General features: G+C 64.0%; 116 protein-coding genes and 1 pseudogene (1 of these 117 only partly in view). 58 read left to right on the forward strand and 59 right to left on the reverse strand.

Annotated features, from left to right (window positions below):
* Both lpdA and ACFR9U_RS20545 read left to right on the forward strand, forming a co-directional pair.
* Positions 1-133: the 3' portion of a dihydrolipoyl dehydrogenase gene (gene lpdA / locus ACFR9U_RS20540; RefSeq protein WP_379815114.1), read on the forward strand. 1,322 nt of this gene lie to the left of the window's left edge; the window shows 133 of its 1,455 coding nt (coding positions 1,323-1,455); the start codon falls outside the window, past its left edge; its stop codon occupies positions 131-133.
* A gap of 116 nt (positions 134-249) precedes the next feature.
* Positions 250-642 (forward strand): OsmC family protein, encoded by a 393-nt coding sequence (locus ACFR9U_RS20545; RefSeq protein WP_247381210.1) that lies wholly within the window; start codon positions 250-252, stop codon positions 640-642.
* A gap of 559 nt (positions 643-1,201) precedes the next feature.
* On the opposite strand, the gene ACFR9U_RS20550 is transcribed toward ACFR9U_RS20545, so the two are convergent.
* From ACFR9U_RS20550 to ACFR9U_RS20570, 5 genes are all read right to left on the reverse strand, one after another.
* Positions 1,202-1,867, reverse strand: a complete 666-nt coding sequence (locus ACFR9U_RS20550; protein ID WP_247381208.1) for a cytochrome c biogenesis CcdA family protein — start codon at positions 1,865-1,867, stop codon at positions 1,202-1,204.
* Positions 1,864-2,412, reverse strand: a complete 549-nt coding sequence (locus tag ACFR9U_RS20555; protein WP_247381206.1) for a TlpA family protein disulfide reductase — start codon at positions 2,410-2,412, stop codon at positions 1,864-1,866. The genes ACFR9U_RS20550 and ACFR9U_RS20555 overlap by 4 nt, the downstream gene beginning before the upstream one ends.
* Positions 2,409-3,092, reverse strand: a complete 684-nt coding sequence (locus ACFR9U_RS20560; protein ID WP_247381203.1) for an SCO family protein — start codon at positions 3,090-3,092, stop codon at positions 2,409-2,411. The genes ACFR9U_RS20555 and ACFR9U_RS20560 overlap by 4 nt, the downstream gene beginning before the upstream one ends.
* 180 nt (positions 3,093-3,272) lie before the next feature.
* Positions 3,273-3,533, reverse strand: a complete 261-nt coding sequence (locus ACFR9U_RS20565) for a hypothetical protein (protein ID WP_247381201.1) — start codon at positions 3,531-3,533, stop codon at positions 3,273-3,275.
* 13 nt (positions 3,534-3,546) lie between these two features.
* Positions 3,547-3,987, reverse strand: coding sequence for a hypothetical protein (locus ACFR9U_RS20570; RefSeq protein ID WP_345893417.1), 441 nt, complete (start codon positions 3,985-3,987; stop codon positions 3,547-3,549).
* A 172-nt stretch (positions 3,988-4,159) separates the two neighbouring features.
* Here ACFR9U_RS20570 and ACFR9U_RS20575 point away from each other — a divergent pair, with 172 nt between their 5' ends.
* The 3 genes and pseudogenes from ACFR9U_RS20575 to ACFR9U_RS20585 form a co-directional block, all read left to right on the forward strand.
* Positions 4,160-4,519: an ArsR/SmtB family transcription factor gene (locus ACFR9U_RS20575; protein ID WP_247381199.1), complete on the forward strand. Its 360-nt coding sequence runs from the start codon at positions 4,160-4,162 to the stop codon at positions 4,517-4,519.
* On the forward strand, positions 4,516-4,803 hold the full coding sequence (locus ACFR9U_RS20580) for a DUF7521 family protein (protein WP_247381197.1): 288 nt from the start codon (positions 4,516-4,518) through the stop codon (positions 4,801-4,803). Before ACFR9U_RS20575 ends, ACFR9U_RS20580 begins: the two co-directional genes overlap by 4 nt.
* Positions 4,804-4,885: 82 nt before the next feature.
* Positions 4,886-5,510: pseudogene (locus ACFR9U_RS20585) on the forward strand (transposase); the annotation flags it as partial.
* A 43-nt stretch (positions 5,511-5,553) separates the two neighbouring features.
* Here the strand turns inward: ACFR9U_RS20585 and ACFR9U_RS20590 are convergent.
* Complete coding sequence (locus ACFR9U_RS20590) at positions 5,554-7,143, reverse strand: oleate hydratase (RefSeq protein WP_247381195.1); 1,590 nt, start codon at positions 7,141-7,143, stop codon at positions 5,554-5,556.
* Positions 7,144-8,060: 917 nt separating this feature from the next.
* On the opposite strand from ACFR9U_RS20590, the gene ACFR9U_RS20595 reads away from it, so the two are divergent.
* Positions 8,061-8,270, forward strand: a complete 210-nt coding sequence (locus ACFR9U_RS20595; RefSeq protein ID WP_465262027.1) for a DUF8073 family membrane protein — start codon at positions 8,061-8,063, stop codon at positions 8,268-8,270.
* Between the two features lie 44 nt (positions 8,271-8,314).
* On the opposite strand, the gene ACFR9U_RS20600 is transcribed toward ACFR9U_RS20595, so the two are convergent.
* Genes ACFR9U_RS20600 through ACFR9U_RS20610 form a run of 3 tightly spaced genes read right to left on the reverse strand, consistent with a single transcriptional unit; the run spans position 8,315 to position 11,032 of the window.
* Positions 8,315-8,617 (reverse strand): hypothetical protein, encoded by a 303-nt coding sequence (locus ACFR9U_RS20600; RefSeq protein ID WP_247381191.1) that lies wholly within the window; start codon positions 8,615-8,617, stop codon positions 8,315-8,317.
* Positions 8,617-9,615, reverse strand: a complete 999-nt coding sequence (locus ACFR9U_RS20605; protein ID WP_247381189.1) for a cytochrome d ubiquinol oxidase subunit II — start codon at positions 9,613-9,615, stop codon at positions 8,617-8,619. The genes ACFR9U_RS20600 and ACFR9U_RS20605 overlap by 1 nt, the downstream gene beginning before the upstream one ends.
* Complete coding sequence (locus tag ACFR9U_RS20610) at positions 9,608-11,032, reverse strand: cytochrome ubiquinol oxidase subunit I (RefSeq protein WP_247381188.1); 1,425 nt, start codon at positions 11,030-11,032, stop codon at positions 9,608-9,610. The genes ACFR9U_RS20605 and ACFR9U_RS20610 overlap by 8 nt, the downstream gene beginning before the upstream one ends.
* Positions 11,033-11,824: 792 nt before the next feature.
* Here ACFR9U_RS20610 and ACFR9U_RS20615 point away from each other — a divergent pair.
* Positions 11,825-12,787, forward strand: a complete 963-nt coding sequence (locus tag ACFR9U_RS20615; protein ID WP_247381187.1) for a ZIP family metal transporter — start codon at positions 11,825-11,827, stop codon at positions 12,785-12,787.
* 75 nt (positions 12,788-12,862) lie between these two features.
* Here the strand turns inward: ACFR9U_RS20615 and ACFR9U_RS20620 are convergent, their stop codons facing one another.
* Positions 12,863-13,405, reverse strand: a complete 543-nt coding sequence (locus tag ACFR9U_RS20620) for an OsmC family protein (RefSeq protein ID WP_247381186.1) — start codon at positions 13,403-13,405, stop codon at positions 12,863-12,865.
* 478 nt (positions 13,406-13,883) lie between these two features.
* On the opposite strand from ACFR9U_RS20620, the gene ACFR9U_RS20625 reads away from it, so the two are divergent.
* Positions 13,884-14,036, forward strand: a complete 153-nt coding sequence (locus tag ACFR9U_RS20625) for a hypothetical protein (protein WP_247381185.1) — start codon at positions 13,884-13,886, stop codon at positions 14,034-14,036.
* Here ACFR9U_RS20625 and mmsA read toward each other — a convergent pair.
* Positions 14,009-15,478, reverse strand: coding sequence for a CoA-acylating methylmalonate-semialdehyde dehydrogenase (mmsA, locus tag ACFR9U_RS20630; protein WP_247381184.1), 1,470 nt, complete (start codon positions 15,476-15,478; stop codon positions 14,009-14,011). The genes ACFR9U_RS20625 and mmsA overlap by 28 nt on opposite strands.
* A gap of 166 nt (positions 15,479-15,644) precedes the next feature.
* A complete protein-coding gene (locus ACFR9U_RS20635) occupies positions 15,645-15,992 on the reverse strand; it encodes a helix-turn-helix transcriptional regulator (protein ID WP_247381183.1) in 348 nt (115 codons plus the stop codon).
* Between the two features lie 376 nt (positions 15,993-16,368).
* Here ACFR9U_RS20635 and ACFR9U_RS20640 point away from each other — a divergent pair, with 376 nt between their 5' ends.
* Complete coding sequence (locus tag ACFR9U_RS20640; RefSeq protein ID WP_247381182.1) at positions 16,369-16,986, forward strand: class I SAM-dependent methyltransferase; 618 nt, start codon at positions 16,369-16,371, stop codon at positions 16,984-16,986.
* A 75-nt stretch (positions 16,987-17,061) separates the two neighbouring features.
* Complete coding sequence (locus tag ACFR9U_RS20645; protein WP_247381181.1) at positions 17,062-17,931, forward strand: ATP-grasp domain-containing protein; 870 nt, start codon at positions 17,062-17,064, stop codon at positions 17,929-17,931.
* 405 nt (positions 17,932-18,336) lie between these two features.
* Here the strand turns inward: ACFR9U_RS20645 and ACFR9U_RS20650 are convergent, their stop codons facing one another.
* The 3 genes from ACFR9U_RS20650 to ACFR9U_RS20660 all read right to left on the reverse strand — a co-directional run bounded on the left by ACFR9U_RS20650 (position 18,337) and on the right by ACFR9U_RS20660 (position 20,633).
* Positions 18,337-18,717, reverse strand: a complete 381-nt coding sequence (locus tag ACFR9U_RS20650) for a DUF2892 domain-containing protein (RefSeq protein WP_247381180.1) — start codon at positions 18,715-18,717, stop codon at positions 18,337-18,339.
* A gap of 81 nt (positions 18,718-18,798) precedes the next feature.
* Positions 18,799-19,830 (reverse strand): sodium:calcium antiporter, encoded by a 1,032-nt coding sequence (locus tag ACFR9U_RS20655; protein WP_247381178.1) that lies wholly within the window; start codon positions 19,828-19,830, stop codon positions 18,799-18,801.
* Complete coding sequence (locus tag ACFR9U_RS20660; protein ID WP_247381175.1) at positions 19,827-20,633, reverse strand: DUF8054 domain-containing protein; 807 nt, start codon at positions 20,631-20,633, stop codon at positions 19,827-19,829. The genes ACFR9U_RS20655 and ACFR9U_RS20660 overlap by 4 nt, the downstream gene beginning before the upstream one ends.
* A 326-nt stretch (positions 20,634-20,959) precedes the next feature.
* Here ACFR9U_RS20660 and ACFR9U_RS20665 point away from each other — a divergent pair, with 326 nt between their 5' ends.
* The 4 genes from ACFR9U_RS20665 (at position 20,960) to ACFR9U_RS20680 (ending at position 25,545) form a co-directional block, all read left to right on the forward strand.
* Positions 20,960-21,865 carry a twin-arginine translocation signal domain-containing protein gene (locus ACFR9U_RS20665; protein ID WP_247381173.1) on the forward strand — a complete coding sequence of 302 codons (906 nt, stop codon included), beginning with the start codon at positions 20,960-20,962 and terminating at the stop codon, positions 21,863-21,865.
* A gap of 3 nt (positions 21,866-21,868) precedes the next feature.
* On the forward strand, positions 21,869-23,647 hold the full coding sequence (locus tag ACFR9U_RS20670; protein WP_247381171.1) for a pyrroloquinoline quinone-dependent dehydrogenase: 1,779 nt from the start codon (positions 21,869-21,871) through the stop codon (positions 23,645-23,647).
* A gap of 31 nt (positions 23,648-23,678) precedes the next feature.
* Positions 23,679-24,725, forward strand: a complete 1,047-nt coding sequence (locus ACFR9U_RS20675; RefSeq protein ID WP_247381169.1) for a plastocyanin/azurin family copper-binding protein — start codon at positions 23,679-23,681, stop codon at positions 24,723-24,725.
* Positions 24,726-24,792: 67 nt separating this feature from the next.
* Positions 24,793-25,545 carry an ABC transporter ATP-binding protein gene (locus tag ACFR9U_RS20680; RefSeq protein ID WP_247381167.1) on the forward strand — a complete coding sequence of 251 codons (753 nt, stop codon included), beginning with the start codon at positions 24,793-24,795 and terminating at the stop codon, positions 25,543-25,545.
* Between the two features lie 4 nt (positions 25,546-25,549).
* Here the strand turns inward: ACFR9U_RS20680 and ACFR9U_RS20685 are convergent, their stop codons facing one another.
* Positions 25,550-25,852 (reverse strand): amphi-Trp domain-containing protein, encoded by a 303-nt coding sequence (locus tag ACFR9U_RS20685; protein ID WP_247381165.1) that lies wholly within the window; start codon positions 25,850-25,852, stop codon positions 25,550-25,552.
* Positions 25,853-26,001: 149 nt separating this feature from the next.
* On the opposite strand from ACFR9U_RS20685, the gene ACFR9U_RS20690 reads away from it, so the two are divergent.
* From ACFR9U_RS20690 to ACFR9U_RS20700, 3 genes are all read left to right on the forward strand, one after another.
* Positions 26,002-26,316, forward strand: coding sequence for an ArsR/SmtB family transcription factor (locus ACFR9U_RS20690; RefSeq protein ID WP_247381164.1), 315 nt, complete (start codon positions 26,002-26,004; stop codon positions 26,314-26,316).
* 117 nt (positions 26,317-26,433) lie between these two features.
* Entirely contained in the window at positions 26,434-27,615 is a 1,182-nt protein-coding gene (locus ACFR9U_RS20695; RefSeq protein ID WP_247381163.1) for a sodium:calcium antiporter, read from the forward strand.
* 188 nt (positions 27,616-27,803) lie between these two features.
* Positions 27,804-29,081, forward strand: a complete 1,278-nt coding sequence (locus ACFR9U_RS20700; RefSeq protein ID WP_247381162.1) for an ABC transporter substrate-binding protein — start codon at positions 27,804-27,806, stop codon at positions 29,079-29,081.
* A 30-nt stretch (positions 29,082-29,111) separates the two neighbouring features.
* Here the strand turns inward: ACFR9U_RS20700 and ACFR9U_RS20705 are convergent, their stop codons facing one another.
* On the reverse strand, positions 29,112-30,080 hold the full coding sequence (locus ACFR9U_RS20705) for an ABC transporter substrate-binding protein (protein ID WP_247381161.1): 969 nt from the start codon (positions 30,078-30,080) through the stop codon (positions 29,112-29,114).
* 2 nt (positions 30,081-30,082) lie between these two features.
* Complete coding sequence (locus ACFR9U_RS20710; RefSeq protein WP_247381160.1) at positions 30,083-31,066, reverse strand: ABC transporter substrate-binding protein; 984 nt, start codon at positions 31,064-31,066, stop codon at positions 30,083-30,085.
* Between the two features lie 152 nt (positions 31,067-31,218).
* Between ACFR9U_RS20710 and ACFR9U_RS20715 the strand changes: the two genes are divergently transcribed.
* The 5 genes from ACFR9U_RS20715 to ACFR9U_RS20735 all read left to right on the forward strand — a co-directional run bounded on the left by ACFR9U_RS20715 (position 31,219) and on the right by ACFR9U_RS20735 (position 37,638).
* The gene (locus ACFR9U_RS20715; RefSeq protein WP_247381159.1) at positions 31,219-32,316 is read left to right on the forward strand and encodes an ABC transporter substrate-binding protein; all 1,098 of its coding nucleotides are present in this window, start codon (positions 31,219-31,221) and stop codon (positions 32,314-32,316) included.
* Positions 32,317-33,903 carry an ABC transporter permease gene (locus ACFR9U_RS20720; RefSeq protein ID WP_247381158.1) on the forward strand — a complete coding sequence of 529 codons (1,587 nt, stop codon included), beginning with the start codon at positions 32,317-32,319 and terminating at the stop codon, positions 33,901-33,903. It begins immediately after the preceding gene.
* 7 nt (positions 33,904-33,910) lie between these two features.
* Complete coding sequence (locus ACFR9U_RS20725; RefSeq protein WP_247381157.1) at positions 33,911-35,029, forward strand: alpha/beta hydrolase family protein; 1,119 nt, start codon at positions 33,911-33,913, stop codon at positions 35,027-35,029.
* A 1-nt stretch (position 35,030) separates the two neighbouring features.
* Positions 35,031-35,459 carry a VOC family protein gene (locus ACFR9U_RS20730; RefSeq protein WP_345893425.1) on the forward strand — a complete coding sequence of 143 codons (429 nt, stop codon included), beginning with the start codon at positions 35,031-35,033 and terminating at the stop codon, positions 35,457-35,459.
* A gap of 190 nt (positions 35,460-35,649) precedes the next feature.
* Positions 35,650-37,638 (forward strand): aldehyde ferredoxin oxidoreductase family protein, encoded by a 1,989-nt coding sequence (locus ACFR9U_RS20735; protein ID WP_247381153.1) that lies wholly within the window; start codon positions 35,650-35,652, stop codon positions 37,636-37,638.
* A gap of 79 nt (positions 37,639-37,717) precedes the next feature.
* Here ACFR9U_RS20735 and ACFR9U_RS20740 read toward each other — a convergent pair whose 3' ends face one another.
* Both ACFR9U_RS20740 and ACFR9U_RS20745 read right to left on the reverse strand, forming a co-directional pair.
* Positions 37,718-38,689, reverse strand: coding sequence for a DUF7282 domain-containing protein (locus ACFR9U_RS20740; protein ID WP_247381151.1), 972 nt, complete (start codon positions 38,687-38,689; stop codon positions 37,718-37,720).
* Positions 38,690-38,932: 243 nt separating this feature from the next.
* The gene (locus tag ACFR9U_RS20745) at positions 38,933-41,545 is read right to left on the reverse strand and encodes a PAS domain S-box protein (RefSeq protein ID WP_247381149.1); all 2,613 of its coding nucleotides are present in this window, start codon (positions 41,543-41,545) and stop codon (positions 38,933-38,935) included.
* Between the two features lie 413 nt (positions 41,546-41,958).
* Here ACFR9U_RS20745 and ACFR9U_RS20750 point away from each other — a divergent pair, with 413 nt between their 5' ends.
* The gene (locus ACFR9U_RS20750) at positions 41,959-42,603 is read left to right on the forward strand and encodes a twin-arginine translocation signal domain-containing protein (RefSeq protein WP_247381147.1); all 645 of its coding nucleotides are present in this window, start codon (positions 41,959-41,961) and stop codon (positions 42,601-42,603) included.
* A gap of 72 nt (positions 42,604-42,675) precedes the next feature.
* Here ACFR9U_RS20750 and ACFR9U_RS20755 read toward each other — a convergent pair whose 3' ends face one another.
* From ACFR9U_RS20755 to ACFR9U_RS20780, 6 genes are all read right to left on the reverse strand, one after another.
* On the reverse strand, positions 42,676-44,721 hold the full coding sequence (locus ACFR9U_RS20755; protein WP_247381145.1) for a hypothetical protein: 2,046 nt from the start codon (positions 44,719-44,721) through the stop codon (positions 42,676-42,678).
* A gap of 227 nt (positions 44,722-44,948) precedes the next feature.
* Positions 44,949-46,247, reverse strand: a complete 1,299-nt coding sequence (locus ACFR9U_RS20760; RefSeq protein ID WP_247381143.1) for an ABC transporter ATP-binding protein — start codon at positions 46,245-46,247, stop codon at positions 44,949-44,951.
* The gene (locus tag ACFR9U_RS20765) at positions 46,244-47,284 is read right to left on the reverse strand and encodes an ABC transporter ATP-binding protein (protein WP_247381141.1); all 1,041 of its coding nucleotides are present in this window, start codon (positions 47,282-47,284) and stop codon (positions 46,244-46,246) included. The genes ACFR9U_RS20760 and ACFR9U_RS20765 overlap by 4 nt, the downstream gene beginning before the upstream one ends.
* Positions 47,281-48,456: an ABC transporter permease gene (locus ACFR9U_RS20770; RefSeq protein WP_247381139.1), complete on the reverse strand. Its 1,176-nt coding sequence runs from the start codon at positions 48,454-48,456 to the stop codon at positions 47,281-47,283. Before ACFR9U_RS20770 ends, ACFR9U_RS20765 begins: the two co-directional genes overlap by 4 nt.
* The gene (locus ACFR9U_RS20775) at positions 48,456-49,439 is read right to left on the reverse strand and encodes an ABC transporter permease (RefSeq protein WP_247381137.1); all 984 of its coding nucleotides are present in this window, start codon (positions 49,437-49,439) and stop codon (positions 48,456-48,458) included. Before ACFR9U_RS20775 ends, ACFR9U_RS20770 begins: the two co-directional genes overlap by 1 nt.
* A gap of 5 nt (positions 49,440-49,444) precedes the next feature.
* On the reverse strand, positions 49,445-51,298 hold the full coding sequence (locus ACFR9U_RS20780) for an ABC transporter substrate-binding protein (RefSeq protein ID WP_247381136.1): 1,854 nt from the start codon (positions 51,296-51,298) through the stop codon (positions 49,445-49,447).
* A gap of 281 nt (positions 51,299-51,579) precedes the next feature.
* Between ACFR9U_RS20780 and ACFR9U_RS20785 the strand changes: the two genes are divergently transcribed.
* The 11 genes from ACFR9U_RS20785 to ACFR9U_RS20835 all read left to right on the forward strand — a co-directional run bounded on the left by ACFR9U_RS20785 (position 51,580) and on the right by ACFR9U_RS20835 (position 59,970).
* Complete coding sequence (locus ACFR9U_RS20785; RefSeq protein WP_247381135.1) at positions 51,580-51,726, forward strand: hypothetical protein; 147 nt, start codon at positions 51,580-51,582, stop codon at positions 51,724-51,726.
* Positions 51,727-51,924: 198 nt separating this feature from the next.
* On the forward strand, positions 51,925-52,221 hold the full coding sequence (locus ACFR9U_RS20790) for a winged helix-turn-helix domain-containing protein (RefSeq protein ID WP_247381134.1): 297 nt from the start codon (positions 51,925-51,927) through the stop codon (positions 52,219-52,221).
* A gap of 193 nt (positions 52,222-52,414) precedes the next feature.
* Entirely contained in the window at positions 52,415-53,314 is a 900-nt protein-coding gene (locus ACFR9U_RS20795; protein ID WP_379815077.1) for a Na+/H+ antiporter subunit E, read from the forward strand.
* Positions 53,311-53,601 carry a cation:proton antiporter gene (locus tag ACFR9U_RS20800; protein ID WP_247381132.1) on the forward strand — a complete coding sequence of 97 codons (291 nt, stop codon included), beginning with the start codon at positions 53,311-53,313 and terminating at the stop codon, positions 53,599-53,601. Before ACFR9U_RS20795 ends, ACFR9U_RS20800 begins: the two co-directional genes overlap by 4 nt.
* Positions 53,598-53,912, forward strand: coding sequence for a monovalent cation/H(+) antiporter subunit G (gene mnhG, locus ACFR9U_RS20805; RefSeq protein ID WP_247381131.1), 315 nt, complete (start codon positions 53,598-53,600; stop codon positions 53,910-53,912). The genes ACFR9U_RS20800 and mnhG overlap by 4 nt, the downstream gene beginning before the upstream one ends.
* Positions 53,909-54,445, forward strand: coding sequence for a DUF4040 domain-containing protein (locus tag ACFR9U_RS20810; RefSeq protein WP_247381130.1), 537 nt, complete (start codon positions 53,909-53,911; stop codon positions 54,443-54,445). The genes mnhG and ACFR9U_RS20810 overlap by 4 nt, the downstream gene beginning before the upstream one ends.
* Positions 54,442-54,909 (forward strand): MnhB domain-containing protein, encoded by a 468-nt coding sequence (locus ACFR9U_RS20815; protein ID WP_247381129.1) that lies wholly within the window; start codon positions 54,442-54,444, stop codon positions 54,907-54,909. The genes ACFR9U_RS20810 and ACFR9U_RS20815 overlap by 4 nt, the downstream gene beginning before the upstream one ends.
* On the forward strand, positions 54,906-55,277 hold the full coding sequence (locus ACFR9U_RS20820; protein WP_345893413.1) for a sodium:proton antiporter: 372 nt from the start codon (positions 54,906-54,908) through the stop codon (positions 55,275-55,277). Before ACFR9U_RS20815 ends, ACFR9U_RS20820 begins: the two co-directional genes overlap by 4 nt.
* Complete coding sequence (locus ACFR9U_RS20825; protein ID WP_247381127.1) at positions 55,270-56,724, forward strand: proton-conducting transporter transmembrane domain-containing protein; 1,455 nt, start codon at positions 55,270-55,272, stop codon at positions 56,722-56,724. Before ACFR9U_RS20820 ends, ACFR9U_RS20825 begins: the two co-directional genes overlap by 8 nt.
* A 50-nt stretch (positions 56,725-56,774) precedes the next feature.
* Entirely contained in the window at positions 56,775-58,280 is a 1,506-nt protein-coding gene (locus tag ACFR9U_RS20830; protein ID WP_247381125.1) for a proton-conducting transporter transmembrane domain-containing protein, read from the forward strand.
* Complete coding sequence (locus ACFR9U_RS20835) at positions 58,273-59,970, forward strand: Na(+)/H(+) antiporter subunit D (RefSeq protein ID WP_247381122.1); 1,698 nt, start codon at positions 58,273-58,275, stop codon at positions 59,968-59,970. Before ACFR9U_RS20830 ends, ACFR9U_RS20835 begins: the two co-directional genes overlap by 8 nt.
* Before the next feature lie 23 nt (positions 59,971-59,993).
* On the opposite strand, the gene ACFR9U_RS20840 is transcribed toward ACFR9U_RS20835, so the two are convergent.
* Positions 59,994-60,884 (reverse strand): universal stress protein, encoded by an 891-nt coding sequence (locus ACFR9U_RS20840; protein WP_247381119.1) that lies wholly within the window; start codon positions 60,882-60,884, stop codon positions 59,994-59,996.
* A 79-nt stretch (positions 60,885-60,963) separates the two neighbouring features.
* Here ACFR9U_RS20840 and ACFR9U_RS20845 point away from each other — a divergent pair, with 79 nt between their 5' ends.
* Positions 60,964-61,698, forward strand: coding sequence for an SDR family NAD(P)-dependent oxidoreductase (locus ACFR9U_RS20845; protein WP_247381117.1), 735 nt, complete (start codon positions 60,964-60,966; stop codon positions 61,696-61,698).
* A 38-nt stretch (positions 61,699-61,736) separates the two neighbouring features.
* Here the strand turns inward: ACFR9U_RS20845 and ACFR9U_RS20850 are convergent, their stop codons facing one another.
* The 3 genes from ACFR9U_RS20850 to ACFR9U_RS20860 form a co-directional block, all read right to left on the reverse strand.
* Entirely contained in the window at positions 61,737-62,288 is a 552-nt protein-coding gene (locus tag ACFR9U_RS20850; protein ID WP_247381115.1) for a DUF7351 domain-containing protein, read from the reverse strand.
* A gap of 74 nt (positions 62,289-62,362) precedes the next feature.
* Positions 62,363-62,641 carry a hypothetical protein gene (locus tag ACFR9U_RS20855; protein WP_247381113.1) on the reverse strand — a complete coding sequence of 93 codons (279 nt, stop codon included), beginning with the start codon at positions 62,639-62,641 and terminating at the stop codon, positions 62,363-62,365.
* Positions 62,642-62,878: 237 nt separating this feature from the next.
* Positions 62,879-63,268, reverse strand: a complete 390-nt coding sequence (locus ACFR9U_RS20860) for an ArsR/SmtB family transcription factor (protein WP_247381111.1) — start codon at positions 63,266-63,268, stop codon at positions 62,879-62,881.
* A gap of 95 nt (positions 63,269-63,363) precedes the next feature.
* On the opposite strand from ACFR9U_RS20860, the gene ACFR9U_RS20865 reads away from it, so the two are divergent.
* The 6 genes from ACFR9U_RS20865 to ACFR9U_RS20890 all read left to right on the forward strand — a co-directional run bounded on the left by ACFR9U_RS20865 (position 63,364) and on the right by ACFR9U_RS20890 (position 69,722).
* Positions 63,364-64,017, forward strand: coding sequence for a DUF7509 family protein (locus ACFR9U_RS20865; RefSeq protein WP_247381109.1), 654 nt, complete (start codon positions 63,364-63,366; stop codon positions 64,015-64,017).
* A gap of 1,277 nt (positions 64,018-65,294) precedes the next feature.
* Positions 65,295-65,834: a hypothetical protein gene (locus ACFR9U_RS20870; RefSeq protein ID WP_247381107.1), complete on the forward strand. Its 540-nt coding sequence runs from the start codon at positions 65,295-65,297 to the stop codon at positions 65,832-65,834.
* A gap of 276 nt (positions 65,835-66,110) precedes the next feature.
* The gene (locus tag ACFR9U_RS20875; RefSeq protein WP_247381105.1) at positions 66,111-66,398 is read left to right on the forward strand and encodes a hypothetical protein; all 288 of its coding nucleotides are present in this window, start codon (positions 66,111-66,113) and stop codon (positions 66,396-66,398) included.
* A gap of 162 nt (positions 66,399-66,560) precedes the next feature.
* Complete coding sequence (locus ACFR9U_RS20880; RefSeq protein WP_247381104.1) at positions 66,561-67,292, forward strand: P-loop NTPase family protein; 732 nt, start codon at positions 66,561-66,563, stop codon at positions 67,290-67,292.
* Positions 67,293-67,295: 3 nt separating this feature from the next.
* Positions 67,296-67,628, forward strand: a complete 333-nt coding sequence (locus tag ACFR9U_RS20885) for a DUF8156 family protein (RefSeq protein WP_247381102.1) — start codon at positions 67,296-67,298, stop codon at positions 67,626-67,628.
* Positions 67,629-67,631: 3 nt separating this feature from the next.
* Entirely contained in the window at positions 67,632-69,722 is a 2,091-nt protein-coding gene (locus ACFR9U_RS20890; protein ID WP_247381100.1) for a type B DNA-directed DNA polymerase, read from the forward strand.
* 9 nt (positions 69,723-69,731) lie between these two features.
* Here ACFR9U_RS20890 and ACFR9U_RS20895 read toward each other — a convergent pair whose 3' ends face one another.
* The gene (locus ACFR9U_RS20895) at positions 69,732-70,184 is read right to left on the reverse strand and encodes a type II toxin-antitoxin system VapC family toxin (protein WP_247381099.1); all 453 of its coding nucleotides are present in this window, start codon (positions 70,182-70,184) and stop codon (positions 69,732-69,734) included.
* On the reverse strand, positions 70,185-70,451 hold the full coding sequence (locus tag ACFR9U_RS20900; protein WP_247381097.1) for an AbrB/MazE/SpoVT family DNA-binding domain-containing protein: 267 nt from the start codon (positions 70,449-70,451) through the stop codon (positions 70,185-70,187).
* A 258-nt stretch (positions 70,452-70,709) separates the two neighbouring features.
* On the opposite strand from ACFR9U_RS20900, the gene ACFR9U_RS20905 reads away from it, so the two are divergent.
* Together ACFR9U_RS20905 and ACFR9U_RS20910 are read left to right on the forward strand one after the other, a co-directional pair.
* Positions 70,710-71,663: a formate/nitrite transporter family protein gene (locus tag ACFR9U_RS20905; protein ID WP_247381096.1), complete on the forward strand. Its 954-nt coding sequence runs from the start codon at positions 70,710-70,712 to the stop codon at positions 71,661-71,663.
* Between the two features lie 236 nt (positions 71,664-71,899).
* The gene (locus ACFR9U_RS20910) at positions 71,900-72,871 is read left to right on the forward strand and encodes a hypothetical protein (RefSeq protein WP_247381095.1); all 972 of its coding nucleotides are present in this window, start codon (positions 71,900-71,902) and stop codon (positions 72,869-72,871) included.
* A gap of 82 nt (positions 72,872-72,953) precedes the next feature.
* Here ACFR9U_RS20910 and ACFR9U_RS20915 read toward each other — a convergent pair whose 3' ends face one another.
* Positions 72,954-73,292, reverse strand: coding sequence for a DUF7344 domain-containing protein (locus ACFR9U_RS20915; protein WP_247381094.1), 339 nt, complete (start codon positions 73,290-73,292; stop codon positions 72,954-72,956).
* 238 nt (positions 73,293-73,530) lie between these two features.
* On the opposite strand from ACFR9U_RS20915, the gene ACFR9U_RS20920 reads away from it, so the two are divergent.
* The 3 genes from ACFR9U_RS20920 (at position 73,531) to ACFR9U_RS20930 (ending at position 78,584) form a co-directional block, all read left to right on the forward strand.
* A complete protein-coding gene (locus tag ACFR9U_RS20920) occupies positions 73,531-77,265 on the forward strand; it encodes a PAS domain S-box protein (RefSeq protein ID WP_247381093.1) in 3,735 nt (1,244 codons plus the stop codon).
* Between the two features lie 610 nt (positions 77,266-77,875).
* Positions 77,876-78,223 (forward strand): hypothetical protein, encoded by a 348-nt coding sequence (locus ACFR9U_RS20925; protein ID WP_247381092.1) that lies wholly within the window; start codon positions 77,876-77,878, stop codon positions 78,221-78,223.
* 4 nt (positions 78,224-78,227) lie between these two features.
* Entirely contained in the window at positions 78,228-78,584 is a 357-nt protein-coding gene (locus tag ACFR9U_RS20930; protein WP_247381091.1) for a hypothetical protein, read from the forward strand.
* Positions 78,585-78,666: 82 nt separating this feature from the next.
* On the opposite strand, the gene ACFR9U_RS20935 is transcribed toward ACFR9U_RS20930, so the two are convergent.
* The gene (locus tag ACFR9U_RS20935; protein WP_247381090.1) at positions 78,667-80,397 is read right to left on the reverse strand and encodes a Na+/H+ antiporter NhaC family protein; all 1,731 of its coding nucleotides are present in this window, start codon (positions 80,395-80,397) and stop codon (positions 78,667-78,669) included.
* Positions 80,398-80,627: 230 nt separating this feature from the next.
* Entirely contained in the window at positions 80,628-81,056 is a 429-nt protein-coding gene (locus ACFR9U_RS20940) for a hypothetical protein (protein ID WP_247381089.1), read from the reverse strand.
* A gap of 129 nt (positions 81,057-81,185) precedes the next feature.
* On the opposite strand from ACFR9U_RS20940, the gene ACFR9U_RS20945 reads away from it, so the two are divergent.
* Positions 81,186-82,484 carry an ATP-binding protein gene (locus ACFR9U_RS20945; RefSeq protein WP_379815088.1) on the forward strand — a complete coding sequence of 433 codons (1,299 nt, stop codon included), beginning with the start codon at positions 81,186-81,188 and terminating at the stop codon, positions 82,482-82,484.
* A gap of 29 nt (positions 82,485-82,513) precedes the next feature.
* On the opposite strand, the gene ACFR9U_RS20950 is transcribed toward ACFR9U_RS20945, so the two are convergent.
* The gene (locus tag ACFR9U_RS20950; protein WP_247381088.1) at positions 82,514-83,128 is read right to left on the reverse strand and encodes a hypothetical protein; all 615 of its coding nucleotides are present in this window, start codon (positions 83,126-83,128) and stop codon (positions 82,514-82,516) included.
* A gap of 513 nt (positions 83,129-83,641) precedes the next feature.
* Positions 83,642-84,175: a hypothetical protein gene (locus ACFR9U_RS20955; protein WP_247381085.1), complete on the reverse strand. Its 534-nt coding sequence runs from the start codon at positions 84,173-84,175 to the stop codon at positions 83,642-83,644.
* Positions 84,176-84,612: 437 nt separating this feature from the next.
* Here ACFR9U_RS20955 and ACFR9U_RS20960 point away from each other — a divergent pair, with 437 nt between their 5' ends.
* Together ACFR9U_RS20960 and ACFR9U_RS20965 are read left to right on the forward strand one after the other, a co-directional pair.
* A complete protein-coding gene (locus ACFR9U_RS20960) occupies positions 84,613-85,623 on the forward strand; it encodes a Cdc6/Cdc18 family protein (protein WP_247381083.1) in 1,011 nt (336 codons plus the stop codon).
* A 460-nt stretch (positions 85,624-86,083) separates the two neighbouring features.
* Positions 86,084-86,365, forward strand: a complete 282-nt coding sequence (locus ACFR9U_RS20965; RefSeq protein ID WP_247381081.1) for a HalOD1 output domain-containing protein — start codon at positions 86,084-86,086, stop codon at positions 86,363-86,365.
* Positions 86,366-86,388: 23 nt separating this feature from the next.
* Here ACFR9U_RS20965 and ACFR9U_RS20970 read toward each other — a convergent pair whose 3' ends face one another.
* On the reverse strand, positions 86,389-86,709 hold the full coding sequence (locus ACFR9U_RS20970; RefSeq protein WP_247381080.1) for a hypothetical protein: 321 nt from the start codon (positions 86,707-86,709) through the stop codon (positions 86,389-86,391).
* Positions 86,710-87,073: 364 nt separating this feature from the next.
* On the opposite strand from ACFR9U_RS20970, the gene ACFR9U_RS20975 reads away from it, so the two are divergent.
* From ACFR9U_RS20975 to ACFR9U_RS20990, 4 genes are all read left to right on the forward strand, one after another.
* Positions 87,074-87,922, forward strand: coding sequence for a YihY/virulence factor BrkB family protein (locus ACFR9U_RS20975; RefSeq protein WP_247381077.1), 849 nt, complete (start codon positions 87,074-87,076; stop codon positions 87,920-87,922).
* A 300-nt stretch (positions 87,923-88,222) separates the two neighbouring features.
* Positions 88,223-88,477, forward strand: coding sequence for a MarR family transcriptional regulator (locus ACFR9U_RS20980; protein WP_247381076.1), 255 nt, complete (start codon positions 88,223-88,225; stop codon positions 88,475-88,477).
* Positions 88,478-88,728: 251 nt separating this feature from the next.
* Positions 88,729-89,109, forward strand: a complete 381-nt coding sequence (locus ACFR9U_RS20985) for a hypothetical protein (protein ID WP_247381074.1) — start codon at positions 88,729-88,731, stop codon at positions 89,107-89,109.
* 1 nt (position 89,110) lies between these two features.
* On the forward strand, positions 89,111-89,695 hold the full coding sequence (locus tag ACFR9U_RS20990) for a hypothetical protein (RefSeq protein WP_247381072.1): 585 nt from the start codon (positions 89,111-89,113) through the stop codon (positions 89,693-89,695).
* 86 nt (positions 89,696-89,781) lie between these two features.
* Here ACFR9U_RS20990 and ACFR9U_RS20995 read toward each other — a convergent pair whose 3' ends face one another.
* On the reverse strand, positions 89,782-90,192 hold the full coding sequence (locus tag ACFR9U_RS20995) for a DUF6788 family protein (RefSeq protein WP_247381070.1): 411 nt from the start codon (positions 90,190-90,192) through the stop codon (positions 89,782-89,784).
* A gap of 826 nt (positions 90,193-91,018) precedes the next feature.
* Positions 91,019-91,387, reverse strand: coding sequence for a metal-dependent transcriptional regulator (locus ACFR9U_RS21000; protein ID WP_247381069.1), 369 nt, complete (start codon positions 91,385-91,387; stop codon positions 91,019-91,021).
* Between the two features lie 611 nt (positions 91,388-91,998).
* Here ACFR9U_RS21000 and ACFR9U_RS21005 point away from each other — a divergent pair.
* Positions 91,999-92,325, forward strand: coding sequence for a NifU family protein (locus ACFR9U_RS21005; protein ID WP_247381067.1), 327 nt, complete (start codon positions 91,999-92,001; stop codon positions 92,323-92,325).
* 197 nt (positions 92,326-92,522) lie between these two features.
* Here the strand turns inward: ACFR9U_RS21005 and ACFR9U_RS21010 are convergent, their stop codons facing one another.
* The 9 genes from ACFR9U_RS21010 to ACFR9U_RS21050 form a co-directional block, all read right to left on the reverse strand.
* Positions 92,523-92,864, reverse strand: coding sequence for an ABC transporter transmembrane domain-containing protein (locus ACFR9U_RS21010; protein WP_247381065.1), 342 nt, complete (start codon positions 92,862-92,864; stop codon positions 92,523-92,525).
* 110 nt (positions 92,865-92,974) lie between these two features.
* The gene (locus ACFR9U_RS21015; RefSeq protein ID WP_247381064.1) at positions 92,975-93,874 is read right to left on the reverse strand and encodes an ABC transporter ATP-binding protein; all 900 of its coding nucleotides are present in this window, start codon (positions 93,872-93,874) and stop codon (positions 92,975-92,977) included.
* Positions 93,874-94,914, reverse strand: a complete 1,041-nt coding sequence (locus ACFR9U_RS21020) for a FecCD family ABC transporter permease (RefSeq protein ID WP_379815118.1) — start codon at positions 94,912-94,914, stop codon at positions 93,874-93,876. Before ACFR9U_RS21020 ends, ACFR9U_RS21015 begins: the two co-directional genes overlap by 1 nt.
* Before the next feature lie 73 nt (positions 94,915-94,987).
* Positions 94,988-95,929, reverse strand: a complete 942-nt coding sequence (locus ACFR9U_RS21025; RefSeq protein ID WP_247381059.1) for an NAD(P)/FAD-dependent oxidoreductase — start codon at positions 95,927-95,929, stop codon at positions 94,988-94,990.
* Positions 95,926-96,423: a DUF7552 domain-containing protein gene (locus ACFR9U_RS21030; protein WP_247381057.1), complete on the reverse strand. Its 498-nt coding sequence runs from the start codon at positions 96,421-96,423 to the stop codon at positions 95,926-95,928. The genes ACFR9U_RS21025 and ACFR9U_RS21030 overlap by 4 nt, the downstream gene beginning before the upstream one ends.
* Positions 96,424-96,426: 3 nt before the next feature.
* The gene (locus ACFR9U_RS21035; RefSeq protein WP_247381053.1) at positions 96,427-97,641 is read right to left on the reverse strand and encodes an ABC transporter substrate-binding protein; all 1,215 of its coding nucleotides are present in this window, start codon (positions 97,639-97,641) and stop codon (positions 96,427-96,429) included.
* Positions 97,642-97,756: 115 nt separating this feature from the next.
* Positions 97,757-98,911, reverse strand: a complete 1,155-nt coding sequence (locus tag ACFR9U_RS21040) for a hypothetical protein (RefSeq protein ID WP_247381051.1) — start codon at positions 98,909-98,911, stop codon at positions 97,757-97,759.
* 317 nt (positions 98,912-99,228) lie between these two features.
* A complete protein-coding gene (locus ACFR9U_RS21045; RefSeq protein WP_247381049.1) occupies positions 99,229-100,410 on the reverse strand; it encodes an ABC transporter substrate-binding protein in 1,182 nt (393 codons plus the stop codon).
* 113 nt (positions 100,411-100,523) lie between these two features.
* Positions 100,524-101,537 carry a HEAT repeat domain-containing protein gene (locus tag ACFR9U_RS21050; RefSeq protein WP_247381047.1) on the reverse strand — a complete coding sequence of 338 codons (1,014 nt, stop codon included), beginning with the start codon at positions 101,535-101,537 and terminating at the stop codon, positions 100,524-100,526.
* Positions 101,538-102,049: 512 nt separating this feature from the next.
* On the opposite strand from ACFR9U_RS21050, the gene ACFR9U_RS21055 reads away from it, so the two are divergent.
* Positions 102,050-102,568, forward strand: coding sequence for an OsmC family protein (locus ACFR9U_RS21055; RefSeq protein WP_247381045.1), 519 nt, complete (start codon positions 102,050-102,052; stop codon positions 102,566-102,568).
* 104 nt (positions 102,569-102,672) lie between these two features.
* Here the strand turns inward: ACFR9U_RS21055 and ACFR9U_RS21060 are convergent, their stop codons facing one another.
* Entirely contained in the window at positions 102,673-103,077 is a 405-nt protein-coding gene (locus ACFR9U_RS21060; RefSeq protein ID WP_247381043.1) for a DUF2267 domain-containing protein, read from the reverse strand.
* 145 nt (positions 103,078-103,222) lie between these two features.
* On the opposite strand from ACFR9U_RS21060, the gene ACFR9U_RS21065 reads away from it, so the two are divergent.
* Positions 103,223-103,825 (forward strand): hypothetical protein, encoded by a 603-nt coding sequence (locus ACFR9U_RS21065; protein WP_247381041.1) that lies wholly within the window; start codon positions 103,223-103,225, stop codon positions 103,823-103,825.
* A 102-nt stretch (positions 103,826-103,927) separates the two neighbouring features.
* Here the strand turns inward: ACFR9U_RS21065 and ACFR9U_RS21070 are convergent, their stop codons facing one another.
* From ACFR9U_RS21070 to ACFR9U_RS21100, 7 genes are all read right to left on the reverse strand, one after another.
* Entirely contained in the window at positions 103,928-104,113 is a 186-nt protein-coding gene (locus ACFR9U_RS21070; RefSeq protein ID WP_247381039.1) for a DUF5786 family protein, read from the reverse strand.
* Positions 104,114-104,181: 68 nt separating this feature from the next.
* A complete protein-coding gene (locus ACFR9U_RS21075) occupies positions 104,182-104,529 on the reverse strand; it encodes a hypothetical protein (protein WP_247381037.1) in 348 nt (115 codons plus the stop codon).
* Between the two features lie 661 nt (positions 104,530-105,190).
* Positions 105,191-105,790, reverse strand: a complete 600-nt coding sequence (locus ACFR9U_RS21080; protein ID WP_247381035.1) for a DUF2238 domain-containing protein — start codon at positions 105,788-105,790, stop codon at positions 105,191-105,193.
* A complete protein-coding gene (locus ACFR9U_RS21085) occupies positions 105,787-106,371 on the reverse strand; it encodes a hypothetical protein (protein ID WP_247381032.1) in 585 nt (194 codons plus the stop codon). Before ACFR9U_RS21085 ends, ACFR9U_RS21080 begins: the two co-directional genes overlap by 4 nt.
* Before the next feature lie 215 nt (positions 106,372-106,586).
* Positions 106,587-107,255, reverse strand: a complete 669-nt coding sequence (locus tag ACFR9U_RS21090; protein ID WP_247381031.1) for a phosphoribosyltransferase — start codon at positions 107,253-107,255, stop codon at positions 106,587-106,589.
* A 77-nt stretch (positions 107,256-107,332) separates the two neighbouring features.
* Positions 107,333-107,764 (reverse strand): universal stress protein, encoded by a 432-nt coding sequence (locus ACFR9U_RS21095; RefSeq protein ID WP_247381029.1) that lies wholly within the window; start codon positions 107,762-107,764, stop codon positions 107,333-107,335.
* 57 nt (positions 107,765-107,821) lie between these two features.
* Positions 107,822-108,916, reverse strand: a complete 1,095-nt coding sequence (locus ACFR9U_RS21100; RefSeq protein WP_247381027.1) for a Na/Pi cotransporter family protein — start codon at positions 108,914-108,916, stop codon at positions 107,822-107,824.
* 190 nt (positions 108,917-109,106) lie between these two features.
* Between ACFR9U_RS21100 and ACFR9U_RS21105 the strand changes: the two genes are divergently transcribed.
* Positions 109,107-109,538 (forward strand): VanZ family protein, encoded by a 432-nt coding sequence (locus tag ACFR9U_RS21105; RefSeq protein ID WP_345893409.1) that lies wholly within the window; start codon positions 109,107-109,109, stop codon positions 109,536-109,538.
* Here the strand turns inward: ACFR9U_RS21105 and ACFR9U_RS21110 are convergent.
* Complete coding sequence (locus ACFR9U_RS21110) at positions 109,493-110,278, reverse strand: endonuclease/exonuclease/phosphatase family protein (RefSeq protein WP_247381021.1); 786 nt, start codon at positions 110,276-110,278, stop codon at positions 109,493-109,495. The genes ACFR9U_RS21105 and ACFR9U_RS21110 overlap by 46 nt on opposite strands.
* A 53-nt stretch (positions 110,279-110,331) precedes the next feature.
* The gene (locus ACFR9U_RS21115; RefSeq protein ID WP_247381018.1) at positions 110,332-110,616 is read right to left on the reverse strand and encodes a hypothetical protein; all 285 of its coding nucleotides are present in this window, start codon (positions 110,614-110,616) and stop codon (positions 110,332-110,334) included.
* Between the two features lie 181 nt (positions 110,617-110,797).
* Here ACFR9U_RS21115 and ACFR9U_RS21120 point away from each other — a divergent pair, with 181 nt between their 5' ends.
* On the forward strand, positions 110,798-111,247 hold the full coding sequence (locus tag ACFR9U_RS21120) for a pyridoxamine 5'-phosphate oxidase family protein (protein ID WP_247381015.1): 450 nt from the start codon (positions 110,798-110,800) through the stop codon (positions 111,245-111,247).
* The last annotated feature ends 206 nt before the right edge of the window (positions 111,248-111,453 follow it).

Here is a 111,453-nt window from a genome sequence, read left to right on the forward strand (position 1 = left end):
GATCGCGCTCGCACTCGAGGTCAGTGCCGATCTCTCGACGCTCGCCGGAACGGTCCACACGCACCCAACGCTGTCGGAGGCGATCATGGAAGCCGCCGCCGACGCTCGCGACGAAGCGATCCACACGCGCTGAGGGCCCTGTCGGCAGACGCCGATACGGGACCGCTGTCCGCTCGTTTCGATACCGTATTTATATCCGATCGATTCACAAGGCCTTTTGCTGAATAGTGGATGTTGTACAATATAGACATGGACGACATCTCCCTGACGACGACTAGCGACGACGGCTTCGACACACAGAGCGTCATCGGCGACTTCGCACTCGCCATCGATCCGATGGAAGAGACGGGTCCGAATCCGGTCGCGGTGCTCGTCGCCGACTACGCGTCGTGTTTCCTCCCGGCCGTCCGAGTCGGTGCGCAAAAAGCCGGCTACGACGATCTTGGTCAGTTAGAGATCGACGCATCGGCCACACTCGACGACGAGGACGATCTCGAGGCCATCGAGTTCACGTTGAAAGTCGAAGCTGACGTCGACGATCCCGAGGAACTCGCCGCCCTCGGCGAAGAGATCTGTCACGTACACGCGGCGCTTCGCGAGGACCTACACGCCGACATCACGGTCGAAGACGACGCGTTCTAGTCTTTCGGCGCGGTAGCACTATTCACACGTTTTTCGGACTGATACACGATAGTGCTACACTGAAAGTCCCGAATGGAACGCTTCTCGAGATCGTCGTCACCGACGACGAACGGATGACGGAGGTCCGCGTGACCAGTTATCTCTTTCTCGAACCACCGAAGAGTGTCACAGCGCTCGAGGCCCTACTCGAGGGACACCCGACGGGCGTTTCTCGAGGGACGCTCATCGAGGCAATCCAATTACCCGACACATTATCGGCAAATGAATGTACAGCGAGCCGGTGCAGCAGTCCCTCGAGGGCATTCTGTTGGAGCGGCACGACGAGGGAGACGACTGAGGCAATGGACCGGTTTCCCTCCCGGAGCCGACAGTCCGGCACGAAGCGACACGTTCAGCTGCGAAACCGTCGGAAAGACAGCCGCCCGTCGCAACAGAAACGAGAGTCGCGTGTTGCGATTCCTGCAGCAGCGACGCGGGACGCGAGCAGGGGCGTGCTCGCCTCGTTGGCCGGTTCGACTCTGCCCAGGGGAGCTCCCAGCACCGGAGTGTCGATCAGAGATCAGTAGACGACAAGTGAAAGGTACAACTGGCCGCCGCCAGCAATCACCATGACCACACCGGCGAGCCGCTTTACCCAGCCGGCGTGCGTCAGCACGCGATTGGCGTTGCTGACGATACCGACCCCAGTTGCGACGGTCGTCGCCGCCATCAGCACAGCGACGACACCGGCGTAGACCCCCAGAACGAGCACCGCTGCCTCGGTCGGAAGGGTGATGGCGCGAGCAACGACAGCCAGAAAGATCGGCGCGACACAGCCAGCACCGGCCAGCGCGTACCCCGCACCGAACAGACCGAAACCGGCAACGCTCGAACGCCGCTGTGGCAGCGAGAGCGACAGAGACGGAGCGCGGCCGAGCGCAACAAGCAGCCCGAAGACGACGAGGAGTCCGCCGACGACAGTGTCGAAGATGGTGACGTCTGACAGCGTTTCGTGCCCCAGCCACGCTGCTGCACCGCCCAGAAGGGAAAACGTCGCAAGCACCCCGATTGCGGCTGCTACGCCGCGGATCCCTGCGCCAGTAACGGAGGCGCTCTCGGTGTCGACGGAGTTCACGTAGAACCCAACGTAGCCCGGCAGGAGCGGGTACGCACACGGCGAAAAGAAGGTCGCGACCCCCGCTGTGAGGGCGAACGTGACAGTTGTCACGAGCGTCTCGCTGATCATGCGTCGAGCGCCGTCTCGATACCCGCCACGATCTCGTCGGCGGTGTGGACACCCGGTTCGGACCACTGGATCCGAGCGGTCGCATCGATTGCAACGGCAGTCGGGTACGCTCCTACGTTGAGTTTCGCCGCGAGCTCGGCGGTCACGTCTGCCGCAACCAGCCAGTCGCCGTCGTTTTCGCGCCACCAGTCGACGACTGTCTCCTCGGTCAGCGAGCCCCCAACGTCTTCGGTCGTCACGGAGACGAACAGCACCTCGTCGCCGAGCCGGTCTTCGGCCTCGCCGAGCGCCGGCATCTGCTCGACACAGGGCGCACACCACGTCCCGAAGAAGTCGACGAACGTGGCCCGATCGTCGGCGGGGATCGTCACCTCGCCGTCGCGGCTTCCCGGCGCTTCGATCGTCTCGAGCGTCGTCGGTTCGACTGGCTCCGGCGTGTCAGTCCCGCCGTCGAGCGCGTCGGGAATCGCACCGGTTGCAACGAGGCTAGCGCCGCCAAGTACACCGGCACTCCCGAGTCCGGCGAGGAGGTGCCGACGCTTCATGCCGAGACCACCTGCGTGAAGTCGTCCTCGACCCGCTCGACGTCGACCGTCGCCCCGTTTGGGTAGGCTCGCTCGACGATCCCGCGCTTGTTAACGAGGAGGATCAGCCCGTAGTGGGGAAACTGGTACTCCAGGTTCTCGAGGTCGTCGGCGGGTTTCTTCTCGATGACGAGCCCGAAGTGCTCGTCTAACAGTTCCTGGCCCGCCTCGTAGCTCTCCGGTCGGAGGAAATGCCAGTTGCCAGCGTCTAGATCGACGCCCTGTTGGCCGGCGTATTCCCGGAGGACATCAGTCGTGTCACGCTCGGGGTCGAAGGTGAGCGCCAGAAAGGCGGCGTCGTCGCCATATCCCTCCGCAGCTGCGACTTCCTGCGCTCGACGGAGGCGGAGAATGAGGGCCGGACAGACGCCGTCAGGACAGTTCGTGTAGAACGACGTCCAGAGGATGGCTTTCCCCTCGCAGTCTGCGGTTGATATCTCCTCATCTGCAATCGGATCGGGAACAGTGAACGCCGGCATCTCGTCGCCATAACTCGGATGCGATGCCTCACTCAGATCCAGTTCTGGCGGGCCGAGCACCGTCTTCTCGGACCCGGAGTCATCAAATACGCCAAGACACCCCGCGATGCTGACAGTGGTCCCGGTCGCGGCGACCGACCGGAGATAGGTTCGACGATCCATGGTTCGGGCTTGCCACGACCCGAACAAATATCGGCTGGCGTTTTGCAGTCCCAGCAAAGAAGCTATATTGACTATTCCGGAGATTTGCCATCGGACGCGCTAGGGCTCAGGTGTGTTAACGCGAGGCGGGGCGGGCTACGTTGCTACGTCGCTACAGAAGTCACCGACCAGGGTGGGAGGTCACCGCTTACATGACGGGGAGGACGTCCACATCTGAAGAGCCATACCGATGATACCGACCGTCACTGCCGAAACGAGGACGCGGACGAGGCCGCCACCGAGTGCTGCCGTCGTCCCACCGGCGACTGCAGTCCCGACAGCACCCGTCGTTGCCGGTGCCGCAACGAGACAGCAGAGACTTACTGTCCCACCGAGTCCGAGGAGCGACCATCGTCCCCTCGACCTCGCCTCGTCGGTCGCGTCTGGAGAAGCGTCAGTCATCGTTTATTTACTGCTAGTGCGATTGTTGGTCCTGTGTTTCAATTGTACAGGTGTCACACGAACTCCGTGACCGGACATAGAGGAGTCCCGCAAAGAAAACGACACTCACGGCGCCGAGCAGCGGCCGTAACGGGTCAAAATACGTCATCAGAGCGGAGCTGCTAAACAGAGCGAGGAGGAACGCATTGCAGATCGGGCAGCCGAATGCCAGAAAGCCCAGGACGGCACTCGCAGTCGCTGTTCGATCATCGCTGCGCTGGGCGCTCGTTCGCTGGTAGGTGTACACACCCAGGAATGCGGACGTGAGCGTGAGAAAGAGATAATCCAGTGGCGTTCGTGGCACTCGCCGAATGTACAGTGGGTTCGGGATGAGGCCAGTCACGACACCAAAGAGGACGAACGCGCCTGTCCCGACGAGCACTGCTTTGAGATGATGTCTCGATGGAGATCGCATCCGTGCCCGTCGTTTCAGTGCATGGGAGATAAAGGGAATCGGCTGTTTGCTCGTTCGTAGAAAAGCCGGGCTGATCCACTCACAGCCTCGAGATCGGTAAAGCTGTATGCTCCCTCAATCGCGGTCGTGTCGAACCGTCGCTTCTTTGCAGACGAACTCAGTATGTGGACACATGACGACAGGTGACGTCGGCGACTCTGCGGCCCTCTTTCAGCTGTTCGCGGACGACTATTCACGGGAGATTTTGCTCGCCGCTGACGAGGAACCGCGCACGGCGAAGGACCTGAGCCAGCGATGTGATGCGTCGTTGGCGACGATCTACCGGCGGATTTCCACGTTGCGAGAACACGATTTCATCGCGGTGCATTCGACCATCGGGTCCGGTGGCGAACACAAGCAACTGTTCGAGACGACGATCGAATCGCTCCACGTCTCGATTTCGGACGGTGAGCTCGAACTCTCGGTCGAGACACGTGACGAACTCGCCGATAATTTCACCACGCTCTGGGAGAACATTCGTGATAACGTATGATCAGCATCCCAATTATCCTCATAAAGCTGATCGCGTTGCTGCTCAGCCTTTCGGTCGCCTATCTCGCGTTCTATGCGTACCGACGAAGCGAAAGCTCGCCGATGTTTTACGTCTCAGTGGGATTCGTGTTCATCGGGGTTGGGGCGATTTGCGAAGGGCTCATTCTTACCGCGCTCGACACGTCGATGTTTTCAGCCGCGCTCGTTCAGGCGATACTCGTCTCTCTCGGAATGGTTCTGATCTTGCGTTCGATTACGCTCGATTCCGACCACCAGAACATCTAGGTTCGACTCCTGTGAATCACTAGATAGCGTCGGTTTCGCCCGATAGAACCTGGAAGATGCAGCAGGAAATTGGCGACGCCCTATATCGAAAATCGACCACTTCACGAGCAAAGCGGTAACGTTAGCTAACAATGTCGTTGATGGCAGAGGCGAAGTCGCCACCCCTTTGGGCGGCGACGTCACCGACTACGCTCTCGTATCGCTGCACTGTCTGCGGGTGTACTGTGATGAAACGTACTGCAACCCACTCGATCTGTTGAGTGAGATGCCGCATGTTCTCGGGGAGATCGGCCTTGAAGCGGGAACTCTCCCCGATCAGTTGCCGTCAGTGAAGACGCCTGCTAGATTTGAGATAAAAGTCTGGCGAGTTCTGCTTCGACTCCCGTCGGAGTTGCACGAGCTATCGGGTCACGCCGCCATCGACGCCACGTTTTTCGATCGCGAGAACGCGAGCAAGCACTACTGCCGCCGGACGAATTATCGCGTTCAGACACTCAAAGCGACCACGCTCGTCGACACAGAGAGTCAAGTCATTCTTGACGTTCACTGTACGACCGAGAAAACCCACGACACACAGCTCGGCTGGTGAGGTCGTCTGCGTAGCGGCAGGCAACCTGACCAGCCTCGCCGCCGACAAAGGCTACGACTGGATGCAATTACGCGATAAACACCGTGAAAAGGACGTAAGACCGCAAAGCCACTATCGAGCGTGCAAGATGGCATGACTGGCAACAGCACAGCCGTTGCCAGTCAATCGAACGAGGCGCTCACTGCATCTGCGAGCACGCCCGGCTTGCGGTAGTGCTTGCTCACGGGTGGAATCTCCTCATCGAGGTCGAGCAGGTCATAGACGGCGGTCATCGCCGTCCGCACCGAGTACTCGACGGTGAACACGACGTCGCGTCGGAGTTCGGCGTACTGCCCGATGAATGCGAGATTGTGCGAGCTATCGGGGACGACCTGCGGCCGGTCGCCGGGCGTCCGGGGCTGGAAGTGGGCCGTAATGAACGGCATCATGCACGGCACGCAGTCCACGTCCTCCAGGATCTCCGGCAGGCGATCCACACACTGCAGGTGGTAACAGAGCTCTTCGAGGATCTCTCGTCCGGTACATTCGGACATTTTCTTTTCGACGTAATCGCCCTCTTGGTCGGTGAACAGGGCGTACCCCCAGAAGATCTTCACGTCGTCAGGCTGGTTCGGGAAGTGCGGCTGGGCTGCGACGACAGTGGACAGAAGCCAGGACGAGTCGACGTAGGTCACCAGCCCGTTGCCCGGCTCCTCGTCGGTGAATTCGACGATGTGATCGAATAGATCAGTGTTGTGCAACGTGACGGTAAAGGACTCCCACTTGGTCTCCTGAACGTTACCCGCGAAGACCTCGGGATCGCCGAACCCGGTGTTGTCCTCGGCGATCGACCGCCACAACTCCCAGGACGCTCCGGTCTCGTTCGTTTCGGGTGCTTCGTCCCATGCCCCGAGATCCGAGCCATCGGTCATCGAACCGTTGGTGAAAAAGACCAGGTCCGTGGGTTCGACCGCGACGCTCTCGGTGCCGTCTCCGGTCTCGTAGTGGAGCCGCTCGACAGTCCGCCCTGCTCGCGACGTCACGATGTCCATATCGGTCACGCGACGGTCCTGCTGGAAGTCCACGTCACGGGTTTCGAGCCAGCGCCGAAGCGGCAGGATCATCGAATGATACTGGTCGTACCTGGTCCGGTCGATATCTTCCAAGGTGTGTAGACCGGGGAACACGTGAAGGAAACGATATATGTACCGGCGGACTTCAGCGACGCTGTGCCACGGCTGGAAGGCGAAGATCGTCGCCCACATGTACCAGAAGTTCGTCTCGAAGAAGTCGTCGTCGAACCACTCTTCGACCCGGGTGTCCCCGAGTCGTTCCTCGGGTGTCAGTAGAAGTCGAACCAGTGAGATCCGGTGGTGCATCTTCAGTTCGTACTGTGAGGCATCGAGACGGGTGCCATTCTCGACCAGCCGGGTCTGCGCATATGACTCGTGGATCTCGTTGAACTCGTTTATCTCTTCTTTGACCGAGATGCTGGAGTCCTCGAGCGAAGGGATCGTTCGGAAGAGGTCCCAGGTACATTCGTAGGCGGGGAAGTTGAACATGCGTCCGCCGCGGATAACGTACCCTTCGTCGGGGTTGCCTGCACCGTCCATCGCCCCACCGAAGACGTCGAGTTTCTCGTAGACATGAACGTTTTCGCCAGGCATATCTCCATCGCGAATCAGGAACGCCGCGGCTGCCAGGCCGGCGATACCACCGCCAACGACGTGGGCTTCGCGGTCGGCGACGTGTGGCGTCTGCTCACCGAGCATGCAATCCCTCCAACAGCGTACTCGTTCGAGAATGAGCGTGGGCAGTCATACGGTCTGTATTCGGCTGAAGTGCTAGTAGTGGTGTCATGGATCGTCCTCTGGATTGCTGCCGACCTCACAGGGGAACCTGTCGTTTCATCACAATTGAATAGGCGAAGCGATAAGGATTTTTAAGAGAATGTGCGATATATCACAGCAGTTATTCAATAATGGCAGATATAACTACCTATTCAAACAGATCTTTGTCAGTAAATTCGTCTCGATGTGTCGTCTATACTGTCAAGCAGGCAGTATAACAGTGAAATTACGCCGCGTGTGGCGATTCACCACGGCCATCCGAGCCAAATATCCGTACGAGAACAACGGCTGTCTGGCAACCAACACTGAATACTACGTACCTCGTTGTTCTTCTTCCGGGTAGACTCCGGTGGCAGGCCGATGTGACTACGAGAGTGCGGTACTGGTACGTGTGATATTGGTGACCTCTTGGCGAGCTAGACATCATAGTTGCACGAACTCTCGGGCCGTGAGAACGGACGCCGGGCTTGCTTCACTTGGCTCTAAGAATGTGGTGTCGCAGGACGATGCGATACCAGCGCCCACGTGTCCCGACTACAGTGCCAACGTCCTGTGACTATTGCCATCCAACCCTTCTCCTCCGGACGTTTTCGACCGATTCTCGTCTTGCCAGTGGTCTCTCCCCGGAGAGCTATCGGCGACCTGGCTGTGATCAGGGTCTCTGAGTGGTGCTCTTCGAGTCCTCCCCACGACGAACTGCGTGTCGACCCTTCACCTCGGCTCGCAGTCACTGGTCCAGCCGCCAGTGCGACCGGTACGCTCGTAACCGTCCATGACATATGCTCTACTATGCCACGCACCGCTGGATCAGTCGCGCTCAGTAGCCTGTATTCATAACGATGTCTCCTAGCTTCCAGACGGCGACTGTAATGCTCCTGCTGGCAGTCTTCGTTGTCGCCCTCCTCATCGGCGTGAGTGTCTCCCGTCTGTTTCTGCGGGGCACTGCTGGTCCACTGCTCCGCATCGTCGGCATCGCGGTCATCCTGCTCGCCTTCAGCATCGGTCTCTACTGGCGATGGCTCGGGGACGGGCTCCACGCCGACGAGTGAGAGTAACAGAGCACCGCCCACGAGGTCTCTCTTGGCGGCCGGCGTTACCCGAACCGCGCCGCTCGCATGCGCCGCGTGATGAGCGCGTCGACGTTGTAGAACAGGACGCCGATACTGACGAGCGTGGTCAGGAGGTAGATAATGAATCCTGGCGGACCACCGACTGTCGCACCCGCGAGCCCGCCCGTGATACCGACGACTGTCAGTTCGATCCAGGTGACGAGCACGCGGGAGAGCAGTCGCGGTGGCTCGCCTGATACACCGCTAGCATCCGACGCGCCCTCTTTGTCGCCGGCGTCCGAAACCGAATCTGCATCGCCGGTCGAGACGTCACTGGCGTCGCCCATCAGTACGATTCCCCCGCTTCGATCGGGCCGCTGAACGCAGAGTAGAGCACGATGAAGTAGACGAAAACTAGCGGCAAGAGCAGGGCTGCCCCGATCGACATGATGTTGAGCGGGATCGTCGAAACGATAGCTGTCTCGACGGTCAACGCGACCGCTGGGTCGACCTGGGGATACATCAGGCTAGCGACGAGGCTGACGAGCGTGTACACCAGGCCGGCCGCTGCCGCAAAGGCGACGTAATAGCGGTCGAACCGCGTCGCAGCGGCGTACACCACAGCGAAAAGCAGCGTCGCAGCGACGAGCGCGACCACCAGCGGGGACAGCAGCTGTGCGCGAAGCGCGGGCACGCCGACGTAGACGTATCCGAGAGTCACGACGACCAGCACGAGATACGCGACGAGGGATTGGTAGCCAGCCGTCCGAAGGTCGGCGCGGACGTCGCCACGCGTCTTCAGGCGCAGGAACGCGACGCCGTCGACGACGGTGAGTGCGACGACCGTGAGGCCCACGACGACGGCGGGGAGCGTGATAGTGGTCGTAGCTCCGACCAGCCAGTTCGCCGTGAACATGCCGAGAAAGAAGGGCGCCGCGATACTGCCGACGACGAACGCCCGGCCCCACCACCGCTGCCAGCGGTCGTCGTGGCGCTGTTCGTACATCTCGGGGGCGAGGCCGCGGACGATGAGCGCCCCGAGAATGGCGAACATCAGGAGATAGTGGCGGCTGAACAGGTTCGCGTAGACGGCCGGAAACGCCGCGAACAGGGCTCCGCCGAAGACGACCAGCCACACCTCGTTGCCGTCCCAGAATGGCCCGATCGCGGCGAGGAACTGTTCGCGTTCCTGTTCGTCCGCCCGGGTCGCGAACAGTAGCCCCGCGCCGAAGTCGAACCCGTCGAGAAACAGGAAGGTGCCGAAGATGAAAAACACCAAGCCGAACCAGAGGTCCGGGAGCGGGAGCCCGAACAGCGGGCCACTGGCAAGCCACCCGTCAGTCATCGACGCCCACCTCTGACGGGGACGGTTCCTGGCGGTCCGCGTGGGTGAGGTCGCTCACGGCCGGGGGACCGTCACGGACGATTCGGACGATCACGTAGACGTACAGCACGAGCAGCAGGGAGTAGACGAACGCGAACCCGGCCAGCGACGCCGTCGCCTCGGCGCTCGACAGGGTCGTCGAGACGCCCTCGCTGGTCTTCATTACCCCCTGAATAATCCAGGGCTGGCGTCCGACCTCAGTGACGATCCAGCCCAGATGGACGGCGAGGATACCCAACGGCGTCGAGGCCATCAACGCCTTGTGCAGGAGGTCGTCCTCGAGCAGTTCGCCGCGCCACCAGCGGTAGCCGCCCCAGACCGCCAGGAGGATGAACCAGAAGCCCAGCGCGACCATGATGCGGAACGACCAGAACACGAGCGCGACCGGGGGTTGTGGCCCTTCGAACTCTTCGAGCCCGCGTATCGTGGCCTCCGGGTTGCCGCCGCTGGCGAGCCAGGAGGCCCCGCCGGGAATGCCGATGCCGAAGATGTCCTTCGCGCGCGGGTCGAGGAGGTCTTCCACGCTCGTCGGGAACGCGATGAGATACTCGGGAACGTACGAATCCGTCTCCCAGATGGCTTCCATCGCCGCGAACTTCTGGGGTTGGGTTTCGTACACGTGACGGGCGTAGAGGTCGCCCTGGACCACCTGAAGGGGCGCGGTAATCAGCAACACGACGAGGGCGATCTTGAGCGTCCGCTCCCAGAAATCGACCTGTTCGATGGGGTAGCCCCAGACGTAGTGGCGAAAGACGAAATACGCGCCCAGGCCAGCCATGACGAGCGCGACGGACTCGACGGCCGCGTTCTGCATGTGAACGAACATCCAGAGGAACCGGGGATTGAGGTACGCCGCCATCGGCTCAGTGAGTCGCACGACCTGCTGGCCGTTCTGCGTGACCAGTTCGTAGCCGCGCGGGGTCTGCATCCACGAATTGGCGATGAGAATCCAGACGGCCGACAACCACGTCCCGATCCCGACTGCCACGGCCGAAATCATGTACAGCGCGTTGCCGACGCGCTCGCGCCCGAAGACGAAGATACCGAGGAACGTCGCTTCCAGCATGAACGCCATCATCCCCTCGAAGGCGAGCGGGCCGCCGAACAGTTCGCCGGCGGCCGTCGAGAACACTGCGAAGTTCGTCCCGAACTCGAACTCGAGGACGATTCCCGTCACCGTCCCCACGACGAAACTAATGGCGAAGATCTTCGTCCAGAACCGCCGTAACTGCTCGTAAATGGGCTCTCCAGAGCGAATATCTTTCCACGTGAAATAGATGAGGAAGGGCGCTAACCCCATGCTCATCACGGGAAAGATGATGTGGACGATGGTCGTCACGGCGAACTGCAGGCGGCTTGCTGTTACTGGATCTAACATTGATCGATCACGTCGGCGGCTCAGATGGTCTCGGTCCGATTACAGGTCTCTGTGACCGCGCTGAGGCGGTCGGCGCGTTGGCTCGTCTAGGCACAGCGTGCACCTATCCTTTTTTCCCCATCAGTTGGCAAATCAGACCGACGAACTGATTCCCGGCTGACAACGATGGTTCGACGCAGCCCCAGGCCCACAACTCTGCAGGACGCACTACGAGAGACGCAGTTCTCGAGCGTCCCAGACACTTTGTCGCCTTCCTGGTGACCTAGACGCCATAGTTGCACGAACTCTCACGCGCTGAGAATCAACGAGGGATTTACGCTCCATCGCACCAAGGTTGAATTGTCACAGGACAGCACAAGACCAGCGCCCTTGTGTCCCGCTCTACAGTGCCACTGTCCTGTGATCAGGACATCCACACCTTCTCGGACGGACGTCTCTCGGCGTCTCCACTCGGACGCCACGTCTTCCGGCGAGATCCCGGAGACATTTGTAGTACTGCCCAGGTGACCCCAGCTATCGTAGTCAGCAGAAATTTTCACTGTTCACGAGCGTCAGCAGGTCTGTTTTCAGGCTCGCAACGCCCTGACCGAGTAGACTGTGAGCAAAGACTTCTGGAGACTACTATAGTACTGCTGCTCGACTGCCCGCCCGAGGGGTGATCGGCAAGTTCTATTTTGATGTCCGCAAATTTGGTTTCCAGAACCCAAAATATATTTTGCTGTAGGCGGTTGTTCATAGTACAGGCATGACCGAAACACTCCCGAAGACGATGGCGACAGGAGGGGCTTTCCAGTGGTAAGTATCGAGGCGATAGCGTTCGTGTTCGGTGCGGGACTCGTGACGGCGCTCGCGACGGGACTGGGTGCAATACCGTTCTTTCTCTTCGACGAGATCAGTGATCGCTGGAACGTCGCACTCTGGGGACTCGCCTCGGGTATCATGCTGGCAGCGTCCGGCTTCGGGCTGCTGGCCGAGGGTCTCGCTGCCACGAGCGGGCTGCCACTTCTCCTCGGTGCAGGGGTCGTGGCGGGCGTCGGGCTCGTGATCGTCGCCGATGCCGTCATCGATCGGTTAGACGTCGGCGCAACGGCTGCAGCTGCCGGCGTTGACAGCGACCGGGCGGCGACCGACAGCAGTCGTGAGTATCAGACCGATGGCGGCCACGTGTCGGCGGGCACCGCAGACCAGCCCACGGCCGACACGTCGACACAGCAGTCCCGCCCGGACGACCAGCCGCTGGTGTCGACGGCGGTCGCTGACGGCGATCTCCGAAAACTGGCGCTGATCCTGGGAATCTTGACCGTTCACTCGTTCCCGGAGGGCGTGGCGATCGGCGTCTCGTTCGCCGACGTCGGATTGAGCGGCGGCGTCCCGATATTCGGCGTCGTGGTGCCCGTCTTGGCCGTGTTCATGACGATCGCGATCTCGATCCACAACGTCCCGGAAGGAGTCGCCGTCTCGATCCCGCTCCGGTCGATGGGCGTCAGCGAGTGGCGCATGGTCGGTGCGGCAGTCCTCTCGTCGCTCCCACAGCCGATCGGGGCCGTCCTCGCGTTCGTGTTCGTCACCTGGGCCAGAGCCTTCCTCCCGTTCGGCTTCGGCTTTGCCGCAGGTGCGATGATCTATCTCGTCATTACGGAGTTCATCCCTGAAGCGCTCGAAATCGGCGAAACGCTCCAGGGCGATGGCTACCGCGAACTCACCGCCGGCGTCGCGGCTGGCATCCTGCTCATGATCCCGCTGATGCTGGTCTAGACCCCAACCTGACAATCAGCCCGGCAGTCGAAACGAGCGAAGTGCCGATCGCAGTGCTCGGTCGGGAGGCCTGCGTTACTGGTCCGGCTCCGAGTGGTCGATCTCGACTGTGACCTCGTTTTCCAGACTGTCGACGATCGGTGACTTGGACCCGATGGACGCTTTGAGCTCTTCGAGTTCCGCAGTCGAGGCCGGCGATTCGATGTGGGCAGTACACTCGATCTTCTCGAAGCCTGCGCGGACGTCGTCACCGAGTCCGAGGAGGCCGCGCATGTCGACGCTGCCCTCGAACTCGAAACGCATCTCCGTGATTTCGATGCCCTCTTTCGCACCGTGTGCCGCGTAGGTGATCGTCAGACAGGTGCCGAGCGAGGAGAGTAGTTGTTCGAGCGCGTTGGGCGCCTCCCGATGCCCGAACAGCGCGCCTTCCATCGTAAACTCCGGTGAGTCGACGAGCGTTCCACCCTTCTCGATGTCACTGACAGTGGTTTTACACGTCGTCTCACCGGTCCACTCCGTCTCGGCGAAGAACCGAAACTCGGCGTTCGATGCATCCTCCTCTGCCGCAGCCGTCAGTTGCTCGAACTTCTCTAGGTCGATCCCGTTATTGGCAGTCATGTACTGGTCTCACAATGTCATCTCGGCCGACGGCGTTGTAAACTCCGTGGTTGACAACATTATTGGTGTTTGTCGACGGAACGCTCTGGCCATCCTCCGGCAGCACAACCGATTTCACACAAGTGGTTTGTACACTTTGTACAATACATGTCAACGGCTGACGCACAGGGCTGTTAGCGCCTTCACAACGAGAGAGCACGACTCCGGGTAACGAGACTGCCACAGCGAGCGCACGAGGACGGCCGACAGTGGGAGACGCAACAGCCCACGCAAACTGACGAATTCGGTGACACGGTCACGGAGGCTCACTGCTGTCCAGAGACGGTATGAGTCCCGTCGGAGTGGCGCCGCATCGTTCCCAGGCACCCGATTCGTTAACTCGAAATCGGGTGTCTGAAGACGCCGGTCTCGCCGGTCACTTCGGCGAGGCGCTGGACACCACAGACGCGCCCTCGGCGTCGATCGGTTCTGCGATACCGTGAGCCGCTCGGAGATGCTCACGCCCGACGGCCGGACCGCGTCAGTGGACTGCAATCCCAGTGAGGGAACGATCGGCGGTGTTCGGCAGCTCGTGGTGTCCGGTGACGAGCAACGGAAGCGCCGCTACGTCTCCGGCCAGCGCTCGATGTAGACCGTCTCGTCGGTGTAAAACCGAACGACGTCGTCGGCCTGGGCGTGGAGGTCGCCGAAAAACGAGTCCTTCTGCCCGCCGAAGTGGAAAAACGCCATCGGAGCGGCCGTTCCGGCGTTGACCGCCAGGTTTCCGGCTTGGGCGGTGCGGCGGAACAGCCGTGCCTCGGACCCGCGGTCCGTAAAGAGGCTCGCGGCGTTGCCGTAGTCGCTCTCGTTCAACACGTCGATACCCGCCTCGACGCTCTCGACGGGCATCACGCCCAGCACCGGGCCGAATATCTCTTCGGTCGCGATAGTCATGTCCGACGTGACGTCCCGGAAGATGCAGGGGCCGAGGAAGTTCCCGTCCGCAGCTGCGTCGGTCGCGTCGCGACCGTCGACGACTAACTCTGCGCCGTCCTGAATCCCAGTTTCGACGTACTCGCGGACGCGCTGTTCGTGTGCTGCGGAGATGAGCGGGCCGATGGTCGTCTCCTCGTCGAGTCCGTTGCCGACGACCTGTCGGTCGGCTTCCGCGACCACGAGGTCGAGGAACTCCTCGTAGACGGACGCTTCGACGCAGACGACGTCGTTCGCGAGGCAGCGCTCTCCCGAACAGGCGAGCGCCGAGCCCACGGTCTTCTCGGCTGCGTACGAGAGGTCGGCCGTCGCCGAGACGATGACGTGGTTTTTCGCGCCGCCCTGTGCCTGGACGCGTTTGCCGTTCGTGGCGGCCGTCTCGTAGACGTGCCTGGCGACGGGCGTGGAGCCGACGAACGAGACGCCCTCGATCCCGTCGTGTTCGAGGATGGCGTCGACGGTGTCGACGCTTCCGTGCAGGAGTTGGACGACGCCGTCGGGGAAGCCCGCCTCGTCGATGAGTTCGAACAGCTTTTGGGCGGTCAGCGGTGTCTGCTCGCTCGGTTTCAGGATGAACGCGTTGCCGGACGCGACCGCGTAGGGGAGAAACCACAGCGGGATCATCCCGGGGAAATTAAAGGGCGTAATCGCCGCGAACACCCCGAGGGGTTTGCGGACGGCCGTCTCGTCGATGCCCGGCGCTGCGTGTTCGACGTGTCCGCCCTGCAGCAGCGACGGCATGCCACAGGCGACCTCGACGTTCTCGATGCCGCGGCGGAGCTCGCCGCGCGCTTCAGCGAGTGTCTTGCCGTGTTCACGAACCAGCACGGTCGCGAGTTCGTCGAGGTGCGCTTCTAACAGACGCTTCAGCCTGAAGAGCGGCTGGATGCGGTCTTCGACTGGTCGACGGTGCCACTGATCGAATGCCGCGGTAGCGGTTTGGACTGCCGCGTCGACGTCGCTCGCCGAGCTGAAGTCGACCGTCGCCAAGCGCTCGCCCGTCGCTGGGTTCGACACGTCCTGTCCGTCGGCCGACGGCGCAGTCCACTCGCCGTCGACGTAGTTATCCGGGTCGCTGATTGTTCGTCCTGCCCGAGTCACAATGCCCCGAGATACAGCGAGCCTGCCTAACAAACTTGCTGAATCGTCCTGACGGCCGGGCTCGCCGCCTGATTCGTACTGTTTGAATGGGTGCGCTCACGGACGCGACTACCCGTCCCGCCGGCCCTCACACGCCCCGCAAAACTGGCAGATTAACGACACTCCTCTACTGGTCGGCGTCGCGGTAGTCGTCGAGCACGCCAGCGATACGGTCACGCTGTTCTGTGAGGAACTGCTCGGCCTGCTCGGTCAGCGTGTATTCGTTCGTGCGTTTGTCGAGCGCGCGTTTTTCGACGAGTTCTGCGGCGACCAGGTCGTCGAGATTGGGGTACAGTCGACCGTGGTTGACGTCCGCTTCGTAGACGTTTTCGAGTTCCCGCTTGATCGCGAGTCCGTACGCGTCGGTATTTGCTGCTTCGAGTTTGGCGATCGAGAGCAGAATCTCCCGCTGGAAGGTGCTGAGATCAGTAAACGATTCGACGGCGTCGATAGTAGGTTCTTGGATAGTAGCCATGGTGGGAGTTCACTGTGGTTCGTCTGCTTGTTGTCCAGCATTCCCATGACACCACAATACTATGTCGCGTGGCGACCAGTCGGCCCGTTAATTTCACAGGATCTCTGGACAAGTAGGCTGTAGGTACTCCCACTCTTTTGTCTATATCGATATCGATTGCGACGACTCGGACGGGATATCTATGCCACTTTATCATTCAGAATATGGTCGTCACGGTACAATGCTGGTGGTGATCGGTCGGGTAGCGCAGGTGAGCTGTGGGCGTCCAAATTACGCTGCGGGGAGTCGCCGACGCGTCTCTCGCTGTCGTCCGGCCGTCCCCAGAGCGTGTTCGCCAATCGACGAGCTATTTTCGGCTCGGTCGCAAGGTGTCCGTATGGAACCGAACGAGGTCCGTGAGGACTGGGCCGAGCGCTCCGGGAAGTACTCGCCCGAATACTACGCCGAGATCGGTCCGAACGAAGTGAGTGACACGCTCCTCCAGGTCCTCGACCACTACGTCACCACCGATGCGGCGATCCTCGAACTCGGCTGTGGCTCCGGCCGACACCTCGCCCACCTGTACGACAACGGGTACGAGAACCTCACCGGCATCGACATCAACGACGAGTCGTTCGACGTGATGGCCGAGCACTATCCCGGACTGGCCGAGACCGGGACGTTCCACACGTCCGCCCTCGAGGAGTTCGTCACCGGCGTCGACCCTGACGCGTTCGACGTGGTCTACTCGGTCGAGACGCTCCAACACATCCACCCCGACGACGAGTGGGTCTTCGAGACGGTCGCAGAGATCACCGCAGATCTGCTCATCACCGCGGAAAACGAAGGCAACAGCCCGAAGCGCGGCCGGGAGAACGACGGCGTCAGTTACGTCGACGACGAGTTCCCGCTCTATCACAGGGACTGGAAAGCCGTGTTCACCGACGTCGGCTTCGCACAGTTGCTCTGTGAACCCACGGCCCGCGATACGATCCGGGTGTTCCGAACCCCCTGACCGCGCCGCCACGCGAACCCGTCCTCGCGGCGACGCAAACACAATCCATATTCCCGACACCTCGCTACCGCAGGTGTGACCGATATCGCCCTCGCCACCTGTGCCGATCTCCCCTCGCTCGTCGACGACGACGCCTCGTTCGTCGAGGCGCTCCGGAACCGCGGTGCGACGGTCGATCCCGTGGTCTGGTCCGACGACGCCGTCGACTGGAGCGACTACGACGTCGTCGTCGTCAGGTCGATCTGGGACTACTACGAGCGCCCGGCCGCGTTCTCGCAGTGGGTCGACGAACTCGCCGCCGCACCCTGCGACGTGTGGAATCGTCCCGACCTCCTCAGGTGGAACAGTCACAAGTTCTACCTCCGCGACCTGGCCGACAGCGGCGTCCCGACGCTGCCGACGGCCTACGTCGACCGGGGAAGCGACGTGTCACTCGCGGCGCTGTTCGAGGACCGCGGGTGGGAGGAACTCATCGTCAAGCCGGCCGTGAGCGCCGGTGCGTTCGAGACCAGACGGATCGCCAGCGACGACGCCGACGCCGCGCAGCCGTGGGTCGAGTCGCTCGTCGCGGACAACGACCTCCTCGTCCAGGAGTTCGCTGCCGACATCACCGCCGGCGAGTGGTCGCTCGTGTTCTTCGGCGGCGAGTACAGCCACGCCGTCGTGAAGCGTCCCGAGGCAGGCGATTTCAGAGTCCAGGAGGAATACGGTGGGAGCGTCCACGTCGAGACGCCGAGCGACGGGCTCCGAACGCAGGCCAAGCACGTCGTCGACGTAATCACCGATCGGTTCGGCGGCGCCCCCCGCTACGCACGCGTTGACGGGATCGAGCGGGCAGGGACGTTCCGGCTCGTCGAAGTCGAACTCATCGAACCGGAACTGTTCTTCCGGGTCGACCCAGCCGCCGGTGAGCGGTTGGCCGACCTCGTGGTGCCCCCGAACTGAGGACGTCTCACTGCCGCTCTGTGACCCCGGAGTGGGTCCCGTCGACGTTCCGAGTCGGTTCCTGTCCGGCGACTCGGCCGGACGCTCGTGGTCTCAGCCGAGACCACAACCACGACCGCTGTACGCTTCGGCGAAAAACGGGAGGACACGACGCCGGTCTGAGAGCGACTCGCTGTCGGTCGATGGCGTCTCCAGTGAATCCGCTCTCGAAGGCTCTGGTGAGTGCAGCCTCGAACTGTGTCGGTGTTCCCAAACCACCGTGTTGGACGTTGTGTCTGCCTCTGTCGCGGCCGTTGTCCGATCACAGTGAGAGTCGTCTGCCGATAGTTTGCGTCGTGGTCGGAATCGAAGCGAGAGCGATCGCTGACGACAGACGAACGTGAAAAACAGAGCGACGGTGGCCGATCAGGCGCAGTCGTCGTGGACGATGACGCCGTTCTCGTTCGGTCCCCGTCGCTGTCCGGGGCGAATGGGGTCGCCACAGCTCGCACAGGTCAACCCGTGCGTCGCCGCTTGCTCCTCGGACGCGGTCTCGGTGACTGTCTCAGGTTCCGTCCCGGTTGATCCAGCGGAGTCCGCCCCGATCTCGTACTCGGAGCCGTCGTCGCTCTCGGACGCTCGTGACTTCGTCGCGCCTGCGCCGAACGCGACCGCTCCAGCACCCGCGAGCGCGCCTCGCAGTCGCTGTCCGTTTCGAAGCGAGCGAATCGAGACCAGTGCGAACACGACGGCGAGCAGAACGTTCACCGCGCGATTACCGCCGGGGAGGGCATCTCGTAGCTCCATACGTAGATACGACGCCACGGACGCTTGTATGCTCACTGTTTCCTGCAGAACGTGGGTGTGACTCGCGCGTGATTCCCCCGCTCAGCCCACTAGGTGGCCCATCCCGTTCGCCGCCCAGTACCCCACGTAAACTGCGAGCAACAGTGCGCCTTCGGGGCGGCCGACCCGGCCCCTGAACAGAATCGCGCCGACGAGCGCCAGCGAACCGAGGAAGAACGGCCAGTGGACGGTCACGACCGCGCCGTCGGTCGTGAGCGGATGGACTAGTGCCAGGACGCCGACGTTGGCCGTGACGAAAAAGAGCATGCTCCCGACGACGTTGCCGATCCCGAGGTGAGGCCGTCCCTGTCGGACCGGTTCGACGGTCAGGAAGAGCTCTTCGAGCGACGCGACGAAACTCATCACGGTCGCGCCGAAGGCCAGGCCCGAGATACCCAGCGTCGCGAGTACGTCTCGGGCACCGATCACGGCCAGTTCCGACCCGACCGTCATCCCGACGACCGCCAGTAGCGTGACGGCGAGCGTCCACCACGCCACGCGCTCGTCACTGTCGGCATCGCTGGGCCCTCCGTCCGGGCTCGCGTGCTGGTTCCCGTCGGCTTCGATGCGGTCAGCGACTTCCTCCGCCGACAGATACTGGGTGTCAGTGTGCCGTTCGAGGACGTACACAGCCCCGAGCAGGGGGAGGAACGCGAGCGTCAGCACGCCGCCGTCGAGCCGACTCACCGTCCCATCGGCCGCGAGGAGGAAAAACAGCGCCGGCGAGCCGACCGTCAACAGCAGATAGGACCGGGGAACGGTCGTCTCGAACGGACTCAGTATACCAGCGATCCCGAGCGCGACGCCGAGGATGAACAGCGCCTCCCCGAAGACGGTGCCCAGAGCGAGATCGGGCAGCCGACCGAAGACTGCCGCCAGGCCGAGGATCGCGTTCTCCAGGTCGGTTCCGGCGAGCACGACCGTCAGGAAAAATGCCGAGAAGCCCAGGGAGAGGGCGCTCTCGGCGACCGATTCGACGAACCGCTCGACGCTCTCGACGACCAGCGCGACGCCGGCCAGAAAGAGCACGAGCGCACCCAGTGTGGGTGGAATGCTGGGGAAGAGCACAGTCATCGATCTGCCGCGTCAGTTCCCGAGTCGTCCTGGGGACGATGCAGTACGCACGCGCCGCAGTCCGGACACGTGACGGAGACGACCGTCGTCGGGTCGGTACAGCAGGAGTCCAGCCGAGCCGTCGTCCGGTCGAGCGGGCCGCCACATCGCGGACAGTCCTCGAACGCGCTCCGCAGCGTCGAGAGGACGCGCCGGCGCTCGCCGGGCGACAGGTGCGCCCAGCGGTCAGATCGGGCGTCAAGCAGGTCGGCGGCGGCGACGTCCGCGACGAGCGCGAGCTCGGATTCCCACTGCAGCAGATCGTCGTCCAGGACGTACGCGACGCTCCCCGGGACGGCCGAGAGATCGCTCGCGTCGACTCCCAGGGTCTCCGCGACCTGCCGCGGATCGGGGTCGTCACCTCGCAGCTCCGCGATACGCTCCCGCCAGGCGGCACGGAACGCGTCGGAGACTGCGGGAGACTGCGCATCGCCGGCTCGCTCCGCTGCGACCGCGTCGACGTCGATCGACGGCGGGCGTGAGGGCTGTTTGCCGAACAGTCGGAGGAACCACGGTGGTGCGTATTCGCGCGTGATCGTCGGCGTCCCCGGCACGAGATACCCGCGAAGGTAGATGATCGCCGAACAGAAGGACAGGGCGGTCACGCCGGTCGCCACGGAGCGTCTCGCCGCGAGGACGCTACTGATGGCAACCGCGATCACGACGTTGAGGACTGTACACGGGAGACACCGATTCGTGCCGGTGTATGCCGGCTGCGTGAGCCGCGCGCTGGCAGCTCTCACCCGTTCGAGCACCGGGTCCATCACTCCTCGTTCCACGTCCGGACCAATAACGATTCGTCTGGGGGAGCGAGACGTAACTTAACCTTTTCTGGGCATCCTTTTTAGGGGCCGACGTGGAAACCATCGTCGCGTAACTGGTCGCCGGGGCCAGCTACTCCCACGCACCGCCCGTGTGACTTGCGCGCGGGATACCCGATCGCTGTCACTCGATTCTCTGATGGCAGCCGATCGGTTGGGACTCGGTGCAGAATCGAAAACGGAACCACGAATTCTTAAGCGGATTGCTATGGAACGGGAGTGCGGCCTGTGTCACGCTATCACGTAACACGGGCAGGGCACACCCGACAATGACGTACGAGACACCACAAATCGACCACGAAGAACGCCGGCAGTTCCTGAAGGTACTGGGGATTGCGGGCGCGGCCGCAGCGGGCTCTGAGCTCACGATGAGCGAGCTCAGGAACGCGGTCGAGAGCGACGGCGCCGCAGAACTCGCGGCGATGGGACAGGCCATCCGGGCCGACCTCTCGGCCGACCTCGACGCGGCACTCATCGAAGCAGAACTCGCGAACATCGGGGCACAGATCGACCGAGTACCGGCGCTTACAGCGATGGGCGTCCCGGCAGCGGACAGCACTGTCTATCAGGAGGTCGCCACACCCGTGTGGCGCGTGTATGACCACCTCGCGGAGGCGGATTTTTTCGCCGCAGCCGAGGCGAACCTACCAGCGTTCACGACGGACCACATCGAATCGACGGCGCGTGAACTCGTCACCGCGGAACCGCTCGCGGCGGCGCTCACCGACGCCGGCTTCGACGAGGCGGAGATGACGGCACTCATCTCCAACGTCGCGACCAACAGAGGCCAACTCGCGCGGTGGATGCCGACCAAGGAGATTCCCGACGGCGTCGAATTCGACCTCGAACACGTCGCACCGCTCCACCAGCGAGCCATGGGCGGGGTCGCGCTGTGGATCGAAGACCTCGACACGCGTCTCTGGCAGATGGAGTACCTGCTCACGGACGACCTGATCGAGCGCGGGATGTGGGACGTGAAATCCATGCTCGGTGGCGCGAACCTCGTGTCGCTGGCAGCCCGTGACGTCGCTGGCGCTGCTGACCTGACGGACAGTCAATTCACGGCCGCACTGACGGCAGGGACGGCCAGCATGATCATGGGACAAGAGGACCTGACGAACGACCTGTACCGAATTACCGACGACGTACGTGCGCCGCGCGCGGGGGGTGACTAAGCGATGAGTGCACTCGACAACGACGAGGCGGTCAAGGCGGCCCAGGCGATCGAACTCGTCGAGATCGACGACGGCTACACGCTGCGGAACACGCCCGACGAGGACGTCGTCCACCAGCACGACATTCAGCAGATTCCAGAGCAGGACATCACCCAGCAGATGCTGAACCAGTCGGCTCAGAACCCCGAGGCCTGGCTGATGTACGGCGGCGGCTACGAACAGCAGCGCTTCACCACCGCCGACGCCATCACGACGGACAACGTCAGCGATCTGGAACTGGAGTACCTGATCGAGACGGGCGTCTCCAACAGCATGGAGGGGACGCCGATCGTCGTTCCCGGGGACCCCCCGATCATGTACCAGACGAACGGGCCGAACCACGGGAAAGCCATCAACGCCCGGAACGGGGACGTTCTCTGGAGTTACACCTACTCCAATCCGCAGGAAGTCCACGGCAACCAGGGCGCGAACACGAAGCTCCTGCTTTGCTGTGACTCGAACAACCGCGGCTTCGCCGTCTACGGCGACAAGGTGTACATGACCACGCTCGACTCGGGCATGGTCGCGCTCGACCGGTTCTCCGGCGAACCACAGTGGTACACCAGCACCGCCGACTACCGGAAGGGATACTCCGCCACGTGGGCTCCGATCGTCTGGAACGATCAGGTGCTGACCGGGAGCGCGGGCGGCGAGTACGGCGTCCGCGGGTTCGTCGCCGCGCTCGATCCCGAAAACGGCGACATCCTCTGGCGCACCTACACGACCGATCCGGAGCGCTGGGTCGAGACGAGCTACGAGCAGGGCTGTGCGACGACCTGGATGACGCCGACGCTCGACCAGGAATCCGGCACGATGTACTGCCCGATGGGCAACCCCGGCCCGGACTTCAACGGAGCCGTCCGCCCTGGGCCGAACCCGTATAGCTGCGGGACGCTGGCGCTCGATGCGACCAACGGCGATCTCCAGTGGAACTTCCAGGAGAGCGCCCACGACGTCTGGGACTACGATTCCTCGTCGCCGAAGGTCCTCATCCGCGACCAGGAACTCCACGGGGAGAGCCGGAACATCGTCGTGAGCGCCGGGAAGACCGGCTGGGTGTACACCAACGACGCCGAGAACGGGAAGCTCCTCCGCCGGAGCGAGGAGACTGTCCAGCACATCAACATGTGGGAGATGATCCCCCATATCGACGAAGAGCGGCGGATCTCCTACGTGCCGGGGGCGCAGGGCGGCAACGACTGGCAGCCGCCCTCCTACAGTCAGGAGACCGGTCTCGTGTACATGAAACAGCAGAACACGCCCCACGAACTCATGTGGCTCCACGAGGAGTACACGCCGGGCGAAACCTACTGGGGCGGGGCGCTCAACGACTGGCCGCACGTCTCCAACCCGGAGGGCTGGAACGGCCACACGAGCGCCGTCGTCGCGGTCGACCCGGTCTCTGGCGAGCGAGTCTGGCGCGAGTGGATCGACGACCAGAACTACCTGTGGGGCGGCTCCCTGTCGACGGCCGGCGGGCTGACCTTCCTCGGCACGCAGAAAGGCAAGTTCGTCGCCTACGACAGCGAAACCGGCGATCGCCTCTGGGAGTCGCCGAACCTCGGCGCACCGATCAGTTCCTCGCCCAGTAGCTGGTACGACCCCGGGACGGGCAAGCAGTACGTCGCCGTGCAGGTCGGCGGAAGCGGCTGGCTCCGACACGGCCGGCGTGGCAGCACGGTCGCCGTCTTCGCGCTGGAGGGCCAGCAGAGTCAACAGCAGGGACAGCAGGGCCAGCAGTGAGTCGACGCACAATATTTCACCACTATCAACAATGACGTCACAACAAACACGGCGATCGTTTCTCGCGGCGGCAGGAGTCGGCGTTCTCGGCGTCGGGGCCGCCTGGCAGGCCGGCGGACAGGAGAACCTCGCGGAGATCTATCGACTCCGGATGACCAACGACGGGTTCGTCGGGAACGAACCCGAGGCAATCGCAGAGGAGGCCAGCCCCCGGCTGGAGCTGTCGGCTGGCCAGCGCTACGGGGTCGTGGTCGAAAACGAGTCGGACCAGGCCCACAACCTCGTCATGACGGACGCGTACCCGGGCGGGATCGCGATGTTCCGAACGAACGTCGTCGACCCCGGCGGTGCACAGGGAGTCACGTTCACCGCGAGGCCGAGTCTCACCGCTTACTACTGCGAACAGCACAGCCACGAAGTCGGACCCGTCGCAGTCCAGGGGGCGGCCGGGACCCAGACCGGCAACGTCACCGCCGTGAACGCGACCGGTCCGCGCGGCGACGTCAACAACACGACGGCGACGCCGACGCCGCGACCGCCCGTGAACGTCACGGAGCGGCCGGGCACCCCCGCGGTGAACGAGTCGGTCCTGCCCGAGAACCGGACCGGGAACGCCACCGGCGAGAACATCGCCAATCCGACGGCCCGATTCACGGACATCTCCGGCGTCCAGAACGCCTCGGAGAACCAGACCGGGAACGCGACTGGAAACGTGACCGGCAACGCCACCGGCGACCTCGCCGGCGCGTCACCGGACCCTGCGAAGACGTTCAGGTTCGTCGGCTCCGTCCCGGCGTGGGTCGCACAGGCCCCACAGGAGATTCAGGGCCAGGAGAACCCGGAACTCCCCGTCGAGCCCGGGGAGACCTACGAGATCGTGTGGGTGAACGCCGACGGCGCACCGCACAACTGGTTCATCGAGACCGAGGACGACGAATCGCTGGTTCGCTCGGACACCATCCAGCAGGCCGGCTCGTGGCAGACCGTGAAGTTCGTCGCCTCAGAGAACATGTATCAGTACTACTGTCAGTACCACCCGGTCGCGATGCGCGGCGACCTCAATCTCGGGGGAACCTAACGGCGAACCGCGTGACGACCGCTGGCTGACGGCGCCCGGGGTTTCCCGGGCAGTCGTTCACAGAGCCATGATTCGAACTGACGACCTGACCGTTTCGTTCGGCGAGACGCGTGCCCTCGACGGCGTCGACCTGCGGGTCCGGGACGGCGAGTTCGTGACGATCCTCGGGCCGTCGGGCTGTGGGAAAACGACGCTCCTGCGAGCGATCGGCGGCCTCCAGTCGCCGACGGCCGGCGACGTGCGGGTCGACGGCCGACCGCCAGCGGCGGCCCAGACCGCCGGTGATCTCGGGTTCGTCTTTCAGAACCACACGCTGTTGCCCTGGAAATCCGCCCTGGGGAACGTCACGTTCCTGCGGCGGCTGGCTGGCAAGGACCCGGCGCCCGAGGCGGCCCGGGACCTGCTCGCGACGATGGGACTCGCGGGCTACGAAGACGCGCGTCCCGCGGCCCTCTCCGGTGGGATGAACCAGCGCGTGTCGATCGCCCGGGCGCTCCACCTCGGTGCCGACGTCCTCTTGATGGACGAGCCGTTCGGCGAACTCGACGAACTCACCCGCGAGGAGATGGGCATCGCGGTCCGTCGCGTCTGGCAGCGCGAGGACAGAACCATCGTGTTCGTCACGCACAGCGTCCCGGAGGCCGTGCTGTTGGCCGACCGGTGTTTCGTCATGTGCGGGCCGCCCGGGCGAATCGTCCGGGCGGTCGACGTCGAGTTGCCGCGGCCGCGAGACGAGACGGTGCTCGAATCGGCGCCGTTCCATCGAACCGTCGCGACCGTCCGGACGGTGCTCTCGGAGGGAGCCGACGCGATCCAGTGACCGGCTAGCTCACGTCGAGCTCGCTGCCGCCGCGCGGCTCGGTGAACTCGATCTCGATCTCGAGTTCGTCCTTGCGGCCGCCGGTGAACTCGACCTCGACCTCGATCGGTTCCGTGAACTCGAAGGGGATCTCCCAGTCGGCCGTCGAAATCGTGAGCCGGCGTTCGCTCTGGATCTGGTCGGCCAGGTTCCGCAGAAACGTCGCCGTCTCAGCCCGGGAGAGGTGCACTTCGCGCTCGAAGAAACCGTCAGTCACCGTCTTCTGACTGGTGTCGCGGTCGTCCGGAAACTCGACGCGATCGCTCATGGCCACAGCTACGGGCGCAGACACAGTAACCGTTCATTCCGGGACCGTTTCTCGATACGTGCCGGTTCCCCACACGTGCCGGCCGCATCCACACCAGCCTGTCTCGGGCTCTGACGTGTGCTTTTCCGGGTCCCGCCCGTAGTCTGCGTATGTCCCTGCTCGACGTACTGGGGAGCAAATCGCGACTGAAAATCCTCCGGGCGCTCTCGCACGAACCCAAGTACGTCACGGAACTCGCAGAGGAAGTGGGGATGGACGGCAAAACCGCCGTCCATCACCTCCGGACCCTCGAAGACGCCGGCCTCGTCGAGCCGTATCACCGGGGCAATCGCAAGTACTACCAACTGGTCCGGACCGTCACGTTGCGCGCCGCACCGCCGCCCGAACGGACCTTCATCCTCCAGGCCACCGCCGACGGCGACCGGTCGAGCGACGACGGCGAGCAGGCGCCCGGCGAGTCGTGATTCGTGCTGTTCTGTCGACAGCACCGGCACGCTCGGTTGGTCGCGTGTATAAGATTCCAACGAATTTGCCTCCACAACAACGAGGGACCAAATGGGTGAGCGTGGAAAGAGAGCGGTATGGCCGCACCCAGGTTCCTGACCGTGCCGCTCGTCGTACTGCTGGCGGTCGCCCTGGTGGTCACTCCGGCAACCGCCCAGGGAACTGGAGAGGATGCCAAAGAAGGTGAGGGTGGTCTGGAAGGAGTGATCGAGGGCTTCGTCGACGACCAGGGACTGCTGGGGACGGTGCTCGTCCTCGCCGTCGGGGCACTCCTGTTGACTGCCTGTGTCGAGAAACTGATCAGCTATCTAACGAGGGCGGCGCTCGGGTTGCGGATGTCGCTGTTCGCGCTCGCGATCGTTTTCACTGGGTTCGAGTTCGATGATACGATTCTCGCGCTCGTCCTCTCGGCGGGCGATCTCGAGGGCGTCGCTCTCGGGACGGCACTGGGAACGGGCCTGGCGATCATCGGCATCACTCTCGCACTCGCTGCGATCATCCGACCCTTCCCGGTCGATCTCCCGCCGGATTACGTGTTGCTGTTCGCACTGGCGCCGGTCATGTTGGTGCCGTTTGTCCTCGCAGGGACGCTAACCTTCGTCCACGGTCTCTTGCTCCTCGGAGCCTTTCTCGTTATATTCGTATACCTCATCGCCAGGGAGTATCAGCGTGAGACGCCTGTGTTCCGAAATACCGAACTCGGCGAGGAGGTTCAGGTCGACGGTGGCGTGACGCTGCCACCGAGCGTCGCCGAGATCCCCGAAGATCGCCTCGTCGGCGGGTATTCAGGTACCGGGTGGATTTGGCTCGGCCTCTGCGTGCTCGCACTGGGGGGAATCGTCTTCGGGTCGATACTGCTGGAGGCAGGGTCGGAAGCCGCCGTCGAGGGCTTCGGCATCGAGGAGACAGTCTTCGGAGCAACCGTTCTGACTGCGATCCTCACGTTCGAAGATATCATGCTCACGATCGAACCAGTTCGACGGGGCGTCCCCGAAATCGGCGTGGGGAACGTCATCGGGAGTGTCCTGTTCTCGGTGACCGGCAACGTCGGCGTCATCATGCTGCTGAGTGACCTCGCGATTTCTCGGTCGGTACTGACGTTCCACCTGCCTGCAGTGATCGTCGGGACTGCACTCGCCGCGTACTTCCTCTTCGAGGGGCGCCTGAAACGATGGCACGGCTATCTCCTCGGAGGCCTCTACGTGGTCTACTGGCTCGTCGCGCTCGTCGTGTTCGGGGGACTTCCGATCAGCGGCTGAACCCGGTCGCCAGTCGGTCGTGACTGGTTGCCGGGTCTCGTTGGGCCACGGACAACGGTTAAGCGTTCAGTCGACGACTGTCTACACGAGGCAGCAGTCCGGACAGGTCGGCCGACGCGTGGTGATCTGGGGCGTCGCACGTTAAGTACGACGGACAGCGAGTCCGTTTCGACACGGGGATCTCGACTGTGCGAATCGAGCGGTATCCGGTACTCACGGCGGCCGATCGCGACCTCGTGAGACGTCTTGGCGTCGGTCTGGGAGACCGGGAAGCGCGCGTCCTCGCGTATCTGCTCCGCCGCGAGGCGGCCGACGAGTTCGGCCAGGAGCCCGCGACGCTCCTCGCCGTCCGGATCGGGACGGAACTGGGCCGGTCGGCGGCGAAGGCGGCGCTCTCGTCGCTCGTCGAGGCCGGACTCGTGACCGAGACGACGGCCGAGACAGACGGGCAGGGGCGGCCGCCGTCGGCCTGGCGCGTCGACGCGGACACAAAAACGATTCTCGCGCAGGTGTACGCGACCCACGCGCGAGCACTCCTCGACCGCGCCACCGAGTTCACTGCCGACGAGTCTGCGCCCGATCACGACGCCGACGAGGTTGATGGGCCGCACCAGACCCGGTCGATCACGGTGAGTCTGAACTGGCAACCGAACGGGCTCCAGGCGCCCCTGTACGCGGCACGCGAGGCTGGTGCGTACAGCGAGCGGAACCTGTCGGTCACGTTCGCGCCGCGGACCGGTTCCGGTGCGGCGCTTCGAGACGTCGTCGCGGGCGACTCGCTGCTCGGCATCGTGGGCTCGACCACGCTTCTCAGGGCCGTCGCGGACGAGCAGCCAGTCGTCCCGCTGGCGCTCCTTTACCAGCGAGCGCTCGCTGTTCTCTACACCACGCGGGCGGCGTTCGGAGAACCGTTCGAGCGCGTCGCCCAACTCCGCGGTCGTCGCCTCGGCATGCCCGTCGATTCCGAGATCGGCCTTCTGGGGCGATTCTACCTGCGTCAGGCGGGCGTCGCCGACGACGTGACCGTGATCGATCTCCAGGGCGAGGAACGGACCGCACTGCTGGCGGACACGGTCGACGCGGTCACCGGCTCGCTCTCGGATCCGGCTCGGGTCCGAACGGGGGACGCGACTGTCGACACGATTCGCCTCGGCGACCGCTTTCCCATCTACGGTCCCGCCGTCGTCGCGCGTGAGGAAGCGCTCGCTGCGGCCCGATCCGTGCTCGCGGACTTCCTCGCCGGAACGATGGTCGGCGTCGCCCGGGCTCGCGCCGACCCGGCGGTCGCTGCCAGCGCCGTTGACGGCGACGAGTCCGCCGCGCGGGCGCGCCAAACCTTCGAGGACGCCATCGAGACGGGATGGACGAGCGACGCGGTCGCGGCCCACGGCTGGGGCTGGCACCAGGCCGAAGACTGGGAACGGCTGCGGGGCGTGCTTGCGCAGGTCGACCTCCTTACGGAGTGACCAGCCGACGGGCGCCCGGACGGGCCGGCCTCAGCGGCGACCGATCCGCCCGGCGTAGTCGGTGATCGGCGGCGCGTCGTCGAGAAACTCGTTCGTCCACGCGGCGTCGGGATCGACCGGCCCGTCGAGGAGGTCGGTGTCAGCGAGGGTCCCGGCGAGCGACCGCCAGCGATCGGCGTCGTGGTGGCCCCAGCCCATTTTGCGGACGTGTGGCGTGAACTGCAGGTCGGCGGCCGCGGTCTCGAACTTCGCCTGCTCGATCTCGCGAGTGCGTTCGAGCGTGGCGTTGCGAGCGACCAGCGCGTCGATAGCCCCAGTCGGGTCTTTGGTCGCGGCCGCCCACCCACGGGCCGTCGCCCGAAGGAACGAGCGCACGGTATCGTCGTTCTCCCGGGCGAACTCGGGACTGGTCACGAGCGTCATCCCATAAACGTCCAGATACTCGCCGATCGGTAGCTCGTCGGCAGGGCGGTCGTACTCGCGTTCGAGTTCGAGGCCGTTGGTGACGACGCCGACGGCGGCGTCCACCTCGCCGTCGAGCAGTTTGTGCTGCACGCGGTGATGAGTGTGTTCGTCGACGGGCAGGAGTTCGACCTCCTCGCGGATGCCGGTAGATTCGAGCAACTGAGCGGTGAGAATGCGGGTTTTGGTCGCGGAGGGAGCGACGGTGCGGCCGGCGAGTTGCTGGGGGTCGGTGAGTCGCTCCCCGAACACGTCACGCAGCGTGTAGATGGCTGCCGGCGTCTGTTGGGTGACGGCCGCGACGGCGAGCGGGTCGACGCCCTGACTCCGGACCGAGAGGACGGCGCTGCCGCCCGCGAGTGCGAACTCGCGACGACCCTGTCCAGCCTGTTCGGCGGCGAACGGCGAACCGTGGCCCTCGACGAACCGCACGTCCAGGCCCTCCTCCGCGTAGAACCCCTGCTCGCGGGCGAGGAAGTACGGCGCCTGGAACCCGTTTGGCTCCCAGTTGAGCTGGAAGTCGATCGTCCGGGTCACCCTCACACCTCCAGCCGGAAGGTGCCCTCCGGGATGCGGTCGACGCCGAGGACGTCGGTGCCCGCAACGTCGTGCAGATGTTCGAACAGCCGGTGCATTCCCCGGACGGTCTCGTCGTTCCAGTCCCGGACGACCATCTCTCGCCAGCCGTCGCGGACGGCGGTGACTATGGCGTCGTCTGCGCCGTCCATCATCTCCGCCCCGAGTTCGCGCCAGAGGTCGTCGTCGCGCCGGAGCCGGTCGACGGCCGCGCGGTACGCCTCGCGGAACCCCCTGACGGCGTCGGGATGGGCCTCGAGGTACGACTCGGTCGTGAGGAACGTCGAGACCGGGATCTTCTCGTCGGTGGCCGAGAGCCGCTGGACCAGATCCGACATCGGCAGGACCTCGCGATACGCGCCGCCGTCGACGATGGCTGGGATGAGTTGCCAGAACTGTAGCGCCGCGTCGACCTCGCCCCGTTCGAGCATCGCGGTCAGTCCCGACTTCGAACCGGCCTCGACGACTTCGGCCTCCTCGTCCGGGTCGTAGTCGTGGAACTCCCGACAGGCCGCCCGCGTGAGAATCCAGTTCTTGTCGAGTCGGCGCACGACGCCGACGCGGTGGCCAGCCAGATCGTCGATTCCCTCGATCGGGGAGTCTGCAGGGACGACGAGTCCGCCGACCGTTCGTCCGTAGGGGTAGATGCCGACGATTGGGGCGCCGTCGGCCCGTTCGCGGGCGGTCGAGACGTAGTCGATGTCGATGAGGTCGGCGTCCCCGTGCTGGAGCTTGGCCTCGACCGTTTCCAGGTCGTCTTCGATGTCGTCGGCGACGAGTTCGACGTCGAGGTGGAACCCGGCGTCGTGGTCGAGGCCGAACTTCTTGATCGTATACAGGACGTACCGTGGGCTGCCGTTCTCTTCGAAGCGGGCGCGCATCACGGTGCGGCCGTCCGGGTCGTCGTGGTGGGCGTCGAGTGCGCTGTGAGACACGAATAGCTTCACCAGTGTGGAACGTCAACGATACTCATGATAACGGTGGCCGATCGTTCGCGCCTGTAAGCAAACGCTATTCCAGCCCCCGCGTTCCAAACGCCGGCTTATAAAAAGGAAAGCGGAAAATGTTCAAAAGGGTGTAGCCCGTGTGTGGACATCTCATGCACGGGGTGCGTGACGCCAGTCGTCGTCGGGCATTACGCGTCGGTGGAACGGCGCTCGCGGCAGGGCTCGCCGGCTGTAACGGGATGCTGGGGCGATCAGGGTCGAACACGTCCACGTCCACGGGTGTTCGCGCCGTCCTGAACTGGAAGCCGAATCCGACCCAGGCCGGGTACTTCGTCGCTCAGGACCGCGGCTTCTACGCCGACCAGGGACTCGACGTGGATCTCGTTCCCGGGCAGGGCGGGAGCTTCGCCACCAAACAGGTGGGGCTGGGCAACGCGGCGATCGGACTCGGCAGCGGCGTGGCGGTGTTGCAGGCGCGTGCGAAGGAGCTGCCGGTGCGGTCGTACGCTGCCGCCCAGCAATCCTCGAACGCCGCGCTCTTCACCGTCGAGGAGGCGTTCGGCGGGTCGTTGTCCGACGTCAGTCAGCTCGAAGGGGCGCGCATCGCCGTCGTCTCCGGGTCCGCGAAAACCAAGACCTACCTGGAGTCGCTGCTGGCGACCGCGGACATCAGCGAGTCTGTCGATCTCGTCTCGGTCGGGGTCGAGCAACAGACGTCGAACCTGCTCGCCGGCAACGTGGACGTCGCGACGGGCATCTTCTCGAACGCGTTGGCGCTCGAAACGGAAGGGTACGACGCGTCGTTGCTGTTGGTCGGGGACTACGTCCCGACGGTCGGCCGCGCGGTATTCGCACGCCCGTCGTACGTCGCCGACAACCAGGAGGCCGTCCGTGGGTTCCTGCGAGCGACTGCGCGGGGCTGGGCAGCGGCGGCGAACGATCCGCAGGCAGCCGAGGACGCGATGATCGCCGCCCAGCCCAGCCTCCGGAGCAGTCGCGACCTCGGCGTGACGAAGATCAAGTTCACGGCGAAACACCTCATCGCGACCGACGCAGTCCGCGAGCACTGCTGGGGCTGGCAGTCCGGCGAGACCTGGCGGCGCGTCCACGGGTCGCTCGCGTCCGCCGGCATCCTTCCCGACGACATGGACGTCGACGCCGCCTGGTCGAACGACGCACTCGACACGTCGGCCCCGGCCATCGGCGACTTCGCCGACCGTGTCAACGTCGACTACCGGACACAGATCTAGATGCTCGAACGCACCCGCCACCGGATCGAGGTGGGCTGGCCGGCGTCGGTGGCAGTGCCGGACTGGGTCCGCGTCGGCGCCGAAGGGGCCGGTGCGGTGCTGGCTCTCCTCGTCGGGTGGCAGGCGGTCGTGTGGCTGACGGGACTGCCGGCCGTGCTGGTACCTGCGCCGTTCGACGTCGCCGCTGCCGTGAGCGCTCACGCCGATCTCGTGCTGCGCGACGCGGTTTACACCGGCGGCGAGATCGTGCTGGGATGGCTGACTGGCGTCACCGTGGGGATGGTACTGGGGTTCTGTATGGCCGCCTCGCGCCGACTCAGGCTGTTCCTCTATCCCCTCCTGATCGCCGTCCGGATCGTCCCGCTCGTGGTGTTCGCACCGGTGTTCATCGTCGTCCTCGGGCCGACCCTGGAGATGCGAATCCTCCTGGCTGCGATCCTCTCGTTTTTCCCGGTCGTCGTCGCCACGCTCGACGGGCTCCAGTCCGTCCCCGAGGAACAGGTGGCGCTACTCCTGTCGGTCGGTGCCACTCGCTGGCAGCGGCTCGCTCACGTCCACCTTCCGAACGCGCTCCCCAGCGCGGTCGCCGGAGTGAAGATCGCCACGCCGCTCGCCGTCGAGGGCGTCGTCATCGCCGAGTTCCTCGCCGCCTCGAAGGGCGTCGGACACGGGATGGTATCGGCTGTCGACCGACTGGACACCGCGCTGCTGTTCGGGTACATGCTCGTCCTGATCGCGATCGGTCTGGCGGTCTTCGTGGCCGTCATCGCGCTGGAACGCGCCGTTTCCTGGGACACCGGCGGTGACGCGTTCGCGACCGACCAACTCTGGACGCCCGAGTCGGCGTCCAGCGGCGGCGCGGTGACGACTGGCGTCGTGATGGGGATCGCGCTGGTCGCCCTCACCGTCGGCTGGGAGGCCGCAGCCACGGCCGTCCCCCACGCGCGTCTGTTCCTGGCCGGGCCGCAGACGGTCGGCGACGTCCTCCTCGGCTCGCCGGCGCTGTTCGTCGCGGCGACGGTGGCGACGCTGGAGAAACTCGCAGCCGGCTGGGCGCTCGGTGCGACCGTCGGCATCACCGTCGGCACGGTCGCAGCGCTGTTCCCGCGACTCCGGACGGGCGTCTACACGTATCTCGTCGGCTTCCGCGTGATGCCGGTGATCGCGTTCGCGCCGGTGTTGCTGGTGTGGTTCGGCGTCTCCTTCGCCGCTGGCGCGCTCCTCGTCGCTGCGGCCGTCTTCTTCCCGATAGCCATCGGCACGGCCACCGGCCTCCGCCAGCTTCCCGAGACCCAGCGGGACCTCTTTCGCCTGGTTGCAGCGCCCCCGCATCGAACGGCGCTGGTCCGGCTCCGGTACGCGGCGCCGACGCTCCTGGCCGGCTGTAAGCTCTCGATCGTCACCGGGCTCTCCGGGGCGATCGTCGCCGAGTGGTTCGTGGCCGCGGACGGCCTCGGCCTGCTCGTACTCCAGCAGACGCGCACCTTCCAGCCGGCGCTTTCCTTCGGCGCGATCGCCGTCCTCTTCGCCTGTGGCAGCGTGCTCTTCGCGCTCACTACACTTCTCCAGCGATCGCTCCGATGGTGACACACTCATGACTCACTCACACGACTCAACCCGCGGTTCGGCGTACGTCGCCGACCGGTTCGACCGATGGGGGTCTCGCTTTCGGGCGAAGGGCCTCGACAGCAGCGGCATCGACCGTCTCAAACAGGACATCGACGCGTGGCCGGACTGGTGTCGCGCGTTCAGCGCTGTCGGCGAGGAACACGCCGACCGCGGCCGGGATGCACTCGAACACGGAAACGAGATCACGGCGAGCGAGCACCTGCTGCGCGCGGCGATGTACTACCACTTCGGGTCGTTCGCTTGGTTCTTCGACGAGGACGAACGCGAACGAGCGCACAGACGGGCCGTCGCCCTGTTCAGACAGGCCGGGGCGTACTTCGACCCGCCAATCGAACGGATCGAGGCGCCAGCGCCCGACGGCGACTACGTGATCCCGGGCAACCTCAGGGTGCCCGACCGGAACCCCAACGGTCTCGACGAGTCGCCGCTGGTCGTCCTGTTGTCGGGGCTCGACTCGACCAAAGAAGAACAACACACCCGCGCGTCTGACTTCCACCGCCGTGGCGTCGCGACCCTCACCGTCGACGGCGCGGGCCAGGGCGAAGTCTGGTACCACCAGCGCATGACGCCGGCGTATCCCCGGTTCGTCTCGGCGATCGTCGACCGAGTGCAGTCGGAGCAGGTGTCGGGACTCGACGCCACCCGCCTCGGGATCTACGGCGTGTCGCTGGGCGGGTTCTACGCGCCACAGGTCGCTGCGACGGACGACCGATTCGACGCCTGCGTCGGCCTCTCCGGACCGTTCACGGTCGGGCCGGTGACCAGTCATCAGTCGGAGTCGCTGATCGAGGGGTTCGAGCACGCCTGCAAGACTGACTCACTGGTCGACGTCGACCGGATCACCGAGCGGATGCACCTCAGAGACCGCATCGAGGACCTCCAGGCGCCTGCGCTGTTGATCGCTGGCGCGAACGACCACGTCATTCCACCGGCCCAGACCGAACGCATCGCCCACGAGGCTCCGAACGGCGAACTGCTGTACTACGAGGACGGCGACCACGTCTGTAAAAACAAAGCTCACGACTATCGGCCGCGGGCGGCCGACTGGCTTCGGGACCGCCTCGTCGCCGCTGGGGGTGAGTGACGTGCGGGGCGTCGACCACGTCAACGTCGACGTGGACGACCTGGCGGCGTGTCTCCAGTTCTATCGCGACGTGCTCGAGCTCTCGCTCGTTCGCGGACCGGACGACTTCGGCGGCGAGCACGCGATGTTCACGGTCGGCGACACGACGGTGACGCTCGCGGAAACGGGATCGGCCGCCGGGTGGGACGAGCGGGGAATCGACCACCCCCTCGACAAGGCACACCTCGCCTTCGAGGCCGACCGCGACGAGTACGAGCGCCTGATGGACCGCCTCGACGGGCAGTTCCCCAACCAGGGGCCCTACGACTGGAGCGACTTCGAGGGGTTCTACTTCCTCGACCCGAGCGGGAACCTCCTGGAAGTGATCACGTACGAGACGCCCGCTGACCGAGACCGATCGCTGCTCACTCACAACGACGTGGTTCCGTGAGCTATTGCCCACGTAGGTAGGAATTGTCGCACTCGTCGTGCGCCAGAACACACAGGTATCGAAGTAACTAATTTAGATTTACAATAATAAGTGAAAACCGAAATACTGCCAATAATTTAACCGAATACAGTTTCACAAGGGTGGCAACCACTAACACGCTCTGGCCCGTATGTAATGGGTGAGACTAGCAATGACAGAACTCGGTGGATTCCAAGATCACGTCGCACGCATCGACCTCTCGGACGAAGACGTCCAGTACGAGAGCGTCCCCGACGAGGACGCGAAGAAATACATCGGGGCGCGGGGCCTCGGTGTCAAGTACGTGTTCGATCAGGGGCCGGACGTCGACCCCCTCAGCGAGGAGAACCTGCTCTCGTTCACGAACGGGCCGCTCACCGGGACCCAGGTGACGATGAGCGGCCGCATCGCCATCTGCACCAAATCACCGTTGACGGGCACCGTAACGGACTCCCACCACGGCGGCTGGTCCGGCGCTCGCCTCAAGTGGTCGGGGTTCGACGCGCTGCTGTTCGAGGGGCGCGCTGACGACCCGGTGTACGCCTTCGTCGAGGACGGCGAAGTCGAGCTCCGGGACGCCTCGCACCTCTGGGGCAAGGGCGTTCACGAGACGCGCGACACCCTGGAAGAGGAAGTCGAGGGGGCCTACGGCAAGAACCTCTCGATAATGGCGATCGGGCCTGGCGGCGAAAACGAGGTGAAGTACGCCTGCATCATGAACGAGGACGACCGCGCCTCGGGTCGCGGCGGCACGGGCTGTGTGATGGGCAACAAGAACCTGAAAGCCGTCGTCGTCAAGTCCGGCACGAAGATGCCCAAGCCCGCCGATCAGGAGACCTTCCAGGAGGGGCACCGCCAGGCGATGCAGGTCATCCAGGAGTCGGACGTCACTGCGCCCAACGAGGGCGGCCTCTCGATGTACGGGACGAACGTCCTGATGAACATCACCGAGGAGATGGACGGCCTCCCGGTCAAGAACGGCGTGTACACTTCGACGCACTCGGAGGCCGAAGACGCGCCGGACGAGCCGAACATCGACTCGGAGAAGGTCTCCGGTGAGAACGTCCGCGAGAACATCCTCGTCGACGAACCCACCTGTCACTCCTGTCCGGTCGCCTGCAAGAAGATGGTCGAAGTCCAGACCATGCACAAGGGCGAGGAGATGAACGTCAAGATGGAGTCCTACGAGTACGAGTCCGCGTGGGCGCTCGGCCCGAACTCCATGAACGACGACCGGGACGGCATCGCCGTCATGATCGACCGGTGTAACGACGTGGGCATCGACACCATCGAGACGGGGAACATGATGGCCCTCGCGATGGAGCTGACCGAGGAAGGCGGGCTCGACGAACTCGACGACGTCTCCGAGTCGGGAGACTCGGAGGCTCGGGAGACGAAGTCTCCCGGTGGCATCGAGTGGGGCGACGCCGAGGCGATCATCGACATGATCGAGAAGATCGGCCACCGCGAGACCGAACTCGCGGACCACATGGCCGAGGGCCAGGAGCACCTCGCCAGCGAGTTCGGCGACATGACGAACACGCTGACGGTCAAGAACCAGGCCATCGCAGCGTACGACCCGCGCTGTATGAAGGGCATGGGCATCGGCTACGCCACCTCGAACCGCGGCGCCTGCCACCTGCGCGGGTACACGCCCGCGGCGGAGATCCTGGGCATTCCGGAGAAGGCAGACCCCTACGAGTGGGAGGGCAAAGGCGAGATCTGTGCGCTGTTCCAGGATCTCCACGCCATCAGCGACTCGTTCGACATCTGCAAGTTCAACGCCTTCGCCGAAGGCATCGAGGAGTACGTCCTCCAGTACAACGGCATGACCGGCCGCGACGTCAGCGAGGACGAACTCATGCAGGCCGGCGAGCGCGTGTACAACCTTGAACGCTACTACAACAACCTCGTCGGCTTCGACGGCGACGACGACACCCTGCCGAACCGGTTCGTCGAGGGCGACGAGCACGCGATCCCCGGCCAGGGCGGCAGCGAAGGCGAACTCTGCGAACTCGACGAGATGAAAGAGGAGTACTACGAGGTGCGCGGCTGGGTCGACGGCGTCGTTCCCGACGAGAAACTCGACGAACTCGGCATCGAAGTCGGCCCCGGAACGGGCGTCAGCAGCGAAGGCGCCGCCGCGACGGGCGACGACTGATCGGCGCCCAGCTGGGCGGCCCGTCCGGGCACTTTGACCTCTCGAATCCGGATTTTTCGTCACGCGTCGGAGCCAGTCGTCAGCTCCCCGAGGAGTCGCTGCCCGCAACGAATCCGAGATCGACGACCGGCTGCCCCGCCGAGACGTACGGCCCGTCTTCCTGCCCCTGAGAGGTCGAGAAGTCGTACGACTGGTTGCCGTTCGTGTCGCGATGAGGCATCGGAATGAGCGGCGGTGCCGGCGGGAATTCCACGGTCGTAATCGCACTGGGATCGTCGAGCTGAACCTCGACAGCGGTGTGGCTGCCGGGATCGAGGTACGCCGAGACGCCCACGACGCTCTCGAAGGCCTGCCCCTGGAAGAGCCGCGCGTCGTGGCAGACGACGAATCCCCCGTCCGAAAGCACGACCTCGCCGACGGTGACCGTACTGTCCGTCACCGACTGGTTCTCGAAGTCGAGGCTGGCGAACTGTGCTTGGTCCCCGGCCGGCGCGTCGCCCGGTGAGACGAACCCGAGGTCGACCACTGGCAGGTCGGCCTGGACGTACTGGGCGTCCTCGTTGCCTTCGCTCGTGACGAATTCGTACGTCTGGTTGTCGTTGGAGTCGGCGTGTGGCATCGCGATCAGCGGCATCGGTTCGTCGATGGCCTGCTGGTCGATGGTCCGCCCCGGCACGTCGAACAACTGCACGGACACGTCCGAGTGGCTGCCGGGATCGAGGTACGCCGAGACGCCCACGACGCTCTCGAGTGGCTTGGCCTCGAAGAGGCTCAGATCGTGGATGGTGACGAAACCGCCCGCCGAGAGCACGGTGGAATCGACGACGACCGTCGTCCCGTCCGTCGATTGGTTGGTGAACTCGATCGACGCGAACGGCGCTGGCTCGCCCTGCGCTGTCCCATCGTTCTGCTGTCGGCTCCTCGAATCGGCGACCGCACCGGCGGTCCCGCTCACGCCGGCGAGCAGTCCTGTCGCGGCCAACCCGCGCAACACGCCACGCCGCGTCGAAGCCCCGATACAGGAGGATCGCTGTGACTGCTGTGGTACCATGTCCGAACCCTGTTGTCACGTCGTCCAGTCCGGGCGATAAATCCGCGCAACCGTTTTTTCGATAACCGATTGTTAGTCCGCGTTTCGGTCGACTTACTCCCTGACGGCCAGTCACCTGGGTGATCGTCGGCTCCTCGACCCGATCGTGCCAGAGACTGCGATCGATGCCTCACGTCGGTCTGTCTGGTCGCAAACGGTGACGGACGACGGCGCAATGTCGACGTTAGGAGCAGTCTTCGATGATCAGTCCGCGATCAGGAGTTCCACGGTGAAAACTGCGCCTTCAGGTTCGTTATCATCGATCCACACCTCACCGCCGTAGGAGTCGACGAGTGTACTGACGAGATACAGCCCGACGCCGGTGCCTTCGCTTTCCAGTCCTTTCTCTCCCTTCCCGAAGATCGCGTCCTTCTGGCTGTCGGGGACGCCCGGGCCGTTGTCCGCGACCGAGACCAACAGGGAGTCGTCGGTCTGCGTCGTCGAGACGACGAGTTCCGGCACGTCTTTGTCGTTGTGCTGGATTCCGTTTTTGAAGAGGTTCCGGAACACGGAGTCGAGCAGGTCGTTCGCCACCACCGACACGTCCGGGAGCGAGCCGTCGACCTTGACGACCGCATCCGTGTGTGTTGCCCGAATCTCGTCGAGTTCTCGCTCGATGACCCGCCGCACCTCGACTGGCTCTAGGTCCCGTTCGCTCTTCAGCATCACCTCCGCCATGTCGCGGGCCGTCTTCGTAAGATCGACGGCGTTTTTCGTACTCTCCAGAGCGGTGTCGATGAACTGGTGTGCGTCGTCGTCGGCGTAGTCGTAGAGCAGATCGAGGTACGCCAGGACGATCTGCAAGTCGTTCCTGATGTCGTGGCGGACGACGCGATTGAGGACGTCGAGGTTGTCCCGTTGCTCTTCGAGGCGGTCTTCGTACTCTTTGCGGGCCGTGATGTCCTGGATAACGCCGTCGAAATACGTGCCGGAGTCCGTTTCCGTGGCGAACGCCGTGACCGATCCCCAGAACTCCGTTCCCGAGAGCGTCTCGAGCCGCAGTTCCTCCTCTTTTCTGTTGGGGTCCGTCTCGAGGAGGTGGTCGGAGAACTCTTCGCGCCGTTCGGGCGTCGCGTACAGGTCGCTGACGGCGTGATCGAGCAGGTCCGCTTCGGAGTCCGCGTCGAACATGTCCACCATCGCGGGGTTCACCTCGATGAACTCGCCGTCCTCTCCGGGCGTGTTCCGGTAGATCCCGACTGGGACGTTCTCCATGAGTTCTTTGTAGCGTTCGAGTTCCTGTTCGTACGCGACCCGGTCGGTGACGTCGTGAATGACGGAAAACAGTAGCTCCTCGTCGGCGAGCGTAATCGGTGACGAGTGGACCTCGACCGTTCGCACCTCGCCCGTCGCCAGTTCGTGATCGAACACGAAGTGGTTGCGGTCCGCCTTCTCTGCTCGTTCGCGTTCCCGCGCGACCGCTTCCGGGGAGAGTCGATTGATGTCCTGGATCGTCTTCGACAGTAACTCGTCGCTCGAGTAGCCGTAGAACGCGGCCGCGGCCTCGTTTGCGTCCTCGATCGAACCTGACTCGGGATCGATCAGTAGCATGGGGGCGCTGTGGCTCTGGAACATCGTCCGGAACCGTGCTTCTCGACGGCGCAGGCGGTCTTCGCGTTTCCGCCGTTCGGTCACGTCTCTGAGAATGGCCAGGTGCGCGAGGTCGCCGTCGAACGTGATCGGCGAGACGTTGTACTCGACGACGATCTCGGACCCGTCGTGGGCCTGGATCGTCATCTCGTCGCGTCGTGGGGCGTCCTCTCCGTCGAGCCAGGCCTGATACCGTTTCGTCACTTCCGCTCGTGACTGGGGCGCCACGTACTCGAGAAACGAGTCGCCTTCCATCTCGGCCGGCGAGTCGGCACCGATCATCTCGGCGAGTTCCTGGTTCACTATCACGAGTTGGCCCTGCTGGGCGACGGCGATCGCGTCGTTGCTGTTCTCGACGAGCGTCCGGTACTTCTCTCGCTCCGCCTGGAGCTGGCGGTTCCGTTCGATCTGATCGAGCGCTGCCGTGACGTTCTGGCCGAGCAGGGTCGCGACCGTCTCGTCCTTTTCGTCGAAGTCAGTGCGTCCGTCCGCGGCACAGGAGAGGACGCCATGATCACCCAGCGGCACGAAAATCGCCGAGTGGAGCGGCACGTCCGCCGCCAGATCCTCGGCCGGAATCGGATCGCGGACGATCGTCTCGCCCGCCTCGAACACGTCCCAGAGCCAGTTTCCTTTCGGATGCGTCGGTGACGGGGTTCCCGCGTCGTCGAGCAACTGCTGGTGCTCCGTGGAGTTCGCCACGAGCTCGAGCGTCGACCCGTTCTCGGCGGGCGCCCAGACCGACGACATCGGGAATCCGAGGAGGTCTTCGGCGGCCGCGACGGCGATCTCCCCGACTTCGTCCGTCGTCTCGGCGTCGAGGAGCTGCTGGGTCGCGTCGTGTAAGGCTTCGATCTGGCGTCGGTACTCCCGCCGTTCGGAGATATCTCGGGCGACGCTGAGAATCGCTGGCTCGCCGTCGTAGGAAATCCGACTCGCGTTGATCTCGACGGGAATTTTCCGGCCCTGTTTCGTCTGCTGGACCGTCTCGAACACGAGGGTCTCGTTCTCCTCGACGTTCGCGATCCGGTCCGCGACCTTCGCTGCTTCCGCGGGCGTCGTCAGATCTCGCGGCCCGCGCGAGAGGAGTTCCTCACGCGTGTATCCGAACCGCTCGACGGCCGCGTCGTTGGCAGCGATGAAGGACCCCTGGAGATCGACGACGAGGACGGCATCGTTCATCCCCTCGAAAAAATCCCGAATCACGTCCGCGTCGGTCTCGATCACAATACTGTCGGTTGTCGTTAGATTGCTAAAAGGCAACTGATCGATCGTCGACTCACGACGCCACCGTCGTTGAATGTCGATCGAGTGGAAAATACTGCGGTGCATTCAACGCGTCTTACCCCTCAGTTCCATCCTCCCGTTGCTTCACATTTGCAGCTATGTCTGGCTGCTATTCACGGCAAAGGGAGACACGCCTCTCTAGAGGGTCTCGGAGTCCCTCACCGATGGAGTAATGTCAATTGGTAACGTCGTCTTACCTAATTCTGGTGGACCGCGAGACCGCGCCGAGAACGCTCGGGGGTTCGGTGCAGACGTAAGTTCGGACTTACCTGTTCAGTCACTTTCAATAGACGATCCGTCAAGCAAGAACTATCGCAATCCCCTACCGGCAGTGGCGTGAAATATGATACCGTATGCCAGAGAATCTCGACAAAGAGAAAACGAACGAGACCCGGCGGGGGTTCCTCCAGTCCGTCGGCGTCACGGGCGCACTCGTCGGTGCGGTCGGAGCCGAGACGGTTCTGTTGCAGGACGCTCAGACACAGGACGTCGCGACGACGTTCGCGCTCGGTGGTCGGATCGAAGGCTGGCAGGGCGCGGCACCGACGGACATCGACGGCCAGCGGAATCCCACGCTCTCGCTCGAAGCCGGCAGTACCTATCGACTGTACTGGCAGAATCTCGATGGGGCAGCCCACAACTTCGAGATTCGGGATTCGGCCGGCAGTGCACTCCAGGTGCTGCAACCGATTCCCGTCGACCAGCAGACCGTCCAACAACTGTTCGCGGATGGAGGGCAGGCGAGCACGCCGTCTGGTGGCAATGCGACGGGCAGTCCGGCGACCGAGACCGGCACCGCGACGGCCGGTGGTGGCGCTCAGGATGGTACCCTCGTCTCGACGACCGGAATCGTCACCGAGGAAGGCGCCGCGCAAGCCGTCCAGTTCACTGCGACCGACGAGATGGCCCAGTACATCTGTCCCATCCATCCGACGTCGATGGTCGGCGACGTCACGCTCTCGGGTGGCTCCGGGGCGGGCAACAGCACGAGCGGCTGACGCTGCCCGAAAAAGAGGCGACGGAATTCCCGAGTAGCCGCCACCGATCTCGGGAGCCGCCTTGTTGGTACGTTATTGGGTTTCGGTCGGTGATCCGCCAGGCGTCTCAGTCGGGGTTCCACCCGGCGTTTCGGTCGGCGTCTGCGTCGGTGTTCCGCCCGGCGTTCCTTCCGGCGTCTCAGTGGCCGTTCCGGTGGGCGTCTGCTCGCCGTCGCCGTAGCCGTTCAACTGCAGCTCGGCCTGGGCGACGTAGCCGGTGACGCCCGCAGGGTGGGGCACCTCGTCCATCGACGCTTCCATGATGAGCCAGAAGATGACCCGCTGGTCCTGTATCTGCTCGCCGTCGACGTACTGTGCGGGGTGGTAGAACGCGGCCTCGACCTCCCTGTCCTTGGTTCGGGTCACCTGGTCCTGTGCGGGACCGATTTCGTCGGAGTTGGGGCGGACGACCACGACCTCTAGGTCCCGGTTCAGCGGCACGTCGATCTGTTCGCTCCCGTTGGGGTTCGAGAACCGGAGCTTCTGGCCGGGTTCGCCAACGTGGTAGAACTCCTCCTCGGGAGTGGTCCACTCCTCCCCGTCGAATAGTTGCGTCTGGACGCCCCCGTCGGTCGTCCCCGGCGTGGGTTCCAGGGCCGTTTGGTGAAGATACTGCTGGACGACGATCTCCTCGCCCTCCCAGTCCTCGGGGACGCCGTAGTTGCGGAGCGCTTCCACCAGGTAGCCGGGTCCGTGCCGGCGCCAGATGGGGATCATCCGGCCGTCCTCGAAGAATTCGTAGGAGATGTTGTAGTTGTACGGTCCGAACTGCGCGCCGGAGTGGAAGTCGACGCTCCCGCGGCCCTGTGCCCCGGTGTGGTAGTGGGTCCGGAACTGGAACCCCGAGGGATGCCCACGGCGTTCGGGGTAGTCGATCTTCGCCATTTGGCCGGGACCGCCGAAGGGGATGCTGTGGACGTCCCAGAAGATGTGGTGACCGTTGATCACCGGTTCGTCGTCCGGGAAGTACCACTCGCGAGTGTTACGGCCCTCGCGCGGTGGGAGGCCGTACGCCGTCGGGGTCGCCATCGCGTTCATCGTTTTGAACACTGGCTTGCCGTTGTACTGACCCCAGAAGGTCACCCCCTGGGTCTCCGGCGGTTCCCACCGAACGCTCCAGTTGTTCTGCTGGAACTGTTGGTCGGGCAGCGTCTCGAACCGGTGGAACCCGTTGTTGGCGGTCTTCATCGGCCGGTTTTCCACCGGAACGCTCGGAACCTGGTCGAGGACCGTCTGCTCGTTCGTGGCGGTCTGGCGGGCCATCTCCTGGACCGGATACCGGATGAAGTCGTCGACGATGTACGCCTTCATGAACTGAGGATTGCCCTCCTCCCGGACGTCGAGGAAGCCGGAGACGACGCTGACGCTGTCCTGGTCCACGACGTAGAAGATGATGGTCGAGATCTCGTAGTGCGCGAGGCCGCGACCGCTCGTGATGCTTTCGGCGACCTTGAACATCGGCCAGAAGTCCTTTCCCTGGACGTACTGCTGGACCTCCTGCTGGTCGAGCATGACCTGGCCGCGCCGGACCTCCTCGTCGGTGTACTCCTCGGTCCACGAGACGTCGGTGGGGTCGTTGATCTGGAGTGCGACAATCTCGTTCCGGCGTCGATCGATCAGCCCGTAGATCGTTTGCCGGTTGACCGCCGTGACGTTGAACGTCCCCGATTCGAGGCTCCCGTCGACGGTATAGTCCGTCGGTCCCTGGATGCTCACCGCGTCGAGGTGGTTCGTCAGCGCCTCGTAACTGATGAAGTGCGCGATCCAGTTGCTCGCAACGCGGTTGACCTCCGGGTCGCGCAACAGCGTCTGCACCGCTTCCTTTCGGCGGTGGACGTTGATGATCTCGTAGTTCTCTTCGTGGAAGTCTCGCGGCCCGACCCGTTCGGCCAGGTCGATCCGCTGCTGTGCGTCCGGTAGTTGCGGTTGTTCGTCGGTTGTGATGACGGTGTCGTCGCCCTGCCCGTTTTCCTGTGCCGTCGCCGTCGGCACCACGGTCGCGACGCCGGTGGCCGCCATCCCTTTGAGTACGCTTCGTCTCAGCCATTCGAGCCCGTGCGAATTGGTATCCTCTGGCATGGTCCGTCCGTAGTTCAACGTGCCAACTGAAATGCGTATCATCGCGATTGTATGCCTTGGAAGGAAAGTGCTATCGAAGTGGCTAGAGGCGGAGATTCCTCCATGCCAGATAGGAGTGAAACCGCTAGCGTCACGGAGCGTGCTACCGCGAAATGCGTAGGTTAGTACCTTCGTGGGCAAATAAACTACAGCGGTGGACGGAGACAGGTGGCCGGGGTGACTCGCGATCAATCGTCGGCGGCTTCGGGTTCGGCCAGGAACCGTTCGTCGTGGAGAAGGCAGGCAGCGTGGTGATCGTCGTCGATCGCGTAGTGAGCAGGCCGGTCAGCTTCGCACGGAGTCGGGAACGCAGCAGCGAGGACGTCCCGAGCCGCCTCGACGTCGTCGTCGACGACGGCGTCGAGTGCGTCGTCGAGTGCCCCATCGGCCGCGGGATCCTCTAGTCGTTCGGGAATGTCGAACTCCTCGCGGATCCGTCGCTTCAACCGCACGTCGTCGGTCCCGACCTGTCGGTCTGCCTCGCCCCCAACGAGTTCTCGAAGTGAGGCCAGATCGATCCCTTCGTCGCGGAGGTGGACGCGAACGTCCATCACTGCACGCCAGTTCTCCTGATCGAGGTCGAGGTCCGCTGGCTGGATGACCGCCGGACAACGCGTGTGGAATCGACAGCCAGGAGGTGGATCTGCCGGGTCAGGCAAGTCCCCCGTGAGGCCCGACAGGTGGTGTCGTTGCCGCGGATCCGGTCGGAGAATCGACGCGAGGAGTTCTCGGGTGTACGGGTGGCCCGGATTCTCGAAGACCCCGGCCGTCGGCCCCTGCTCGACGATCTCGCCGAGGTACATCACGGCGACGCGGTCACAGACCTCCCTGACGATCCCCATGTCGTGACTGATAAACAGGACGGCGAGATCGAACTCTTTCTGGACAGATTCGAGCAGCGAGAGAATCGACGCCTGGATCGACACGTCGAGCGCGCTGACGGGCTCGTCGGCGACGATCAGATCGGGGTTCACGACGAGCGCGCGGGCGAGCGCGATGCGCTGTTTCTGGCCGCCGCTGAACTCGTGGGGGTACCTGTCGGCGTCGTCGGCGTCGAGGCCGACCCGCTCCAGGAGGTCGGTCACGATCGCTCGCCGGCGCGACCGGTCGCGCATTCCATGAACGCGGAGCGGCTCCGCGACGGATTCGCCGACCGTCATCCGCGGATCGAAACTCGACGTGGGATCCTGGAAGATCAGCTGCGCACGCCGGCGAAACCGCTTCAGTTCGGCCTTGTCGAACTCGATGACGTCCGCCCCGTCGAAATACACTTCGCCGGCCGTCGGCTCCTCGATTCGGAGGAGCGAGCGGGCGGCGGTCGATTTCCCGCACCCGGACTCGCCTACCAGGCCGAGCGTCTCGCCGGCGTCGAGGTCGAAGCTGATGCCGTCGACGGCGCGGACCTGCCCCGTCTCACGACGGAGCCACCCCGACGTGACCGGGTAGTGCTTCGTGAGATCGCGGACCGACAGGAGCGGGTCTGTCACGGCAACTCACCACTGTTGCCGTCGAGGGCAAATTCAGTCTCCGCGTCTCGGATCGCCGTCGGGTCGTGATTCGGCCCGTAGTAGACGCAGGAGGCGGCGTGCGCCGAGTCGGCCGCCACGTCGTACAACGGCGGTTGTTCGCCCTGCCGGCACTCCTCGATGGCGTGGGGGCAGCGCGGATGAAACCGACAGCCGGCCGGCGGGTCGTTCGGGTCCGGGAGGTCGCCACCGATGGCCTCCATCTGTCGGCCGGGCCGCGGCAGACACCGGAGGAGCGCCCGCGTGTACGGATGGGCCGGGTCGTCGAACAGGGCGGTGACGGTGGCTCGTTCCATCACCTTCCCGGCGTACAGGACGACGACGCGGTCGGCGACGGCGGCGACGACGCCCAGGTCGTGCGTGATGAGGAGGACGCTCAGGTCGTACTCGTCCTGGAGATCGACGAGCAGTTGGAGGATGCCGGCCTGCGTCGTCACGTCGAGGGCCGTCGTCGGTTCGTCGGCGATGAGCAGGTCGGGGTTCGACGCCAGCGCCATCGCGATGACGACCCGCTGTTTCATCCCGCCGGAGAACTCGTGGGGGTAGTCGTCGAACCGACCGGCGGCTTCCGGAATCCCGACGCGATCGAGCAGCGTGACGGCCCGCTCGCGGGCCTCCCGACGAGTGGCGTCTTGGTGGAGGCGGATCGCTTCGACGAGCTGCCAGCCGACGGTGTAGACGGGATTGAGCGCGCCCTGGGGGTTCTGGAAGACGTGGCCGATGCGGTTGCCCCGGAGGGCCCGGAGTTCGCCGTCGGTCATCGCCAGCACGTCCGCACCGTCGAACAGCACGTCACCGCTGATCTCGCCGGGCGGGGTCTCGACCAGCCGGGTGACGGATTCGGCAGTGACGGTCTTGCCGCTGCCCGACTCGCCGACGAGACAGACGATCTCACCCCGCCCCACGTCGAAGGAGACGCCGTCGACCGCGCGGACGGTCCCCTCGTCGGTGTGAAAGACGGTTTCGAGGTCGCGCACCGAGAGGAGCGGATCGCTCATTGTTCCACCCTTGGATCGAGCGAGTCTCGGAGCGCCTCCCCGAGGAAGTTGAACGCGAGGATCGTCAGGAACAGGAAGACGCCGGGGATGGTCGAGATCCACCACGCGGTATAGAGGTCGCCGCGGCCGGTGGCGATGACCTGCCCCCACGAGGGAATGGCCGGGTCGCCGAGTTGGATAAAGGAGAGCGCCGCCTCGGCGAGGATGAGGCCGGGAATCGTCAGCGTCGCCGCCGTGATGACCGTGTTCGAGACGTTCGGGACGATGTGTCTGGTGATGATCCGTGTCTTGCTCGCCCCGGCGGCGACCGCCGCGTCGACGTACTCCTCCTCGCGGCGTTGCAGCGCCTCGCTCCTGACCAGGCGGGCGATCCCGCCCCAGCTCGTCAGCCCGAAGATGACGATGAGCAGGAAGAGACTCCCGCCGAAGAGGTACACGAGCAGGAGATAGAGGAAAAAGGTCGGGAACGTCAGCTGGATGTCGACGTAGCGCATCAGCGCCTCGTCCACGAGGCCGCCGACGTAGGCGGCCGTCGTGCCGACCGCCGTCCCGATGACGACGATCAGCAGCGTCGCGATGAGACCCACCTGCATGCTCACGCGCATCCCGAACACCATCAGCGTCAGGATGTCCTTGCCCTGGCCGGTCGTCCCGAGCGGGTGCGCCCACGTGCCGTGACACGCGCCGTCGACGACCGGCCCGGCGCACTCGACGGGCACCGTCTCCGAGACGGACGTCCAGACCGGCGGCTGGTAGGCGTTGAGGACGTTCAGTTCCGGCCGGGCGATGACGAGCGGGCCGAACGTGCCGACGGTAAAGATCACGGCGAGGAACGCGAGGCTGGCGACGGCGGCCTTGTTCTTCCGGAACTGGCGCCAGTAGTGCATCGTCAACCGCCGGTTGCGAACGAGGGGAACGACCACGTAGAACAGCAGCGCGAGCAGTGTCAGAACGAACAGCCAGTCGAGTTGTGTGACGTTCCACCCGAGTCCGGGGATCGTCGGCGTGCCGGTCGGTACCAGGAAGAAGTCGTACAGGAAGACGGCGGCGAGGACGAGCACGACGGCACCCATCGCGAGCGTCCGGCGGGAGACGGGAACGCGCCTGCCGTCCAGTGCGTCCCAGTCGACGTCCTCGAAGCGAACCTGATCGGGATCGGTCGCGCCCGTCATCAGCGATCACCGTAGTCGATGCGCGGGTCGAGGATCGTGTACGCGATGTCCTGCAGGAGGTTGCCGATGACGGCGACGAACACCGGGATCAGCGTCGTCCCCAGCACGAGCGCCGTGTCCTGGTTGAGGAGTGCGTCGAGGCTCAGCCGACCCAATCCAGGAATGCCGAAGACGATCTCGACGAGATACGAGGCCGTCAGGAACAGGCCCAGCAGGTCGCCGACGAGGATCGTCGAGAGCGGCACGAGCGCCGGCCGGAGGATGTGTCGGAGGAGGATGCGGTTCTCGTCGGCCCCCTTGGCGCGGGCGGTCTTGACGAACTCGGCGCGGACGTACTCCAGGGCCTCGGCACGGGCGTAGCGCATCTCGCTGGCGATGGTCCCGGTCGTCAGGACGAACACCGGCAGGACGAGCTGGACGACGTTCGCCCACGAGAACACTGGCACTGTCGGGTCGAACAGAACGGGCACCCAGCCGAGGGTGACGCCGAACACCAGCAGGAGGATGATGCCGAACCAGAAGTTCGGGATCGACAGCCCGAAGAAGGCGACGAAGGTGCCGACGTAGTCGAGTTTCGTGTACCGGTGGGTCGCCGAGTACAGCCCGATCCCGAGTCCGAGAATCGTCGAGATGAGAATCGCCGGGACGGTGTACATCAGCGTGTACGGGTACGCCTCCATGATCGCCTGGACGACCGGCTGCGAGCGCGTATCGGACCACCCCCAATTGCCGGTCGCGAGGTTAGTCATGTAGTCGGTGTAGCGCTCCCAGAGCGACTGGTCGAGGCCGCGGGCCTGTTCGAACGCCTGCTCGGCCGACGCGGCGTCGCCGGTGCCCTGCGCGGCCTGGAACTGGAGTTCCGCCGCCTGAGCGTTCGGCGTCACCGCCAGCAGGACGAACGTCACCGTCAGGATCAGAACGGAGACGAACCCCGCCCAGGCGACCCGTCGAACGATGTACCAGGTGAGCCCGAGATTACCCATCTGAATCACCCCGCCGCGTACCAGGTCGTCGCGTCCCAGCCGTACCCGAAGTCGGTGGGCCCGAACCCGGCGATCTCGTCCTGGTAGCCGGTGATCGATTCCTCGAAGTTCACGAAGTTGCAGGGTTGATCCCGCGAGAGCACGCCGAACGCTTCCGTGAGTGCCTCCTGGCGGACCGCGTCGTCGGTCGTCGTCCCGGCGGTGTCGAACAGCGACGCCAGGTCCGCCTCGGGGTAGTACCCGAAGAAGTTGGTGTCGCCGCGCCGCTCCCAGAACCCGCGCGTGGCGGTGGGCGTCCGCGGATACGTGTTGAACGCGATCCCGTACAGCATGTCCCAGGGTTCCTGGCTGGTGGCTGCGTTCCGGGGGCCGGCGTTGAACGGCCCGGTCTGCCACGGTGGCGACCCGCTCCCCCGGTAGCTGTTCTGGGCGTACTTCCGGAGCAGCGTGTTGAACTGCACGCCTTCGAGCGCGACGTCGATCCCGACCTTGCCGTAGGCCTGGGCGACGTACTCGACCGTCGTTTTCGTCGTCTCGGTGCCCACCGGGTACACCAGTGTGAGGCTGACCTGCTGTCCGGTAGGGCCGACGAGGTCGCCGCCGTCGTACCCGAATCGGTCCGGGAGCGCGTCGGCGAGCCGTGATCGGGCCGTCTGCGGATCGTATTGCTCACCGACGCCGGTTTCCTCGACCTGGGAATCGTCGTACCAGTCGGACCACTGCGGCTGGAAGGTGTGTGCGACCTGGGCGTGGCCGCGCAGGATGGAGTCGACGATCGCCTCCTTGTTCACCACGTAAGACAGTGCTCGCCGGACCGCTCGTCGCCGGAACGGTCGCCAGCCGTTGGCTCGCTGGTTGTAGATGAGCAGCAGATTGAACGGTTGGGGCGCCTGCTGCACCTGGACAGAGGGCAGACTCTCGTACTGGGTGACCTTGGCCGGTGGAATGCTGGTCGACGTGATTTCGGTGGTCTGTAGCGCCGAGAGGCGGATGCTCTCCTCGGGGATGACCTTGAAAACGTACCGCTGGAAATACGGGGCGTCCCGCCACGTCTCGGGGACGTCGGCGGCCTCGTGCATGTAGTAGTCGGGGTTGCGGGTGGCGACGAACTCGGACTCGCGATTCCACCGCTCGAAGGTGTACGGTCCCAGGTTCCCGCTGTAGGCGAGGGTCTGGATCTCGCGGTCGCGTTTCAGCCCTTCGACGTCCTTGTCGGAGACGTATCGTTCGAGCAGTCCTTTCGGGAGACAGAACGACCCCCACAGGATCGGCCGCATCGGGAACGCCGGGTCGGGGTCGGGCAGCCGAATCTCGAAGGTTCGCCGGCCGGTTTTCACCACTGGAATGAACTCGCCGTTGCGCTGCCAGCTTCCCTGGTCGGTGTAGCCCGCCCAGTTGTCCGGCGCCTGGAACACGTTCTGAATCATGTACACCCAGTCCTCGGCGGTCATCTCCCCGTAGGGGTCGCTCCACCGGAGTCCGTCACGGACTCGACACTCGTACACCCGCTCGTCGTCGGTCGCGAGGGCCAGCCAGAGCGGGAACACCTCCTCGTCGGTCGTCACCGCGTAGGCACCGTCCAGGGCCGTCCCGACGCGGGCGGCCGACGCGGCGTCGGCCACCTGAATCCAGAGCAACGACTCCGCGTCCGTCGCGGCGCCTTCGACCCACTCTCCGCGCACGGCTCGGGTACCCGAGGGCGCGCCGCCGGTCGACCCCGTTCCCGACTGACCACCGCCGAAATTGCAGCCAGCCATGCCTGCGGTTCCCGCGAGACCGAGCAGTCGAAGGAAGTCGCGTCGACGCGGGAATTTCAACCGCTCCGATCCGCTGTCGCCGATCGGCGATCTAGCCCTCATCACCAGAACCCGGCCCGCGAATAGTTTGTTGGCCGGTACCGAATACCATGGGACAGGATATGGCAGAATCGGATAAATGCGCTTGCTATCTTTCCCCACACGTCCGGGCGGAAAGAAAGAAACCCATTCGGCGGTGGACTGTCCCCACTGGCGATCCCGTTCGGTTTCGGCCAGCGTCTGACGATCGTCTGACGGCGCCTCGGTGACCGCCTTCCGTCTGGCGGTTACACTTTCAGGCCGCGTGGCGTACTTATTAGCCCATCTCGGTCACGTGTTGAGCTATGATCGAACGTCTCCGGAACGTGTTCCAGCACGAAACACAGTCCGGTGATCTCTACGAGTGTCGCGACTGCGGGACGACCCTCGACCACTCGGTGCGTCGCTGTCCGTCCTGCCGGTCCGACGAGATCGCCTGCTACGAGTTGTAAGTCTCACGTGTGTCCACGCTGTTCGCGGAAGCTGACGAGACGCGGAATCGTCCATTGTGAGTGATACACACGGTGAGAGACACGAGTCTCTCGCAAGCACCTCGTACACACCCTTTTGATTGTTGTCGTCTATGTGTAGCACGTAGAACCGCGGTCCCGCCATCGTACAGCAAAAACTGGCACAGATATGATATACTTATGACTGACAACTGGGACGACATCAGCTTCGTAATTAGTTCGCAGTACAGAGTCGCAGTCCTCCGGCGTCTCGCCGACGGACCAGCAACGCCCTCACGGATTGCGAACGATAGCGATCTCGGGATCGCCCACATTTCGCGCGCACTCCAGGGGTTGCAGGACCGTGGACTCGTGGAACTGCTCGTGTCCGAAGAACGGCGCAAAGGACGCGTGTACGGCATCTCGGACCGCGGCAGCGAGGTCTGGAGCCGGATCGTCTCCGAGGAGATGGTCGACATGGGCAAGCCTTCCGAGTAGCACGGCCGCTGACGGTGGAGCGAGCCACGGCCGACGACAGTGCGATCGGGACGAGTCGCCCTGCCCGATGCACACAGCGGCATGCACTGGAGAACGGGAGTTCACACGGACGAGATGTCTCTGAGAATCTGTGTTCGCGGAGGATCTCCCTCCTGCACGACGCGGTCACGGCTCGTGGAGGTGCGACGCCGTGGTGGCTGAGCGGCCCGTTCGCGTCGCCGCGATCGTGACGGATTCGTCGTCGCTGGACGAAACCGTTATCGAGGCCTCTCAGCGACTGGACGACGAGCGAGGGATCGCGACCGTCCTCTGCCCGGATCGGGCCGTCGCGAGTCGGGTGCAAACGGTCGTGAACAACCACGGGTGGGAGGCCGCCGTCGAGATAGTTTCCCCGTTCAGCGTGGAGCGGTTGACGACGCGTCTCCTGACCGAACGACCGGACGTGGTCGTCGTCGATCCAGCGGCCCCCGTTGCGATCGCGGACCTTCGCTCCCGGACTGCGGACGCACCGATTCGCGTGTACCCACCGTCGTCAGCCCACGCCCGACGGCGGCGACGGCTCCGACGCGCTCCCGGTCTCGCCCAAGGGGTGACCATCTTCGGGCTCGCGTTCGCGTTCTATCTCCTCTTGGGCCACGTGAACGCGTTCGACGTCGTAACTGGTATCGCCTGCGCCGCTGCCGTGGCCCGCCTGCTATCACGCGTCACGTTTACGGCGGCGCCGACGGTCCAGCGGACGCTCCCGCGACTCGCCAGGGCGACGCTGTTCGTCCCCTATCTCGTCTGGGAGATCGCCAAGGCGAACCTCTGGTTGGCGGTCGTGCTCGTCGATCCGCGGCTTCCGATCGATCCGTCGGTCGAGAACGTCGCGATCGAGGCCGAGTCCAGCCTCGAACGGGCCGTTCTCGCGAACAGCATCACGCTGACCCCCGGGACGGTCGCCGTCGACGTCGGCGAGTCGTCGCTCGTCGTCCACACGCTCACAGCGTCGGCGAGGGGTGCGCTCCGCGACGGTACTCTCGAACGTGCGGTGCGGTTCGTCTTTGGGGGCCGCCAGAGAGCGCGAGCAAACGGCGGTCGAGTCGACGAATGAGCGGGACCGAGCCGGCGCTCGTCGACGACGCGATGGTCGCCGCGGCGGTCGCCGTCATCGCACTGGCGCTCCTCGCCTTTCACCGGGTGATCCGCGGACCGACGCTGCCGGATCGGGTCGTCGCCGTCAACGGGATCGGCACCGCGACGGTCGTCGTGCTCACGTTCCTCGCGGTCGGCCTCGACGAGTCCGGACTGCTCGACATCGCGCTCGTGTACGCGCTGCTGAACTTCCTCCTCTCGATCGGGCTCGCGAAGTACGCCATCGAACGGGGAGGGTTTCTGTGACGCTCCTCGAACTCGCCGTGGTGCTCTGTGTCTGCGGCGCGGTGCTGTTCTTCGGGATCGCCACGCTCGGGTTGTTCCGGCTGCCGGATCTGTACTCGCGAGCCCACGCAACGTCGAAAGGCGACACGCTCGGGACGCTGTTCGCCATCGGAGGGGCGATTCTCGCCAGCGGCGGCGACGACACGACGAAGCTTCTGTTCCTGGTCGGCTTCGTGTTCGTGACGACGCCGACCGCGACGCACGCGATCGTTCACGCTGCCGACGTGGAGGGATACGACGCCTGGACGTCGGGAGGTGACGAGGGAACGTGACCGATCCCGTCGTCGTCGCGCTGTTGGTCTGGCTGCTCGTCACGGCGACGACGGTCGCGGCCTTCAGCGATCCGTTGGCGACGATCGTCGCCTTCGGCGTCTACAGCCTGGGAATGGCGATGCTCTGGGCCGTCTTTCGCGCTCCCGACGTGGGACTCACCGAAGCCGCGGTCGGCGCCGGCGTCACCACGGCGCTCTTTCTGGTCGTCGTCTTCCGCACTGGCGTCGGCCGGCCGGGACTGTTCCGGTCGCAGTCGGAAATCAGCCCGCAGTCGCTGGCAGTCGTCGGCGGCTTCGTCGCGGTGGTGCTGTGGACGGTCCCGTCGCTCCCGGCAGTCGGCGATCCCACCGCCCCCGGATTCCAGCGCGTCGCCCCGGCGTACCTGGCTCGGTCGCCGGCGCTCGGAGTGACGAACGTCGTCACCGCGGTGCTCGTCGCGTTCCGCGGCTTCGACACCTTCGGCGAGGTGGTCGTGGTATTTGCTGCCGGGATCGCAGTGCTCGCCGTGTTCGACCGCGAGGTGGTCCGATGACCACGGACCGGCCCGGTGGCGGCTCGCAGTCGGACCGCCCCCGCAGGCGGGAACTCGACAGTCCGGTCGTGACGAAGACGGTTCGCCTCCTGACGCCGTTCGTGGTGACGCTCGGGCTGTTCACCATGTTCCACGGGACCAGCTCGGTGGGCGGCGGGTTCCAGGGCGGCGTGATCGTCGCCGCGGCCCTCATCACAGTCGCGTTCGCGTTCGGGATCGACCAGACCAGACAGTGGCTCGACGCAGCCTGGCTGACCGGGGCCGCCGTCTCGGGAATCCTCGTCTTCGCTGCCATCGCGACCGGCGCGCTCGTCTTCGACCGCGTCTATCTGGACCTCACGGCGTATCCGGTCCCGAAAGCGGTCGTCTACGCCATCGAGCTCGTGGAACTGGGCATCGGCGCGACGGTCGCGGCGACGATCCTCGTGATGTTCCTGGCGTTGGCGCGAGGTGAGAGCGGGTGATCGGACCGCTCGCCGACCGAACGCCCTACGTCGTCGCCGTGTTCCTCATGGGCGCGGGCCTGTACGTCCTGATCGACGACGAGAACCTCGTCAAGAAGGTGCTCGGCCTCAACCTGTTCCAGACGGGGATCTTCCTCGTGTTCGTCGCTGCCGCGGTCCGGACCGGGGGTCGCTCGCCGCTCGTCGGCGACGCCGGCGGCCCGTACGTGAACCCGCTCCCGCACGTCCTCATCCTGACGGCGATCGTCGTCGGCGTGAGCGTAACCGCGCTGGCCGCCGCGCTCGTCGTCAGGATACACGCCGAACGCGGCACGGTCCGAGCCGACGAACTCGAGCGTCCGACCGACGAGGTGGCCGACCGTGAGTGACGCGCTCCCCTTCCTCGTGACGGTCCCCTTCGTGGCGGCCGTCGTTCCCCCCGTGTTGGCCCGGCGGTACGACCGGGTCGGGTGGCCGGTCGCCGTTGTCGGGCTCCTCGCCCAGACCGGGCTCGCCGGCTGGGTGGCGTGGGCGGTCGTGACCTCTGGACCCATGCGGCTCGTCGTCGGCGGACTGCCGGCAGTACTCGGGATCGAGCTCGCCGTCGACAGGCTCTCGGCCGCTTTCGTCCTGCTCGTCGCAGTGGCGGGGCTATGGGGGCTGGCCTACACCCGGCGCGGTGGCCCCCGATCGGCGACCGGCTACAGCCTGTACTTGCTGTTGATCGCCGGGCTGACGGGCATCTGCATCACGCGCGACGTGTTCAACCTCTACGTGTTTCTGGAGATCAGCGGTCTCAGCGCCTACGCGCTGGTCGCGCTCGGGGATGGGCCCGACGCGGCGCCGGCGGCGCTGAAGTACCTGCTGCTCGGAACCGTCGGGGCGTCGCTGTATCTGCTCGGTATCGGATACCTCTACTTCGGCACGGGGACGCTGAACATGGACGCGCTGGCGCGGACGCTCCCGGCCGTCGGCTACGGGAACCGACTCGTCCTCGGCGCCTTCGGGCTGATCGCCGCCGGCCTCGGCGTGAAGATCGCGCTGTACCCGGTCCACACCTGGAAGCCCGACGCCTACCGGGCAGCGCCAGCGGGTCTTACCGCCGTGCTCGCGGCCCTCGTCTCGACGATCGCCGCGTACGCGCTCGTCCGACTCGTGATCTCGGCGTTCACGCTGCGGTTCCTCGCGAGCACTCCGGGCCTCGTCGCTGCGCTGCAGGCGACGGCGGTCGTCAGCATCGTCGCCGGCGCGGTGCTGGCGCTCCGCCAGCGAGACGTCCGCCGGTTGCTGGCGTGTTCGAGCATCTCGCAGTTCGGGATCGGCGTCGCCGGGCTCTCGCTGGGCACGCGACTCGGCGTCGTCGGCGGCGTCGTCCACCTCGTCGGCCACGCCGTCATGAAGAGCGGGGCGTTCGCCGCCGCGGGCGTCGTCGAGACCGCCTACGGCGCCCGAACCGTCGACGAGTACGCCGGCGCAGCCGACTCCCTCCCGATCACGAGCGCGGCGTTCGCGACGCTCGTGCTCGGCCTCATCGGAATTCCGCCGCTCATCGGCTTTTTCGGCAAGTGGTACGTGGCGGTGAGCGCGCTCCGGAGCGGGGCGTGGGTCGTCGGGAGCGCCGTCCTCGTGAGCACGGTTCTGTCGCTGGCCTACTTCGCCCGACTGCTCCAGCGCATGTACTTCGAGGACGCTGCCGGCCGACTCGACCAGCGGGCCGTCAGCGTCGGGATGGTCGCGACTGGCGTCATCGCGGCGCTCGTTGCCCTTGGCCTTGGACTCGTTTCCGCTGGCCTCGTGGAACTGCTGCTGCCGGCGATCGGGGGCGGACAGCCGTGACCACCGCGTCGCTAGTACCAGTTGCGATCGTGTTCGTGCCGGTGGTCGCGATGGCGCCGATCCTGGCCTCTGGGTCGCGACCGAATCGCAGAGAGGCGTGGACGTTTCTCGCGGCGGGACTGACCCTCGCACTCGCGGCCCAGGCCGCGGCCGCGACGCTGGACGGCGTCGTGTACGAGACGACTCTCGGCCGACTCGCAGTGGGGGCGCCGCTCACGTTCCGGGTCGACGCCCTCGGAGCGCTGTTTGCCTTGCTGGCGTCGTTCCTGTGGCTGGTCGCCAGCGCCTACAGCGTCGGCTACATGCGCGGGTTAGACGAGCACGATCAAACTCGTTATTTCGCTGCGTTCGCCGCCAGTATCGGGGCAACCATGGGCGTCGCGCTGGCGGCGAACCTCCTGACGCTGTTCGTCTTCTACGAACTGTTGACGGTCGCGACGTACCCGCTCGTCGCCCACGCCGAGACCCCGGAGGCCCGTCGTGCCGGACGGCGATACCTCGCATACACGTTGAGCGGCGGCGTGGCCATTCTCGGGGGAATCGTGCTCGTTTACGCCGTGACCGGTTCGGGCGAGTTCGTCGCCGGAGGGCTCGCGGGGCTCGCATCGGAGCCGATCGTCGCCACCGTCGCCTACGGGCTGCTCGTCGTCGGATTCGGCGTCAAGGCGGCGGTCGTGCCGCTGCACGCCTGGCTCCCCGACGCGATGGTCGCTCCGACCCCAGTGTCCGGGCTGTTGCACGCCGTCGCCGTCGTCAAGAGCGGCGTGTTCGGACTCGCCCGCGTCGTCCTGTTCGTCTTCGGTGCCGGCACTGTTCGGTCGCTCGGACTGGGACGCCCGCTCGCCGTCGCTGCGGCGGCGACGATGCTGCTGGCCGGGGTGGTCGCGCTGCGCCAGGACAAACTCAAGCGCGGCCTCGCGTACTCGACGATCAGCCAGCTGTCGTACATCGTCCTGGGAATCGCGTTGTTGACGCCGCTCGCCCTCTTCGGGGCGCTCTTGCACCTCGTCGCCCACGCGTTCATGAAGATCACCCTGTTTTTCTGCGCCGGTGCGATCTACGTCGAAACCGACACCGAGTACGTCAGCCAGATGGGGGGCATCTGGCGGCGGCTCCCGGCACTGATGACGGCGTTCGCGGTCGGGAGCGCCGGACTGGTCGGACTGCCCGGGATCGCCGGGTTCGTCAGCAAGTGGTACCTGATCCTGGGGGCGCTCGACGCGAACGCCCTGGTCTTTGCCGCGACGTATCTCGTCGCCGGCCTGCTCAAACTGCTGTTTTTCTGGCCAGTGCTGCTGACGGCGTACGCCGGGCGCAACGCGACTGACGGATTCCGGCCCGTCGATGTCCATCACGGTGTCGCCACGGGCGAGCACGACGGCGGGCGGACCGCCACGTGGGAGCGACGGACGCCGCTGACCGAGAGCAGTTGGTGGTTGCTCGGTCCCGTCCTGGTCACGGCCGGGGGTGCGGTCGTGCTCGGCGTCGTTCCCGACGCGACGCCGTTCTGGGCGCTCGCGCGAACGGTCGGTGCGGAGGTGTTCCCCGGTGGCTAGCGGTCTCACGACCCTCCCGCCGGTCGCGGTGTTCCTCGCCGCCGCGCTGCTCGTCGCAGTGGTGCCGCGGCGGCCAGGCGCCATCGCGGGAGCTACCGTGGCTGCCCTCGTCGTCCCCTGGCTTCTGCTCGTGCCTGCCGGTTCGCACCTCCAGACGCGGCTGTTCGGGTTCGCGGTCGTCTTGTTCAACGTCGACCCGTACTCCAGAACGGTCGGACTGATTCTCGCCTTCGTCACCGCTGTCGCCGTCACGTACGGATACGGGACCGGCGGGTCGCGGCGGCAGGTGGCACTCTCGCTCGCGTACCTCGGTGCCGGGCTCGCGGCTGTCTTCGCCGGCGACTGGTTGACGCTCGTCCTCGCGTGGGAGGGGCTGGCAGTCAGTGCGACGGCGCTCGTCTGGGCGAGCGGTGACGACGACGCCGCCAGAGCCGGCCTCCGCTACGCTGTCTATCACCATCTGGGCGGAATCGCACTGATCGCCGCCGTGCTGATCCGCTACACCGTGACGGGAACGTTCCTCTTCGGTGGGGGATTCGGCGTGGGCATCGCGGCCGCGCTCGGCGTGCTCGGGATCGGTCTCAACGTCGGTTTCATCGGCCTGCATCCCTGGCTCGTCGACACCTACCCACGCCCCCACGTGGCGACGAGCGTCGCGTTATCGGTCTGTACGACCAAAGTCGGCGTCTACGCCCTCGCCCGCGCAGTGCCCGACGGGGGCCGACTCCTCGCGTACGTGGGCGGGGCAATGCTTCTCGTCGGCGTCACGTACGCCATTCTCCAGACGGACATGCGGCGGCTCCTCTCGTATCACATCGTCTCGCAGGTCGGGTTCATGGTCGCCGGCATCGGCATCGGCTCGCCGCTCGGTATCGCCGGCGCGTTCGCTCACCTCGTCAACAACGTCCTGTACAAGAGCCTCCTCTTCATGATCGCGGGCGTCTTGCTCCTGCGGACGGGTGACGAGAATCTCAAACACCTGGGCGGTCTGATCCGGGAGGTCCCGCTGACGTTCACGGCGTTCCTGATCGCTGCGCCGGCGATCGCGGGCGTCCCCGGGTTCAACGGGTTCGTCAGCAAAGCCATGGTCATCGACGCCGCCGAGGACGCCGGGTTCGACGCCCTCTGGTGGCTGCTCGTCGTCGGCAGCGTCGGGACCGTGGTCTCGTTCGTGAAGTTCGGATACTACGCGTTCTTCCACGGCGACGCCGACCCGACCGTCCGGGATGCGGGGCCGGCCGAAACGCTCGCGTTCGCTGCGGTAGCGGGCCCGTGCCTCCTCTTCGGCCTGGCACCGTCGCTTCAGTTCGGCGTCCTTCCCGGCGCGACCGCAGCCGCAAAGCCGTTCGCGCCGAGTCAGTTCACGAAGGCCGGCGCGATTCTCGGTGCTGGCGGCGTCGCGTTCCTGTTCCTCAAGGCCCCACTGGCGCGCATCAGCGATGTTCCCGACCTCGACGCGGTGTATCATCCGGCCGGGGCGCGAACGCTCCGGATCGTGACCGGCACACTCGCGACCGCCGGACACTACCTGGACGCCGGGACCGAAACCGCGTCGACGGCGGCCACCCGGGTTCTCACGCGGTCGAACTCACGTCGGGAACCCGACAGTCTCTCTACCGATGCGGTCGGGAGGGGTGTGTTGCTGCTCGTGACTGCCCTCGTGGTCTTTCTGTTCATCCTGTTCGCTTGAACGGCACGTCGGTCGCGACTCGCTCAGGGAACAACCGTTACCGGAACGGGCGCACGTCGGACGATCGTTTCGACGACGCTCCCCTGCAGCAGGTCCCGGAATCGTCGCTCCTCCGGGCGGCCGATGACGAGGTGATCGACGCCCTCGGTCCGGCTCTGTTCTAGGACCTTGGTCGCGAGGTTACCCCACTCGACAGCCGTGCGAACGTCACGGTCGTATCGGTTTGCGATCCGCTCTGCGGCCGTGAGCGCTCGCTTTCGCTCGCGGGTGCGCTCGTCTTCCTCCTGTTCGAGCACGTCTTCGAGCTCGGTCTGGGACGTGATGACCTGGTGTTCGTCGACTTTAGTGGCGGATACGAACAGGACGGTGACCGCCGCGTCGGGGAACTGTTCGAGTGCGTACTCCAGGGCATCGCGTGCGGAGGCCGAGCCGTCGAACGGGACCAAAACCGACCGCGGCGTCAGGGTCGTCCCCGTTCCCTCGCGCTCGGTCGGCATTGTACGAACCACGGTCACTGGGACCGGTGTCGTCCGGATCACTTCCCGCGAGACGCTCCCCAGCAGGAGGTTCGCGGTGCCGCCCAGTCCACGCGATCCCATCACGATCTGGTCGAAGTCGTTCGTCTCGATGTAGTGAGGGACCTCCGTTCTGGGACGGCCGTAGATCAGCGTCGTCCGGATGGTGCCGCCGTGACCCTCCCCGACTGCCTTCGCCTCGTCGAGCAGTCGCTGACGCTCGGCGAACACGTGGTCGAGTCGCTCGCTGGGATGGCCCGCCGCCTTGCTGTGGTCCGGGAAGGGCTCGATCAGGTGGAGTATCGTCACGTCGCCGTCGGGAAACTGCTCGAACGCGTGGTCGAGCGCGAGGCGTGCCTGATCGGAGCCGTCGTACGGCACTAATACTCGGTCAGCCATACCTCTGCATACGATACCAGTTCCCAAGTCGCTTCTCACCCCCTGAACTTTCAAGCCCTCCGCGGCCGCAAGCCGCCGCATGGCACCACTCGACGACGAGGTGATCGTGGTTACGGGCGCGAGTCGCGGGCTCGGGCGGTCGATGGCCGAACGCTTCGCAGCGGAAGGCGCACGCGTCACACTCACAGCACGCGACGAACAGCGACTGACGGCAGTTGCGAGCGACCTCACCGCGGAGTCGCTCGTCGTTCCCGCCGACGTTCGCGAGCGTAACGCAGTCGAGACCGTCGTCGAGGAGACCGTCAGCGAGTTCGGGCGCATCGACACGCTCGTCAACAACGCCGGCGTGAGCCTGCTCGGCATGAACGACGGCCGGACGCGGCTCACCAACGTCAGCGAGGACGAGTGGGACACCGTCCTCGACGTGAACCTCAAAGGCGTGTTCCTGTTCACACGGGCTGTGATTCCCCACATGGCCAGCCAGGGCCACGGCAACGTCATCAACGTCTCCTCGGGATTGGGCCGGAGCGCCATCGCCGGCGCTGGCCCGTACGTCGCCTCGAAGTGGGGACTCGAAGGGCTCACGCGCGTGACCGCCCTCGAAGGCGACGAGCACGGTATCAACGTGAACGGTCTCGATCCCGGCGGCCGGGCCAACACCGACATCTGGTCGCATCTCCCTGCCGCGGAGCGCGAGGAGATCCTGCAACCCGACGTGATGGACGACGCCGCCGTCCTGTTGGCCGCGCAGGGACCTGACGGGATTTCGGGAGAGTCGATGCCCGCCCAGGAGTGGGAACAGCGCCTCAGTTGAGACAGCCCACCTCCGCTGGGGGGTGTGAGCGCAAACTGCTACGCGCGTTCTCCGACCTGTGTCACCGAGAGGTCGTCGGCGACCGCAAGCCGGAGCGTCGCGTCGTCGAGCGTTATCGTGACGTGTGTAGCGAACGGATCGGTCGATTCGACAGTGGCCTCCCAACTGTCGCCGGTGGTGTACTCGAAGTGTCTCCAGAGCGGGACGTCCAGCAGCGAGACGCCGTGTTGCCAGAACGCCTCGATGACCACTGGATGGAACGCGACGATCACGTCGACCGGGACGTGAACGGTGAATCGACATTCCCGACACTGGTTTACAGAGACGACGAACGGTTGCCCACCTCTCTTGGTCACGTCGACGGTACCGTAACATTCCGGACAGACGCTCCCCCGGACGAAGAGGTACTTCGTCCAGATACTGTACCCGAAGCTATCGACGATTTCCTGGGGCGAGCGACCCTGTGACGCGCTCCGTGGAAAGAGGTCGGTGGTGATCCGTTTCTCCGAAGAACGTGTCGCCCCGGAATGCCCGACCGCTGCCGTCCCGAGTATTGCCCGTCGGTCGCGGGACCACGGGTCTGTGCGCACAGTGTCTTGTCGGCGAATCCTTCGACGTCACCGGACCCGACTGGTGACGCGTCCGATCGCGTGGTTTCGTGGCGTTACAGCAGTTCGAGGTCGCCGCGTTCGACGGCGGCTCGCACGTCGTCGCCGTGGTACGGCATCTCGCTGGCGCCTGCCCAGAGCCGTTCACTGCCCGTCAACTGCAGCGTGAGCCGCTCTGGATACGCGCCGTCGGCGAGGGTCTCGTCGGACGCGTCGACGACCTCCACCGTCTGGCCTGCGTCGAGGCCCACGAACCGCTTGTGGACGGTGAACTGCTGGCCTGGTTTCACGTCGGGACGCCGGTCGTCAGCCGCTCGCTGGAGCATCTGAGGCATCGTAGACTAATTTAAGCCTTCCACTCGTTTAGAGTTTATCGCGGGTATGCCCGGGAATTTAAATACGCCGCCCAGCAGTATTTCGGGGATATATAAATCAGACGACATATTCACCGAACCCCGGCCGCTCTCCGAGTTACTTGTGACGACAGAACCAGTACTTCCGTTCCGAGTTGCGGGAACCGTACTGACGCGCGGCTCGCGTTCACTCACCAGGGACGAGTGATCGGACTTCGGTCACTCGCCGTACGCGTCGAGGAGGTCCCACTCCTCGCGGATGAGTTCGCGCACGCCGTGTTCGAGAACCCCCTCACCGAGCGACGTCGCCTGATAGTAGGAGTACAGCCCCTCACTCGTCTGCTCTTTGCGTTTCCGGTTCGCGACGAGGCCGACGTCGACCAGTTTGTCAAGGTGGTAGTGGAGCGTGTTCGAGTCGGCGTCGAGCTGGTCTGCGAGTTCGCTCGCGCTGTGTGCGCCCTCGTCGACGAGCAGTGAGAGGATGCGAAAGCGGTGTTCGTTTCCGATCGCCCGCTGCATGGCGAGGTAGTCCGAAAGGTCCAGTAAGCTCTGTTCCGGTAGCCGAACCGGCCCGTTTTCGAGGTCGTCCCGCCGCTCGGTCTCGCCCATGTCGAAGCATACCGACCGCGACCACAAAGCGTTTGCTGACTCAGTGATGTTCGAAAACGCCAAGTCTTTAAGTAGTATGGGTCGGAACGCCGAGTATGCGCGACCGGATCAGGGGGGAACTGGGAGACGTCGTACACTCGCAGTTGCTCGTCTATCTCATGGGGCCGTACACGGCGTTCGATATTCGGAGCGCGCTCGAACAGGCCGAAGACCCGACCGACGTGGTGGACCTGGCGTCGCTCCCGGAATCGATCGATTTCGGCGCGCTCGTCGACTCGGACGGCGAACTCGACGGGGACGAAGCCATGCTCGATCTGTTGCTCGAGGTCCGCGATACCCTCCGGACGAAACCCGGCGTGAATGCGTTCCTCGCGTTGGATATCGACATTCCGCTGGCGGAGACAGACGCCGCAACGCAGAGCATCGAGTTCGCGCTCGCGAGCAACGCCGTCGTTTATCTCGTCCCGAAACTCGGCGACAATCTCGGCGTCGGCATCGAAACGGGCTCTGTCCTGGAGGCGATCTTCCAGCGGGACGACGTCGGTGAGACGGGCCACGACGAGCGCGTGGCGTTCGTCCACGAGTCCGGCGTCAGAAGCGCGATGATCGCGTCCGTCGTCGAGCGCTGGGATGCGCAGGTCTACACCTACGAGGACCGCACGGACCTCGTTCGCAAGGTCCGACTCTACGTCCGAGACATCGCCAGGCGCGAACAACACGGAGAGTTGCCACGGCTCGGAGACGAGTAAACAGACTGGGGGTGAGGACAGTGTCGCGAAGGGATGAGTGGAAGCGAGCACTCGGGTCGGCTGTGGCCGAAGTCCACGGACGAGCGCGTGACGTCCCGAGTGCCCACCAGGACCGGTACGCATCGATCCGGGCAATGAGCTGAGCGTGTGACGGCTGACTGTGGCTCGGTCGCGGTCCTGGTACTCGAACGAACGAGATGGGACGTAAAAATCGTTTTTCTGCAAACATGAAACGTCCAAATTACCAGGAAGATGACTGAAATATGGTGAGACAGAACCAGCAGACAGCAGCGATATTGCTCCTTCTCTCGTGAGATACTGGCAGTGCTATGAATATGTCATAATTATCTCGATCCGTGCGTTAGTATTACGTGACCGCCACGTTCCTACTTCGTCGGGTGGATGCGCACGTCTGAGTGGCTGTTATACGATGCGCCAGCTGCAATAGAGGACAGATCGTTTGCACGTTCGAGATCGAGCCGCCTCTGCAGTCCCACAGTGACGATAGTGGCGAACGCGAAACGGGCAGATTCTCGCGATTCGAGCCACTGTCTCGACCGTCTGGGAGTAGCCCCGTCACAGCACGGCATCAAAGCCCACCGATATCATAATCATATCATTTCAGACGGCGGCGTCATACTCCGTACGACTCAGTCGTAAACATCACGACGACCGGACAGATCACCGGGCTTGCTCCGGGTTCGTCTCGGCAGGCAGACCACCGCAGACGATGTATGACTGAAATTACACCCGTTCGATACATGTCGTAATTACGTTCGAAGTCGACGAGGCCGACCGGGTGCACCCAGTTCTTCCATCCACGTTTCCTGATAGTTCACGCGTTCCCCTCACATATCATGTATACATAAAAGTACATTTTAGGGATGGGTCCGAACGTGAGGCGTACCAGGAACCGCGCACTGCGTTGGCACCGGCTGCGTCCACGACCGTGGACCAGCAGCGACCACTGATTCGTCGCGGTCCTGGTGAACGCACGAGACGGTCAACTACCACCGGGCGCGGGTCACGGTCAGTGACACCGCGCAGTACGAGGCTGGTACTTGACCCCTCCCATCTCTCTCGACGTGTCTGTCAGCAGAGCCCCGACTGCGCCAGCACTGGTCGGGTGAACCGGTTCACGCACGCGCAGTCACCCACAAAACCAAGTAGCGCCGGAACCGAACCGCCAGATAGCACGCCACAACGCGGAACCGGTGGACTGCGACGCGGGCTCGGTCCCGCGTTCGGGACAGTCCCCGGTTCCACCCCCCAAATGCATGCCAACTGATCCTTCCCCCGCGGACCGTGCGACGCCGATCCACGAGTTCCTCACGCCGGAGGAACGGCTCGGGCCGGACGCCGTCGTCCGTTCGCGGGGTTGGTTGCTCGCTATCGACCGAGAGACGGCCGCCCAGCCGCTCGACGCGTTTCCGCTGGTCCTCTGTCCGGCACAGAGCGGTGACGAGTTCACCGTCTTCAGAGCCCGCGAACGGTTCACGATCCCCGACGACGCCTGCCTCGAGCGACTGCCGACGATCCTGACGGTCGTGGAGGGGTCCTATCAGTACGCGCTCTTGCAGTGCCGTCTCGTCTCACCGACGGCCGATGACGCGGTCCCTGCAGACCGGCTTCTGACCGCACCACCGGAACTCCAGGGGCGGACGATTCCGGAAACCCAGCCAACGAGACCGCCTTTCTGGGACGCGCTCGTCCAGCAACAGCACGCCGCGACCGAGACGGACGGCCCCGCCGCCGGCGACGGCGTCCACGAACCCGCGGACGTCGCCGTTCCCCCGCAGTACTTCGAGGACTCCTGACCGCCCGTTGTCTCGGGCGAGTGCTGATTGTGTGAGCGGGGCTCGCCCTACTCACCACCCTAAGTTATCAAAGTTGATAACTAGGGCTGGCGGCAAGTCTGACGAAATCTACAACGAGTGCAGCCCTACGGCCTTTTCAGCGGAGGTAAACGTCCGCGGTCGGCCAACACATTTTTCAAATATCATAATGTATGTTCGGACAGTCCTCTCGGAACTGCAATGAGACGGTGGCAAGGAGTCCGTTGCGAACCGGCGGGACGTCGTCCGGAGGAGACCATGAACGAGGACCACCCGACACACAGCGCGCGTCGCGACGGCGAGCTCACGGTGGAGATGCGCAGGCGAGATCGGCCGCTCAACACCGAGGTTTACGCGGTCGAAGACGAACTGCGCGTCGAGGTCGCGACCGAGATGGACGACGGCACGCTGGACGTCACGACGTACCAGTTCTACAAGGTCCGAACTGAACAGACCGCGATCCCGAAATACGAGATCGATCCCAAGTTCCGGCTCGTCGTCGCCGCTGCGCTCCGCGAGTACGGGTACGAACTCGCCTGTCAGTAGCCCCGCACGCACCGCCGAACCGCCTCTTTCTGCGCCAGACGCACTCTATGGAGAGGGATCGCCCGCCAGTGGGGCCAGTGCCACACCGGGGCGTTTCCGGATTTCCGGAAATCCGGAAAGCCCCCTGCATCGCTTATCCGTCCTTGCTCGCTGGTATCGACCATGCGTCAACTCGACTCGATTCCCGAACTGCCACGGTTAGAGCCCGGCCTCACCCTGCTGCGCGTGGCCGGCGAGGGCCGGCCGCTGAAACCCCTGCAGTCGCTCGTCATCGATACGCTGTTGCTCGGCGACGGGACCGGTCAGGCCGTCTGGATCGACGCGCTCGATCACGCACGGACGGACACGCTGTCCGCGCTCGCACCGAGTCCGCGACTGCTCGACCGCGTCTCGGTCGCGCGCGGGTTCACGGCGTACCAGCACGCCGCGCTCGTCGAGCACCTGTTTTCCCTGTGCGAGTCCGACGACCGCGACGCCCGGTCAGTGACCCCAGACTCGGTGTCGCTCGTCGTCTGCCCCGCCGTCGACGGGCTGTACCGCGACGACGACGTCGGCGAAGACGTGGCCGAAGCCCTGCTCTACCGCGTCCTCGCTCGGCTCCAGACGCTCGCTCGCACGCTGGACGTGCCAGTGCTCGTCACGCGGTGGGAGGACGACGCCCTGTCGGCGCCGTTCGAGACGGCAGCGACCAGAACGATCACGTGCCGGCAGACCGACCTCGGCGTCCGGTTCGAGGGCGGCGACCACGAGACGCTCGTCTACCAACTGCCGGGCGGCTACGTCCAGACCACGCTGGCGTACTGGGCCGAGATCCTCGACGCCAGAACGCCGCTGTACGAGCGCTACAGCGTCGGCGAGAGTCAGCCGATCACGCCGGAGGCGCTGGAGGGCTGACGGATGGGGCGCACGAATCCCACGTTCCGGGGCGTCCTGCAGTCGATCGAAGAGCGCTGGCAGGCGTACCGGCGAGCGCTCCGACACGGTGACAAAGAGTACTTCGACGACCTGTTCGAGTACGCACGCGCCCACGCGGACGCCGCCGGCTATCTCAACCGGGAGTCGCCACTGCTTCCGGTTCTGTTTTCGATGTCGCTCGGCCAGGAGAAACGCCGCCAGGAACTCGAAGCCCGCGTCGCGGACCTCGAAGCCCGTGTGGCAACCCTCGAAGCCGACGAGCCGACCGACGGCGAGCGCGCCGGCGAACAGTCAGCGCCGACGGACAGGAGCTGACAGATGTTCACGGTCGAGTACCTCGACGACGGCGTGCGCACGTGGTCGCTGACGGCCGACGGCGCCGAGTGTGAACTGGACGAGACGTACCGCCCGACGCTGTACGCGTCGGCCTCGTCGGCCGTCGACGCGCTCGCGGACCGGGCGGCCGCGCTTCCGTACGTGACGACGACGAGCGTCGAACGCCACCGGACTGCCTTCCGCGACGACCCGGAACCGGTCGTCCGCCTCGACGTCGAGCGAATCGACGACGTGCGCCGGGCCGCCACCCGCATCCGCCGCTGGGGCGACCCCGGCGAGTATCGCCTCTACAACGTGGACTTCTCCCGGGAGTTCCGCTACTGCCTGGAGACCGGCACCGCCCCCGTCCCCGAGCGCGACCCGACGACGCTCGAACTGGCGGTCTCGCCGGTCGCCCTCGACAACGACGACCTGTCCACCGTCAGGATCGACGGCGACGTCCACAGCGGGCCCGTTCCCGAGATACTCGACGCGATTCAGACGCGCGTCGACGCCGTCGATCCCGACGTGCTCGTCGTCAGCGCCGGCGACCTCGTCCCGACGCTCTACGAGGTGGCCGCCGATCACGACCGCGAGTTACAGCTCGGGCGGCGACCGGGCTGGCAGCAACTGGCCGGCGAGTCCACCTACACCAGCTACGGGCGGGTCGGCCACTCGCCGGCCCGGTACGACGTGCCCGGGCGTGCGCTCGTCGACCGGTCGAACACCTTCTTCTACACCGAGACGAACCTGGAGGGCTGTCTCGATCTGGTGCGTCGGTCCTGGAAACCCCTGCAGGAACTGTCCTGGGCGTCGATCGGCAACGTCCTCACGGCGATCCAGATCCGGGAAGCGCTGGCCCGGGACGTGCTGGTCCCCTGGAAGTCCTGGCGCCACGAGCAGTTCAAGACGGCGAGACAGCTCCAGGACGCGGATCGGGGCGGGTTCACCTTCTCCCCCAGCGTCGGCGTCCACGAGACGGTCCACGAACTCGACTTCAGCTCGCTCTATCCCAACATCATCTGCGAGTACAACGTCTCGCCGGACAAGATCCGGTGTGACTGCCACGCCGACCGCGAAGACGTGCCCGGGCTCGGGTACAGCGTCTGTGACGAGCGGGGCTACCTCCCCGACGTGCTCCAGCCGCTCGTCGACGACCGCGACGCCATCAAAGACGAGATCGCGGCCGCGACCGACCCCGAACGGATTCGCGAGCTAGAGGGGCGGTCGAGTGCGATCAAGTGGATCCTGGTGTCCTGTTTCGGCTACCAGGGGTTTTCGAACGCCAAGTTCGGCCGCATCGAGTGCCACGAGGCGATCAACGCCTACGCCCGGGAGATCCTCCTGGACGCCAAGGAGGCGCTGGAAGCCGCCGGCTGGCGCGTCGTCCACGGCATCGTCGATAGCATCTGGGTGACTCCACGGCCGGACGCGACCCAACGGCCGCTGCCCGCTGTCGCCGCGGAGATCACGGACGACGTGGGCATCCGCCTCGAATACGAGAACGAGTACGACTGGATCGCGTTCGTCCCGCGACGGGACAGCGACGCCGGCGCGCTGACCAAGTACTTCGGGGCGGTCGCCGACGCCGAGGCGTACAAGTACCGGGGCATCGAGTGTCGCCAGCGGAGCACACCGGCGTACGTGGCCGACGTTCAGCGCGACCTCGTGGACTGTTTCGACGCGCACCGGTCGCCCGAAGCGGTCTGTGACCGGCTGGCTCGCGAACTCGCACGGCTCCGGGCAGGGGAGGTCGACCCCGAGCGACTGGTGATCGACAAGCGGACGTCGAAAGCCGCGGGCGCCTACGGCCAGTACACGCACACCGTCGCCGCGCTCGAACGGGCGGCCGACGCCGGCCGCGACGTCCATCCCGGAGAGCACGTCCGGTACGTCGTCGTCGACGACGAGAAGTCCTCGCGCGACCGCGTGACGCTCGCGGCCGAGTCGCCCACGGACTACGATCCGGCGTTCTACGCTGATCTGCTCGTCCGGGCGGCCGAGAGCGTCCTCTCGCCGGTCGGGTGGCGACGAGCCGACGTTCGGGAGTACCTCGCGGAGACGACCGAGGCGACGCTGGCGCGATTCGGCTAGCGGCTGGGCCTACGTCGAGACGGCGTGGAACTCGGCGAGAACGTCCTCGGGGACGGGATTCTCGTACTCGAACGGCTCGTCCGCACAGAGGTCCGCGAAGTCCCGGTCGGTCGTCACGAGTTTGTCGGCGTCCGCTTCCCGCGCGAGCGCGACGTAGAAACAGTCGTACACGTCGTGGTTTTTCGCTGCGCTGATCTCGTACGCGTCGAGTATCGTCGCCGGCGTGACGTCGACCGGTTCCATGGGGTACTGGAGCAGCGAGCTCACCGCGTTACGCGCCTCGACCGTCGAGAACCCCAGATCTTCCAGGACCCACTGAACTCGCAGCGGCAGATAGCCGAACATGAGGAGCGTGTGTTCTCCCTGAAGCGCGGGACTCACCTCCTCAGCGACGTACTGGTGGCCCGGGTGATCGTCGATCAACTGGATAGAGAGGGCGTTCAGATCGGGGAGCAGCCGCATCTACCGTCCTCCGAAGGTCGCCTCGCCCGCGTTGCGAAACGCGTCCTCACCCCACTCGTCCCGGGATCTCCCCGAGGAGAGCGTCTGTAGCTCGGGAAGGTGACGGACGAGCCGAATGTCAGATCCCTCTCGCACGACCGTGAACGTCGTTCCTTCTTCGAGGTGGAGGTCGTCCCGAAGTTCCTTCGGGATCGTCAGTCGCCCGCGGTCGTTGATCTCGGCCTCTCCGTACTCGTCGTCGTTCGCTGCTTCGTCAGTCGAACTCATCCCATCACCACAGCTGTATCTGACTGGTTGTATCACCATAATATGTGGGGACGATCTCAGCTCGGCCAGTGAGTCCGGGCCAGTTCCGCAGGCGGTCAGGCTCTCCTCCACCGGCGAGTCTGATGCGGTGTGCTGTCAACCACAGACGCCCGAAGCGGTGGCGCACTGAGAGCCACACTGAATCTAAATGTGTGGTGCTTGCGTGTTAGCGCGGCTCTGCCTGCGGTATTTCAGTTACGGTCCCGAAGGACGGATACTGTGTCCTCGGAGGATGACCTCCCCAACGAGAGCTTGCAGGTCGGGATCGATCAGGCCCAGAGCGGCGCGCCCGCGGGCGGTACGGCGACCCGCGATCGGTTCTCGGCGAGCGAGATCTTCCAGCGGATCGTCGCCAGCGCCGAACAGGAAGTCGAAGACACGCACGCCGAACTGTTCTACAGCGGGATCGCAGCCGGCTTTGGGATCACTATCACGCTGCTGGGATACACGGTCGTGAGCGCCATGGTCGGCGACGCCGGCGGGCTCGCACGACTCGTCAAACCGGTGCTGTATCCGATCGGGTTCGTGATCATCGTCATCGGCCACTACCAGCTCTACACCGAGAACACGCTGCCGCCGGTGACGCTCGTGCTCACCCGGCTGTCGAGCATTCCGGCGCTGTTCCGCGTCTGGGGACTCGTCTTGCTGGGGAACGTCGTCGGCGTCGGGATCGGGGCCTTCGTCCTGGCGAACACCGCCGTGCTCTCGCCGGCGGAGGCGGCCGTCGCCGAGCAGTTCGCCACCGAGGCGATGCACGTCTCGTGGTGGGGCGTCTTCTTCAAAGGCGTCTTCGCGGGCTGGCTGGTCGGCGGGCTCGTCTGGGTCGATCACGGAACGCGAGACACGGTCGGACGTATCGTCATCACGTATCTCCTCATCTACCTGATCCCCGTCGTCGGTCTGTTCCACATCATCACCTCGATCGGCGACGCCCTCTTCCTGTTTTTCCGCGGCGGGGCAGCACTGGTGCCGCTCGTCTGGGAGTTTCTGCTGCCGGTCTTCCTCGGCAACACGCTCGGCGGCGTCGTTCTCGTCGGGGTCCTCAACTACGCACACACCGGCGAACACATATCCGGGGCGGACGACGCCGCAGAGGAAGAACTGTCGCTGCAGGAGTGGGTCTTCGGCGGACTTGTCGGACGGTGGCGAGTGATGTTCGAGAATGAAGAGTAGCCGAGTATCGGCGGTCGACTCCGCCATCGCTCGTTCTCGCACGGAGTGGGACGGAAACGTACTGCCGGAGAGCCGACGCTAGCTGGGATGGCACGGTCAACAGGCGAGGTCGACAGCCGAAACGAGTCGGCTGGGGAGGCGGTGACAGTTGGGGCGAGAACGTGTTCGCACCCTGCTGTCGCAGGCTCTCTCGTTACGGTTGCGAACGGTGAACGTCACACTGGAGGACCCAGAGGATGACTGACTCACAGAGCGACGGCGTCTTCGATTCCATCGTCGATTTCCGTCGGGAGTTCGTGAAGAAAGGAGCGCTGGCAGCGGGCAGCGTCGGGCTCGGTCTCGGCAGTCCGAGCGGCGTGCTCGCCCAGGACAGCGGCGACCAGCAGGCGAGCGGCGGTGAAGCGGTGATGTACAACAACGAGTTCCACCCCGGCGGCCAGGTCCGCATCATCTCCCCCGTCATCGAACAGACGCCGAATCTGGCGGGGCTGCCCCAGTTTTCCCAGCGCTACAACATGCGCTTCGCCGAGTACCTGCTCACCGGCGAAGACGTGCTGTTCTACACCGCCCAGGACGCCCAGGTCGAAGAGGGTGAGGTCTACGCGCTGGGCACGGAGATCACGCCGTTCGAAGACGGCGCCGAAGAGGGACTCGTCACCGTGACCTTCGAACCCGTCGCAGGCGGAGACCAGTACGTAGACCTCGTCGGCGCGCCGAGCGGAGATACGGCAGGGAACGCGACGGACGCACAGGCGACCGACACGCCCGCAACGGAGACATCGACCACCGGCACTCCCGCGACGGGGACGCCGAGCGGCGATGCGGGGAACGGTGACGTCCTGCTCGAACCCGACGACGACTTCGGGCTCGTCGACGGCGGAGGGAAAGCACTCGTCCGGGCGAACAACTTCTATCCCGGTGGCCTCTTCCAGGTGGTGTCGGACGTCGTCGAGTGGACGCCTCGCCCGGACGTCGCGGGCTCGGACATCTTCAGCGAGTACAACACGCGTATCGGCGAGTATCTGGGGACGAGTGAGCAGTTCGATTTCTACCCGGCACAGGCCGCAGCGATCGACACCGGCGGCGTCTACGTGATGCGCGACGAGTTCGACATCACGGATCCCGAAGGAAACCTCGTCACCGTCGACGTCGACAGGGTCGACGAAACCGATCTCGACACCGACCTCTACGACGAGGGCCTGCGCTGACGTGGCAGGGCTACGCGACGCTGCCACCCCTGCGTTCGGCCCGCGATCAGGATCCCAGAACCGGTGAGACAGACGACGTGACCTAGTGGGAGAGGACGTCGGGTGACGCGTAACACGCCTCGAGGCGGTTCGTGTCCGGTACGTAGTCGATAATTCCGAGGTCGTCCATCAGCGGGAGGTGGACGTGGTGCAGCGACACCGCCACCTCCTCGACGGTCTCCTCGGCGGGCGTCTCCACGTCGCGCTCCCGCGTGGCGACGGCCGTCGCCAGATCCGTCAGTTCGAAGGGCGCAGGCCGATCCGTAACGACGGCGAGCGTGTCTCTGCGGCGCTCTACAGCGAGCAACCGGAAGCGCTCGCTCTCGGTCAACTCGGTCGCTCCCGGCTGGGTCTCCGTGTTTTCGTAGGTGGACTGGGTCATGATGGGACACTCCGACCAGACGGCGTCGGTGTGGGTTCGCTTCGGCGGCGAGTGCCTGTAAGGCTGTACTAAAAATGGTTAGGCCCGCATTGAGGGACGAACTGAGCCAGATGCGTGTCAGATTGCTTCGGTTTCGGCCGCTCGCTCCACAGTAGCTACCAGACCCTGTCGCGACAGGAGCGACCCACTTTCCTCCACCGGCGGAGGGTTAATACCTCGTGGCCGGCACAACGCAATCATGGACGCCGATTCGTTGACCGAGAGCCTTCGGGAGACGCTCGCGCTGTTCGACGTGACCGGTCCGCCGTTGACGACGACGGAGGTGGCGACAGCGCTCGATCTGGGTCGTCGGAGCACGTACGAACGGCTGGAGCGACTCGTCGAGCAGGGGCGGCTCGAAACCAAGAAAGTGGGGGCGAGCGCGCGCGTGTGGTGGCGACCGCAGGCGACGGGGACAGACGAGCAGTCGGCCCCGGACTGGCCCGCCGCTGCCGAATCGCTGATCGACGACGTCCTCAACCGAGCCGAGGTCGGCGTGTTCGTGCTCGACGAGGACTTCGAGGTGGCCTGGATCAACGACGCGACCGAGCGATACCTCGGCCTCGACCGCGAGCAGGTCCTCGGGCGGGACAAGCGCCACCTCGTCGAATCGACCATCGCGTCGGTGATCGCAGACTCGTCCGAGTTCGCCGACACCGTGCTGGCGACCTACGACGACAACACGGACACGGAACGGTTCGAGTGCCGGGTGACCCCGGACGGGGATCGACGGGAACGCTGGCTCGAACACCGTAGCAAGCCCATCGAGCACGGGGCGTACGCCGGCGGCCGAGTCGAACTCTACTACGACGTGACGGACCGCAAGCGGTCGGAGCGCGCACACAGGACCGAACGCGAGAAGTTCGAGTCGCTCGTCGACGCGGTCGAAGACTACGCGATTTTCACGCTCGACCGCGACGGCTACGTCCAGACCTGGAACGCCGGCGCCGAGCGGATCAAGGGATACGACGCCGCGGAGATCGTGGGCGAGCACTTCTCGGTGTTCTATACGGACGAGGAGCGGGCGGCGGACGTCCCCACACAGAACCTCGCCGAGGCGCGGGCCACCGGTTCGGTCGAGGACGAGGGGTGGCGCGTCCGGGCCGACGGGTCACGGTTCTGGGCGAAGGCGACGATCACGCCGATCTACGACGGTGAGGACCTCACCGGGTACGCCAAGGTCACCCAGGACATGACCGAACGGCGGGAGTACGAACAGCGACTCCGCGAGGAGAAGGCCTTCACCGAGAGCATCCTCGACAACCAGCGCGACATCGTTTACGCGTTCGACGCCGACGGACAGTTCCGCCGGTGGAACGACCGTCTCCGCGAGGTGACGGGGTACCGGGACGAGGAGATCGAAGCGATGGGTCCCGTCGACTTCATCGCCGACGAGGCGGCCGAGGAGACCAGGGAAACGGTCGAGCAGGTGCTCACCGACGGGGAGAGCTTCACGGTCGAACTCCCGCTCGAAACGGCCGCCGGAAACGCGATTCCCTACGAGTTCAGCGCGAGCGCCATGACCGAGGACGACGGGACGATCGTCGGATTCACCGGGGTGGCTCGTGACGTGAGCGAGCGGAAGGCCAGGGAGCGGCGACTCGCTCAGCAGCGTGAGATCCTCGAGGCCGAACTCGACGAGGTGTTCGACCGCATCGAGGACGGGTTCTTCGCGCTCGACAACGAACTGCGGTTCACGTACGTCAACGACTACGCGGCCGACCTGCTCGACATATCGGAGGCGGAAGTCATCGGTGTGGACATCTGGGACGTCCTGGAACCAGGAGCGGTCGCGTCCAGGACGTTCAAGGACGCCGTCGAATCACACGAGAAGAGATCCTTCGAGGAGTACTACGAACCGCTCGATGCGTGGTTCGAAAACCACGTGTACTCCTCGGAGAGCGGGATTTCGGTGTACTTCCGGGACATCACCGAGCGCAAGGAGCGCGAGCGGAACCTCGAGGAGTACCGTCGGCGCTATCGGACGCTCGTCGAGAACTTCCCGAACGGCGCGGTCGCACTCGTCGACGAGACGCTCCGGTACGTCTCCTTCGGCGGAACGCCCATGGGGGACACGGACGTATCGAGGGAAGATCTCGAAGGAGAACACCTCCGCGAGGCGCTCTCCGAGGAGCTGGCCGACGTCGTCGCCCCGCACTACGAAGCGGCGCTAGAGGGGAAGACCGCGACGTTCGAGGAATCGGTCGGCGGGAGCCACTACCGGTTCCACTTCGCGCCGGTTCGCGACGACGACGGTGAAATCTTCGCCGCGATGGGGATGTCACAGGACATCACCGAACGGAAAGAGTACGAGCGCGAACTCGAGGACGCCAAATCGCAGCTCGAAGCCGCGACAGAGGCCGGCGCCATCGGAACCTGGGAGTGGCACGTTCCCGACGACGAGATGGTGACTGGCCCCGCGCTCGCCACGAAGTTCGGCGTGGACCCGGAAGCTGCGCGGGAGGGCGTGACGCTCGGCTCGTTCGTCTCGGCCGTTCACGAGGAGGATCGCGACCGGGTCGAAGCAGAGATCGAAACGGCGCTCGACGCCTGTGGGGAGTACGAATCGGAGTACCGCGTCTGGAACGCCGACGGCGAACGGCGGTGGGTGGTGGCCCGCGGGCACGTCGAGTGTGACGACGACGGGACACCCGTCACGTTCCCGGGCGCACTGACCGACATCACGGAACGCAAGGAAGCCGAACTCGAACTGGAACGCCAGCGTCAGCAACTCGAAGCGGTGAACCATCTCAACGAGGTCGTCCGCGACATCACCAGTGCCGTCATCGACCAGTCCACGCGGGCGGAGATCGAACGCACTGTCTGCGAGCGCCTCGCCGAGACGGAGTCGTACCTGTTCGCCTGGATCGGAGACATCGACGCCGCGTCGCAGACGGTGAACCTCCGCACGGAGGCCGGCGTGGACGGGTATCTCGACGAGATCACGATCTCCGCCGATCCCGCGGACGACCGAAGTGCAGGCCCGACCGGACGGGCCATCCGCACTCGTGAACCACAGGTGACGACCGACGTCGAAACCGACGCCAGACACGATCCCTGGCGCGAGGCCATCGAGCCGTACGGCTTTCGCTCGTCCGCGTCGATCCCGATCGTCCACGAGGAGAGTTTCTACGGCGTCCTGAACGTGTACGCCGCACGGCCGGACGCGTTCCAGGGGTCCGAACGCGACGTCATCGGTCAACTCGGTGAGGTCGTCGGTCACGCGATCGCCGCGACGGAGCGCAAGCAGGCGCTGATGAGCGACGAACTCGTCGAACTCGACTTCCAGGTGCAAGACGTGTTCTCGGGCGTCGATCACCCGACCGAGACGAGCGGCCGGATCACGCTGGACCACGCCGTCCCGGTCGAAGACAGCGAGTTCCTCGTCTACGGCACGGCGACGCCCGACGCCGTCGAAACCGTCAGAAGCCTCGTCGAAACGGTCCCGCACTGGGAGGCAGTCACCGTCCACTCCGAGGACGATCCGGTGCGCTTCGAGGTGCGAACGGTCGACCCGCCGGTGCTCTCGGTCGTCGCGTCTCGCGGCGGGTATTTCGACAGGGCAGTCATCGAAGACGGCGACTTCCGGATGACGATCCACCTCACGCCGAACGTCGACGTGCGCGAACTCATCGACGTCGTCGAAGCGACCTACCCGGGGGCCGAGATGCTCCGGCGGCGCCAGATCAGTCGTGCACCCGACGACCCGAACTCCGCGCATCGACGCCTCCTGGCAGATCTCACCGACCGACAGCGCGCCACGTTGGAAGCCGCCTACCACGCGGGCTTTTTCGAGTGGCCCCGTGACGCCGCCGGCGAAGACGTCGCCGACTCCCTCGGCATCGCATCGCCCACCTTCCACCAGCATCTCCGCAAAGCCGAGCGGAAAGTGTTCGACGCGCTGCTGTCGGCGCCGGCTCCCAGCACCGGCTAGCTGTCACGGACAGCCAGACACTCGCGACCGACATCCTCTGCCTGTCCCATTGATGTGATGAACCCGCAGCTATCGAATCTGATACTACCGAAGCGGCCGGAGTTACGAATAGCCTACGTGCTCTCCGCTCGACTGCGAGCACATTCGAGGAACAACACGCTGTACTGCCCTGAATTCGCTCACAGTACGTAGCGATAGAGAACCGTTGCAGAATATAGAAACGGCTCGTGTCGCGGTCTCCCCAGAATGGACGACAGCCTCGACGAGAGTGATGCAGTCCACAGCTCTACGTGCGCTGGCAAATACCAGATGAGCACGCGTTCTAGCGTCTGAATGCCTGGTTTCAACTGGACTAGTTACAGCCTAAAACCACGCGATGGCGGGGGCGTGTGGAGCTGAAAGTAGTGGGACAGCCAAAAAGTGATTTAATCTTTTAAGAATTAGCATAGTACTGCTGTAGTCTGGGGGTTTTCTTGTTCTAGATGTGTGATAATATAGAACAGGTGTGAAAACAATAGATGCTAATCCATCTCATAGTCACCTTGATTATCTCGAACGATAATTTGTAGAGTCCCAACCGAGGACCCGTACGTTTCAGGAGGATTCAAGAATGCAATGTGTGGCGTGTGGCCGTCGGAGTTCGTACAACAGAGCGGTGGTCGATACGGTCACCGAGTCAGAGGTCGGTGTGTTGTGTCCGGAGTGTGAACACGAGCAGTTCGGACAGATGCTCGAGAACGGTGACTGGACGGACGAGGAGTGCGTGCTGTGTGACCGCGACGGGTTCTACGCGCTGCCGGCGTGGCGGGCGTACGTCGTCGAGATCGACGGGAAACGGATCTCGCGATCGGAGTACTCGATGGAGCCACCGAGTCCCGCGCTCTGTGACAAACACTACGGGGAACTCACCGAACAGACTGCGGGTCCCGCCGAGAGTCCGGTGTCCCCACAGCCCTGAACCGATGAAGTGTCTCTCCTGTGGACTGGAGGCCGGGTTCACGCGACTCATCGTCAACGTCGAAACCACAGAGAAGGAGGGCAGTCTGTGTTCCAACTGTGAATCGAAGCTCTCGCGACTGACGCTGAGCGAGTACAGCGCCGAGTCGGATGGGAGCCACAGTTGTCTTGAATGTGACGCGGAGGCGACTTTCGCCCTCCCGGAGATGCACCTCGCACTGGACGATGACGACGGCGAGCAGTTCTCCTACGAGTACGAGATCGAACCGGACACGCCACACCTGTGTACCACCCACCTCGAAGCGCTCCTCCAGCGGCCCCGCCAGGTCGATCCGCTGAACATGCTCGAAGACAGGATCTGACCCCGTTCGATCCGAGGCGGTTCGCCCGACGCACTCTCTTTCTCCCGACCGGCCGCGGCTGCAAAGCAGGTTCTGGCCCCCCTCAGTACGGGATCACCTGGAATCCCGAGGGGAGAACGAGGCCACCGACGAGGAACAGGAGGGCCGTAATGGCGGCCGTGATGAGCGCGTAGGGCATCTGTGTCCGAATGTGGACCATGTGGTCGCTCCCGCTCGTCGAGGACGCCAACACCGTCGTGTCGCTGATCGGTGAGGCGTGATCCCCGAAGATCCCGCCGCTGAACACGGCCCCGAGGACGAGCGGGAGGTTCGCGCCGGTCGCGAACGCGAGCGGAATCGCGATGGGGAACATGATGCCGTAGGTCGACCAGGAGGAGCCGTCGGCGAAGCTGACGAAACTCGTCACGCCGAACACGCCGACGGGAATGATCCAGGCCGGGAGACCGCCGAACACGTTTGTGACGAACGACGCGATGCCCAGCAGCGAGACGGCCTTCTGGATGGAACTGGCGAACGTCAGGATGACGGCCGCCAGGAGAATGCCCTTGAATCCGACGAGGAGGGCGTCCGTGGCGTCCTTGTTCGACGGGATGTCGCCTTTGAACCGATACAGTGCGAACGCGACGACGAGGGCGGTGAACGAGGCGATTCCCAGCTGCACGCCGCCGATGTTGAACGCCCAGGGACCGCTGGGCGGGGCGACGAGTTCCCAGCCAGCGATCGAGAGGAGCGTGGTCCCGGTTTTCCCCTCGACGAAGACGACGGGGCTCCCGCGCCAGAACATCGCGCCAAGACCCACGACGATCATCGTCAGAATTGGGACCGCGAAGTTCCGCCAGTCCGGCGTGGCGGTTTCAGACATCTCGTACTCGTCCATCTCCTCGGCGATCATCGGATCGGCGTCCTCGCCGAGCACGCCGTTGCCGGCTCGCGCACGCGACTCTTCGCGCTTCATCGGCCCGAGGTTGGGAACGACCTGCCAGGCGACCAGCGCCGCGATGGCCAGCGCGACCCAGGAGTAGAAACCGGTGAACAGCGTGTTGAAAAACAGCGGCCACACCGCGCCCGTCGCGGCGCTCACGCTCTCGCCGCCGGTACTGACGAAATCGCTCATCCGGCTCGGCAGCAACCCCTGCTTGTGCGCTTCGACCAGCCCACCGCCCATGAACCCGACCATCGCCGCGCCCCACGTCGAGTAGAACGCGAGCCGGGCGGCCGGCGAGCCCGCGGAATCGACGTAGTAGGCGAGTTTGGCCCGTGACACGTCGAACGCGTCCGTCAGCGGGCGCATCATCGAGCCGACCACGAGACAGTTGAAGTAGTCGTCGATGTGCACGGCGACGCCCGCGAGAAAAGCCGCCTTCTCCACGTCGGCCGCGGAGTCGGCCCGGGCGGTCAGCGCCTGCAGCACGCCCTGAATGGCGCCGGCCCGAATCATCAGGCCGATCATCCCGCCGATGGCGAAGATCGCGAGCAAGACGTTCTCGACGTACCACGCACCGAACATCGGCGCGTTCGCCATGATCTCCGGAACGAACTTCAGCCCGAAGAGAGCGCCGAGGACGACCCCGCCGACGCCGATCGACCAGGGGTCGCCGTCGCCCTGCGGGTGCATCTGCCCGAGGTCGCCGCCGACCGTCACGAGGTCGGCCGGCACCCCGACCGCCTGCGGATGAAGGGCACCCAGAATGACACCTGCAGCGACGATCCCTGCGAACAGGCCTATGAGCGCGTCGCGCGTGTACCACGCCAAACTGATCGCGAGCAGTGCGGGCACGATCGACCACGGTCCTGCGACGATACCCTGTACCATTGCCCGGTGTTGGTTCCAGGCGTGTTAAATATACTCTGATATGCGTTATATTGGAGAACAGGTGAGTCCCTCGACGCGGCCGAACGCGACGTATCCGGTCAGTGACCCGCAGTCTGCCGCTGTTATCGAACCTGGTGGGCTGTTCTGTCAGCCTCGAAACACTCACTGTGGCAGAAAATTGTGGTGTCTAATAGCCCGCATTCTCGGCCCTCGGCCGAGCAGCCCCAGTCTTACCCCTCTGGTTCCGACGCGAACTCGCGCCAGAACGACAGCAGCCAGTACCCGAGTCCAGTGCCGATCAGCCCGGCGGCGAAGAAGTACAGCAGAAGTTGTGAGCCGAACACTCGCCCGGGGAACCGCAGCGCGTACAGCAGCCCCTCCCCGGTCAGTGCCACGAGGACGAAGCCGACGATGGCGATGCCGATCGCCCCGAGCATCGCCGTGATGCCGTCCGCGTCGTACCTGATAAGGCCGACGATCGCCGTCACGAACACGACCGCGAGTCCGAGGCTGTAGAACGGCAGTCGCGACAGACTATCGGTCAACTCACCGGAGGCGAGGCCGAGCACGCCGACGAAACTCGCCGTAAGGACGACCGAACTGCCGAGGACGAACCCAACGGTTCGCCGCGCGATCTCCCGTCGCCACAGCGTGACCATACCTTCATCTCTCATCTGAGTTTCAAAAATCTACTGGCAGGTTCGCCCGCGAGACAGTCGGGAAACGTCTTGGGTAGGTGGTAATTACGGACAGAAGGCATATACTCGTTGGCTGAATAACATTTGAGAATGACCGACCCGCCTGCGGAGATTCCGGTGACGGTCGACGGCGAGACGCTGCCCGTCGTCGACTTGCTCACGGGCAGGGGCTTCATCACCGGGAAGTCGGGAAGCGGGAAGTCGGTGACGGCGAGCGTCATCGCCGAGGAGTTGCTCGAACACGATCTCGGCTTTCTCATCGTCGATACCGACGGCGAGTACTACGGACTCAAAGAGCAGTACGAGGTCCTCCACGTCGGCGCGGACGAGACCTGCGATGCGCAGGTGAGCGTCGACCACGCCCCGCTCCTCGCGGAACTCGCGCTCGAAGACGGCGTTCCGATCGTCCTCGACGTCTCCGGGTATCTCGACGAGGACGAGCGAACGGCCCTGCTCGAACGCGTCGTTCGCGAGCTGTTCGTTCGCGAGAAGGAGTTGCGACAACCGTTTCTGCTCGTCGTCGAGGAGGCCCACGAGTACCTCCCCGAGTCCGGTGGCCTCGACGCGCTCGGCGAGCGGCTGTTACAGATCGCGAAGCGAGGGCGCAAGCGCGGGCTGGGAATCTGTGCGATCTCCCAGCGCCCGGCGGCCGTCGACAAGGATTTTATCACGCAATGTAACTGGCTGGTCTGGCACCGCCTGACGTGGAACAACGACACGGACGTCGTCCGGCGGATCATCGACGCCGACGCGGCCGAGACGGTCGAGACCCTCGCGAACGGGGAAGCGCTCCTGATGACCGACTGGGACGAACGGGTCCAGCGGGTCACGTTCCGGATGCGAGAGACCGTCGACGTCGGGACGACGCCCGATTTCTCGGCACCGACCGTGCCCGACCTCAAGCCCGTCGACCCGGCACTCGTGCGCCGTCTCGAAGCGGTAGGAGCAGCGTCCGCGTCGAACACGGAGGCTGCAGGAGACGCTGCGACCGAGACGGCGGAGTCGAACGCGAGCGAGGCGAGTGGAGAGTCCGGCAGCGCACCCGACCAGGACAGCGCAACTGACTCGGCACTCTCGGAGCGCGACTCACGTCACGCGGCGCGTTCCCGAGCGAGTCCGACGCCTGCCCAGCGTGAATCACTGCTCCTCGAAGTCGGGGACATGATGGTGTTCCTGTTTCGGGCCGTCCGAACCCGGAGTGTCCGGGCGTTCCGGTACCTGGCACAGCAGGTGCGCAGTGGCGTTCTCGGACTCCGTGCCGTGGCAGCGACCGCCGCAGAAAGCGGGGGAACGCAGACGCCGTCAAATCGGCAGTCGAAGATCCGGCTGGTGGCCCTGCTGGCGGTCGTGCTCGGCCTCGGCTTACTCCTGGTGTTGTTCGCCGGATAATCGCCGCCACTCGCGGCGCAGCGACACCGTCAGTCGGCTGCGTCGGCGGTGAGAAATCGGTGTCGCGCGACGAGATACAGCGGCCCCGCGATCGACGAAGCGACTGTACAGCCGACGACGAACAGGCCTCCGAGCGACGCGACCACCGTCTGCCACGACCCCGACGGCAGTCCCACGAGAAGTGTCTGGAGCGCGGCGACGACACTGCCGCCGGCGATGATAAACGGCCACGGATTCGGCTGCCAGGACCGATCCGTGGCGGTCAGCGCCCTCGCGTCGTTGTACAGGAAGACCGTTCCGGCGACCCCGACGAGGAAGAACGTCCAGTAGAGGCCGACGCTGATCGCCCAGGAGATCGGGTCGGGAAACGGCGCCAGCACGCCGAGTTCGTCGACCGCCAGTGTGAGCAGGCCGAGCACCGTCGGGACGTACAGCAGCCACGTGGGTCCGTGACCGAACACCGTCGACGCGGTCCCCATTCGCTGCTCACTGACGACGATGTCGTCTGGCGTGTACGGCGCGTGGTCGGAGACGACGACCTCCAGGTCGTCCCCGTCGTCCAGTCGGACCTCGACGACGCCCTCCCAGCTGGCGGTCGTTACCTCCCATTCGTCCGTCCGATCACGGATCTGGATTCGTCCCACGCGAGTCACCTCCCTCCGCTGTGAACTGTACGATAGCGTCCGCTCTCCGGACTGCGTCGATGGTAGTGTGCGTGTCGTGTCGTCATAGATTCTCCTGGCCGTCACACTCGGTCGCCGAGCAGTGACGCCTCTCACGCTGGGAAACGCTTTTGACCTCGCACCGAGAAGCACGTGATGTTCCACCAACCCGTCCTTCTGGTGACTCGTCAGTTCCCTAGCGACCAGTACACAGACACCCCGAGAAAATGAATATTATGCAATGATTAGAATACGTCCTAATTATGATCGATACCCCTCCTTCGAAACGTGACGTACACCCCTCACTGCGTGTGATTTCTGCTCACTCGGTCCCTGAGCAGTCATATATACTGACGCCGTTTTCGCCAAACCCATTGGCGATCTGATATAGGCGGGACCCCGTCGAACTGAGCGGACTCCCGTGATTTCACCACTGCTGGCTCGTCGATAGGACAGTTCGGATAGATAATATTTCTGCCACCGTTTCGGGTCCAGTCAGACGATCCGGTCGAAGACGAGGTCGGTGTCCGGCGTGATCTTGCCCGCCGAATCCGGGGCGACGTCGGTGATCTGGACGTGGGGCGGATCGTGTTCGTCGATCGCGAAAAGCGGGACGAGATCGCCGACGAAGACGCCGCGGTTGGACAGGAGCGATTCGACCTGGCGCCGGTCGCCCGCAGACGGCGTCTCCGTCCGGGTCGTCGTGTACTGGACGTGGACTGTACTCGCGTCGTCGATCTTCGCCGGTTCGATCGTGATCGTGTCGTCGAGTTCGACGGCCGCGTTGTGGCGGACGACCGTGTCCATGAAGATCCGACCCGTGTGCCACTCGTCGGGGTCGGAGTGAGCCGCTCGCGCGTAGGTGATGTCGGTCCCCTGGATCTCGACGATGTCCCCGGGGCGACACCCGAGATGGAGGAGTGACGGCGCCCCGACCAGTACTGTCTGCCCGTGCCCCCGTTTCGTCGGGAGATCTGCAACGTCCAGTCTGACGCCGCGTCGGCGGCGGTTGGTGTACTGCGATGTCATCGGCGGGAGGCGTGCTCACGTCGCTACTTGCCGGCGTACAGGTGACACTGACGGGCAGTCGGTAAAACACCTTCCGTAGCCATCATGTCTTTGATATAACTACTCCCCAGTAACACGACGTGAGTGTCGTTTCTCGCACGCGGTTCACCGCAGTGAGTACGCGATGGGGCACCCGTTGCAACACACTATAGTAATCGGACTGTGAACTCTGCAACTAGTCCGCAACAACGCCGGCGACAGTGCGCCGGCTGTGACGTCAGGGGCCAGTTTGCCGTGACGGCCGTCAGTCACGGCGTGAGGCCATCACAGACACACAGCGACAACCAGGTGAGAGACGAGATGACGAATCGATCTCCGAGTACCAGGGGCGACGTGACGGCTGCCGAACCCGGACGTCCGGAGTCGCCCCGGGGAGCCGTTTGCCCGGCCAGCCAGCCATGACGCGCGTGATACAGAACGCCAGGGTGTTACAGGACGACTTCCTGCCCAACGAGATCGTCCACCGGCACGAGGAGGTCAATCAGATGTCGAAAGCCCTGGAGCCGGTGATCGACGGGGACAGACCCCAGGACACGTTCCTGGTCGGTCCCTCCGGCGCCGGCAAGACCTGTATCGCTCGCTATACGGTGGACAAACTCCAGGAGAAGGTCCTCGACATCGAGAGCCACTACATCGACTGCTGGCAGCACTCGAATCGGTTCCGGGTGCTCTACAAAGTGCTCGAGGGCGTCGGGACGTCGTACGACATCCACCGCTCGACCCCTCAGGACGAGATGCTCGCGCGAATCGAGGACATCGAGCACCCCTATCTGCTCATCCTGGACGAAGTCGACCAACTCGAAGACAAGGGCGTCCTCCGGAAACTGTACGCGATCCCGCAGGTGACGATGGTCCTGATCGCCAACCGGAAGCGCGAGGTCCTGTCGACGCTCGACGAGCGCTTACAGTCGCGGTTGCGAAGCAGCGAGTTCGTCCGGTTCGATCGGTACACGGAGACGGAACTGGTCTCTCTACTCGAGGACCGGATCCGGTGGGGGCTCACGCAGGACGCGCTCACGACGGCGCAGGTCGAACGGATCGCCGACGCGGCAGCGGGGAACGCGCGCGATGCGATCAGTATCCTCCGGTCGGCCGCCCGAAACGCCGATCACGAGGGGGCGGCCACGATCCGCGAGCAGGACGTCTCGAAGGCGATCCCCTCTGCACGCGAGGAGATCCACCAGAAGAACTTGACGAAGCTCAACGCCGATCAGCGCCAGCTCTACGAGATCCTCACCGAGACGGAGGAACTGTCGCCCAACGAGATCTACGAACGGTACAAGACCCGCATGGCAGAACCCAAGACGAAACGCACCGTGCGGACGTATCTCAAGAAGTTAGCGGATTACAACCTCGTTCGGAGTACCGGCAGCGGCCCCAGTCGCTCCTACGAGGCGATCGAACTGTAGCTTCCCTGGCACCTGTTCGTGAGACGTACCTGGTACTATAGCTCTCGTGATGCGTGTATGACGGCTACTGACGCCCGAATTTCCAGGACGGAAGCATCTCTCGGCACAACCGTATTACACACCCCCGTATTCTAGATCTCTTATACGAAAGGGCAGTTATGTCATAATTACGTCCATATATGGCAGATCCGCTCGCTGTTGTGCGGTCTACTCGTGAAACTGATCGGATATCGACGCGAGTGCTGAGACATATCGTGTTTGCACAATAACATTGATTGCCCTGTAGTGACGATTCGTGGTACGGTCACAGAACCGAGTGGACGTTGGGGGATCCAGGGGCCGTGCCTGCTGGATCAGTGGCAACGCATTCGACCGAGAGCGACGCCGTCTGGTCGTCCGCACAAAACCAGGCCAACAGATGACTATGCGTGATTCGAGCAGGACGCCGACTCACCACGAGATGAACGCGAGTATTGATAACGGAACGACGACGCAGACGTGGGACGGCGAACAGCCGTTCCACAGAGCGTTGTTCGAGACCCTCGAGTCAGCAGCGAACGTCGCGGTGACGGAGATCGAACCCGTCTACGAAACGATCGACGTCGAGTCACTCGAGCGATTCATCACCAACAGTTCCAGTAACGACATCTTCACGGCGTTCTCCTACGGCGGGTGTTACGTCGAAATCCAGGGGGACGGGACGATCACGGTCACTCCGTTCCGACAGATCGATCCGAAGTGACCCCCGCGATCGGTGGCCGACTCTCAGGGGTAGAATCTGGGAACGTCGGGATACTCGTCGGTTTTGCTGCGAATCGAGATGCCGTCACCGATCGCTCGGGGGATCGGCTCGATATCGTCGTCGGGGAGAGAGAGCGGCATGTGAATCCGTTCGACCAGTCCGCGCGAGAGGAGCGCGACGACCTCACCGAACGCGGCGTCGAGTGACCCGAGAAACGAGACCTTGTCCGGATCGACGTCGTCGAACCAGTGGTAGGTGTGGCGACCGAACTCGAAGATAACGACGTCCCACTTGAGATCCGTTCGAAGGGTCTCGAACACCCCGTAGTTCGACAGCGTTGTCATATCGTTCTCAAATAACTCGTGCCCACATTAGTATTCATCATATAATAATATAAATTAACCCTTCGCTGAGCGGGTATAGGTTGGCTAACGGCACCCGAGTGCTGTCGAACCGCGGCCAATGCAGCGATCTGACTGACCAGAACGCTCTCGGGCGTCGCACCCGCAGGCGGGAACAGGCAGTCCGAACGACTGCACGCTGTTCGTGAGTGCCCCACCATGAGTATTTCATCAGTCGTGGCTGCGACCGGGCCGAGTAGCTGGCACCGACCGAGACTGTAGCCCCCAGTAGCGGCCAGTCAATGCCTCACCGGCTCGAACGGAGCGGACCGACCGCGTTTTTTGTCGTGGTCTCGTATCCGAGGCCGTGCCGTCGTCTTTCGACACCGAGGCGGTTCTCGCGCGGACGGCCGTGCTGGGTCGCCGAGTGTACGCGACGATGAAGCGAGTCGACGTCGGCTTCATGGCGGGGAGCGTCGCCTATCAGGCGTTCATGTCGCTGTTACCGCTCATCGTCGTGCTGTACCTCCTCGTCGCGATGGTCGCCGGTGAGCAGTTGGCCGCGCGGGTGCTCGAACTCACCGAAGCGGTGCTTCCCACGGAGACGAGACAACTGCTCGCGACGGCCGTGAGCAGCCAGATCGCGACGACTGCGACGTCGATCGTGAGTCTCGCGATCCTGTTGTGGGGAGCGATCGGTCTGTTCCGGACGTTCCAGACGGCGTTTGCGAGGATCTACGAGACCACCACGAAAACCTCGCGCGTCGATCAACTGCTCGATGCACTGGTGACGTTCAGCATCGTCCTCGTCGCCACCCTTGCCGCTGCGGGGGCCGCGACAGCGTCCGTTGTCGTTCGGGTCCCGTTCTTCGACCTCGTGAGTGCTACCGTCCTCCTGGTCGGTCTCGTCGTCGCCTTCCTCCCGATGTACTACCTGTTCCCGAACACCGCGCTCCCGCTCCGCAACGCGCTCCCCGGTGCCCTGATCGCAGCCGGTGGCTGGACGCTCCTCCAGTGGACGTTCCAGCTGTACCTCCAGCACGTGTCGAGTCCGAACGTCGCCGGCGCGCTGGGAGCGATACTCGTGTTGCTCACCTGGCTCTACTACGGCAGCTATCTCGTCCTGTTCGGGGCGGTCGTGAACGCGTCGCTTGCCGGTCCACCACCCTCGAAGCCGTCCGCGGACGCAGTCGCTGACGTCTCGGAGGGTGGGTGAAGTCTGCAGCAAAAACGGCTCCAGGGTGGCCGTGCAGGGAGAACGAGCAGTGCACGGGGTATCGCAACGCGAGAGCGCTCCCTGTTCGTGACCGATCCACCACCGTCACTGATATTTCACGGGTGAGCGTCAGTAGCGTTTCTGCTAATTGGTATGAAATTTTATGCAAATCTATCTATATTAGTGTTCCGAGGTGTCGAGTATGCGCATGGGATCTTTCGGGCACGACTCAGGTGAGTCGGCTGAACAGACAGCAGTGACCATCGTCGGACCGAACCCGCCGAACCCCTGCTGAGACCCATGACTGAACAGCCATCACTCTCGGACTCACACAGGCGAATCCTCCGGTATCTCGAGAACAGCAGCGAGCAGATCACGCTGACGGCGTCGGTGATCGCGTTCAATCTCGACGTGCCGTCCGACGAGGTCGAGCGCTGTCTCGCGGAGCTTCGCGCGGAGGGACTGGTCCGCGTCATCGATACGGGCCCGTCCGTGTACCGCATCTCTCCGATCGGCTCCCGGTTGTGTCAGGACCTGTCAGACGAGTCGCCGTGACCGACGGATGGTCCCGTCGTCGACTCGCCCCTCGCCGGCTGCCAGTTCGACGCATCTGTCTTACGGGGCAACCCGACTGGCGTCCGGCAATTATCCGTTCTCGCGGCGGACACAGAGATTACAGCTGTCTGACGCATCTTTTTGATAGATGCCACTGTATACCATGAGACCCACACAACCATGCGACATCATCCCGTAGATTCCGTGCCAGGAGAGAGTCGGACTCGTGTGTCGGCGATGGTGATCACGCCATGAGCGGTCCGTCTTCACCGAAGCGATCGAGCGAGGGCGACCTCCCGAACGTCGGGACCCAGCCGTCGCAGTCCTCCACGGAGTTCTTCTCGGGGGAGCATGCGCACACCGACGCCCCGCGCGTCAAGCACGTCCAGAAAGAGTGGGGGCACCGAAACATCTACGTCCCCGACGCGCTCGACGAGGCACTCGACTCGGTCAGAGCTGACCTCGGGGACAGCGTCGAAGCGGAGTTCGGCGGCCAGATGGCCGTCACGCGCCATTTCTACCCAGTGCTGATCAAGTTGGGGCTCGCACAGATCAGCGACCTCTCGCCCGCCGAGTTCGCAGCCGAGGTCGAGACGATTCCGGGCGTCGGAGCGAACGAATTCACCGAATAACATGACCGACGAGTGGGTTCCAGTCGAGGAGGTGACAGACCAGCCCGCGGACAGCACGCCGCAGTTCGAAATCCAGACGTCCTATCGGTCGGCTGGAACGCACGTCGTGATCGGCACTGATTCGGCGGGGCCGATCGGGTCGGAGAACTTCGTCCAGGTCTCTGGCGCCGAGTACTCGCTGACACGGCACTTCTATTTCGAGTCCGTTGCCAGGGATCGGCTGACGTCGTTTGCTGATCGCCTCGTCCACGACGAGGCGTTTCGGTCACGCAGCCTCGCTGGCACGGCGGACTGGAAACAGGTCGCAGATATCTACGGGGAGGCCTCACGGCGAATCGAGGCCGTCTTCGAAGACCGGGGTCTCCTCACTCACCGTATCGGGCAGACGAGCGAGACAGACCGGTACGAACGCGCAACGGACTGTCTGCACGCGATCTGTGAAGACGCGTTCCACGAAATCGATCGCCAGGTGCGAAGCGACGACCTGATCGACGGGCTCGATACGTTCATCGCCGACTGTCTCGATCGAGCCCGCGAGGAAGCGGCGACGATCGCGGATCGCGCGGAGACACACCGGATCGACTGAACACAGGTCCCGCCGTCCTGCTGGATCGACGGGCGTGCATTCTCACTCACAGCTTCGACTGCGACCGCTCGCTCGCTGCTTCGGGCTCAGTCGGTCGAGTTGACGGGACCTTTGTACTTCGACTTGATCTGGTCGCCGTCACGCCACTGCCAGTAGTAGTAGCGGTTGCCGTTGATCTCCTTGACGGTGACCGTCGCTTTCGACGGAACGCCGTCGGGAGGATCGTCGGACTGCTGGTCTGACTGCTGGGCGGGCTTCTCGTCGGGCTGACTGCTCGACTGCCCGTCCGAGTCCTGCCCGGACTGCCCTGTCCGGTCCTCGTCACGACGGTCTCCCGGTGGGGTCGGCCGGCTCACACTGGCTGGTTCGTCACGATAGTCGGCGAGTTCGTCGGCGTACCTGGCGATTGCCCGGAGAACCACCGGTGACTGCTCGGCGAGCGTCCGCTCGATTTCGGCCGGGAGTTCCGCCGGTGGCGTCGGTGGTGACTCTGCCATCTTCGGTCTGTTACCCAACGTGAAGCCCACGACCATAGAGTTGTAGGGTGACACACTGGTCAGAACGCCGCTGTGTCGACTGCAGAGAGCGTGCGACCTTCGAGTCGACCGGGTTCGCTTCCAGTCGTGGACGCTCCCCCATCAGGCCTCATAACAGAAATAGTATATATTCAAACCACAGGCTAGCAGTGTCGACTATCATTTTTTCTACGAGTCTTGACGAGTGGGGGCTTGGCCAGATTTCATCCAGAGTCTGGATGCGAGTCGCTGTCGTCGTGCCTTCATTGCCAACTGACACAGCTGAGTATGAAATCAATCGCCGATTGAATGAGGGCCGTATTGCGCGACCGAAGCTAATCAAAAGAGAAATGATGACTAGAAATAGGATGTGTCTATCCAGATACAAGAAATCATTGCCTTGACGCTAAGCAGCTTCGGTAAGAGATGTCGACTGCTGTGAACAGCGTTGATTTGCGTCGAGGCAAGATAGTCACCATGAGACCGATGAGCCGTGAACAGAACTTCGTGATCATCCCCTTCGAAGAGGGTGAACGGTGTCATGACGCGAGGCGGACCTCGCAGTAAGCGAGTACGGTTGTGGGCAGGTATCTATGTCGGGATCTTCGGGACGGAAGACCTCGACGACGAAACAGATACAACTGACAGGACATCCGGAACCGTGAGCGAACACTGACGACCCGCGGCCTTCGAATGAATCGCCGTAGCGCTGACTCGGTTTCCGTCGAATAAATTGGCTTCATGTATTTTCTATCTTCACGGTCGTCAGCCACGCTGTGGCTGTCTCGATCACCGCTTTAGAATAGCATCACTCTGGCTCTTCCTCCGATAGCAACAGTGAGGTCAGACGGTCGGTCACATCGGCACTGACAGCACCCGCTAGCTGCATAGCTTCCTGTTCGTAGGTATCTAAACCGAGGACGTCGCGGAAGAACCACGACAGCGTGACGTACCGTTCATGAAGATCTGTTGCCGTCGTTCGTCCCTCACAGGTCAACGTTGCTCCATTATACGGCTCGTGACTAACGAGCCCTTTCGAGTCGAGTCGCTGTAGCATCTCTGTCGCTGCTGCGGGCGATTTCCCGACGGTGTCTGCTATTTCCCCTGGCGGAATTGGCGGTGACTGTTGCTGTTCTTTGATATACAGGACGAGTAAATAGTGCGACGCCCCAGTCATCGACAGCGTCGCAATCGATGAAGTGGGAACATCGACGACCTCGCAATCAAACTAGAACGTGCGATCCTGACTGGAAAGTCCCGTGAACAGGTCAGGTTCGCGTCCCGTTCCGCCATCATTCGTCTTCGGATGTCTGTGGGTTCCGCTTGCTGGAATCGGTTGTATACCTGTTTGCGGATCGTTGATCGATGATCGAGCTCTTCACCGTCTCATCTCTTTCTCCCGGGCCAAAGACACCAATATAGACGTCTGCCCACAGTTGGGCACGTCTACTACGTGGGCCAAACATACATGTTTTAGGCTAGCCTAAAAACAAATAACTCTACCGGATTAGGTTAGCCTAAACCATACCCTCCTCGAATCTTTAGGGTTGTCATTGAAGCTCTATAGCAGCGATCTGTCACTCTTCTCTGTTTTCTTCACAAGAGGCGGTAATACCGTGGCATGCGTTGCTGACTGGCCAGCAGGTTTAGGCAGTGCGAAAAGATCATATTCTATTTATATTGTCCCACATATTTGGAAAATCTGTTTCTGTGGACCTCTTCGCAGCCAATTTTAGGGTATCCGAAAGGCACAGATTTATTACATATTGGCACCTTTGTAGATCCGTTATGAGCGTTGAAAGCCTCGAACGACAAGCACGGAACTACCTGAGTAACAACGTCCCACAGATACAGGAACACGGTGGGCACTTCGAGATCGAGGACGCCGACACTGAAAGCGGAGAGGTGACGGTCGCTATCGGCGGCGCCTGCTCCGGATGTGGCATTGCACCGATGACAATGAAGGCGATCAAGCACCGCCTGCCAACAGAGGTAGACGACATCTCGAAGGTGACTGTCCGACGGGCCGGCGGGCCGCGGGCAGCTGTCATGCCGTCGATGATCGACGAAATGGAAGAAATGGAAGAGTACGAAGACTACGACCCGGCGTTCTGAAAAAGGCCAATCGCGACGGGACCGACACGTGGCGATGTTTTGGATGGGCAACCGTCCTCGAGTCTCCAGTGGGGTGTTATTTTTTCACCGACCACTGATATGAAGGGCTTCAATCAAATTGGGTTTTTGGGGAAGGGTCATCCACCTCGCCTACTTGGGGGAATACGAGCCATCAATCACGATTCCAAGAGGGGACACTACTTCTCCCCAGTCTCTTTGTTGTCGAAGAAAGTCATGTCGAGACGCTGTATCTTCTCGTCGGCGTCGGTCCGAATGCCGAACATCACCCCGTGGGCGAAGAAGTTCATCGCCACACCGCAAACCCACGCCAGTAGTGCCGACAGCAGCAATGCAGTCCCGGCAAGTCCAGTAGAACGCCAGAACTGTGCCGCTGCCTCCGTGGGCAACCAGGTCTGAGGGACGAGCGGTAACGCGTACTCGCTTTCACAAGTAAATACGGCGTCGATGGCCGTACCGATGACGAGCGGCGTGACGAGCGTCGCGGCGTGTGTCCCGATGCTCGCAAGCAGTCCAAGCACGAGCTACCGCGAATGGGAGTGTCCGTACTGCCTGGACAGCCCCGTCAGTGGACTCGTGACTTAGTCGCGATATTCGTCGCTGAGCCCACCCGGATCAGCACTGGCCTGACTCATGCCGTCGACGCGTCGGCTGGCGGTTCTTCGCGTTCCGTTCCGTCATCCGGATCAGTTGCCATCCCCCCGTCGATCGGTCGCAGTGGCGTGATCTGTGGACTCCCGTTCGCACAGGAGACGGTCGCTTCGATTTGGAACACCTCCGCGAGGAGGTCCTCCGTGACGATCTCGCCGGGTGGGCCGCGGGCGAATATCGAGCCGTCTCTGAGCGCAACCATGTGATCGGCGTGGCGCGCCGCTTGGCTGATGTCGTGAAGCACGAGGACGACAGTGATGTCACGCTCGCTGCGAAGGGTTTCGACGACCTCCATCACCCGGAGCTGATGCTGGAGGTCGAGGAAGGTCGTCGGTTCGTCGAGCAGCAGCACGTTCGTCTCCTGGGCGAGTACCATCGCGATCCAGACGAGCTGTTTCTGCCCGCCGCTGAGACTCCCCAGGTCTCGGTCCCGAAGGTGTGTGACGCCAGCCAGCGACAGCGCGTCCTCGACTGCCGTTTCGTCCTCGTCGGTCACCGACTCGAAAAAGCCACGGTGGGGATACCGGCCGTGATACACCAGATCCTCGACAGTGAAGCCGTTAGGCACGATGTTCTCCTGGGAGAGCAAACCGAGGTTCTGCGCGAGTTGCTTGGTCCCCATCTCGGCCACGTCCTGCCCATCGAGCAGGACTGTGCCAGCGTCGATATCGAGTTGCGTCGCGAGTCCTTTCAGAAGCGTACTCTTCCCCGAACCGTTCGGGCCGACGAGCGCGGTCACTTCCCCTGGCGGGACAGCCACGGACTCGTCGTCGATAACCGGCTCGTCGGTCGAGGGATAGCCGATGACCAGCTCGTTGCCATCAAAAGAGGTCCCACGGGTGCGATCTGTCGCCGTCCGGGCTGTCGGGTGCTCGCGCATCAGACCTCTCCCAGTTGTTCCTGTCGCCGCATCAGATACAGGAAGTACGGCGTGCCGATCAGGCCGGTCACGATGCCGACGGGTATCTGCGTCGGACTCAACGCGAGTCTCGCCCCCACGTCGGCAGCGACCATCAACGCCGGGCCGGCGAAAACACAGCCCACGATCAACCGCTTGTAGTCGCTTCCAACGATACTCCGGACCATGTGCGGGACGATCAGGCCGACGAAGCTGACGATGCCCGCGACGGCGATGCTGGCCGCCGCCGCGAGGACCGCGACCCCCGACAGCGCGAATCGGACGCGTTCGACGGACATTCCGAGCGACTTGGCAGTCGACTCCCCGAGCAGGAGGACGTTCAACTGCCGCGCTCCGCCGAGAGAGAGAGCCATCACGACGGCTGTCCACGGCAGGATCATCCGCACCTGTGCCCAGTCGACGCCGGTGAGCGAGCCGGTCGTCCACGCGATCGCCGACTGGACGACGCCGATGTCGTCGGCGAAAAAGAACAGCGCCGTCTGCAACGATCCGAACGCCGTCCCGACGATGACGCCCGCGAGGATCAACCGGACTGGACTCGTCCCGTTTTTCCACGCGATGAGATAGACGAGCAGGAACGCGGCGGCCCCACCCACGGCGGCGATCAGCGGAAGGAGAGTTGCCAGGCTCCCGAAGATCACGAGCGTGAGCAAGATTGCCAGCCCGGAGCCCGAGGAAACCCCGAGAATGAACGGACTCGCCAGTTCGTTCCGGGTGACTGCCTGGAAGATCGCCCCGGAGACGGCGAGGTTCATCCCGACGAACACCGCGACGAGCACGCGCGGGAGCCGGATGTTCCAGACGATGAGACTCTCCGTGTTCATCTCTGGCACTGCTTCACCGAGCAGGAAGGCGTCCCACGCGTGTGGGTTGAACAGCACGCTCGGATTGAACACCGCCTGCCAGGCCTCGACGATAGTCATCGAATACGCACCGAGACTCACCTGGACGAGCCCGCCAGCGAAGACGATGCCGACACTTCCGAACACGAGCGTCACCATCGAGCTATCGAGCCAGCCCAGTCTGGATCGAGCGGACGAGCGTCGCTTCTGCTGTGAACGCGAGACGGGTTCGTCAGTCATCGCCAGCCGTCACCTCACCAGTGTCGAGATACGCTTCGATGACGGCATCGTCGACTGCATCCAAGACGATTTCGTCGTCTACGTGGGCAGCGAGCCGGCGCTGTCCGCGCTCGGTTCGCGTCGCGATGTCACTCTTCGAGACGTACGTTTCCAACGTCGCGTCGATGACCGCCTCGCGCACACGTTCGATCGTCTCGCTGTCCCGGTCTAACCCATCGGGGACGCGCCCGTCGAACCACTCGCGCCACGCATCGCGGTCCTCCCACGTCTCGTCCAGTTCAGCCTCGCGACGGAGCCAGTCAGTGGGTTCCGCAACCTCGTCCCAGTAGCCGTCCTCGCGACGAACGTCGGCGATCAGATTGCGGCCGACCGTCGCACCGTGGCCGGCGGCGATGATCGCCTGGTCACCCACGCCAGCCAGCGGGCCGGCGACGTAGAGCCCGCCGATCGGCGTTCGGCCGTCGTCGTCGGGATAGTCGCGGTCGAAGAACTCCTCGGCCTCGCCGTCGTGTTCGTACGTCTCGAACATCGCGTCCGATGTCCCAAGTGGGCGGAGGTACTCCGCGTCGTACTTGGCGGCCGCGACGACGTGATCGGCTTTGACGACGCTATCCTCCTGTGTCTCGACCCGGAAGCCAGCGTCAGTCCGCTCGACCGATTCGACGAGGTCCGGCACGAGGTCACACCCAGCCTCAGTGACGTGGTCGTGTATGAGGTCGTAAAACGACTCGACGTCGATGCCGGCCGGGAACCCGAGGTAGTTCTCCAGGTAGGCACACCGCTTGAGCGAGGAGCGACCCCGATCGAAAACAGCCGTCTCGAGTCCGTAGCGGGCACAGAAGACGCCGGCTGAGCACCCTGCAGGACCGCCGCCGACGATGACGACGTCGTAGCTGTCTCGTGGCTCTGCGGTCGTGGCTCCCTCGTCTGTCATGCGTCCTCCGAGAGTTTCGAGTCCAGTTGGCGGGTGACGAACTCGTCGTCGAGCAGCGAGTCGGGGCCGGTGAAGTGGACGACCGTGCCGTTCTCGACGCGGAGCCACTCGTCGTTCCCGTTGCCTGCCAGGGTCACGGTCTGGCGCGCGTGGGGGAGGCCGTTCGCCCGGCGCTGGTCGGTCGCTTCCCGGACGCAAGCAACTTCCACGGCACCCTCCTCGACCGCAGAGACGACGAGTTCGTGCCGAGTCAGCGCCGGATCCAGTTCCCGCATCGCTTCGCGGTAGCGACGTGCGACAGCACAGGCCCGTTCGGCGTCGTCGTACGACTCGAACCGGGCGTCGGTCACTGGCTCGGGCTGGACGCCCGAGTCTCGACAGGCGACGACGAACTCGCCGTCCGACGTTCGGAGCTCCTCGATGCGGTCGCGTGCGATTCCAACCGTTTCGGCGAGGGACGTGGTTTCGTCGCAGCCATCCGTTGGTACGGGCACGACCTACACCTCTCCGTTGATGATGTCCGCGACCCGCTGGCGGTCGAACAGCTGATTCTCCTCGGGAACGTCGAGGGGTGCGTCCAGATCGAGCTCACCGAACTCCTCGGGATAGAACAGCCGTGCGGTCAGCTCGGTCTGGAAGGCGTTGATGAGTGGTCCTTGCTCTGCCGTCGGACCAGGAAGCACGCGCCCTTCCTGGACTGCGGTGAGTTTGCTTCCGACGTCGTCGTTCTCCATGGGTTCGACGAACTTCTCGCGGAACTGAGTGGCGTCGAAGGCGCCGTCGCCACCGGATGTCACCGACCCGGTCGTGATTCCCCAGTGCACGACGATCACGTCGGGATCCACTTCCAGCATCGTCTCGTAGTCTGTGAGTCCGTACTGGCCGGTTTCCACACCGGCGAACGCGTCTGCGTCGACCAGTTCGAGGTCACGGTACGGCTTCATCTCGTAGCCGTTATCCTCCAGGTAAAGGACGTAAAACTCACCTTTCTCCGGGGTTGACCCACCGTTTATCAGACCAATCGACGGCGTCTCTCCGTCTGCTGGGAGCCGTGACCGAAGGTCGGACTGCATCTCCTCGTGGAGTGAGAGCCACTCGTCGGTACGGGCTCGTTCGTCGAGAACCGTGCCGACGGCGTCGAAGGCCTCCAGCATCGACGGCGCCTTCTCCGGATAGTCGAGTTTCTGTTGCCACTCGCCTCTGATCCGGCGATTGTAACAGCCGAAAAACGGTGCGACCTTCTCGGCGATCTCGGTCGTATCAGCCTCATTCCAGTTGTCGTCCCACGCCCCGAGCAGATTCGGATCGATGAGAAAAGCGTCCGGATCGCGTTCGTACATCGTCTCTTTCGACCAGCCACCGTCCTGCCAGAGCGCCGGCCAGTCGGCGTCGTAGTCGACGTCGAAGCGATCGTAGAACAACGTCGGCGCGCTGTAGCGATCCGTTCGGAGTTTGTCTGCCTGGCCGAGCGATACCACCATGTCAGCCCAGCCCATGTTATATGTCGTCACCGACTGTGGAACCCCGTCGAACTCGACGTCACCGACTGGGAATAGATCGGCCGTGTACGTTCCCGTCTCCGGCGTGTGCTGCACGCTGTCACCCTCACCGAGCAGCTCTGAACAGCCAGCGAGTGCGCTCCCGCCGATGACCGTGGCACCTACCTGAACGTATTTTCTGCGTGTAACGTCACTCCCGCTTTGTCGTCCCATAGGTTTAGGCCAACCTAAACATACATACCGCTTTCGAATTTTTGGTCGGCCTAAAACACAGTAGTTGGTATTGCGACAGGTAGGAGATCGAGACAGCCGGAAGATTACCGGACAGTCAGTCTCCGCCAGGACCGTCGGTGATCGAGGGCATGTCGGCGACGTCGTCGTTGGAATCGAACTGCTCGTGGGCGAGCGTGATCTGCCAATCGGCCAGGGTGTCTGCTCCGTCCGCTTTGCCGGCCGCTGCCGTCGCTAGATCGTTACACCCGGGTTCGAGAACGGCAGTCGCGTCGGCCATTCCCTCGACGTTCGATTCGAACGCCGGCGTGGGGTCGAGGTCCTCGAACTTGCCGACGGCATCGCCGAAGTCATCGGCTGCCTCTCCGTACTCGGACATGGCAACGGAGTAGTTTCCGAGGTTGTACGCCCTGACTGCATCCCAAAGGTGAACCAGCCCGTCGATACCTGGATCGAACGCCTGCTTCATGTCGTCGATAGTCTCGATCTCGGCTCGCATCTGTTCGATCTTGTCGGAGACAGCAGCAGCGTCGAGCGGCTCGACCGAGCGCGCTGCCGACGCATCGATCGTCGCTTCGAGGTCGTCGAGTGCACGCTCGGTGTCACTACCGATGGCAACTGCCGCGTCGAGATAATCACCGAGCGTCGAGTGCGCCTCCTCGAAGAACTTGTCCCTAACGTCCTCAACCCACCAGTAGGCCGTTGCAAGGCGCTCTTGTTCTCGTGCTATCGTCTCCAGGAACCGTGCCATCGATTCGAGCTCTGCGATTGTCTGTTCCTGCTTGGGTGTCGATCGACTCGCTGCTGCCCATCCGAGCGTTCGGTCGGCGTCGTCGATAGCGGCGAGAACCTCGTCGTTTTTAAACGGATAACTCGCCGCTGTCACGTCTGCAAGTGCGTCTTCGTCTCCCTCGGTGAGAAACGCCGAATAGGCAGCGGCGAGCGCGTCCTGTGCAGCCGCAATATGTTGCGCCGTCGAATCCGTCTCTGTGGCGTCCGCAGACGATTCGATTCCCGTTTCTGACGGCGCGTCGGTCGTCTCCGTGTTCCTGGCTGCTGAATCTGTCGCCGTCGGCGTGTCAGTCGCTGTCTCGGTCGCCGTTCCAGACGTCGATGCCGTCGTATTTGTCGCCGTATCCGACGGAACCCGTGAACTCGCCGCTTCTGAACAGCCCGCTACTGCGACAGCCGCTGCTAGACCGAGATATCGTCGTCGATTGATGCCATCCTGCTGATTCGAGTTCCCTGCCATGATTTTTAGGCTGGCCTAAATCAATAAAGAACCTTCGAATTTTAGGTTGGCCTAAAACCCCGTCGTCGTGGGGGGTCTAGTAAAATCGCAGTCAGGACGGCTGAATCGTCGCGAAAACGCCGACGTACCGGGCTACCCCCTGACTTAGCGCCTCACCTTCATCGGTTGTTCAGCGGAGATGAATGGGTCGCCGTCAGCAGCGAACGCCACGCCACCGCGCTCAGTTCGGCACACCCGCCACACAGGCAGTTCCGGGATGTCGTAATCCGCCGGGTCGCGGTAACATCCCGCGATGGCCCACGTTCTGGCTCGCACGGTCAGAACGCTCCGTTGATGATGTCCGCAACCTCCTGGCGGTCGAACAGCTGTTCGTCGGCGGGGATCTCGGGATACGGCCCACCGTCGGAGATAGGCCACTCCCCGAACTGCTCGGGATAGAACTGCTTTGCACTCATCTCCAGCTGAAAGAGGTTCAGAATCGGTCCCTGGTAGCGCGCACCCTGCGGAAAGACACGGCCGTTCTCGACCGCAGAGATTTCCGAGGCGATGGGATGCGATGCGAGCGTCGCCCGGAGTTCGGTCATGCTCACGTCCGGCTGCATGCCACTGAGGAAGAGTATCACGTCGGGGTCAGCTTCAAGGAGCGCCTCGAAGTCGACATTGGATCCGGATTCGAGCGACCCTCCGAAGGCGTCGTGCGGTCGGAGGGGCCGGATGTGCGACGTGAGGAACCCGGGATTCCCCGTCGTGTACGCCCAGATTTTCTTTTCGACATCGGCGGCGGTGAGCAGCACCACGCTCGGACGCTCGACTTCCGGCGGGAGTCCGTCTTCGATCGTCCCGATAACGTCGGCATGGATGTTAGCGAGTGCCTCGTAGCGCTCCTCTTCGCGGAACACTTGTGCGACCTTCTCAAACTGCTCCCACAGGCCGTAGTACTCGTAGTCACCATCCCACTCGTCGATCGGCTCCTGATGACGGGCGCTCAACGAGTTGCCGAACCACGGGGCGATCTGCTCGCTGACCTCGTCGACATCGTCCATGCTCCACTTTTCGAGTTGCACCACTGACGCAGGGTCAGCCAGGTGGACGTCGCTGTCGAGGTCGTAGAGTTTCTCCTTGCTCGTCTGCCACGACGGATACAGGTTCGACCAGTCCAGCGAGACGCCGGGGAGCCGCGGCGTGAACTGGTTCCACGTCGCGTGATAGTACTCCGGCCCGTTGAGCGCATTGACGTCGTCGCCGCGGCCGAGCGCGAACGCCATGCCAGCGTGATGCGACAGCCGCGTGAAGATGCTCCGGGGCACCTCGTCGAACTCGACGGTGCCGACGGGTGACATCGTCACCGTATATGATTCCTGCCCTGAGTTGGCCGTCCCCTGTTCTGACCCGAGCAAATCCGAACAGCCAGCGAACGCGCCACCGACTGCCAGTGCACCGCCGTATTTTACGTAGTCTCTACGCGTCGGTCCATCGTTTTCTACCACGTCTCGTGCCATTGGCTTTAGGCTCGCCTAAACATACATACCACTTCCGGAATTTAGGCTGGCCTAAAGAATTATGAGTGAACAGATCGCTCGGGAGCAGACAGCGCAACCCTGGTCGAGAGCGGTTAGATGAGGGGGCGGCCACAGCCCGGACACATCGGTGGGTGTGCCTCACCGAAAGTCTGACCGCACTGCGGACACGACGTCTCGTCCGAGTCAGGACTCGTAATTTCCTCGACGATGCTGGGCGTTTCAGTGACGATCGTCTCATAGGTCCCGATTTCTTCGTCGAATTCCGGTGGTGACTCGTCGAGTTGGTGGAGTGCGAACGTCGCCCGAGTAGCAACGAACTGGCCGTCTTCACGGCAGGCCAGGAGGGACTCAGTTGCTTCCTCGACCGCATCCGGATCCGCTCGTGCAATCAGTCCGAGGGTTTCGGCTGCCCGGCCCCGAACGAATGGGACGTCGTCGTCGAGTCGGTCTCTCAGTTCGGGTTCGACGGCAGCCACGTAGATTGGTTCAGCAGTCGCGACGACCGCGAGCGTCGTCGTCAAATAATACCGAACCAAGTCCTCCTCGTCAGACAGATGCTCAGCAATATCGCTAGTCATCGTCCGGAGTGGTGCGGGATCACCGAAGGAGATGCGACAGAGTGCTTCACTCACGTAGTGACGAGTTTCGGTTCGATCCAGTGAGAGGGCGTTCAACAGTCGTGCGATTATCGTCGTCGTGTCCACGGCTTCGGGCGCCGTTTCGGCAACGTGGCCGAGTGCTTGTGCAGCCCTGCCACGGACGTAATAGAAGTCGTCAGAGAGGGCATCAGTGAGTGTCGAGCTGAGGTCGGCCACTGCGTTCGGTTGTGTCGCAGCGATGGTGGCGAGAACCTTGACCGCGGTGAGCCGTACCGAGCGATCACCCCCTGAGAGAACCGCTTCGAGCGTCGGGACAGCGGGTTCTAGAACGGCAGGCTCCACCTGTGCGACGGTTTCGAGTTTTCGAAGGAGCGTCTGCTGTGTGTCAGCAGGGAGCTTCAGCAGTTGCGGTATCGTGGCTGAAACGGCTCGTTGATCACCGTCAGTTAGTACCTGCGAGATGTCACGATGGATGTCTTTCACGTCCAGGCTCTCATCTTCGACCATCGTTCATTCCTGGTGGCACCGTTTGCTGGCTGCGTGATAGTACGTGCGGCCGGAAGCGCTCCAACCCATCTACCCGTGTTGGAAGGTTGGATCAGGCTCGACAGTGCCACAATTCAATGATAGCACGTGAGTATCCGCCTTCAGTTTTCGGCAGCCAGCAGTCGGGGACACCAGTTCAAACCCGAAGATAAGTATCGTTTCGACAGCGACACGCTAAGCGCTCCGAGGTGGGCCAAGTATGTGAAGTAGCGGGCCTACCATCGGTCGCAGTCTAACGAACCAGAGAATCCCACCTCGTTAACCCTCCGTATCATCGCCTCAGAAACCAATAAACAACTGGCTGACAGCCATGCAAACTGCGGATGTTCCCCGCCAGGTGCCCGAACTGCTACGCCAGTGGAGGATACTACGTTCGACGTACAGCCGAGTCGCGTGCAATCGTGATCCCAACTGCGTACTGAACGGATGCGGTATCCGCGTGTTCTTTCGGTGGTGGCCAGGCAACGATGCGTATGGGAGAGAGTAACTTGCGAGACGAGCAGGAACCGCTGAAGACCGAGTACGAGGAGAATCCGGACGCGGCACAGATCACGCTGACCGCGACCGGCGAGGAGCAAGACGACGTCCGGGCCTGCAACGTCGATCTCGGCCGGTCGATCTACGAGGCGGAACTCCACGAGGGAGCGGGCGGGCCAGGGGCTGCAGCCTGCTCTGGCGACCTGTTGCTCGGCGCGCTAGCGGCCTGCTCCCAGTTGACCGCCCAGGCCGTCGCAAAGAACTTCGGCGAAGACGTCGACGTCAGCGTCGAGGTGAGCGGTGATCTGGACCTCCGCGGGACGATGGGCATCGACGACGACGTGCCGGTCGGGTTCGAGGACGTTCGACTCGCAGTCACCGTCGACGGCGACCTCGACGCGGAGACGCAGGCCGCTCTCCAGACGTACACGGAGCGATACTGCGTAGTGTATCAAACGCTGCAAACGCCGCCACCCGTCGAGACCAGCTGGGAATTCACTGACGCGAACAAATAGCCCCGTTCGATCCTCGTGACGCGGTTCGCTGCAACGGGCGGCGATGACGACGGTGGACGACTGACCGTTCGCAGCGACTCGACGTGGCTCCCCTGCGAGATGCCTCACCCGGCGAGTTCGGCAGGCTCGAAGAGGCTCTCGAATTCGGCGGGGAGCTGATCGCGAGTCCGCTGCAGTTCCTCGTGCCCACCGTGGGCGGCGATCGTGGCGAGAATCGCCCGGGTGTGGCCGAGGGCCTCAGTCGGTTGCGTCCCGAACCCCTGTCGCTCTGCGACCTGCGACACGAACCGCTCGACCGATGGATCGTCGGGCGACTCTGCCCGGAACTCGGTCACTGCGTCCCCGAGCGCGCCGGGGAGCACGACGCCGAGCGCGTCTGCCTCCGTACTCGAGATGTACTCGCCGAACGTGAGGAGTGTCTCGATAGCTGCACGTTCCGCGTTGGCCAGATTGCCGATGTTCGCCCTGCTCGCGAAGTCGTCCATCAACGTGTCGTAATCCGTTCTCATGGAGGTTACACTCTCTACCTACGGCCCCCTCTTGAAGATTCGGGCCGCTCCCCCAGGGAGAGGGAACGACGACACTGCTCGCGTCGATGACGCTCCCGACCCGTCCTGGACCAGCGATATACGTCCCCTCCGTGAAGACTCGCCCATGGGAGTCGACGTGGACGCACTCGAGGACTACTGCCAGTTCGGTGCCGAGCGAGTCTACCTACTCCTTGCGATCGCTCGGGCGAAAGACAACGAGGCGGTGCCGAACAGTTCTGAGTCCGTCAGCAGGAAGATCGTCGAGAGCCCCGACGACCTCGCTCGGCAAGTCGCGGCGCTCAGTCACGAGGTGCGTCGCTTCGACGAGCGATACCGGCTCTACCTCTCGGTGAACGCACGGAACACCACGGCCGCGTTTTTCAGACTCCGCGAGCGCATGGACGACTGGCTGGAGATGCGGTTTCGCGGCAACGTCGAGGTGATCCGGAAGTTCACGCGACTCGATCGCGAGTTCCTCTCGGTTCTCCAATCGGACAGTTGCAAAGACGACTCCAACCTGCTGTTCGACCTCGACGACGTCGCCAGCGCAACCGCCGACGAGTTCGAGCGGGACCTCTCGGCCGTCACGTCGATTTTGTGGCGACAGGAGACGCCCAACGGCTATCATATCGTCACCGAGCCGTTCGATTACACTGTCTTCGAAGCTAACGAGGGGTACGAACTGAAGCGGGACGATCTGCTCTTCATCTCGTCTCTCGACGACTAGGCAGGGCGAGCTGACCACGGGAGGCTGTTCGCTGACGGCTCTCCGATCGTCGCGACACAGAATCAAACCTGGTACAGGGCCGAACTCGCTGTTTCTGGTGGTTCAGCCACTCCGCTGTTCTTTCAGTGTGTTGAACTGCGAGAGGAGTTCGTCGACCGACGCGTCTTCGTCCTCGACGTGACCCTCGAACCGCGTCCGTTCGTCTGCAGACTCGGTCTCGACGGCAGCGATCAACTTCTCACGGCGTTCGAACTCCATCTCGTCGAAGGTTCCCATTGACATCGGCATTCACCGTGGTATACGTTGGCGATGCGCGAATAAATGGGTGTCGGGCATGCCGCTGCCCGGCAGCGGTTTCACCCTGACGGGACAGTTTCGGCCGGCGTGGTGAACCGTTCGAGGGCTGTCGCGATTTTCTGTGCTTTCCGCGTCGCCAGTTCGGACGCTGGCTCGATCCGGTAAGACAACCGGGACGAGACCGCGTCGTCCTCGTGCTCGGACTCGCGGACGACGGCGACGAGCATCCCGTCGGTCGTTCGAACTTTGATCCCGACCGGCGTCGGCGTCCCGTGCAACCCCTTTACCGCGTCGTGGACTTCGTCGATCGCTTCGTCGACGCTGATCTCCAACGGCATCGTCGCGAACTCCGGATCCGTGAACGACTCCCCAGCATCTGCAGTGGACTCCTCGGATGAGTTTGTCATACTGGAATCACGGGGGACCGTGCCCCATTCGAACAATCCACACGGATCAAAATAACGGTATCGCGGGCGCCGCTGGCCCGTCGTCTGCTCGCTATCAGTCATTCCACTGAAGGGACGGGCAGCGACCGACGAACGTGCCGCCAGGTTCAGCCTTGTGCGGCTCGAAGCCCGACGACTGCGCCGCTGGCAACCGACAAAGCCGTGACGCGAACGTGACTGGCGCGAGTCGACACCCGGCTCGACTCTCCCGTTCGGGAGTTGCACGTCCCCATCGTCGATTTTCGAGAGACTGTCACTCGCTGGCGACCAATTCGAGCGTGAGAAGCGTCGCTACAACGATTTCCGGAGTCGGACGATCGAAGTTGCCAGTGCCCAATACACCAGTCTCCGACCCGGAATTTCCACGACAGCGTATGCTGGACGTTTTTGCGACTTCGACCACTAGTGCCACGCACGGTCACCGAGGCAATCGACCGAGACAGATCGAAACGCCCCGTCGATAGCAACACGATCACCGAATACACACATGGAGCCTGAGACGATCCTGGTATTCCTCATGGGACTGTTTCTCTTGGTCCTGTTCCTCGTCGGCATCGCGAGCGATAGCGTTGCGGTCCCACTGCTCCTGGAAACACGGTAGCTTCCGAGTCGGGACCGGGCGTCACCGCAGTCGATCGTAGAAGAACCCGGTGAGATTACGGACGTACCCGGTCCCCCACACCGCCACGATCACTGCGCCGACCGCGTTGAACACGAAATCCGTCACGATGTCGTCGATGCCATACACGGTCACGTATCCACCCAGGACGTACTCGATGACCTCCCAGAAGACGCCCGTCGCCAGGACGAACACGACGATAAACACCGCTCGAAACTCGGAGGGAACGTCGATGGCGTCGGAGTGGCGTTCCAGTGCGCGAAAGGAGGCGTACCCCACACCAGCGATAATCGTCGCCGACGCCGTGTGGGTCACCTCGTCGTACCACTGGTACTGCTCGTAGACCCCCAGTGAGCCGATCGTGTGGAGGATCATGGCGATCGTGATCCAGAGGACCAGCCCGGGATCCATCGAGTAGCCGTACTCTCGACGCAGCAGCGCCGGAAAGAGCGTGACCCCGAGTGTGAGACTGCCTGTGACGGCCATCCCGACCTGTGTCGTCACCAGTCCTGCGAGCACGACGCCGCCCAGCACGAGTTGCAGCCCCCTGGTGATGCGTCGCTCCTGCGAGTCCGACAGTCCCACTGCGTCGCCGAGCGTCATTCAGACTTCACTCCCTGGGCTGATCGGTCAACGATTCCTGCCGACTCGAATCGAACGAGATACCAGTACACCAGCGATCCGACGACGACGCTCATTACGGTGACGCTGACGATGTCCAGCTGGAGCTCCGTCTGCGTGCTCAGAAAGTCGGTTCCGAGCCAGCGGTCGGAGTAAAACTGGGCGATGATCCAGAGCGCCTCGATCGCCATGGCTGTCAAGACGCCGAACACCACGGCAAACCGGCGGCCGAGTTCGATCGACGTGAACGCGTCGAGTTCGACGACGATCACCAGCGCGAGCATCGCGATGGCCAAGTAGCCTGCGGCGTCGGGAGAGACCCCGACGGCACGGGCAGTCACTGCGACGGCTGCAACCGAGACGAGCGGCCACGGAACCATCGCCGTCCACTCCCCTGTCGTCAGCGCCGGGATCGAGACGACGATGGCGACGAGGACCGAGAACACTCCCCAGAGGAGCGCATCTGCACGAACGCTCTCGATGGCTGCCAGTGCCACGACACCAGTTGAGAACCATCCCATCCCGGCGTTCACACGGTGACCGGTCGCAGGAGTGTCGACCACTACCTGTGACGGTTCGAGTCGGGTATCCTAAAGCGTGTAGCTAACCAGAGTGACGAGTTGAGCGGACCAGCACGACGACACGTGCCGGACGTCAGCCGGCCGGACTCTGTTCTCGAGAGCGAGACTCCCCACTGCCGGGAGAGCGCCTGCTAGTTGCCGTGCTTGATCTGTCGATCACGGGCGTCGGATGTGGGGACGAGCATCGTTGGTGGCGCTCAGGCCGGGTCTTCCCCGTCGTCACTCAGGTACGCGATCGCCTCCTCGTCGCTCACCTGATCGAAGCGATCGTAGAAGCGACCGACTGCCCCGAACGACGACGGGGTGTCGATGCAAACGATCTGATCCGCCTCGGCATCGAGTTCGGTGATCGTGTCAGGTGGGCCGACGGGCACGGCGAGGACGACGTGCTCGGCACCGGCAGCCTGGACCTGTCGGAGGGCGGCTTTCGCGGTCGATCCCGTGGCGACGCCGTCGTCGACGACGACGACGCGTTTGCCCTCCATCTCCGGGAGGTCGCCGCCATTGCGGTATCGCTCGGCTTTCTCGCGTGCGACCTCGGCTTCCTGTTCCCGCTCGCGGTCGATGTACTCCTGATCCACGCCGAGTCTGGCGATCGTGTCCGACGCGAGCCAGGCGCTGCCGTTGCTTGCGACGGCGCCGATGGCGAGTTCCGGATTCCCCGGCGCACCGATCTTCGACGCGACGACGACGTCGAGCGGACAGTCGAGAACGTCCGCGACTTCGCGGCCGAGCGGGAGGCCGCCGCGTGGAATCGCCACCACGAGATCCGCGATGACGCCGTGATCCTGCAGTTCTGCAGCCAACTGTTGCCCCGCGTCGTGCCGGTCCGCGAATCGAGGTGCAGAGCCGCTATCAGTGACCATGCACTCGTTACCACGGGAACGGGAAAAAGCCCAGCGGGGCTGGAGGGACGCGGTCCCGTGGGCGCTCTGTTCGCGCGTTACCTGATGACCGTGACCGGCACGGGCGCTCGCTGGAGGACTCGCTGGGCGACGCTTCCGAGCAGGACGCGCGAGAGCCCAGTGCGCCCGTGTGATCCGATGACGACGAGGTCCACGTCGTGGTCGGCGGCGTAGTCGCTGATCTCTCGGGACGGTTCGCCGAAGACGAACTCGGTGATTACGTCGCCGTCGTGCTCGCTGGCGCGGGCCGCTTCCCGCTCGAGGAGGTCCTCCGCCCGGCTGGTCGCCCGTTTGTGGAGTTCCTCGAACCCGATGAGCGCTTCGGCGACGGTGATCTCCTCGACGTAATCGACGACGTGGAGCAGGGTGAGCCGGGCGGTCGGATGCACGGTCATGGCGTAGTCCAGCGCCTCCCGGGAGAGTGGCGAGCCGTCGGTCGGGACCAGGACGTGGGCCACGGTGTCGACCATGCTCGGACGTATTCGGTTCGACAGCTAATAGCTATGTCCAGGATGGCTCCCTGGCGGTTACCCGACTGCGAGGGGAACGACGACCAGCGCCAGCGGGCCCAGCACCAGCGAGACAACGAACGCGACGAAGGCACGGCGATCCTCGAGCAGGACGTTGTCGATCGATTCGATCGCCCACGCGTACCACTCGTACCTGGCGAGGGCGAGCAGGGTCACACCGGTCGCAGTCACCAACAGTAACAGGACGGTCGCAACGCCGACCGGGTTGGCCAGGATGACCGCCACGAGTAGGGCGTCGAAGAGCGTCCCGATGTTCGCCCCGAGCACGTACGGCATGAGCTCCTCCCGCGTCACGTAGTCTCGATTGTACAGCGGGACGATCACGCCCAGCGAGAAGGCGACGCTCGTCGTCACGGTGGTGATGAGCAATCCGATGGCGAACGAGAGCCACGTGCGCTCGAAGTGGCGGAACAGATGGGTGCGTATCACGGACGTCTCGATCCGCCCGAGGACGCGATCGAACAGCTGGAGGCTGCCGAAGAGGATCGCGACCGCGAGCAGAAACGCGGGTGCGGCACCGATGGTCTCGGTGACGACGTCGGTGGCCGCTGCGAAGATCGTCAGCGAGTCGCTCTCGAGGGACGGGACCGTGCCGACGCCCCTGGCCGGGTCCGTCACGATGGGATACAGGAGGTAGCCGATGACGGTCACCGGCACGTAGATCGAGTGCGTCAACAGAAACGCGAGCAGTCCCATGCTCACGCCTTCCTGCAACGAGTACCGATGTTTCTGCAGGTAGTCCAGCGCGCCGATGAAGACGACGATCGCAGCCGCGCCGAGCCGCGACCCGGCGACCATGAGAAGCAGCTCCGACGTCGACACCAGGCCGGCGCTGAACAGCGAGAGCGCGAGCGCAGCCACCACCGACCCGTTTCCGAGGCCGTACGCAGCGAGCCAGCTCAACCCGAGGGCAGAGCTATCACCGACGACGATCCGCGTCAGGAGCCGCCTGAGCGTCGGCGCTGCAGCGGTCGTCGTCGTTCCCAGTAACTGCACAGCAAACAGGAAGAGGAAGATCGTCGTCGCTGTCGCTCCCAGAAGTCGAACGGACGAGGGGACGCGATCGACGACTGCCTGTCCTGGCCAGTTCACGAGTGACGTCTCCCGTCGGTCGCGTGACCGGCGTCGGCTGTCAGTTCCACACGGACGGTCAAGAAGGTCTGCCAGACGGCAAACACCACAGACGACATCTCGGAGCGACTGGAACAGTCAATGAGGGCGCTCACGGAGCCGTGACTTCGGGAACCCGAGACCCAAGTGGTTCTCGCGCGAAAGAACACCCATGGAGTGCCTGTACGCCCCGTCCGAGAACCGCTGGATTTCGGTTGCACTGGTCGCCCTGTCCCTGGTCGTCGGCTCCGTGCTTCCGTTACCACTCCGGCGTCGCCCCGAGTTCAGCCGGATCGGTCCGGACAAGTTCCTCCACTTTCTGGGGCACGGGAGCCTGGCGATCGCCCTGGCTCGCGCGCTTCGGGGCGACCGGCGTGAGACGTGGCGACCAGCAGCGCTCGGCGTTGGATACTCGACGGCGCTCGGCGTCGTCACCGGGACGGTCCAGCGATGGGTGCCCGGACGGAAACCCGAGCTGGCCGACCTCGTTGCCGGGTTCCTCGGTGCCGTGGTCGGTGTCTGCTGGTGGGCTCGCCGTTCCGATTGCCAGCCGGACAGTCACACCTCGCCGGGGAAGGACACGTCAGCGATGACGGGCAGATGATCCGACGGGAAGCGCCCGTTGTCGTACATGTCGGAACACGTCCCTTGTTGGAGGACCTCGATGTCTGGGGAGACCAGCACGTGATCGATCTTCTTGTCCGGGATGAGGTTCGTGAAGTCCGTCATGCTGGTCGTCGGTCCGTGGGCGGGCGTCTGAGACAGTTCGGCCGTATCAGCCAGCGACCGACCAGCGTCCATCTCGGCAGTGAGAACCCGATACGGCCTGGAGGACGGGCGGCAGTTGAAGTCTCCGGTGAGGACAACGGGTTCGACCGGCGCCAGATCGGCGAGTCGCTGCCGTAGCAAGGCGGCACTTTCGACGCGGGCAGTCGCGCCACGGTGGTCGAAGTGCGTGTTGACGTGGACGAATCCCTCGTCTGTCGTCAGATCGCGGAACTGCGCGTATTTGACGAGTCGGGGGAGTGACGCGTCCCAGCCGGGGCCCGGCACGTCGGGCGTCTCCGAGAGGTAAAACGAACCCTCCGCTTCCACGTCGAACCGACTGGTACGGTACCCGATGGGGATGTACTCGCCAGCGACGTCGTCACCGGAACGGCCGGCGTCGAGCCAGCTGAACTCCGGTAGCATCTCGCGGAGGTCGTCGAGTTGGGCCGGGAACGCCTCCTGCAGGCCGACGAGGTCGGGGAGTTGCATTCGAATCGTCGTCGCGACGTGCGCTCGCCGTCGGTCCCAGGTGTTCTCACCGTCGTCCGGGTTCGGGTACCGGACGTTGTACGTCATTATCCGAGTGTGTGTCGGCAGCATGGGGGTGATCGGCAGCGGGGGTTGCGGCGTTACGAGTACAACTCCGCTGCAATTGCGGATTCGTGCTGTTCAACGAGGTCCTTCAGACGGGTAAGATCAGCGGTCGACAGGTTCGGATTGCCGTGCGTGCCGGCACGAATCATCGAGAGTCGGCTCGTCATGTACCCACAGACCCACAACCGACCGCGATCGGTGAGGTGATCCGGTCCGGCGACCATCTCGAAGTCGACGACGCCGTCGCGCATACAGTTGGCCATGCTCGCCGCCATGTTCTCGACTATCATTTCCAGATAGGCCTGTTCGTAAGACTCCATGCGCACGATTACCACGGCACGAATGGGCAAAGCCGTGACGGTGTGAGCGCAAACAGGGGCCGAGAAAACCAGTCATCTCCGTCGATATCTCGGGTGTTCGTTCAGGTCGGTCCCATCGAATGTCACTGACGGCGACGGTATCGAGCAAGGTGTTATCACTTGCCGTGGCAACTACTAATGTATGCAGGGGCTTCGATGGGTCCAGATGACTCAAGCGGAACGAGACGACTTTCTCGGGAACGGCGGCATCGGCGTGTTGTCGTTTTCGACGCCGGGCGAGGACCCGCCGTGGTTACTCCCGGTGTCGTACGGCTACGACGTGCACTCGACCAGTTTCTACTTCAGCCTCGCCTTCCCGCCCGACACCGGGAAACCTGACGTGATCGACAATCCGGTGTCCTTCGCCACCCACTCGAAAACGCCCGACGGGTGGCGGAGCATCGTCGCAACCGGGACGCTCGAAGAGGTGACCGACATGCCGTACGATTCGAGTGCCGTCCAGGGGATGTGGGCCGTGAACATTCCGGAAGTGGACATCTTCGATCAGCCGCGCGAGGAGATCACCTTCCGTGATTTCCACCTGGAACCCGACGCGCTGACGGGACGAAAAGAGGTCAACACCGAACCCTGAGGCCACTGACTCCGAAGGGTGTGAGACCCCGTCGTCCCGCCGACGGAACCGCTGACTCGGCGGGTCGCTACGTCGTCTCGGCCGGACGGAACGTGATAGAGATACGAGCGCATACCCCCGCCTTCCCGTGAGTGACGAGTGTTCCGACACCAGTCGGAACCGAGGAGCGAACAGGCGGGGGTCGAGCGGACAGCAGAGTGTGACAA

Origin of the sequence: Halorientalis brevis, from assembly GCF_042678165.1 — an archaeon.
In the GTDB taxonomy this organism is placed as follows: Archaea; Halobacteriota; Halobacteria; order Halobacteriales; family Haloarculaceae; genus Halorientalis; species Halorientalis brevis.

Excerpts from the sequence above, each read along its gene's own strand:
- ACFR9U_RS20545 (WP_247381210.1), top strand. The coding sequence starts at position 250 with ATGGACGACATCTCCCTGACGACGACTAGCGACGACGGCTTCGACACA.
- ACFR9U_RS20550 (WP_247381208.1), bottom strand. The coding sequence starts at position 1,867 with ATGATCAGCGAGACGCTCGTGACAACTGTCACGTTCGCCCTCACAGCG.
- ACFR9U_RS20555 (WP_247381206.1), bottom strand. The coding sequence starts at position 2,412 with ATGAAGCGTCGGCACCTCCTCGCCGGACTCGGGAGTGCCGGTGTACTT.
- ACFR9U_RS20560 (WP_247381203.1), bottom strand. The coding sequence starts at position 3,092 with ATGGATCGTCGAACCTATCTCCGGTCGGTCGCCGCGACCGGGACCACT.
- ACFR9U_RS20565 (WP_247381201.1), bottom strand. The coding sequence starts at position 3,533 with ATGACTGACGCTTCTCCAGACGCGACCGACGAGGCGAGGTCGAGGGGA.
- ACFR9U_RS20570 (WP_345893417.1), bottom strand. The coding sequence starts at position 3,987 with ATGCGATCTCCATCGAGACATCATCTCAAAGCAGTGCTCGTCGGGACA.
- ACFR9U_RS20575 (WP_247381199.1), top strand. The coding sequence starts at position 4,160 with ATGACGACAGGTGACGTCGGCGACTCTGCGGCCCTCTTTCAGCTGTTC.
- ACFR9U_RS20580 (WP_247381197.1), top strand. The coding sequence starts at position 4,516 with ATGATCAGCATCCCAATTATCCTCATAAAGCTGATCGCGTTGCTGCTC.
- ACFR9U_RS20590 (WP_247381195.1), bottom strand. The coding sequence starts at position 7,143 with ATGCTCGGTGAGCAGACGCCACACGTCGCCGACCGCGAAGCCCACGTC.
- ACFR9U_RS20595 (WP_465262027.1), top strand. The coding sequence starts at position 8,061 with ATGTCTCCTAGCTTCCAGACGGCGACTGTAATGCTCCTGCTGGCAGTC.
- ACFR9U_RS20600 (WP_247381191.1), bottom strand. The coding sequence starts at position 8,617 with ATGGGCGACGCCAGTGACGTCTCGACCGGCGATGCAGATTCGGTTTCG.
- ACFR9U_RS20605 (WP_247381189.1), bottom strand. The coding sequence starts at position 9,615 with ATGACTGACGGGTGGCTTGCCAGTGGCCCGCTGTTCGGGCTCCCGCTC.
- ACFR9U_RS20610 (WP_247381188.1), bottom strand. The coding sequence starts at position 11,032 with ATGTTAGATCCAGTAACAGCAAGCCGCCTGCAGTTCGCCGTGACGACC.
- ACFR9U_RS20620 (WP_247381186.1), bottom strand. The coding sequence starts at position 13,405 with ATGACTGCCAATAACGGGATCGACCTAGAGAAGTTCGAGCAACTGACG.
- ACFR9U_RS20635 (WP_247381183.1), bottom strand. The coding sequence starts at position 15,992 with ATGGCTACTATCCAAGAACCTACTATCGACGCCGTCGAATCGTTTACT.
- ACFR9U_RS20640 (WP_247381182.1), top strand. The coding sequence starts at position 16,369 with ATGGAACCGAACGAGGTCCGTGAGGACTGGGCCGAGCGCTCCGGGAAG.
- ACFR9U_RS20650 (WP_247381180.1), bottom strand. The coding sequence starts at position 18,717 with ATGGAGCTACGAGATGCCCTCCCCGGCGGTAATCGCGCGGTGAACGTT.
- ACFR9U_RS20655 (WP_247381178.1), bottom strand. The coding sequence starts at position 19,830 with ATGACTGTGCTCTTCCCCAGCATTCCACCCACACTGGGTGCGCTCGTG.
- ACFR9U_RS20660 (WP_247381175.1), bottom strand. The coding sequence starts at position 20,633 with ATGGACCCGGTGCTCGAACGGGTGAGAGCTGCCAGCGCGCGGCTCACG.
- ACFR9U_RS20665 (WP_247381173.1), top strand. The coding sequence starts at position 20,960 with ATGACGTACGAGACACCACAAATCGACCACGAAGAACGCCGGCAGTTC.
- ACFR9U_RS20670 (WP_247381171.1), top strand. The coding sequence starts at position 21,869 with ATGAGTGCACTCGACAACGACGAGGCGGTCAAGGCGGCCCAGGCGATC.
- ACFR9U_RS20675 (WP_247381169.1), top strand. The coding sequence starts at position 23,679 with ATGACGTCACAACAAACACGGCGATCGTTTCTCGCGGCGGCAGGAGTC.
- ACFR9U_RS20680 (WP_247381167.1), top strand. The coding sequence starts at position 24,793 with ATGATTCGAACTGACGACCTGACCGTTTCGTTCGGCGAGACGCGTGCC.
- ACFR9U_RS20685 (WP_247381165.1), bottom strand. The coding sequence starts at position 25,852 with ATGAGCGATCGCGTCGAGTTTCCGGACGACCGCGACACCAGTCAGAAG.
- ACFR9U_RS20690 (WP_247381164.1), top strand. The coding sequence starts at position 26,002 with ATGTCCCTGCTCGACGTACTGGGGAGCAAATCGCGACTGAAAATCCTC.
- ACFR9U_RS20695 (WP_247381163.1), top strand. The coding sequence starts at position 26,434 with ATGGCCGCACCCAGGTTCCTGACCGTGCCGCTCGTCGTACTGCTGGCG.
- ACFR9U_RS20715 (WP_247381159.1), top strand. The coding sequence starts at position 31,219 with ATGCACGGGGTGCGTGACGCCAGTCGTCGTCGGGCATTACGCGTCGGT.
- ACFR9U_RS20720 (WP_247381158.1), top strand. The coding sequence starts at position 32,317 with ATGCTCGAACGCACCCGCCACCGGATCGAGGTGGGCTGGCCGGCGTCG.
- ACFR9U_RS20725 (WP_247381157.1), top strand. The coding sequence starts at position 33,911 with ATGACTCACTCACACGACTCAACCCGCGGTTCGGCGTACGTCGCCGAC.
- ACFR9U_RS20735 (WP_247381153.1), top strand. The coding sequence starts at position 35,650 with ATGACAGAACTCGGTGGATTCCAAGATCACGTCGCACGCATCGACCTC.
- ACFR9U_RS20740 (WP_247381151.1), bottom strand. The coding sequence starts at position 38,689 with ATGGTACCACAGCAGTCACAGCGATCCTCCTGTATCGGGGCTTCGACG.
- ACFR9U_RS20750 (WP_247381147.1), top strand. The coding sequence starts at position 41,959 with ATGCCAGAGAATCTCGACAAAGAGAAAACGAACGAGACCCGGCGGGGG.
- ACFR9U_RS20755 (WP_247381145.1), bottom strand. The coding sequence starts at position 44,721 with ATGCCAGAGGATACCAATTCGCACGGGCTCGAATGGCTGAGACGAAGC.
- ACFR9U_RS20765 (WP_247381141.1), bottom strand. The coding sequence starts at position 47,284 with ATGAGCGATCCGCTCCTCTCGGTGCGCGACCTCGAAACCGTCTTTCAC.
- ACFR9U_RS20770 (WP_247381139.1), bottom strand. The coding sequence starts at position 48,456 with ATGACGGGCGCGACCGATCCCGATCAGGTTCGCTTCGAGGACGTCGAC.
- ACFR9U_RS20775 (WP_247381137.1), bottom strand. The coding sequence starts at position 49,439 with ATGGGTAATCTCGGGCTCACCTGGTACATCGTTCGACGGGTCGCCTGG.
- ACFR9U_RS20780 (WP_247381136.1), bottom strand. The coding sequence starts at position 51,298 with ATGAGGGCTAGATCGCCGATCGGCGACAGCGGATCGGAGCGGTTGAAA.
- ACFR9U_RS20785 (WP_247381135.1), top strand. The coding sequence starts at position 51,580 with ATGATCGAACGTCTCCGGAACGTGTTCCAGCACGAAACACAGTCCGGT.
- ACFR9U_RS20790 (WP_247381134.1), top strand. The coding sequence starts at position 51,925 with ATGACTGACAACTGGGACGACATCAGCTTCGTAATTAGTTCGCAGTAC.
- ACFR9U_RS20800 (WP_247381132.1), top strand. The coding sequence starts at position 53,311 with ATGAGCGGGACCGAGCCGGCGCTCGTCGACGACGCGATGGTCGCCGCG.
- ACFR9U_RS20815 (WP_247381129.1), top strand. The coding sequence starts at position 54,442 with ATGACCACGGACCGGCCCGGTGGCGGCTCGCAGTCGGACCGCCCCCGC.
- ACFR9U_RS20830 (WP_247381125.1), top strand. The coding sequence starts at position 56,775 with ATGGCGCCGATCCTGGCCTCTGGGTCGCGACCGAATCGCAGAGAGGCG.
- ACFR9U_RS20840 (WP_247381119.1), bottom strand. The coding sequence starts at position 60,884 with ATGGCTGACCGAGTATTAGTGCCGTACGACGGCTCCGATCAGGCACGC.
- ACFR9U_RS20845 (WP_247381117.1), top strand. The coding sequence starts at position 60,964 with ATGGCACCACTCGACGACGAGGTGATCGTGGTTACGGGCGCGAGTCGC.
- ACFR9U_RS20855 (WP_247381113.1), bottom strand. The coding sequence starts at position 62,641 with ATGCCTCAGATGCTCCAGCGAGCGGCTGACGACCGGCGTCCCGACGTG.
- ACFR9U_RS20860 (WP_247381111.1), bottom strand. The coding sequence starts at position 63,268 with ATGGGCGAGACCGAGCGGCGGGACGACCTCGAAAACGGGCCGGTTCGG.
- ACFR9U_RS20865 (WP_247381109.1), top strand. The coding sequence starts at position 63,364 with ATGCGCGACCGGATCAGGGGGGAACTGGGAGACGTCGTACACTCGCAG.
- ACFR9U_RS20870 (WP_247381107.1), top strand. The coding sequence starts at position 65,295 with ATGCCAACTGATCCTTCCCCCGCGGACCGTGCGACGCCGATCCACGAG.
- ACFR9U_RS20875 (WP_247381105.1), top strand. The coding sequence starts at position 66,111 with ATGAACGAGGACCACCCGACACACAGCGCGCGTCGCGACGGCGAGCTC.
- ACFR9U_RS20880 (WP_247381104.1), top strand. The coding sequence starts at position 66,561 with ATGCGTCAACTCGACTCGATTCCCGAACTGCCACGGTTAGAGCCCGGC.
- ACFR9U_RS20885 (WP_247381102.1), top strand. The coding sequence starts at position 67,296 with ATGGGGCGCACGAATCCCACGTTCCGGGGCGTCCTGCAGTCGATCGAA.
- ACFR9U_RS20890 (WP_247381100.1), top strand. The coding sequence starts at position 67,632 with ATGTTCACGGTCGAGTACCTCGACGACGGCGTGCGCACGTGGTCGCTG.
- ACFR9U_RS20895 (WP_247381099.1), bottom strand. The coding sequence starts at position 70,184 with ATGCGGCTGCTCCCCGATCTGAACGCCCTCTCTATCCAGTTGATCGAC.
- ACFR9U_RS20900 (WP_247381097.1), bottom strand. The coding sequence starts at position 70,451 with ATGAGTTCGACTGACGAAGCAGCGAACGACGACGAGTACGGAGAGGCC.
- ACFR9U_RS20910 (WP_247381095.1), top strand. The coding sequence starts at position 71,900 with ATGACTGACTCACAGAGCGACGGCGTCTTCGATTCCATCGTCGATTTC.
- ACFR9U_RS20915 (WP_247381094.1), bottom strand. The coding sequence starts at position 73,292 with ATGACCCAGTCCACCTACGAAAACACGGAGACCCAGCCGGGAGCGACC.
- ACFR9U_RS20920 (WP_247381093.1), top strand. The coding sequence starts at position 73,531 with ATGGACGCCGATTCGTTGACCGAGAGCCTTCGGGAGACGCTCGCGCTG.
- ACFR9U_RS20925 (WP_247381092.1), top strand. The coding sequence starts at position 77,876 with ATGCAATGTGTGGCGTGTGGCCGTCGGAGTTCGTACAACAGAGCGGTG.
- ACFR9U_RS20930 (WP_247381091.1), top strand. The coding sequence starts at position 78,228 with ATGAAGTGTCTCTCCTGTGGACTGGAGGCCGGGTTCACGCGACTCATC.
- ACFR9U_RS20935 (WP_247381090.1), bottom strand. The coding sequence starts at position 80,397 with ATGGTACAGGGTATCGTCGCAGGACCGTGGTCGATCGTGCCCGCACTG.
- ACFR9U_RS20940 (WP_247381089.1), bottom strand. The coding sequence starts at position 81,056 with ATGGTCACGCTGTGGCGACGGGAGATCGCGCGGCGAACCGTTGGGTTC.
- ACFR9U_RS20945 (WP_379815088.1), top strand. The coding sequence starts at position 81,186 with ATGACCGACCCGCCTGCGGAGATTCCGGTGACGGTCGACGGCGAGACG.
- ACFR9U_RS20955 (WP_247381085.1), bottom strand. The coding sequence starts at position 84,175 with ATGACATCGCAGTACACCAACCGCCGCCGACGCGGCGTCAGACTGGAC.
- ACFR9U_RS20960 (WP_247381083.1), top strand. The coding sequence starts at position 84,613 with ATGACGCGCGTGATACAGAACGCCAGGGTGTTACAGGACGACTTCCTG.
- ACFR9U_RS20965 (WP_247381081.1), top strand. The coding sequence starts at position 86,084 with ATGAACGCGAGTATTGATAACGGAACGACGACGCAGACGTGGGACGGC.
- ACFR9U_RS20970 (WP_247381080.1), bottom strand. The coding sequence starts at position 86,709 with ATGACAACGCTGTCGAACTACGGGGTGTTCGAGACCCTTCGAACGGAT.
- ACFR9U_RS20980 (WP_247381076.1), top strand. The coding sequence starts at position 88,223 with ATGACTGAACAGCCATCACTCTCGGACTCACACAGGCGAATCCTCCGG.
- ACFR9U_RS20985 (WP_247381074.1), top strand. The coding sequence starts at position 88,729 with ATGAGCGGTCCGTCTTCACCGAAGCGATCGAGCGAGGGCGACCTCCCG.
- ACFR9U_RS20990 (WP_247381072.1), top strand. The coding sequence starts at position 89,111 with ATGACCGACGAGTGGGTTCCAGTCGAGGAGGTGACAGACCAGCCCGCG.
- ACFR9U_RS20995 (WP_247381070.1), bottom strand. The coding sequence starts at position 90,192 with ATGGCAGAGTCACCACCGACGCCACCGGCGGAACTCCCGGCCGAAATC.
- ACFR9U_RS21000 (WP_247381069.1), bottom strand. The coding sequence starts at position 91,387 with ATGACTGGGGCGTCGCACTATTTACTCGTCCTGTATATCAAAGAACAG.
- ACFR9U_RS21005 (WP_247381067.1), top strand. The coding sequence starts at position 91,999 with ATGAGCGTTGAAAGCCTCGAACGACAAGCACGGAACTACCTGAGTAAC.
- ACFR9U_RS21015 (WP_247381064.1), bottom strand. The coding sequence starts at position 93,874 with ATGCGCGAGCACCCGACAGCCCGGACGGCGACAGATCGCACCCGTGGG.
- ACFR9U_RS21020 (WP_379815118.1), bottom strand. The coding sequence starts at position 94,914 with ATGGTGACGCTCGTGTTCGGAAGTGTCGGCATCGTCTTCGCTGGCGGG.
- ACFR9U_RS21025 (WP_247381059.1), bottom strand. The coding sequence starts at position 95,929 with ATGACAGACGAGGGAGCCACGACCGCAGAGCCACGAGACAGCTACGAC.
- ACFR9U_RS21035 (WP_247381053.1), bottom strand. The coding sequence starts at position 97,641 with ATGGGACGACAAAGCGGGAGTGACGTTACACGCAGAAAATACGTTCAG.
- ACFR9U_RS21040 (WP_247381051.1), bottom strand. The coding sequence starts at position 98,911 with ATGGCAGGGAACTCGAATCAGCAGGATGGCATCAATCGACGACGATAT.
- ACFR9U_RS21045 (WP_247381049.1), bottom strand. The coding sequence starts at position 100,410 with ATGGCACGAGACGTGGTAGAAAACGATGGACCGACGCGTAGAGACTAC.
- ACFR9U_RS21050 (WP_247381047.1), bottom strand. The coding sequence starts at position 101,537 with ATGGTCGAAGATGAGAGCCTGGACGTGAAAGACATCCATCGTGACATC.
- ACFR9U_RS21055 (WP_247381045.1), top strand. The coding sequence starts at position 102,050 with ATGGGAGAGAGTAACTTGCGAGACGAGCAGGAACCGCTGAAGACCGAG.
- ACFR9U_RS21060 (WP_247381043.1), bottom strand. The coding sequence starts at position 103,077 with ATGAGAACGGATTACGACACGTTGATGGACGACTTCGCGAGCAGGGCG.
- ACFR9U_RS21065 (WP_247381041.1), top strand. The coding sequence starts at position 103,223 with ATGGGAGTCGACGTGGACGCACTCGAGGACTACTGCCAGTTCGGTGCC.
- ACFR9U_RS21070 (WP_247381039.1), bottom strand. The coding sequence starts at position 104,113 with ATGCCGATGTCAATGGGAACCTTCGACGAGATGGAGTTCGAACGCCGT.
- ACFR9U_RS21075 (WP_247381037.1), bottom strand. The coding sequence starts at position 104,529 with ATGACAAACTCATCCGAGGAGTCCACTGCAGATGCTGGGGAGTCGTTC.
- ACFR9U_RS21080 (WP_247381035.1), bottom strand. The coding sequence starts at position 105,790 with ATGACGCTCGGCGACGCAGTGGGACTGTCGGACTCGCAGGAGCGACGC.
- ACFR9U_RS21090 (WP_247381031.1), bottom strand. The coding sequence starts at position 107,255 with ATGGTCACTGATAGCGGCTCTGCACCTCGATTCGCGGACCGGCACGAC.
- ACFR9U_RS21095 (WP_247381029.1), bottom strand. The coding sequence starts at position 107,764 with ATGGTCGACACCGTGGCCCACGTCCTGGTCCCGACCGACGGCTCGCCA.
- ACFR9U_RS21105 (WP_345893409.1), top strand. The coding sequence starts at position 109,107 with ATGGAGTGCCTGTACGCCCCGTCCGAGAACCGCTGGATTTCGGTTGCA.
- ACFR9U_RS21110 (WP_247381021.1), bottom strand. The coding sequence starts at position 110,278 with ATGACGTACAACGTCCGGTACCCGAACCCGGACGACGGTGAGAACACC.
- ACFR9U_RS21115 (WP_247381018.1), bottom strand. The coding sequence starts at position 110,616 with ATGGAGTCTTACGAACAGGCCTATCTGGAAATGATAGTCGAGAACATG.
- ACFR9U_RS21120 (WP_247381015.1), top strand. The coding sequence starts at position 110,798 with ATGCAGGGGCTTCGATGGGTCCAGATGACTCAAGCGGAACGAGACGAC.